This is a genomic window from Paenibacillus sp. NRS-1760 (assembly GCF_050467785.1).
Taxonomy (GTDB): Bacteria; Bacillota; Bacilli; order Paenibacillales; family Paenibacillaceae; genus Pristimantibacillus.
Genome location: NZ_JBITPK010000008.1, coordinates 288,358 through 403,700, shown reverse-complemented (window position 1 = coordinate 403,700; position 115,343 = coordinate 288,358). Strand labels below are relative to the sequence as shown.

Genomic DNA, 115,343 nt, shown 5'->3' with positions numbered 1-115,343 from the left:
TCACGCGCGTTTTGCACCTTCATCTCATAATAGGACAACCAGCGCTCTGCTACGGTGGACAAGCCTAATGCATTACTTATCTCAAGCAGCCGCTCCTTCCAGGAATAAGCCTTCCAATCGAGCATTAGAACCGGAGCGATAGCCGAACATGCCGCGTACATTTCCTCATCCAGCATTCCTGCCAATATGAGATCCGGCTCCGCTTCACGCAGCTGCTGGAGCACCCGTTCATGCTGATGAGTGCTCAAACGAATAAAGGACAAGCAAGTAGGCATTCCGATAGCTGATAGGTCGCCCGCGAACACAGATACAAGCGTGGCTACTCGTTTCTTCGCAAGCTGGGCATATTCCGTAGGAGCCAGTCCCATATGTTTCTTAAACAGCCGGCTAAAATAGTACTCGTCAGGATAGCCGACGGAATGGGCCACGTCGACGATGGAAGAGGACGTACCCGAGAGCATGCGCATAGAAGCATCGAGCCTCAGCTTGGTCATATATTTAAGCGGTGTAAGTCCTGTATAACTGCGAAAGGCTTGATAAAAACGGCTTGTACTCACCCCTGAGGATCTTGCGAGCTCCTCCATATCCATCGGTGTACTTAACTGCTCAATCATAAACTGCTTGGCTTGCTCGACGTAGCCAATTAAACCAGCTTCGGTCTCTCTCGGCTGCTGGACGGACTGAATGAGCGCAGCCACCATTGCATAAAGCTGTGATTGCAGCTGATAGTATAAAACCACATCATCAGTACCGCAGTCGCTTTGAAAGTCCTGAAGCCAGCTTCTCGCCTGCGGCAGCCTCAGCAGTTTTAATCCCATACTGTCTCGGTAAGGGAGCATCTCCGCGCCTGCTGCTGTCGAACCGCTTCGGAAGCGAATAAGTACGATTTCAGCTAGATGGTTGCCCTCATTAAGCAGCGTACATTCACAATGGGACGGAATGAGAAACAGCTCACCGCCAACGGCTTTTTTAGTCGTGTGCTGCCCCTTCTTCACAATGGAAACTTTTATTTTATGTTGAAGCACAAACGCAAAGCATTGCTCCTCTCGATTGTTCAACTGCATATGGTGCAGCGACGGGAGCTTAACTTCCTCCGTGCCAATATAGAACATTTCACCGTACTTTGTTTGATTCGGTTGCTGCGACATGCGCGCTCACATCCTTGATAAACAATATTATTTTATAAATTGTAAATAATAATAATTATCATTGTCAATGCTGTAAGTAGAGTAAGCTTATTCCAAATGACAGTTGATGAGCGATCCCTTACGTTTCACTTCACCCTCAAGCATTGAAAAACAAAAGCTTTCCTTATCATAAAGATCGAGGTGACTTAACTTGAAGATGTCTACTAACGATGTTTCCAAAGAGCATCATCAACATAGCAAGGAAGAGCCTAAAGTCAATCCGCGCAGCAGCAAGCGTTATTTTGGCCGCGGCGGCGTGAAGGCTGCACTTATGAAGCTGCTCATCGACCAGCCAATGCACGGCTACCAGATGATGAAGGCTCTAGAGGAGCAATCTGGCGGACTTTATGTACCCAGTGCCGGCTCCATTTATCCCACGCTTCAAATGCTTGTGGGATCCGGCTTCGTCTCCGTTCGCTTAGAGGATGGCGCCAAAAAAGTCTATAAAATTACCGAGCAAGGTCGTGCAGCATTACAGCTGCTTCCTGAGAAAACAAAGTACAATAAAGCGGAGGGCAGCAGCCCATCGCCAAAAGCCGAATCGTTCCGGAATGAGAAAATTCGGATTAAGCTTGGATTATCGATTGAATCCTTTAATCTGCTTAAGCTGGTAACACGCGCCGAACAAGAAGCATCCGCAAGCAAAGAGCAAGCAGAAGAGCTGCAGCGTCTGTTAACTGAGCAGCAGCAGCAAATCAGCGCCTTTCTCGATGGGTCCGTGAAAAATGCGAATGCAGCTATAGTTCCATACGAATTGGCCGGACGTTAAGTAACAAGAAAAGGGTTATCGCATAGGTCTTTGTCATGCACCAAAGACCCTGGATAACCCTGCTTTATTAACTAGTGAGTTGAATCATGCGAAACATGGTGACCCTTAAGCGTTTGACCGCTATGCAAACGATCCGTTTTCTCAGCATCCTGTTTGCGTCCCATAAACGGCCACCAGTTAGCAGGACCGAAAGTGCGTACCATAACTGGAATGAATAATGGAAGCATCAACAATGCATAGATGAACAGTCCACAAAGCACAATAGTTGCAATTTGCAGGAGTGACATCACTCCTGAAGGAAGCATCGCTGCGAATGTTCCGCCTAGAATAACGGCTGCAGACATAATAACCGTACCCATGTTTTTCATCGCTTCCAAAATGGCTTCCTGAGGCGACAGATGGCGGTATTCTTTAAAGCGATCCATCAAGAAAATACTATAATCAATTCCTAGTGCGACGAGCATGACGAACCCGAAAAATGGAACCGCCCAGCTAATTCCCGACTGCCCAAGCAGCCTTACGAATATGACTTCTGCAATCGCCATTGAGGAATAGAACGTAACGAGAAGCGATGCGATCATATAAAGCGGCATGACGATCGAGCGGAACAAAAGGATAAGGATAATTGAAATGCCGATGAGCATGAGAATAACCGTACGCGAATAATCCGACGCTGAAATATTGCTCAAATCGTTATTCATACTCGTTACACCGCCGACAGCTACCTGTGATCCGTTATAATCGGTGTTTTGAATCGCGCGGTGAACAGCTGCTTCCAGTCCGTCGATTTGCGCCATCGTTTCCTGTGCATACGGATTGCCTTTAAATATGACATCGAACTTCGCTGTTTGGCGATCCTCCGACATATACACATTAAGGGCAGCCTGAAATTCCTTGTTCGCAATGGCTTCCTCTGGAATATAAAAGCCCGTCATTTGCTTATTCGGCGATTCCGCTAGACTATTCAAATATCCGCCCGCGGATGTGAGTCCATCGGTTACCTTCGTTAAGCCGTCAACGCTTTGATCCAAACCGCCGGTCAATTCGCCCAGCTGATCGTTTAGCGATGCAAACCCTGCCTGCAGTTCCTTCTGTCCATCTGATAGTTCATTAAAGCCCTGCGTGACACCAGGCAGCTTCGATACAATTTGACCTTGGCCTGCGGCTGCCTGCTCAATTCCTTTTTGCAGTTCTCCAAGTCCTGCAGCAAGCTTGCCAAGACCCGAAGCTAGCGCCGTTTGCCCTTCACTTGCTTGCAAGAAACCGGCATTCGCTTGTGTCATTCCCGCTGAAATGCCTGTCAGCTGCTCATTAAGCTGAGACAACTGACCGCTGATTCCTGCTGCTCCTTGCTGGAGATTTCCAAGAGCAAGCATGGTTTGTTTAAAAGTCTCATCGGTTTGCAGCTCTGGGTGACTTTCCTGAAGTGCAGTCAGACTTTGCTGTACGCCGGATAACCCGCTCGCAAGCTTCTCCTGTTCAGATGCAATCGCGCTATATGCACCTGTAAGCTGTCCAAGACCGCCGCCTAGCTGCTCGTAGCTGCTAAGCAATTTACGGCTCGCGCCTGCCAGCTGCTCCGCACTCGCCTGCGCCTGCTTCAAGCCCTCGCTAAGCTCTCCCGCACCTGCAGATCCATCCTGCAGCCCTTGCTGAATCTTCTTCAAACCTGCGCCAAGCTGTACAATCCCAGCCTTCAGCTCATTCGTACCATTAACGAGCTTACCGGCGCCGTCAACAGCTTCATTTAATTTCGGCTTATTCTCGCTTAACGCGCTGCTTGCCTCGGAGAGACCATCACCGATTTTGCCCAAGCCTTCGCCGCTTTGACCAAGCCCACTCTCAAGGGTGGTTACTTGATCTGCCACGAGAAATTGCTCCATTACATCACCTGTCGGACGAGTTGCACTGCGAACGGCCTTGATGCCTCCAGAATTCGCAAGCTCGCGGCTGATTTGCTCTAGTACAGCAAGCCCCTCAGGTGTGTCCATCGGTTTATCAGCTTTGACAACAACGGTAGTAGGCAGTGAATCACCAGGTCCAAAGCTATCCGCAATAATGTTGAACGCTTTAACAGAGTCATATTTATCGCCAATCTCATCCAGCGAGTTAAAAGAAATTGTACCTTTATACGCTGTAAGGAAAGGTACGATAATTACTGCCAAAATAACGAGCGCCCACAAAGGGCGTTTTAGTGAAAACTTACCCACCGTACCCCAAAGCTTGCTCGGCTTATGCTCAAGCGAGCCTTTCGCCGGCCAAAACAATTTTGTACCCAGCACCGCCATAAAAAACGGCACGATCGTAAACAATGCAATAAGCAGTACCGCAACACCAACTGCAACGGCTACGGCAGAGCGGTAAAGCATAAACGTCGAGAATCCGATTGCAGAGAATCCCACCAACACAGCTAAGCCAGAAAATAATACGGTTCTTCCCGCAGTACGGTAAGTTTGAACAATCGCTTCTGTCTTGTCGCCGCCGCTATGCGTCAACTCTTCCTTGAAGCGGCTAATGAGCAGGATGCAATAGTCTGTGCCGATCCCAAATAATACGGCAACTAAGAAAATTTGCGTGAAGTTGGAAAGCGGAAAATCAAAATATTTGACTAAAAACGCAATAACGGATTGTGATATTAAATAAGTAAATCCAACGGCCACTAGCGGTACGAGAGGCGCAATCGCAGAACGGAATACAACAAACAAAATAATTAAAATAAATCCAAGCGTAATAAACTCGGTTTTCTTAAGCCCTTCCTGCGAGCTTTGTACAACATCCTCAGAAATAAGCCAGTTCCCTGTATAATAATGCTCCACTTTCACATCTGAAATCGTCTCATAGAGACCGTCTCTCAGCTCAGCAAGCTCACGGTCGCCAGCCTCGACATTAACGAGCGCAAGGATGGTGCTTCCATCCTTCGATACCATTTGCTCCTCAAGCTCTTTGGTATCAAAATGAGTCGTCACGGAGAGAACCCCGATAGCCTCGCCTTTGCTCTTCAGCTCATCGATTCCTCTCTTCACTTCCGCTAAATCGGCATCCTTCAGACCGCCGTCCTTATGGAATACAAGTACAGTTGGCATTCCGCTGCTGGCGCCTGCATTATCGCCTCCGCCAATCGAGTTCTCCAAGTCCCTGGCGACTGACGAAGAATATCCATCAGGCACGTTGATTTGCCCTTTCGTACGAACAAGCTCTTCCATATTCGGCGCGCTGAGCATTAAACCTACGGCAGCAGCAAGCCACAATATAAGGACAAACCATCTAAATTTCAAAACGGTTCTCATCTTTGTTCCCCCTCAAATATAATAAAACTATGGATTCATCATTTCTTTAGCAAGCTTCTCGAAGGTTTCGATAAAACAGTTCGCTTCCTGCTCTTCAAAACGATTAATGTATTTGGCCAGCAGCACTTGTATCTTATCCTCCATGAGGTCGCAAACCTGCTTGCCTTCCTCGGTTAGCGCTAAATAGATGACCCTGCGATCCTTCTCATCTGGAAATCTTTGAATCAAGTTTTTATCAAATAATCGCGTAATGATCGCGGTTATTGAGCTTTTGCCCACGCAAAAAATGTCCGCTAATTCGGATGATGTGCTCATTTCCTTCGAATGCAAATAACGTAGTGTCGCAAACTGGTCTACCGTTAGATCATCTGGCATTAACTCGCGGATCATCGCATTTAATCGACGGTTTACAAGAAAATTAGCCGCTTCGTAGCGATCGATGAGTTGTTTCAATGATGCTCGATCCACACAGGTGTCCCCCTTTATATGTAGTTTCTAAATATCCACGAAATTAATTCTATTATGAAACAGTTCGATAATAGAACTATATCAAACGATTTTATTTAAAACAACGCCTTAATTTAGAATATATTGTGAACAGATGTGAACAAGAGAAGGACAAGCCATTTGCTTTTTTCAAGCTGCCGTTTATATACTAGTGAAGTAATCAAACCAACCATTATTGGAGGTATGTCGTATGTACGATATCGTTATTATTGGTGCTGGTCCGGCTGGAGCAAGTGCAGCCATTTTTACTGCAAAAGCAGGAAAAAAGACGCTCGTGTTTGAGAACAACAAAGGAATGACAAAACGCGCTTGGTTCGAGAACTACTACGGAATATCAGAAATTGGCGGCCCTGACCTTGTGGATACAGGCAAACGACAGGCTGAGAAATTCGGAGCAGAGTTCAAGGAGGAAACCGTACAAAATATCGTTGCCATTACTGACGGCCTGCGGGTGGAAACAGACGGCGGAAGCTATGAAGGAAAGCATGTACTTATTGCAACAGGCGTTTCGACTGAGCTGGCTGAGCATATCGGGATCTCTACAAAACCGGGTACCGAGCCTCGTATCAAAACCGTTATTGCGGTCAACGCGGCTGGTAAAACGAATATTGACAACATTTGGGCGGCAGGAACGGTTGCTGGCGTAAGCGTGCATGCTGTCGTTACTGCAGGGGATGGGGCAAAAGCTGCCATTAACATCATTAGCGAATTAAACGGCGAACGTTATGTGGATCACGATATTTTAAAGGTTTAACAGTATCTTCCTGAAACAAAAGCAGGATATTAGAAAAAATTGTCGAATAACAGGGAAAATAATCAAACTCTTTTTACGTTCCTAGCCTTGTCAGGGTGCTTCGGCACCCTTTTATTTGAACGTAAAAGGTTTTGTCACACTTCCAGGAGGCCGACGGTGAGCAACCCATTGTTTCAGCAGCACAACAAACAATTGACGATTGCTTTCGCATTTGCCTTATGTGCGCTTCTTGCGCTAATCGCCGAGTCGAACCATTTTCAATTTTTGTATGGCATTACCTTTTCATTAACGAGTCTATTTACACTTCTTGGCTTGCGATTATTCGGTTACTGGCCAGGACTCTTAATGAGCGCAGTTGTCCTATTCCTAGGCACTTTTTTATTAAAGCAGCCCCTCTTTCATTACATCATCCTTATTGAAGCTGCCTTTACGGGCTTGCTTCTTCGCAAATACAAGAATCAACTGTTTGGGATTGACGCCGTTTTCTGGGTTCTAGTCGGAATGCCCACTATCTATTGGTTCTACTCCTTTCATTCAACGCTCATAACGCAAGATTTGCTTCTTATTGCAGGAATTATTGCCATGAATGGCCTATTTAACGCACTGTTCGCTGAGATTATCTACCAGTACGTGCCACTGCGCAAATGGAGTGGGTTTGCCCGCTCGCAGCAAGGACCAAATTCCTTCAGCAAGGTACTGTTTCATTTCTCCATCGGTATCGTATTCCTTTCGTTTTTACTCAACATTTTCATTAACAGCTTGAGCTCAATTAAAGAAGTAAGTCTATATGCCGAGCGAATCTCCTCGATCGAAGTCAATCGCATTTCAGAATCATTGGATAAATGGCAGGCGATTAGCACAGATCTAGATAAGCAAGATCAGATTGCTTTCCTTCAACTAGCCCTTGGCAAACATTTCGGGAATTCTATCATATCTGTGACGAACGCCGACCATAAAGTTATTGCATCCAGCGCGCCTGAGACTGTAGGTGAAATGCTTGATTTCTCCAAAGAAAGCAGCATTACTCCCATGAACAAAAAATCGTATTTAGTCATGCCTGACATAAAAAAATACTCTTGGCATTTCCAGACCTGGTATGATGGAAATTTGATATATAAAGATAAACTTCAGGCAACAGATTGGCTTGTTTACATTGACTTTCCCATTAAAAACCATCAAAAATATTTGTTTTCCAAATATTTTATTCATTTTGTTTATATGATCGGGCTTGCCTTCTTTGCCGTCATTCTAGCGTATCTCATTAATTGGTGGCTCTCTCGCAGTTTAACTCGGCTAGCGAGAGCAACAACGAACCTTCCGCTAAAGCTTCAGGAGATGAACACATTGGAATGGCCACGAAGCAGCATTGTAGAAATTCATTCGTTGATTGCTAATTTCAAGCATATGTCTACCAATCTCATTCACATGTTTCAAGAATCGCAGCGAAGCAACGAGAGGCTGGAGGCTCAAACTTATTTATTGCAGCAATCGGAGGAGAGACTGCATCAGCTTGCCTATTACGACATGCTGACTGGTCTACCGAACAGGCTGCAATTCACACTCCATTTTCAAGACATGATCACTATGAACGCTGCTATGAAAAAACCGATAGCCATCATGTTCGCTGACATCAATCGCTTTAAGCAAATTAATGATACGCTTGGACATGCTGTAGGTGATATTTTGCTCGGCAAGGCAGCAGAACGCTTCGGAGCAGCGGTGTTTGATGAATGCAACGTCTTCCGATTGGGTGGAGACGAGTTTGTATTTGTCGGACAGTATGAGAATGAAGATGAACTTGCTGCAAATGCCCAAGCCGTCGTAGATTCCTTCAATGAGCCTTTTATGATCGACGAAACGCTGCTTTATTTAACCGTTAGCGTCGGCGTTAGCGTGTACCCGCAGGATGGCAGCGATATGGATACCATTATCCGAAACGCCGATATTGCTATGTATAGCGCCAAAGAGCAAGGTGACGGCTGCTACCGGTTTTTCAAGCCAACGCTGGTGTCCGCGATGACAGAGAAGATGCAGATCGAGAACGGGCTTTATAATGCGCTGCAAAACAAACAGTTCTCGCTACATTATCAGCCAAAAATAAATGCTGCAACCGGCGAGCTATGCGGCATTGAAGCGCTCATTCGCTGGCGTCATCCCGAGCTTGGCATGATTCCGCCCGATAAGTTTATTCCACTTGCCGAGCAATCAGGTTTTATATTAGATATTGACAGCTGGGTCTTCCATGAGGCCTGCCGGCAAAATAAAGCTTGGCAGGATGAAGGATTGCAGTATATATGCGTCTCAGTGAACATTTCAGCAAGACATTTCTACCAAGGAAACTTATCTGAAATGATCGTCAAAGCGTTAAAGGACACCGGCCTTGATCCGCAATATGTAAGCCTTGAAATTACTGAAGGTGTATTTATGCGGAATATGGATCAAGTGATCGAGACCATTCTTTTCCTTCGGGGGCTTGGCATTCAAATATCAATCGATGACTTTGGCACGGGTTATTCATCCTTGAATCAGCTGCAGCGCCTGCCTATATCAGACGTAAAGCTGGATCGTTCCTTTATTCAAGGCATTACGAATGACGAGAAAAAATCATCGATCGTCAAAGCAATTATTGAGCTTGTACATAGCATGAATATGAAGGTTGTTGCAGAAGGCGTGGAGACGATTGCCGAATCGAATTTCTGTACGGAGCTGCAGTGTGATGAGCTGCAAGGTTATTTATTCAGTAAACCGCTGCCGCCACAGGAGCTGGCACTCCTTCTCGGTAAGAATGAATAAGCGAGACAACAGACATGAAGGAGCTGCCTCAAGGTCATAGACCGCGGAGCAGCTCCTTCATCTTTTTAAAGTCTACACGGACTTATTGAATATTTCGCCTACAAAACTGTTATGCAGTTGGAGCTGGAGTTGCTGCTGCGGAGGTATCCGTTGTGGATTCACTTTTCACTGCAGCATCACTCGGACGTTCGCCACGCGGTCCTTTTCCGCCGTGTCCACCCTTGCCATGACCTCCACGCGCTGGGATTTCTCCATTTACATGTTTTGTTGCATGATCGACAGCCTCAGCCAGCTTCGTATCATATTGCTCCTGCGTAATCGTTCCCGCTGCCAGCTCCTCCGCCAACTTCGCTTTTTGATCCTTTACTTGCACGTCAATGATCACTTGGATCGCAACACCCTTCTCCCCAGCGATTGCTGCCAAGGTCTTGCCTGATTCAAGCTCCGTCTTTAATACATCTGCCGTTATGCCTAGCGCTGCAGCTATGCCATCTACGTTTTTCTCAAAACCGCCTCCTCTTTCACCACCGCCGCCATGTTTGCCAAAACCTAATCCTTTGGAATCAAGCAGCTTCTCCGCCTGTGCAGCAGCATCCGGCTTTGCTTGCTGTTGTCCAGTTTTTGCAAGCTTGTCTGCTTCTACTTTTGCGTCAGGTTTCGGATTAGCTGCTTCGGCTGCCTCCAGCCATTCAACAAGCTTAGCCTTAAGATCAGCTCGCGTTTTCCCGCTCGCGACTGCAACCTCTGCCAGCGTTGACGTTTGCAGCTTAGTCTGAAGCGCCGCTTCATCGAGCCCTAAGTACGTTATTAACTGTTCCTGTATTTGTTGAAAGCCGCGTCCGAAACCGCCATGTCTGCCTTCATGATCCTTCTTAGCTGTGCTGCTATCTGCTTGTGCACCTTGCTCTTGCTTTGTGTCGCTGCTTGCTGCTGCCGCATTTACATATTGGCTAGCCCATAGGCCTCCGCCCCCTAAGGCAAGCGTTAGCGCAATAGCACCTGCTGTTATAGCTTTTGCTCTCTTCATTGAATATTCCACCTTTCGCTTTCAAATTTGTTGTTACAAGACCTAGCATAGACAATAAAACTTAAGCCTCCTTTAATCCCCGCTGAATGTTGGCTGAAGACATGCTGCAATTGAACACTTTTCTAACATAAAGCCCCGTATTTCTCTAATAAAAGTTTGTTATTGTAATAACAGATGTCATTCATTGAATTGTAAAAAAATGGACTGTATTGTTACTATTCATTTTTCGACATAATTCGACGATAACTTATCTTATCTTAACTTTTCATTATGGGGTGTGATTGCATGTTCCGAATTAAGGACAGAAGTTTAGTCGTTACCAGCTCCATCGTATTAGCCATTCTCCTCGTTATTGTCATTAGCGTCACCGAGTATTTATCCTACAGCTCGCAGAAAAAATCCTATTTAGATGAAATTGAACGGATTGGACAAACGCTTGGTTATCAAATCGAAGCTGGTCATGATCTGGTTACTTTTGGATACAACGAAGTATCCGCTGGGCGTGATACCAATAATGCTACGTTCAAGATGCTTAAGCTGCAGCTCGACGTCATGATTAAGAACGATATCGTCGCAAATGCATATGTGTATATGCCTGAGGTGATTGAACGCGACGGAAAGAAATTTATAAAGATGATGCAGAGCAATGAGTCTCTCTCCGCCGCAGGCCTTGGTCCTGGAGATGAGTATGAAATGAGTGACGAGTTCGCTGGTAAAATTGATGATGCCCTAAATGAGGGATCAGCTTTGACTGAAGTCGTTACAGATGAATATGGGCAGTGGATTTCTTATTTAGCCCGCGTAAAAGACCCAAGCGGCAAATTAATCGGCATATTTGGCATCGACGTTGATTTCAAACAAATTGATGATGCCTTAAATCTTATGTTTTGGAAAAGCATAGGGATTGCAGCGCTGCTAGCCTTTATTGCCATACTTATCATTGTTGTACTCGTAAGAATGACGTTGAAGCCGCTCAAACGACTTGCGGAAGTATCCTCATTAGCAGCGAAAGGCGACTTGACGCTTGCCGTTGCGGTCAAAGGAGGCAATGAAATAGCTCAAGTTTCTATCGCCTTTAATGAAATGATCGCAAGCCTTCGCCAGCTTACAGGCAGCATTCGAATAACATCCGATGAGGTGGCTGGCTCGGCTTTCAACATGCAGCAGAGTGCAGAGCAGACCTCCCGTGCGACTGAAGAAGTAACCGAGGCTATTCAAGAAGTTGCCTCCGGCTCTGAAACACAGCTGCAAAGCTTGCAAGAGTGCCAGCGCGCGATGACAGAAATGACGATCGGCATTCAAAGAATTGCAGAGTCGACTTCTTCTGTATCTGATCTGGCAGCGGACACTACGGCAATGGCTACGGAAGGCGAGACCGTTATTGATCAAACATTGCATCAAATGAATACTATCGAGTCCAATGTAGTCGAAACGGTAACGACCTTGCATGAGTTGAAGGAGCAGAGTGACAAAATTGGCGGCATCCTCGCCTTGATCGGCGATGTAGCCAATCAGACTAATCTGCTTGCGCTTAATGCATCTATTGAAGCGGCGCGTGCCGGCGAGCACGGCAAAGGTTTTGCTGTCGTTGCCCATGAAATCCGCAAGCTGGCTGAACGCTCCAAGGAATCCTCCGAGCAGATTGGAACTATACTGCATAGCATCGGAAGTTATGCTGCAACAGCCGTTTCGTCAATGGAGCAGTCTGTGGAAGCCGCTCGTTTCGGCTCTAACATCTCGGCGCAAGCCGGCGAGTCCTTCCGCTCTATCGTTACTTCCATTCGTGATGTTTCCAGTCAAGTACAAGAAGTATCCGCAGCGTCGGAGCAAATGTCAGCTGGCAGCGAGCAAATTGCAGCTTCGCTAGATGCGCTTGAGGGCATAACGGCTAATTCCGCAGGAAACTCGCAGCGTGTCGCTGCGGCGTCAGAAGAACAGCTTGCTTCCATGCAGGAGGTTGCAAGCTCCTCCGAGCAGCTGCGTAATTTAGCTTCTACCTTGAATGAGGCGATCAGCCGCTTCAAGACCTGATGTACTAACAAACGATAATATCTGCCCAAATAAAAAAGGCTAAGCGGGATGACTCTCGCTTAGCCTTTTTTTGCCGTTTTCTATGATGCAGATGCTGCGCCGAATTGCAGCTGATACATCGCGTAATATTTGCCGCGATGCTCCATAAGTTCATCATGGCTGCCTCGCTCCACAATGACGCCGCGATCAAGCACTAGAATTTGATCTGCACTGCGAATCGTCGACAGGCGGTGCGCGATGACGAACGTCGTGCGGCCCTTCTTCAGTACATCAAGCGCCTCTTGAATGATCGCTTCCGTCTCTGTATCGATGCTGGCTGTTGCCTCATCGAGAATAAGAATAGCGGGATCATAAGCAAGCGCCCTTGCAAAGGAAATCAGCTGCCTTTGACCAGCAGACAGTGTGCTTCCCTTCTCAATAACAGGTGCATCAATGCCGCCTTGGAACTGACTGAACATGTCGTAAGCGCCAACGTCACGCAGCGACTGTACAATTTTCTCGCGGCTAATCTCTGGATTATCAAGGCTAATGTTCGATGCGATCGTTCCGGTAAATAGGAATGGGTCCTGAAGAACGATACCCATATGCTGCCTTAGCAGCTGCTTCGGCATATCGCGTACATCAGTGCCATCTACGATGATCTTGCCCTCATTCGAATCGTAGAAACGGAACAACAGATTAAGAATCGAGCTTTTGCCTGAGCCGGTATGGCCTACTAGCGCAACCGTCTGGCCTTGTTGAGCGTGGAAGGAAATATTTTTCAGCACATATTCATCCTTCTTATAAGCAAAAGAAACATCCTCGAACTTAACATCGCCCTTATATCGGTCCATTTTGCCGGAAACGACATCGATTCCTTCCTCGTCCATCAGCTTAAATACTCGCTCTGCAGATACGCGTGCCGTCTCGAGATTGGATAGCTGGTTTACGATACCAACGATCGGCGCAAACATACGGTTCATATAATCAATGAATGCGTAAAGCACGCCGACCGATACCGCTCCGCGGAGTGAATCGCCCCAGAACATAATGAGTACAATGAGGAACAATGTATTCCGTATAACATTGACAAGATTATGCGATGTTACCGAGTTGAGGCTGAGCAGCTTGTTTTGATATTTATAATAATGCTCATTCATTTCCTCAAATTCCTTCGTCGTTTCCTTCTGACGGCGGAACGCCTGGATAATCGTCATCCCTTGTATCGATTCATTGATCATTCCGTTGATTTCACTCAGCTTTGATCTAATGATACGGTTATAACGAGCAGCGAATTTCCGGTAAACGATAATCCAAATGATGAGGATTGGCACAAGCGGCAAAGCCAGAAGCGCCAAGCGCACATCAAGCAAGAACAAGGCTCCATAAATAGCCACCATATAAATAACACCTGTAAAGAAATTCGCCAGTACTGCGACATACAGCTCGCGTATAGCTTCTGTATCATTTGTCACCCGCGAGACAACCTGCCCAGCTGATAAATTATCATAATAATTGACCGGCAGCCGCTGCGTGTGAGCAAAGATATCCGTACGCATCTTGCGCACGATACGATTCGCTGACGTTTGCAGCATTAGCCGCTGTCCGTAGGTGAAGACAGCTACGAGCAGCAAAAATCCGAAATACATAGCTGCTAGCCTCATTAACGCCGGAAACTCCGGCTTATAGAAGGAATACAGCTCTTGTGATGTAAGCTGTGTTACTGGATACGAGACCGTTTCGCCTGTTTCCTTGTTTGTCACCGCGAGGTTGTTCCCCTCTACGACACGTTTGCCTTGATCGGATGCCAGCGCATCCTCCAGCCAATAAAATTTGCGTCCAACCTGCAGCACGCGAACCTCCTTGCCCTTCTGTTCCGAAGCGGCAAAGTGATCCTCGCGCTTATACCATTTATCTTTATAAAGAACCGCATACTCTTGTTTTGCTTCGACTTCATGCCATTTCTTCTCGATGCCGAGAATATTCTGGTCAATCATCCGTTTTGCAATTAGCGGTCCTGCAAGCTCTGCGCATACAGCAAGCACGAGCAGAAGAAGCGCAAGCAGGATCGGTTTTTTATAAAGCATGGCGTATTGAAACAATCGTTTTCCTGTGTTGCCCATTGCTCTTCACGCCTCCAATTTATTACGTTTCAATAATAGCCTCAAGCTGCTGACGATCATACTGCTCGCGATACCAGCCGCCCATCTCCAGCAACTGCTCATGCGTGCCTTCTTGCACAATTCGTCCTTCGTCGAGCACGATAATCCAGTCCGCATGCTGTACTGCGGATAACCGGTGCGTCGTAATGAATGTCGTCTTGCCTGCTCTTTCTGTACGGATGCCCTCAATAATCTCGGATTCCGTCTTCCCGTCAACAGCTGACAAAGCATCGTCCATTAGCAATATTTCCGGATCGGCGATAAGGGCACGCGCAATACTTACGCGCTGCTTCTGTCCGCCGGACAATGCCACGCCTCGCTCGCCTACCATCGTCTCTAGTCCATCCGGCAAAAATTTAATATCTTTGGCGAATGAAGCCCGCTCGAGTGCTCGCTGCAAATCGGCGTCTGTGCCTTCTTTTAGGCCATAGAAAATGTTTTCGCGAATCGTCTTCGAGAACAAGATCGGCTGCTGCGGCACATATCCGACCCAGCCCAGCATGTCATCAATTTTCAAGCTGCCAAGCGGCTCTCCAGATATATGAATACTGCCGCGTCCAAGTGGATATTCCCGAAGCAGCTGCTTCAGCAATGTAGTCTTGCCGCTGCCTGTTCTGCCTACGATACCAAGCGTCTGCCCCTGCGATAACGCAAAGGAGAGATCAACCAAGTTGTCGACTTGGGAAGACGGGTAACGGAACGTCACATTTTTGAATTCAACGGACGTTGGTTCATCTACTTTCACCTGCGTTGCTGCATCAGCAACATCAGGCTTATAGCCAAGTGTTTCACTTACACGATCGAGCGAAGCATTACCGCGCTGCATAATGTTAATGAGCTCACCGATTGCAAACATCGGCCAGATCAGCATACCAAGAAACACGTTGAAGGATACGAGCTCCCCGAGCGTAATTTCATTATGGAATACAAGATATCCGCCATAACAAAGCCCGATCAAATAACTTGTTCCAACGAGTATTTTCATCGTCGGCTCGAATAACGCGTCGATGCGCGCAACAGCAATATTTTTGTTAAGCACTTCATTTGTTTTGGCGCTGAAACGCGCTTCGCTTGCTTCTTCCTGAACGAATGCTCTAATGACGCGAACACCAGATACCGATTCCAGCACCTGATCGTTCAAATCGCCAAATGCGTCTTGCGCGTCCATGAAACGTTCGTGAATTTTTTTACCATAATGCTTCATCGCAAGCGCCATAAGCGGCAGCGGCAGCAATGCGGCAAGCGTAAGCTTCACGCTTATCAAGCCTGCCATAACAATTAGAATCGTAATCATAAATAAGGTCGAATCGATTAGCGTCAAAATACCGAAGCCGGCTGTCTGCGCAACTGCTCCTAAATCATTGGTCGAGCGTGCCATAAGGTCGCCCGTCCGATTGCGTTCATAAAAGGTGGGGGTCATTCGTAAAAAATGTCCCATCAATCTCGACCGCAGCAGCTTCTCCAGCACGAATGCTCCGCCAAACAGCTTGTAATGCCATATGTACGTAATGACATAGCCTACTACCGTTAGTGCGATCCAGCCGTAAAGAACGCGATTAAAATCGGCTTGACCGAGTAAATCCTGATGTATGCCATCAATCGTATAGCCAATAAGCCAAGGCGGGATGACATCAATAATTCCTGTTAGAACTAGAAGTGTTATAGCAACCGTATAACGCTTCCAATGCAATTTAAAAAACCAACTTAATTTTTTGAGTACACTAAACATGCTTCTCTACCACACCTTCCGCTATCCATCCAAGCTTCGTTTACCTTCGATTTACTCCCGAGAACACAAAAAAAGCGTGTCGTCGTAACGACACGCTTCTTCCCCTCAAAAAAACGCGACTTAGAACATAGTCAAGTCTCGCGAGGTCATAGAAAAGGCGCATAATTACGATGACGTAATCATGCGCCTCTGATGATGGGGTTTACCCTTAATCAAAGTGAAACAACGCGCGGATGGATTACGTTATTCATGTTCAAATGATGGTTATTCTTCGCTGCAAATTGATTGTAATCGTAAGTGTTCATGTAACGTAACCCTCCTCTCGCTAAAATATATTAGTCACTTTACCATCCATAGAAATTACTGTCAATACCGATTGGTAAAAAACAAAATAAACTACTATCTGTAGAGAACCCTCTAAATGTCACAAATCGTTGCAAATTGCTGTGATCCTAATCACAGGGCTATGTGCATTCTAAGGTCTATACTATGCATATTAGATGCAAACAGACATTGGAGGGGTTATTCATGTTAAGTGCACAATGTATTCAAATTATTAAATCTACGGTTCCTGTATTAGAGGTTCACGGCGTGACGATTACGAAACGCTTCTATCAGCTTTTGTTCACCAATCATCCTGAGCTCCTGAACCTGTTCAATCATGCTAACCAAAAGCAAGGCAGACAACAGGCCGCGCTTGCCAATGTCGTTTATGCAGCAGCGCTGCATATCGAGAACCTTGCAGCTATTATTCCGGTTGTGAAGCAAATTGGACATAAGCATCGCAGCTTAGGAGTGAAGCCAGAGCACTATCCGATTGTCGGCAAATACTTGCTGATGGCGATTAATGATGTGCTTGGAGAAGCTGCTACGGATGAAATATTAAATGCATGGGCGGAGGCTTATGGCATAATTGCGGATGCTTTTATAAGCATTGAGCAAGAAATGTACGAGAATACTCATTCGCAGGCGGGCGGCTGGGAGGGCTTCCGTGCTTTTCGAGTGGCGCGGAAGGTGCAGGAGAGCCATGTAATCACTTCTTTCTATTTGGTTCCGGAAGATGGCGAATCCATTGCAAGCTTTGAACCCGGCCAATACGTAAGCGTCAAAATCAAAAAGGACGGCGTTGAACACACGCAAATACGCCAATATAGCTTATCCGATGCACCTGGAATGCCCTATTACCGAATCACTGTAAAACGCGAGGATGCTTATCTAGACCGTTCCGCTGGCGAAGTATCGACCTACCTGCACCAGCATATTGTTGAGGGTGCCACTTTATGGCTATCCGCTCCTGCGGGAGACTTTATTCTGAATAGAGCGGATGAGCGTCCCGTCGTATTGATTAGCGGAGGTGTTGGGCTCACGCCGATGCTCAGTATGTTAAATACACTAACCGAACATGATTCGAAACGTCAGGTAACCTTTATACATTCCGCCCAGAACGGTGATGTCCATGCCATGAGGGAGCAAGTGAATCTACTTGCGAATGAGCACCCTCAAGTCTCTGTCTACTATTGCTACGTGAAGCCGACAGAAACAGACCTGAAAGAGCAGCTTTTCCATAAGGAAGGTTATATCGATCTGCCTTGGCTGCAATCCATTATTGCGGATACTGACGCTGCATTTTATTTCTGCGGTCCGACTCCATTCATGGCGGCAATTAATCGTTCTCTACAGCAAATGGGCGTTGCAGATTCGGACATTCACTATGAATTTTTTGGTCCCTCAGCCAGCCTGGAACTTGAAACGATAAGCTAGCTGCTCTTATCTCTGCTGCGCCCGCAGCAGACGATTGACCGTTTCACGGCGAAGGCCGATGAGCTGCCCGATCTCATCCTGTGTCAGCACATCGGTTATCGCAGTCGATCCAATATATGCTGCAAACCATTCCTGCAGCTTTCTCAGTTTATCGGCAGGCGTCACTTGTGTTAATTGATCGATTCGCTGCTGCATCATCCTCAGCTTACTTTGAAGGAGCAGTGCGATTTCAAGGCTTTTCTCCGGATTCTGCTTCAGCTCGTCGTACCATTGCTGCGGCGATACTAGATCTATCTCGCAAGCAACAAGCGCTATCGCTGTGCCGTGATAAGGCAAAGGACTAATTAACGAATGATGAGGTATGATCTCGTTCGGTACAATGATATTGACTAGAAACGGATGGCCATCTTCATGAACGCGAACAATTTTCAACAAACCGCTCCTTAAGTGAAACAACGACCCGCTTTCCCCTTGGTTGAACAACGTCTGTCCTTTATGCAGCTGCATGGTATTCTCCTTATCAGTAAGCTCAGCCGATATTATGGCTGGGCTTATTTTAATGTCTTACTACAACATAGTGTACGCTGTCATCCGAATTGACAAATATATACGATTGACGGTACAAGAACTGTGAGGGTAAAATGTAACATGCTGCGTAAAGTTAACCGTTGCAATCCACCTGGAAAGAAGGCGAGCTCACGGCATGCGTATTAGAACTTATGCAATCTGCTTATATATCATCTTGATTTACTGGGTCTCGTTACATATTCCGTATATGCATTCCTTGTTCTTCCCTACCTTGGGCGCTTTCAGCTTACTTTTCATTTCACGCCCGTTCGAGAAATCACAACTTCGCAAAATCGCACTTGGCGCCGTCTTTTCCTCATGTATCGGCTCCATACTTAATCATTGGAATCCTGGGGTACTATCGCTGCTTCTCACACTACTCATCGTTATTTTTTGCATCAATCGACTTAACTTGAACGCTCCTCCCATTTTGGCCGTTGCTCTTATTCCTTTTTTCACGCAGCCAACGCAATTGTGGGTCATTCCTTTATCCGTGTGCGGAGCGCTGCTTGGCTTGCTGGTCACCTTATCAGCTGCAGTATATATAGAGAAACGATTTGAATCATTGCCGTCACTTCTCAATCGAATAGTCAAAACGGAATCCGATTCCGTCAATTGATTATCCCTTCCACTCTTCAGGCAGAAGCCGTTGATACTGGGTCTGCAAATACCGATCGTCGATGAGCACGAGTGTGCCGCGATCGGTTTCCGAGCGGATGAGCCTTCCTCCAGCTTGCAGCACCTTGTTCATTCCCGGAAATACGTAAGCATAATCGTACCCATTCTTGCCCTGCTCGTTAAAATAATCCTTCAGCATATTGCGTTCTACACCAAGCTGCGGTAAACCTACCCCAACAACGATAACGCCGACCAATCTGTCTCCGACGAGGTCAACGCCTTCCGAGAACACGCCGCCCATCACCGCAAAACCGATCAAGGACCTCCCGCTCCCAGCCTGAAATGTACCTAAAAAACGATCCCGCTCTTCCTCTGCCATATCGGGCGTTTGCAGCAGTACCTCTGCATCCGAGGCCGCTCCTGTTGGAACAGACCATTCCTTCAGCTCCATATACGTCTCATAAACGGCATTCATGTAAGCGTAGGATGGGAAAAATACAAAATAGTTGCCCGGTCGCTCACTCATCAGCTCCATAATCAGCTTCGCTATCGGCAGCTTAGATTGATCGCGGTCATGGTACCTTGTAGAAAGCGGATTAATGACTACATCAAGCTGTTTCTTCGCAAAAGGAGACGGCACTGCGATCGTATAATCATTTTCTCCCGCTCCCAGCATGTCCATATAATACGAGACGGGAGAGAGCGTTGCAGAGAAATAGATATGCGAGCGATAACCCTTGCCGACCTGCTGCAGCAATTGAGAGGGATCAAGGCAAAACAGCTTAAGCCGAACATCGCTCTTCGAAAGCTCGATATAGACGACATAACGCTCATCAAATAACTTAGCTGTCCGCACAAAATTTTGCGCTGCAAAATAAGTATCCAGCAGCGTGCTGTTTCCGCTAACACCTATAGCTATCGCCTGTTCCGCAGCCGACGCGAATGCATCCACTAATGCGACCAGCTCCTCCGGCAGCTGCCGCTGAATCAAATGCGGCGCCCCATCGCTGCTTTTGCGCAGCGCGATGAAATAATCATTGATTGCCTTAGCGGTGCGACACCCCTCGTTATGTACGCCCTTCAGTTCACGCTGCAGCGCAAGAAACGGAGCTTTCGTCAGCTCCGCAGAGAACATCTCCCGCGCTCGATCCACAAGGTTATGCGCTTCATCCACCAGCAGCGCTGTCCGTTTCTTCATCTCCGCATACTGACGCTTAAATGAAATGCGCGGGTCAAAAATATAATTATAATCACAGACAACCGCATCCGATGCATACGCCAAATCCAGCGAAAATTCGAATGGGCAAACCTTATGCTTATGGGCATAGGCTTCGATAACAGGCCTCGTCATAATCGTTTCCTGCTCCAATATATCAAGCACGGCGCCATTAATCCGATCATAGTAGCCTTCCGCGTAAGGGCAATGCTCTTTCTCGCAGCGGACTTCCTCCTGGAAGCATATTTTATCCTTTGCTGTAATCGTCACAGCGTGCAGATGCAGCCCTTTCTCGCGCATAAAAATCAGGGCGTCCTCGGCTGCCGCTCTTGTTGTCGTCCTTGCTGTCAAATAGTAAAAACGCTGCAGCATGCCTGCTCCTATCGCTTTGATCGTTGGATAGGTCGTCGATATGGTTTTCCCTATACCCGTCGGCGCCTTCGCAAACAAACGAACGCCTTCCTCAATTGATTTGTAGACCGCTCCGGCAAGCTTGCGCTGCCCTGCTCGGTACGTCTCAAACGGAAAAGCCAGCCCCTTAATGCTCTCATTCCTTAGCTGCTCATGCTTGCGAAGCTGCTGCACATAGGGAGCGTATCGTGCAGTAATCTCATAAACATATTGCTCCAGCTCTACGAAGCTGACTTCCCGCATGAACCGCCGCTCTTCCTCTGTCTTTGTCTGCACATAGGTAAGCTGTACACGCATTGCGGACTGTTCATGCTCCTTAGCATACATATAGGCATAAAATAGCGCCTGCGCCCAGTGGACAGGATAACCGTCCTCCGCTATACGATCCAAGTCACCGCCAGTCGATTTGATTTCATCTACGGTCAATATCGGATCTGTCCCAAGCAGTCCATCACAGCGTCCGTCCACGACAAACAGCAGATCATCCAACTGGATATCCGCTTTGACATAGACCTCCTTCTGATCCTGCTCACCATAGGTTAGCTGTACTCTCTGATGCGCTTTCGTGCCCTCATGCATCGTATCGATGGCATTTAGCCTTACGTCGATGCTGCCGCTCAGAAATACGTATTCGACTAAGTTTCTCACCGATATCGTGACCGTATCGTTTATCAGCATATTTTCCTTCTACCGCTCCCATAAAGAACATTTGTTCCTCTATTGTAACATAAGCATCATCATCATCGCACAACAGTTATGTTTGTTATTCGCTTGGCTAAGCTACTTATCGAATGTAATAAATCGACAAATAGACGTCAATATTGTATGGAATACAACATAGACGTCTATTATGGAAGCCTTATTCTCCAGCTAATCTATTCGGATCAGTAGTTAGAGCTCTTCCGTCTCATCCTCAGGGTGATTGCCGACACCGTTCAATAGGTCAATGCCGTGGAATTCCTCACCGGGAGACGCAGGATCGATCGGACTGTCCTTCGCCATAACATCCGCATCGGGCACAGAAGCCAGCTCCTCAGAAATTTCCTCTGCCGTATCGACCTCGTCGTCCAGCCCCGCACGATTATCCAGCGAAGCAGGAATATGAGATTCAAGCACATGTGTATCGGGATGCTGCTTCTCCAACAGCTCCGATGCGAGAGGCACAGCTGCGCCACTCGCATCCTCCGTAAACAAACCAAAATCAGGATCGATATCCTTTTCCGTTGCTAAGCTTTTAGCATGCCGCACATTATGTTCATTATCCATTATAAAGACCTCCTTCTTCATATCACCTACCTTATACTACCCACTATCTGGGCGTTTCTAACCATAAGCCTACACACAAGCTAATATGGCTATCGTTGCGTTATCCTGGTAAGGCCTTTGTTCTGCAAGCACATGCTGCAAAATAAATGCTGCGGCAAGCGGAGGATATAAGCACGACGCCTCCTCCAGCAGCTTATCTGATAAATCGTCATAGAGCCCGTCACTGCACAATATAACTAGATCGCCCGTCAAAAGGTACAGCGGCTCTTGATTGGCATCGATTTCTGTTATGCGAGGGATACCTAAATAACTTGTTAACAAATGGCGCTCCGGGTGCGACTCGGCTTCCTCCTGTGTTAGATTGCCCGCCAAAACATACTCCCTTAACCGATTCGCATAAATATGATCCCTCGTTAGCGGCATGAGCACTCCGCCTCGAAACAAATAAATTCGGCTGTCGCCGGCAGATATCCAGTACAGCTCTCCATGATGGATGACGGTCGCAATAAGCGTCGTTCCGACACTCCATTCCAGCTCATGACTTAGCGCCATCTCATATACAGCTTGATTGGCAAGATGCAGTGACTGCTCCAATGCCCGCGGGATAGACTCCTCTGCTGAGATTCCTATATATTCATTCAGCATCGTTTGCACGGCAAGCTGCCCCGCCTCCTTCCCCATAGCGTAGCCGCCCATGCCATCCGCAAGCACAGCAAGCACACCATGACGCTCAATAGCTTCTTCATCTTCGAGTGACGAGAAGCCATAAGCATCCTGCTGCTCCTCACGCTCGCCAATATGCTGGGCATGACCGGTAATGACCTTCATCGTGATGACAGCATTACGGCTATTCGATATTAACTCAGCGGCAGCGTTTGCAGCTCCAACGATTTGCTCGATTGAAGGTGTTTTTAGAGGGACGGGTGGCGGCTCCCATGCAGGCGTTACGGCAACCCCTGGCCTTGACTCCGTCTCCGCTCCAGCGGCTTCAACCACTCCATGGCTGCGATTGCTTATGCGGCTGTTGCCAGCTGGCAGATCGAATACAATAATCAGGATTAGCAGGGCCCCAAACCCGATCATGCCAATTGCGATCGCTATCTCAATAATCTCTCCTTGCTCACTAGTCCACAGCTGTTCCAGCTGCTTATCCGGAATCGCCGCTACTCCGATATAGACGATTACAAGCAGCAATAAAACAATAGCCAAACCTTCAATGATCCCTCTTCTGTTCATTAGATCCCCGCCTCGCCTCAGCTTGTCACCCACCATCTACCATTTTATTTGCGTTAGCAGCGATTTATGCCGAAACCATAAGTAGCAAACGTGCATAATAAGCAACTTCTTAGACGGAAAGGAACCGATGCACAAAAAGATGGTGCTATTCAAAAAGGTAAGAAGCCATGGGACATGCCCTCATCCGCCTCTGCTCCTCACAACTAAAATAGATCTAAAATATAGGCTTATTTTCATCAAACGCTGCCATTAATCAAAAATAGAGCTAGAAAGTAGACTTATACTTCCTCATTATCAGCAAATCAGCATGATTTAGAGACGTTTCAGCGAAAATAGAGCTAAAATATAGCATTATTTTCTTCAAACAAGCCCATTTTTCAAAAATAGAGCTAGAAAGTAGTCTTATACTTCCTCATCAACAGCAATCATCATGATTTAGAGCCGTTTTAGCGAAAATAGAGCTAAATTATAGTCCTATTTTCATCAAATAGCCCCATTGATCAAAAATAGAGCTAGAAAGTAGACTTATACTTCCTCATTATCAGCAAATCAGCATGATTTAGAGCTGTTTCAGCCAAAATAGAGCTAAAATATAGTCCTATTTCCATCAAACAACCCCATTGATCAAAGATAGAGCTAGAAAGTAGTCTTATTTTCCCATCACCAGCAAATCAGCATATTTTAGAGCCGTTTCAGCGAAAATAGAGCTAAAACATATGCTTATTTTCAACAAACAAGCCCATTATTCAAAAATAGAGCTAGAAAGTAGTCTTATACTTCCTCATCAACAGCAATCAGCATGTTATAGAGCCATTTCAGCAAAAATAGAACTAAAATATAGTCTTATTTTCATCAAACGCCCCTATTGATTAAAAATAGAACTAGAAATTAGTCTTATACTTCCCCATCACCCGCAAATCAGCTTGATTTAGAGCCGTTTCAGCCAAAATAGAACTAAAATTTAGGCTTATTTTCATCAAACAAGCCACTTAATAAAAATTAGAACTAGAAATTAGTCTTAAACGTCCGCATCACCCGCAAATCAGCATGCTTTAGAGCCGTTTCAAACAAAATAGAGCTAAAATATAGTCTTATTTTCAACAAACAAGCCCATTATTCAAAAATAGAACTAGAAATTAGTCTTAATCGTCCTCCTCACCAGCAAATCAGCATGATTTAGAGACGTTTCAGCGAAAATAGAGCTAAAATATAGTCCTATTTTCTTCAAACAAGCCCATTAATCAAAAATAGAACTAGAAATTAGTCTTAAACGTCCGCATCACCCGCAAATCAGCTTGATTTGGAGCCATTTCAGCGAAAATAGAGCTAAAGTATAGGCTTATTTTCATCAAAAACTGCCATGAATCAAAAATAGAGTTAGAAACTAGGCTTATGTTTGTTTAACCTCGTTCAGTTAAAATTAGTGAAGCTGTTTTTTTGAAAACAACCACTTAAAAAGAAACAGAGGCTGTTCCAAAAGTAGATTTACCTACCTTTGAAGCAGCCTCTCGATAAACTTTGCAGTTGTCTAAGCTAATAATCTTGCTACATCACTCAACGATAATATCGCGATAGGACGCCAGCACATTGCCTTCCAAATCCGTCGCAAATAGAACCGAGCGTTCACTCTCCAGCACGAAGCTGTAGCTCTTGTTGATTTTTGCATCACGCACAGTAACAGGACAATCCATACCCGCTTCCGAGATAAAAGTATACAGGCTTCCTTGCTTAAATTGCAGCTTGCTGCCAAAGATCCCCGGGTGGTCTCCGCCTGCTTCCCATACGATGCCTGGCTTCAAGTCCTCAGCCTCATGCAGCGCAGCCTCATAAAGCGCAATAAGTGTATCCGTACGCTCGTTAAGCTCCAGCGGCAGCGGACACCACATCACTTTGCCTAATCCGTGGGCTACGGTACGAACGGTTGAAATGCGATCCGAATAGCTTCCGCTGCTGTCCAAAGCAATTTCTTTGTTCAGCTCGCCAATTTTCTTGCCTGCGAAAGAAGCTTTGAAGGTACGCTCGCCAATTTGCAGCGTTTCCTCCCGCGATATATTGCTTAAACGATACGGTCCCACAATCGATTCCGCCCGTGAAGTTGGCTTCCAATATTCGTCCAGCCCAATTGGTCCTGTGAAAAGCAGTGTGCCTCCATGCGCTTCAACATGCGCAAGCAGCTCCGTCAGCGCAGCATCGCTGAAATTGTGCGCGCTCGGAACGATAATGAGCTTTGGCTTGTCGCGCTGCAAGGTTTCCAAGTGAAACTCTCCAATGCCGCGATGCGGAAGCTTCATTTCGTAGCCCAGCACACGAGTTAAGTTTCCTGTCGCTTCGCAAGCAAAACGGCGGCTGGAGAAATCATTGGAGTAAGGAAACACTACCGCAATCTCCTCTAGCTGGCGTTCCTCAAACAATCTCGAAATCCGCCCAATAAATTTGCCGAAATCATAGGATACATCCGCTTCCGGCTTTTGTGTCCCGTCAGCCCGCAGTGCACCGATATTCGACTCGCAAACATTGTCCATGAAATAGTTTGTATTCCACAGCCACTGCACCGCACCTGCGCCGCCTGCGGCAAAAGCATATGCATATTTGCGCTCCAAGATGTTCCTCAGCTCTTCCTCTGAACGCTTCGCCCGGTTATCCGGCATTTCCACATACATAATGCCCGTTTCTTGAATCAAGGTCGGCTTGCTAGGATCTTTGCCATATACACTGTCCCATAGCAGCCTGTCATTCAGCCACCAAGTGTGTACGGTTGTGTAATCTACGCTTTCCGCATAAATTAGCGGAGAAGGACGCGGCCCCATGCCAAGCGCCTCGTCTTGGCCAACTGTCACGAGCTGACGCGGGGAAATGGCATGAATCGTTGCCGTAAGCTCCAAGGCCCAGCGGTTATGCATATCCATCGAAAACCGTGTATAGTCCAGCCAGCGCGTATTTTTCTTCAGCTTCTTCACGTCTTGAATATCAAACGCGATGTCCGTTTGCTCCGGCAAGGTGACCGCTTCAAAGTCCGGCAGCTCCGTGCTCGTCATATTCCACCGCGCCTGCAGCTTGCCAATCGATGCGTGCCGCTGCTTTAGCCAATTCACATAGGCTGCTTTTTCAAAAGGATCATGCATGGAGCGAGGCCCTGAGAAAATGCGCATATGATCAAATAATGAAGGCTCATTGATCAAATCCCACTGTACATTAGAAGTGTGTTTATGCCTGGATACGATCGCTGCAATAAACCGTTTTTGTGCTTGTACGCTTCTCGGATCGAGATACGGGTTTTTGCCTTCCCAAGCTTCGGGAGCAAAGGCGAAGAAGCTGAAGGTCATTTCAATCTCATGTTTAGCCGCTGTCAAAATAAAAGCATCTACAGCTCTGAGCAGCTCTTCCGATGCATGTCCATCCTCGAACATAAGATGCCGCCACGCCGTCCATAAACCGGTACGAATCAGGTTGATGCCCGCTTCCTTCATCGTCGCCATATCTTGATCCCAGATCGCAGCATTTGGCATAGACACGAATTTCCGGCCAACATCCGAGGTCATATACGTCATTCCTACAATAGGGAAGGGCTCGCCATTTTTCTCAAAATAATCCCGACCAACTGCAAGCGGCGTACCTCTCTCCAGCAAATCGCGGTCATACCCCCAGAAGCCCTGCCGCAGTACTCTTTTTTCTCCGCTTTCAGCTTCGGCTTCACATACGATCTCATACAAACCAGGCTCAATAGAGAACGGTACACTAAAACTCATATACTCGATTTCGCTTCCAACGCTCACGCTCAACCGATGCTCCCATACCGCCTTAGCCTCTCCTTGCTTATAAATAGAAATAGCCATCGACCAGTTCTCTTGCTTGCCGCTTTGCTTATAGCCGTATGCCGCTTTAATCTGCTGTGCTTGAAGCGTCAGATGCGGTCTCTCTGCTTCATAATAAACCGCGTAGCTCGGCTTAATCCAAAGCTCAGTCACACCCCTCGCACAAAATGCCGCCCATTCTGCAAGAGCATCCGCACCTGCGCCCGACCAGAAACGGTCAGTCAGCTGTTGATTCACAAACAACCAGCGTCCGCCTGCAAAATCGCCCTTGTTATGCTCGATCAGAACGACAGGAGCCGATACCTCCCGGCCGCCTGCAGACATTCCCTTCAGAAGCGGGCGAATGTGTGCATTCATCGGTCCCTGCGAGCCCGTAGCCTGATTCAGCTGATCCCGCTCATGCGTCACATGCAAAATAAGGCCAAACGTAGGTTCAATCGTGAACAAATGCTCCTTGCCCTGCAGCAAAGGCAGCTCCTGATTGTGGCACAATGCAGTTGACCGCGTATGATCGACAGCAAGTGCCTCATGAATAAATAGTTCCTGATGGTACGCTGTCATCTCCTGCTCGACGTCCCACTGCTCGCCATCCCGGCTCACCGGCTGTTTAAAAGGGGCTCCGCCTGCATGAATCAATCCACCGCCCCGCTTTACAAAAGCGAGTATTTCCGGCCATGATGCTTTTGGAAAATACGATCCGTGCAAATGAACGAGGCAGTCTACCCCGTCTTCTTTAAGAGCTGCTGACAATCCTTCCGCATCGGTTACTTTAAACAGACTATTCAGCTTTTGAAGTGCCTCTGTATCTGGCGCACAGCCTTCTAACGGAAAAGTAGGGTCATAAAATAGTACTGCTTTCATGGTTCTCGCTCCTATCATTTCTCTATTGTTTATGGATCTTTACTTTCCATGATCCGCTATTTATTGCATAATGGAAGACTAAGCATCATGATTGAACATGGATTACAATTACGTACTGGAGGCGAACACAGTCGTGTCAAAGCTCACAAATAAGTCAACTTCGTTGTCACGAGCCAAAATAAATTGGAATCATTTGAAATCAAGCTTACTTCTGAAATACGCCTTGTCGTACATACTTATCTTCCTAATCCCTTTGACCGGAGTTACCATATTCGTTTATGAAAACGCAGTCACTGGTCTTCGCTCAGAGATAGAACAGTCCAATGTAAATCAATTGAATCAAGTAAAAATGACGATTGATGACCGGATGAGAGAGCTTCAGGAAATCGCCAGCAAAATAGCCTACGACGAGCAATTAACGCCTTATATGGTTCGTGATCCCTATTTCGGCTGGGAAGCTATTCGTCAACTTTCTACCTACAAAGCCAACAGCAGCATTTTGGAAGATTTATTCCTATATTTCCATGATGATTCTACTATTTACTCATCTCGCGGCCTTACCAATGTAGATGTTTTATTCAGCCAAACCTATCAGTTTAATCAAGTGAGTAAAGAGGGTTTACTTCATGACCTAAATGAAGCCAAAGGTCCGATTATGCGTCCTGCTGAGCAGGTCAACGTTAACTATCGCAAGGAATCTATGCTTACTCTGCTCGTTCCGATTATGCCAAATGATCCTTTTCCTTATGGAACCGTTGTCTATTTGATGGAAGAGTCCAAGCTGACCGGAGTCATGGATTCCATCCTCAACAACTTTTCCGGCAGCAGCTATATCTTTGATCAGGACGGCAAAATGCTGACGGCCAATAATCATGGAGCAAGCATGCCGCAGGGTGACTTAGCTATCCTCTCTGCTTTGCAGCCAGGCATTCACAGCCTGACACTGAACGGCGAGAAGCAGTCTGTTGTTGCTGTGCTATCCCAAGAGAATGGATGGACTTACGTCGCCGCAATGCCGAGCCATCAATTTTTCAGCCGTGTCGTTCACATTCAGACTCTAATTCTGCTTGTATTCAGTATCGTCGTACTGACGGGCATTGCCGCAGCTATGTTATTGGCCAAGCGTCAATACCATCCCATTAAAGATTTAATGGAGTTCGCCAAACAAAAGAGCAAAAGCACTGCATTAGATTCAGCAAAAATCAGCAACGAATGGGATTGGATCAAGCAGACCATTCATGATTATAATGCTCGAATAGATATTCAGGTGCCTTATGTTCGCAATCAGTGCTTACTGCTTCTACTCAAGCATGGCAAGCCTGACGACCCAGAGATCGAGCAGCTAGTCTTGGATGCAGGGCTTGAGCTTCCGCAGGGGCAAGGGTATTATTTCTCTGTTATTTTGGCTTGGAATGCTTCCAATACGGGCGAAAATTCCCGTCAGGAACGCCAGCAGATGCAGGAAATGCTCCATGAATTGGAGCTGCCGGATCTCCATTCGCGAGTTTATGGGATCGAGTTCTCCCCAGCAGAGCAATTTGCGTTCATGGTTAGCCTTGTACCAGCAGAGTCCGTACCTTTGCAGGAGCAGGTTGAACAAATCGTTGAGTCCATAAAGCTCATGATTATGGAAAACTCGCAGCTGCTGCCATCGCTAGGAGTTGGTACGCCATACGAGAATTTGGCAGAGCTTAATCAATCCTTTATCGAAGCGGCTACCGCGCTGGAATTCCGATTGGCAGGCGGCAATGGCCATGTCACTTACTTTGAACACTTGGCAGAGCTCAGCTCGCCTGATACAGAGACCTTCTGGATCTCCAAGAAATCGCTGCTCAAGCTTGAGCAAAGCTTAAAGCAAGGAAACGCAATCGTAGCCAGACAAATGATTAGCAGCATCATCCTTGATATGAAAAACGAATCATTATCGGTATCCTTACTGCGCTGCTTTTGCTATGACCTGCTGAATGCCTTACTGCGGGCAGCCTCTGAAATGGGCATGCACAGCGTTATTCAGCATATTTCCGCCTTGGCAACCTTCGATACACTCGAAGAAACCGAACAAAAGCTGAACAGGCTTGCCGAACAAATTTGCGACCAGGTGGAACGAAATACCGAGACCGAGCAGCATTCTTTAATGGACGATATCGTAGCGTACGTGGATCAGCAATATGCGGATTACACGCTCAGCCTGGAGCATATCGCCTTGAAATACGCGATCTCCACTTCCTATTTGAGCCGCAGCTTTAAAGAAAAAACTGGCCTCAACTTTTCACAATATATTTCGCGCTGCCGTATGGATGAGGTCATGCGCCTGCTGCTGAGCACCGATGCTCCACTTAAAGACATTATTGAGCAAGTCGGATACTTGGATACACCGAACTTTATTCGTAAATTTAAGAAAGAAACAGGCCTTACCCCTGGGCAATACCGTAAGCTTAATGCTCCCGAAGTCCACCATGTGGAGTAAATCCCATCATTGTCATCATGCTCATAATCAAAGCCAACTCTTAAGCACCGTTCCCGGTGCAAGAGTTGGCTTATTTACTTGGATGTTAGCTCGTTTTCCAGCGGTCGTATGCCGTCTGATAAATCTCCGCCATCCGTTCTCCACCCATTTTCTTGATCGTACCAACGTATTTATCCCAACCGCTAATCGAATCTTGACCTGTAATAAACTTAGCTTCCATTTGCATAACATACGTGCTTAGGTCAGAGCGAAGCTTTGTAACCTCAGCCGACTCTTCTGCAGTTAAGAACAAAGCTGGAAATGGAACTCTTGCACCGCGATCCAACAGCTTTTCCTTATTTTCCTTGGTTACCCACTCATCGAACTCTGTTTTCAAGCCCTTTGTAAGGTCATCACTAATCACCATAGGCGCAGCAATACCATAGTTAGGCGTAAGTGTTGAGCGGTATTCCTCACGATCGCCGCCGCCTGGAACAGGCAGCCATTCCTTCGTCATTGAAGCTTTGTCTGTGTATTTCCAGAGCGTACCTTCAGGTCCTTTGTCAAACAGCATTGCTCCATCATAGGAGTACAAATAATCGACCCAACGCATCGATGCTTCCGGCGCTTTGTTGCTGCTCGTAATGGCGAAGGCGCCTGTTGAATAACCTCTATTTTTTGCAATTGCAGGAGCTGCTACCATATCGCTCTTCACAGGGCTGAACAGCACGTCTTCTGTGTCTGGCTCGCCGCCGAGTGTAAAGTATGCATGCCACTCCGAGAACAATCCGACTTGATTGTTTTTAGCTTTTGCTTTCTTCTGATCATCCGTTTGAGAGAAGGACTCATGATCGAGCAGTTCCTCACTCCAAAGACGATTCATGTATTCCAGGTACGCCTTGTAAGGCTCTTCCATAGGCGTATAGTGAACAACATCCTTGTCATCTACATAAATTTCTTCCTCATATGCGCCAAACGCTCCTAGAATCCACGTCCGCAAATCTCTCATCTTCGAGGAGGAAGCGAGTGGAATTTCATCTTTTTGGCCATTGCCGTTCGGATCCTCTTCTTTGACCCGCTTCAAATAAGTGTACAATTCCTCCGTTGTTTCAGGAATTTTCTTAATATCAAGCGCTTTCAGAAAGTCGCCGTTATACCAAAGCGGATTGCGGTACCATGGCTGGTTTAAATCAAATCTTGGCAATGAGTAGATATGCCCGTCCGGTGCTGTGATGGATTTACGAATATCCGGGTAAGCCTCAAGCAGCTTCTTCACATTCGGTGCATATTCGTCAATAAGGTCTTCTAGTGGAATAAGAATGCCTTGTCCACCATAATTAAGCTCCTCAGCCTGAGTTAGCTTAGCGCCAAACAATACATTAGGATAATCGCCGCTTGCAAAAACTAGATTTTTTTTCGTATCAAAGCTGTCTCTAGGCGCATTCAAATACTCAAATTTAATGCCCGTCAATTTCTCCATTTCGTCCATTACCGGCATGTCATTCCAGTTCTGAATACCGATGTCCGGCGCCATTAGCGTCAAGGTAAGCTTCTCATTAACGATTGGAAAACCTTCCTTATTCACGTTTGCAGCTGCTCCTGCTCCCGCTCCAATCGTATTTCCTTTTTCCTTGTCGCCGTTCGAGCCGCAGCCTGCAAGCAATGTAACCGTCATCACACCTGCAAGCAGCAAGGACGCTGCTTTTCTTGATTTGTACATTTTTAAATCCTCCCTTTTTTTCTTCTATATTATTTAAATGATGCTATATAATAAGCGAAGGAATGATTTCCTTCGTCCATTATCTCACAAAGTCCTTCGGAAAAGCTCCGAACAAGGCAACTAACCCTTTACAGAGCCAATCATGACGCCTTGTACGAAGTAACGCTGCAAAAACGGATAAACGGCAATGATCGGAAGCGTCGATACAATAATGACTGCATATTTGACCAAAGAAGCCGCATCTGCCTTGGAATTCATCGCCATTGCTACTTCACCGCTAACCGCGGCACCTGTAGTCTCTGCTGTCATTTCCTGCAGCACAAGAATTTGACGCAAAATCATTTGAAGCGGATATTTCGCCTCGTCATTCAAATAAATCAATGCAGAGAAATAACTATTCCAATGACCTACTCCATAGAAGAGAGCCATAACCGCAATAATCGGTGAGGATAGCGGTAAAATAATACGGACAAATAGCTTCAAGTTCGTACAGCCATCCATATGTGCAGCCTCTTGCAGCTCCTTCGGAATCGTAGACTGGAAAAAGGTTCTCGCCACGATGATATTCCATACTGAAGCAGCGACTGGCAAAATAAGCGCACCCATGCTGTTAATGAGGCCTAGGTTTTTAATTAACAAGTAGCTTGGCACAAGGCCACCGCTGAAGAACATCGTAACTAGAATGATGCCCATGAACAGCTTGCGCCCGATGAAATCGGTTCTGCTCAGCGCATAGGCAGCAGGCAGGGTAACGACTAGATTGAGCAGCGTACCCACGACCGTGTAAATGATCGTATTGAGATATCCGTTCCAAACCTTCGCGTTATCGAATACCAGCTTGTACCCTTCCCACGTAATCCCCTTCGGAAACAGCCACATTTCGCCTGAATTGACGTATTTCGGATCACTTATCGAAGCGCTGACCATATAGAGCACCGGGTACAACACAACGATTAACGCTAGTAGCAAATAAATATAGTTCAAAATGAGAAACAGCTTATCGCCCTTTGATTCTTTTACTGCTGTAACCATACGTTTCTGCTCCTCCTTCCTACCAAAGACTGGTTTCGCTTGTGCGTTTCGCAATTTTGTTGACCATGATAAGCAAAAGCGCATTCACGACTGAATTGAACAAGCCCACGGCTGTAGAGAAGCTATACTGTGCATCTACTAGCCCGGTTCGGTAAACAAATGTAGAAATGACATCCGATGACCCCATATTTAATGGATTTTGCAGCAGCAAAATTTTCTCGAAGCCAACGCCCAAAATATTGCCCATGTTCAAAATCAATAAAATAGTGATGGTCGGTACAATCGTCGGCAAGTTGATGTGCAGCACTCGTTTGAAACGGCTTGCGCCATCGACGATAGCTGCCTCATGAAGCTGAGGGTCTACGCCAGACAATGCTGCAAGATAAATAATTGTCCCCCACCCTGCGCTTTGCCACACGCCTGATAAGACGTACACCGTCTTAAACCATTTTGGATCCGTAAGATAAGCAGCCGGCTCCAAGCCAACCAGCTCGATTAGCCTCACAAGCATTCCCGATGACGGCGACAAGAAAGTGATAATCATCCCGGCCATAACAACGACAGAAATAAAATGCGGTGCATAAGTAACCGTTTGCACGGTTTTCTTAAAGTAGCCGTTCTTAATTTCGTTAAATGCTAACGCTAGAATAATGGGCAGCGGAAAACCGATGGCCAGTTCATATAAGCTAATGCTGAACGTATTCCACAATAAGTCCCAAAAATAATAGGAGTTAAAAAATCTCTCAAAATGCTCGAAGCCTACCCACGGACTTCCCATAATGCCTTTTGTCGGAATGAAGTTCTTGAAAGCAATCTGGATACCGTACATCGGACCATAATGGAAGATAAGAAAGTACAGCATGACAGGAGTCATAAATAAGTAGAGCTCCCAGTTTTGCAGCATCTTTTTTGCGAGCGACTTGTTTCCGCTTGTCTTCTTGTTTAATGGAACAGCTTGCAATTCGTTTCCTTCCATCTCTCTCGAATCCTCCTCTCTCTATGTTGTTATTCGCAGCTTCACTCTACCGGCAACCGGCATTGTAATTGACTAGCGCTTACATTCCAAATTGTAGTCATTTTCACCATCAACGGTAAATATGTATGATCTGCATTGTCATTCGAAAACGCCGTAACCATAGGGTTTTACAGGCTTTTCGCAATGACAGTTGTCCTATTTTTGCTCATCAGAACGCTCTTAATGTGTTAGATATGCTGTCCGAAAATGGGGTGCAAGTGATACATATTGTGCTTTGCGGATAAATGTGTGAACCTTTCTTACGAATGCCTGCTTCTGAACAGCCGTTATCAATTAACCCTTATGAACACGCATACAATTCCAATCCAATTCAGGAGGCTTTTGACCGTGACAAACAAAACCGCCCATCTTATTTCACACACACACTGGGACCGCGAATGGTACATGCCTTACGAATACCACCATACGCTGCTTGCAGAGCTAATGAACGATTTGCTTCGCATCTTGGAAGAGGATGACAGCTTCCGCAGCTTTCATCTGGACGGACAGACGATCATTATTGAAGACTATCTGCAGATTCATCCTGAGAAAAGAGAAGTGCTCGAGAAATACATTCGAGAAGGCCGAATTATTATCGGTCCATGGTATGTGCTGCAGGATGAATTTCTGACAAGCTCCGAGGCGAATGTCCGCAACTTGTTAATTGGGCATCAAGACGCTGCTTATTATGGCGTTATTTCAAAGCTTGGATATTTCCCCGATTCCTTCGGCAATATGGGGCAGGCTCCACAAATGCTGAAGCAAGCAGATATTGATACCGCTGTGTTTGGACGGGGCGTTAAGCCGACCGGCTTCGATAATATGGTCGGCGAAACGACCGGCTCCAGCTATGAATCTCCATATTCAGAAATGCACTGGACCTCTCCGGACGGTTCGTCCGTGCTGGGACTGCTATTTGCCAACTGGTACAACAACGGGATGGAAGTGCCGACAGATCCAGAAGAAGCGAAAGCCTATTGGATCAAACGGCTTGGCGATGCCAGTAAATACGCTTCTACGCCAAATCTTCTATTCATGAACGGCTGTGATCATCAACCTGTTCAAACCAACTTATCCGAGGGCATTCGCACGGCAAGCGAGCTTTTCCCGGACGTCAACTTTGTTCATTCCAGCTTTGAGCAATATATCGAAGCATTAAAGGGACAGCTGCCTTCCCATTTGACGACAGTTGAGGGGGAGCTTCGCAGCCAGCACACAGACGGATGGAGCACGCTCGTCAATACGGCTTCCGCTCGGGTTTATTTGAAGCAGCTCAATCAGCGGGGACAAACCTTACTGGAGAAAGGCGCTGAGCCTTTAGCTGCACTTGCACATCTTGTCGGCGGCCAAAGCTATCCGCATCAGTTATTAACCTATGCTTGGAAGACGCTTATGCAAAATCATCCTCATGACAGTATTTGCGGCTGCAGCGTAGACGAAGTGCATCAAGAAATGGTGACGCGATTCGATAAGAGCCGCCATACGGCCGAATCCATTATAGCGGAGAGCCTAAGTGCAATTGCGGGACAGATCGATACAAGCGGGGTTAAAGCATGGGGAGAATCCAGCGTGCCGGTTACTATTTTTAACATGACGGGTTGGGAGCGCAGCGGCACAGTAAGCGCGGAACTCATCGTTGCCAAAGCTTATTTCAAGGAAGGGCCTAACCCTGCTGCCATTGCTGAACGGCTTGAGAAGCTCCCGTTTCATTTGGAGAATGGGGCTCTGCTGGATGACGAGGGTTGTGCGATTGCTGCCAAAGTGGAGGATTTAGGCGTTCATTTCGGTTATGAGCTGCCGAAGGATAAATTCCGCCAGCCTTATATGGCTCGCAAAATAAAGTTAACGTTTGAAGCAAGCCGGGTTCCGGCACTTGGCTTCAAAACATATGCTTGGCATGAATCCGCTGCAGCCCCGGCTTTAGCGCCTAACAGATCACTAATCGCCAGCCCAAGCGGCATGGAAAATCAATATATTGCTGTAAGCTTTGAAGCAGACGGCTCTTATCATTTAACGGATAAAGCAACCGGAAAGACATTCCAAGGACTTGGCATTTACGAGGATTGCGGCGACATTGGCAATGAATATGTATTCCGGCAGCCTGAGGGCGAACAGCCTCTTACGACCAAGGGTATTCCGGCAACGATAACCCTTGTTGAGAATGAAGCTTATCGAGTCACGTACGAGATTGTCCATGAATGGGCAATTCCAGCCAGAGCTGATGATACATTCACCACTGAAAAACGAAAAATGGTACGTTTCCGCGATCGGCAGGCCCAACGAGTCGAGCATATGGTGCCGATGCGCATCGTCACTCGCGTTAGCCTAGAGCAGTCCGGCAAAGGGCTGCAGCTGGAGGCATCCTTCAATAATCAGGCCAAGGATCATCGCCTTCGCGTATTGTTCCCTACTGGGCTGAAGTCGGACAAGCATTTGGCCGACTCGATCTTCGAGGTCGCTTCCCGTGATACGACGCCAGCGGAGGAGTGGATAAATCCAAGCAATGCCCAGCATCAACATGCATTTGTTAGTGTGTCCGACGGCGAACACGGCTTAAGTGTCGCTAATAAAGGTCTTAACGAATACGAAGTGCTTCGTGATGGATCGAATACCATAGCGGTTACGCTTCTCCGTTCTGTTTCTGAGCTGGGAGATTGGGGAGTATTCCCGACACCAGAGGCGCAGTGCCTTGGCGAGCATACCGTAGAGTTCTCCCTATTCCCGCACGCCGGCGATGCTATTTCTTCGGAGGCATTTGTGGAAGCTTACCAATTCCAAGCGCCTTGGTTCCACCTGCAAACCAGAAATCAACAAGGCTCGCTCCCGGCAACCTATGAGCCACTGAAGTGGGAAGGCAAAGGGTTCGCTTTGTCCACCTTTAAAGTATCGCAGCAAAGCGGCGATGTCATTATTCGTTGGTACAACCTTGCGGGCGAGCCGCAGGAGCTGGCGTTTGAAGCTAATTTTGGCGTAGATCATATTTATCAAAGCGATATTTTGGAACGCCGCCAAGAGGCCGCGAGTATTCAGAACAGCTCTGTGCGCCAAACCATTGGAAAAGCAAAAATTATAACCTACTCATTACAATTGAACTAGGGCGTGTCTGAGAACTCTGAGGACAGCAAATTTTGCCGAATTTTCGTTCCATGCAAGGCGCGTTTGTGAAGGCGTACCGGGGGTACGTCAAGCAAACGGAACGCAGCAGGGGGCGAAAAGGCGGTGAAAGGTGCCACTGAACGGGTTTTCAGACACGCCCAAATCAGGAGGCTAACCTTATGAAATTACCAGATTCTATTATTAACGTATTGGCTGAGGCGGACCAGCGCCTTGCGCATCGTCCCAAGCTGCAAAAGCTGTTCAAAAATTGTTTTCCAAATACGCTGGAGACAACGATCAAGCTGATGGACGATGGCACAACCTTTGTCATTACAGGAGATATTCCGGCGATGTGGCTGCGGGATTCTACGGAGCAGGTTCGTCATTACATCCCTTATGCCAAGGAGGATGCTGAACTGCAGCGTATTATTAGCGGCGTAATTCGCCGTCAAATGTTCTACATTAATATAGATCCCTATACGAACGCATTTAATGAGACGGCAAGCGGCAAACATTATAATGCCGGCGATCAATCCGATATGACAGCTTGGATGTGGGAGCGTAAATATGAGCTGGATTCCTTGTGCTTCCCTACTCAGCTCGCCTATATGTACTGGCAGGAAACGGGCAAAAGCGATATTTTCGACGATGCCTGCTATCAAGCCTTAAACTCGATTGTCCATGTAATCAAAACAGAGCAGCGGCATGAAGAGAAGTCCCCTTACCGCTTCGTGCGTCCAGGCTTTAAAGAAACCGAAACGCTGCAAAATGACGGGTTAGGACTTCCGGTCAACTATACAGGCATGTCTTGGTCGGGCTTCCGTCCAAGCGATGATGCTTGCCTGTTCGGATACAACATTCCTTCCAACATGTTTGCCGTCGTTATTTTGGGCTATATTCGGGATATTGCGGATCAAGTGTATGGCGACAAAGAATTGGCTGCAAGAGCAGAGAAGCTGCGGCAGGAGATCGACTTCGGCATCAGAGCGTACGGCATCGTCAATCATCCGGTATTCGGCAAAATTTATGCTTATGAAACGGATGGGTATGGAAACTACTGTCTTATGGATGACGCGGGTACACCTGGACTGCTGTCTATTCCTTATTTCGGCTATGCGCCTGTGGACGATCCCATTTATCAGAACACACGCAGGTTTGCGCTGAGCCATGAAAATCCGTTTTACTTTGAAGGCAAATTTGCCAAAGGCATAGGCAGCCCTCATACGCCTGCCGGACATGTATGGCATATGGCTTTGTCGATGCAAGCGTTGACTGCCGATAATAATGAAGAAATAAAAGAGCTGATCGATATGCTCGTGAATACGGATGCTGATACGGGCTTTATGCACGAAGGCTTCCATCCGGACGATCCGTCCGTATTCTCGCGAGAATGGTTCGCTTGGTCCAACAGCCTGTTCGCCATGTTGATTTGCGAGGCGATGGATAGAGAAATCGTATAATCTCGTGTACGGGTAAGCTCTCTCACGAATAAGAGGCAGCCCCTTAGGTCAATAACCTAAGGAGCTGCCTCTTTTATTATAGAAGATACGGGAGCATCATGATCTTCTGATTGCTCAAAATATTATTTTTTCACGATATCCTGTACCGCTTTATCGAATTTTTCAAGCAATTGATCGCTAGTAATTTGCTTGCCGAGATATTCTTGCATTGCTGCACCCCATTGCTGTGTAATGCCGTCAGGGAAACGATCCCAGTTCCAGCTTTTCACTTGCTCAGGATTAGCATTCGCGAAGGTCGCGAAGTCGCCGCCGATTTTGCCTACCGCTTCTGGGTTCGGCTCGATGGAGGACAATGCCGGTACAAATTTGAAATCGGTTGAAATGAATTTTTTTCCTGTTTCCGAAGTAACCATCCAGTTCAAGAAGGCTTTCGCTTCTTCCACTTGGTCGGATTTGCTGTTGACGATCCAGTTGTTCGGTACGCCGGTAAATACGTTAGGCTTGCCTTGAAGAGGGACAGCCATCATGCCAAGGTTAAGCGCTGGATCAATTTCATCAATCATGCCTTGAATCCAGTTGCCGTGCTGAATCATTGCATATTTGCCTGCTGCGAACTCCGCTACCTGCGTATTGTAATCCGTTGTCAGCGCATTGTCTTGACCATTCGCAAACATAATGTCCACTAGGCGAATCCACTGCTTCATGATCGGATCATCTTTCAGCTTCACTTTGTCTGCTTTCACATCTTCGATAAATGCCGCAGGATCAGCTTGGTTAGCGAATGCGATATTTAGCGTATGAATGCCCATCGACCACCACTCCGAAGTAAGCGCGAATGGAATGATGCCAGCATCCTTCAGCTTTTTGGCTGCTGCTTCTAGATCCTCCAGCGTTTGCGGCAGGTCGGTGATGCCTGCTTTTGCAAATAGATCCTTATTGTAGGTGAAGCCATAAGCTTCAAGGTTCATCGGCATGCCAAGCAGCTTGCCGTCACGCGTAATTTGCGCTTTCGATGCTTCAACCAAATCCTTCGCCCAAGCCTCGCCAGTCAAGTCCGTCGCACGGTCCACGTAAGGATCGAAGCCTGCCCAGCCGCTTGAGTTGAAAATTTCCGGCTCCTCGCCGGCTGCCAGCTCTGCTTTCAGCAATGCGCTGTAGTCTTCCCCGCCGCCGTGTGTCTCAATTTCCACTTTTACGCCGGTTTCCTTCTCGTATTCAGCAGCCATTTTGGCAAGTGCATCAGCTATCTCTACCTTGAATTGAAACACTTTAATGGTAACGTCCTTCTTCGGCGCTGCCGTCGCTTCTGTTCCACTATTTTTTTCAGTTTCTTTTGGTGCATTTGTTGCTTTCCCGCTGTTACCGTTGTTGCTTCCACAGCCGCTTGCCAGAACGATGAGCATAATAGCAGCTAGCATAAGTAAGGAAACTTTTTTCATCATATGACCTCCCGCAAATTTTATATATCATTTCGTTTTTGTATCGCTTACATCGTCATTATAATTGTGCAACAACGTGGCACAACACCGAATATATTGTACTTCTAGGTGTAAAATGTTGATAACTTCCATAATAAAACTTTTTATCGTTAACCTTTAACTGAACCGGCTGTAATTCCTTCAATAATGTGCTTTTGCAAAAATAAAAAAAACAAAATAATCGGAATCGTACTCAGCGTGAGTGCAGCCATTGCGAGATCCCACTTGCGCAAATATTGGCCAAAAAACTTTTGCACGGCGAGCGGAATCGTAGTCAGCTTATCATTTATAACGAGCACTGGCAGCAAATAATCATTCCAAATCCACAGCACGTTCAAAATAATGACCGTTACCGTGATCGGCTTCAGCAGCGGAAACACGATACGCCAGAACACGCCATAAGGTGAGCAGCCATCCACAACTGCCGCTTCCTCTACCTCTAGCGGAACAGATTTAATGAACCCATGATACAGAAACATCGATAAGGAAATGCCGAAGCCCATATAGCATATAACGATACCATACAAATGTCCGCGCAATTCGAACATCGACGTAATGCGCATCAGCGGCAGCATAACCGATTGGAACGGAATGATCATGGCAGCAATAAGCACCGTCAGCAATATTTTATTAAAGGTCGTCGGACGCCTAACCAAGCGGTAAGCCATCATGGAGCTGACGATGACAAGCATAAGGACGCTAATCGAGGTCACCATAAACGAATTCAGAAACACCGTCGGAAAATCGATAGCAACCCATGCGCGCTTGAAGTTGTCCAGCCCCAGCTTCTCCGGCAGCGAAGCGGCGTTGAGCAAAATAAATTTGAGCTCCTTGAACGAGTTGATGATCAAAAAGTAGAACGGTGCCAAGAAAATGAGCGCAGCCGCGATACCTATAATTTCGAGCAATAAAATGAGAGGTGTATAGCGCTGTTTGTTTTCCATTACGCCTCCACCTCCTTCTTCTTCGTGAACCATACCTGCGTGACTGTAATTAAAGCTACGCCGAAGAAGAATATCATCGCTTTCGCTGTTCCAAGTCCATAACGGTTGTTAACCAGCCCCTCGCGGTAAACGTTTAGCGCGATCGACTCCGTTGCATTGCCAGGACCGCCAGCGGTGAGCGACAGGTTCAAATCGAACATTTTGAATGAGTTTGATGTCGTAAGGAACAAGCAGATCGTAATGGCTGGCATAATAAGCGGCACGGTGACTGAACGCAGCATTTGCCAAGCTCCTGCCCCGTCTATTTTGGCGGCCTCGATTAAATCCTTCGGCACACTGATCATAGCTGCGATATAAATAATCATCATATACCCTGCCGTCTGCCATACGAATACGATAACGATGCCCCAGAAGGCAGTATTCGGAGTACCTAGCCACTGAAGGTTAAAGAATCCGAAGCCCATCGCTTCGCCGATAGCACGAAAGCCCCTTACGAATATAAAATACCAAATGTAGCCGAGCAGCAGTCCCCCGATTACGTTAGGCAAAAAAAATACGGTTCGCAAAATGTTACGGCTCTTCAGGTTTCGCGTAAGCAGCAGAGATAACAGAAATGCCAGCAGATTGGTGACGATAACCGCGGCAGCCGTAAACTTAGTCGTAAACCAGAATGCATTCCAAAAACGCTCATCGTCCGAGAAAATCTTAACTATATTTTTCATTCCTACCCATTTGGCGTTGCCGAGGTCCATCCCGTTCCACTCCGTAAAGGTGTAGTAAAAACCCATCACGAATGGCGCAAGCACAATCAATATAAAGGCAATGAGTCCCGGTCCAACAAATACCGTTTGCTGTATCCATTCGTTCCACTTGATTTTTTTGGACATCATTCTCGTCCCCTTTCTCTTCCCTATGTGTCAATGTATCTGTTGATATTCACAGTATAAAACCGAGTCCCCCATCAAACCACAGAGGATGATGATAAGGTAGGTGGACTATATTGACCATCCGCAGCAGGATCGGTTACTGTGTTTATGCAAGAGTGACTTAGACAGAAAGCGGGCGATTGTGATCATGAATACGATTAAGCCATTTAACACGATTCGCAAAAAGCTCATGCTTTTGCTGCTCGCAGCTACGATTTTGCCGATTGCAACCTCGATGATTATCTCTTATAATGCGACAACCAAATCGATTACAGAGGATGCGATTGCTCGCAACAATCGACTGCTGTCGCTCGGGAAAACCAACATTATGAACTACATGAACAACATCAATCAGAAGTCGCTCGCTGTCTACAACGCAATGAACGTTCCGCGCTCCTTGTACTATATTTTGGAGCACAGCATGGAGGATGAGGTATTCCCGAACGATATTACCGACGTCATTCGCAATCGCAACCTGCTGAAGGATCATTTGTACAACATGTATCAAAGCGTCAGTGAGTTTCATAAAGTAAGGCTTTATGCGGTCAACCAAAACGCAACGTATCTACTATGGAATGACGACATTAAGGTTGGGCGAAACAATGTCCCCATTCCACAAACCTTTAAGAAAGCTTATATAGAGCCTACGCATATGAGCCATAATTACGGACTCGTTGATCTCAAATCTTCGGCAAGCGAGGAAATGGTATTTACGCTCCATCGTCCGATCTTCCTCGCCCCAAGTGATGAGCTGCTTGCTGAATTGTCTATCGATGTAAGATTGAATGTATTAGAGGATTTAAATCGCCAGCTCTATGACGGCGGCGAGGAAAGCTTCTATATTGCGGATTCGAATGGTCAAATCGTGCTTTCTTCAGATAAAAACGAAATCGGTACGTCTGCTAAACAGAGCTGGCTGGGGACGATTTTGGGCTCCGGGCAAGACAGCGGCCATTTTGACTGGAAAGAGGAATCGTTCAAGGGCATGATTTTTTATGATCGAATTAAGACGCCTTACATGGACTGGTATTTAATTAAACAGACGCCCTACAAGCATCTCTTCAGCGCTGCCGATCGGATTGCCCGTATTAACACGGCAGTCGGAATCGCTTTTCTAGCCATTGTCGTATTAGCCACTTTGTTCATTTCAATTCGGTTTACGAAGCCACTGCTTCGCTTAATCGGTTACGTGAACAAGATTGAGACGGGCAATTTGAATGTATCGATCGACATACACAGCAATGATGAAATCGGCCTGCTCGCAAGGCGGTTCCGCTCAATGATGCAGACCATCAACAATCTCATTTTGACCGAATATCGGCTTGAGATTGCCAATAAAACCAATGAGCTGAAAGCGCTGCAAGCTCAGGTAAATCCACACTTTCTCTATAATGCGCTGCAATCGATCGGTACCGTTTCACTGCAGCACGGCGACACCAAAGCGTACTCACTCATTACGTCTCTTGGAAAAATGATGCGCTATCACATGAACGCCATGGATTCGGTCGTAGAGCTGCGCCGGGAGCTCGATTATGTTCAGGCCTATCTTGATCTGCAGAAACAGCGTTTTGACACAGCTCTCCATGTGCAGCTGCTAATTGATGAGCAGACAAGGCAAATACTCGTTCCAAAAATGATTCTGCAGCCGCTGCTCGAAAACTTTTTTAAGCATGGGTTTGTGCAATCATCGGAGGAGCCTTCGGAGCTTCTGATTACCAGCGTTTTGGATAAACAAGGGGGATGGCTTTCGATTACGGTTCAAGATAATGGCTGCGGCGTGTCCGAAGATCGGCTTCAAGAGGTGCGGCTTCAACTGGAGAAAATGCCTCCAATCGGCACCGGGCAAACGAATGATCAAGAAGAGGGCGGCATTGGCCTGCCTAACGTGCTTTCGCGTCTGCGCCTGCATTTTAACAAAACGGCTGCTATGGAGCTGCGTCACGTGAAGCCGCATGGCTTTTCCGTTACGATTCATATTCCGCTCGCAAAGGAGAATGAACGATGAAGGCATTAATCATTGACGATGAGAAGCATGTGAGGGAAGCGATACGACTGCTCGTCCCTTGGGATGATTACGGCATCGATACACTGCTTGAGGCACAAGATGGTATCGCCGCTACTGCTTTAATTCGCACGGAACGGCCAGAAATTATTTTCACCGATATGATGATGCCTAATATGAATGGCTCGGAGCTGCTACAATGGGCGGCTGAGCATGCGCCCTCCAGCAAAATCATCGTCATTAGCGGCCATGACGACTTTAGCCTCGTTCGCCATGCGGTCAAATACGGCGGAATTGATTATATTTTGAAGCCCATTGATGCTGAGCAGCTCGTTAGTGCATTAGCGAAAGCAGTGAGCTGCTATACCGCGGAGGAGCAGGAGCGATGCCGCAAGACGAGGATGAATATCGAGCTTAATCAGCTTAAACCGATGTACTTGGAGCAATATTTTTCAGCAATGATCAATGAACCCGGCTCCTACTCTAATTTTGCTGATACGCTCAGACTGGAATTAGGGATTACGAAACCTATATCTCGTGCACGTGTAGCGCTGGTCAAGCTAGAGCTTGCTTCTCCGTTCATTAGAGAAAAATTTGCCTCAGGACTCGATTTGCTGCTGTTCTCCTTGACGAATATTTGCAATGAATTTCTAAAGGAAAAAGAAATCGGCTTCGCGCTTCGCCACCGCGGACAGGAACAGGAGCTATTGCTGCTGTTTTGGGGAGATGGAGAGCTGGCGCCTGCGCTAATCAAAGAAATGAACGATGCGATATTTGTGATATTGAAGACGCGGTTTCATTTTGGACTCGGGCATGCTGCAGCCTTTCCTTCATCAGCAGCCACCGCTTATCAACAAGCGAAGCATGCGCTTTTGCGCCGGAATTTGCTCGTTAACGATTCGTATTGCCATACTTTTGAAGCAGCTGTTCATCAGCACAAAAACACGCTTCTGCTCTTTAGCGAGCACGAAGAAAAAATTAAATTTGCTGTGCAAAGCGGTAACAAAGAACAAATCCGCCGCGCTTTAAAGCCTTGGTTCGATTCACTTGATCAAGCAGGATTCATCTCGCAAGAGCAGCTAATGAACTGGCGTCAGCAATTCGAATTCGCCAAGTCTATATGGGAATACAAAAGCGACAAAAACAAAACTGGAAACAAATCAGATTTAATTGAGGATCAGGCACTCTTATCCTTGGATGCCAATGGTTTTTTTGATTACGAGCAGTGGAAACAGGGCGTTTTTATAGAAACGTGTGATGTTTCCTTGCGTTTGGCTGAACATGACAAGGAACGCAGTGTCATTGAGGACATCGCTGCCTATATTGAACAGCATCCTCACGAGGAGATCACGCTGCAGGATATATCCGATCGCTTTTATTTAAGCAGAGAATACATTTCGCGCAAATTCAAGCAGGAGACGAATGGCAATTTATCCGATTTTATTGCGGAGGTAAGGATCAAGCGGGCAAAGGAGCTTTTAGCGAACGGGCAGTTAAAGATCGCTCAGGTTGCAGAGCTGGTAGGCTTTCAGGATGAGAAATATTTTAGCCGTGTCTTCAAGAAACGTACAAACTGCTCTCCCAACGACTATAGGAAACACCATTACAGCGGGGATAGTTAGCGGAAACCTACTTTCGCATAAGGGTTAAGTCAGCTCCATAAATTGATTCAAAGGCAAAAAAAAGCTGAGCTTCGTTCAATTGGCGTTAACCAACCGAGCAAAACTCAGCTTCTCTTTGTCTAAGAAAGACACCTACATAATCGGTGTACCCTTCTTCAACGTCTTCATGTCACTATTGGAGTTATTGAGCGCGGGCAGCATCTTCTCGCCACTGACCATTGGTTCATGGCAGATTAAACAAGTAGGAACGTGATCAAACGCAAAGTTATCGCGCATCCAACTGTTGCACCCTTCCGTCTCGCATGTCCATACCTTCGTGTTTTCTTCCGGAATTTCTTCAAGCGGTTTTTTACGATTGTACATATGGTCAGCCCCCTTCGCGATAAAAAAGGAAAAACTGCCTCGAACTTAGAGTAAGGGGCAGTTATCATTTATAAACAGCAGTGTATTGTGAATATTTGCTTCAAACTTGCAATTGATTTTATTGTACCATATTTCGTCCAATAAAGGCAAATATCAGCCTATATTTTAGCGCCTTTTTTTTGGAGAGTGGCAGTAATGCGCAAACAGCTGCTCAATCGGTTTGAAATACAAATGCCCATCCTCCCAAGGTTGAAAATGAAGATCCATTCTAGAATCGCTCCAATTGGCAGGAGTCCCTGTCGTACTAAGCTTTCCTGGCAATATTGGCTCCTCGACGACAGCAGGAAATTCCTGATAACCAAACAGCAAATTCTCATGCATCGCAATGATTTCATACTTCGGCCCATGGAAAGCCCGCTCCTCTTGGAGCTGATAATGAAAATAAATATAGCTTGCTGCCATTTCCGGCTTTAAGTGCGCCACTCTTCCAACACGACGTTCAACTGCTTCTTTGCGAAGCCAATGATCACAGCTGGCTGGCTCGTTGAAATGGAAGACATCAATCATCGGAATCCATTTTCGCGCAGCTGACTGTCCGGGCCAATTCTCCAAAAAAGCAGCCATCTCTGGAAGCAGCTCTTCAGGTTCAAGCACTCGTTCGATGCATTCACAATAAATGAATACATTTCGCTCCCATTGGAAGCAGCCAACCGTCATAATCTCCCCTTGCTCTATTAGATGCTGTACAGCATTTGACTGTTTCGCCGCTTCGATGGCTTCCATCTCGAAGCCTACTTTCATTTGCGCCCTCGCTATGACTCTAAACATGATTATTCTCGCTCCGCTCGTACGATCAATTGAAGTGCATTCGAATTTAAAGCTTCCCTGTATAGTTAAACGTGAATGACTGCATCAACATAGTAGTATATATCGGTATCATAAGGGAGCCCAATGCTGCAATCAATCGATTTTCTCAAAATAAATGACGCTAACGCCAGTTTTTTAAAATGTTGGATATTCTAATTAAGGAAGTTGGAAAGAATGCCAAAAAAACGAGGAGGAAATACAATTGGAAAGCACAAGTGAGTTTGTCCAAAAGGTACAGGCTACGCAGCGTAAAGCCGAACTCAACAAAAGAAGAAACGGCAACGGCAACCCTGCAGAGAGACTTGTAAATAAGCAGCACAGCACCAATAAATAAATGATTGAATAAGGCTTCGATCGGGTGCTGTCGCCGCAGGGTGGCAGCACCTTTCTTGTTTTGCAGAGAAGGTCATCTCTTTCAGCAGTTGGACAACTCCGACATGTATAGACACAAATAAAAAACCAGCCCTACATGTGAAACCATGTCTGACTGGCCTATGTGTACAGCGAATTGATAATTGCACATGATTGCCTCGCGCTTTTAAACCGAATACTCATGAGGGTAATAGGCAATATGAGAATCCGCTACAATCGTGAGACTGTTCTCGTCAGCGTTATATTCAACTGGACCGTCTTTGATGTAATACCACGTTTTTAGCGTTGGCTTATCATCAAACTCTTGGAAAACAAACACGTTCAGCTCAGCTTTATGTGCAAGCAGCTCTTCGATACTTTCGCTCCATGGCACAGAAACCGTGAATCGCCAGCCTTCCCCCTGTGGAACAAGCGTATAGGGCACTTCCAGCTTATTCGAATCAATAAACATCCGACCACCCACCGCATGTTTAACAAGAAACGTTTGTTTCATTTTTATCCCTCCTAAAAGTTTGCGATAGCAAACTTACTTCGAAAGCGTATGCTTAAGTTTGTGAATGCAAACTTACTTCGAAAGCCTAAGGCAAATCGATCAGCATAAAAAAGGCTGGAGCCGCAGCGGTGAGTGTAAGCTCCTCAGCTGCCTCAATTTGTGCCTCATCACCGGTAAAGAGCGTTTCGCCGTGAACCGACAGTTTACCTTCAATAATATATATAAATTGCTTCCGTCCCGGTTCAACAACGTATTCAAGCTGTTTTCCTTGCTCCAGCTTGCTCAGATAAATCGTCATATTCTGATTTATGGAGGCAGCCTGTTCCAAAACCTGATTTGAAACGACAGGAAGCAGTGCATTATGCAGCTTGTCTACATCGAATCGGCTCGCTTCATAGGATGGTTTCATACCTCGTTCCTGCGGCATGAACCACAGCTGGAGCAAACGCAGCTCTTGATCTTCAGATGCATTAAATTCCGTGTGGATAACGCCCGTGCCAGCTGACATCCGTTGCACCTCGCCAAACGAGGAAACGACAGAGTTGCCCATGTTATCCTCATGTCTAATGCGACCATTCAATACGATAGATACGATTTCCATGTCGCTATGTGGATGCGCGCCAAAACCTTTTTCCGGAGCCAAATAATCGTCATTGCACACACGCATCACACTAAAGCCTGTTCGATTCGGATCATGATAAGCTCCGAAAGAGAAGCTTGGGTGGCTGCGCAGCCAGCCTAGATCCGCCGAATGCCGCGATGCCGCGGGGAATACATCGATCATCGTTTCTCCTCCAAACAAGTTTTTATTTACTTACTTATATATAGCAGTTTTTCATTCTCTGAGCAAGCTTAAAATTGAACAGTATTCAGCAGCGGCTCGAAACCATCGATATGGCAGCCTACTATATCTCCGCCGCGAATAACGACAGCACCTGGTGTTCCTGTCATCATAATGTCGCCCGGCAGCAGCGTCATCACTTTGGAGTGAAAAGCAACAGCTGCAAAAGGGCGAAACTTCATATTGAATACCTTATTGCGATGTGCGACCTCGCCATTAATTACGGTTTCCACATTCAGCTCTAGCAAATCAGGAATCTCATCCTTCGTAATAAACTCCGGCCCGAAGCTGAAAAAGGTATCGAAGCTTTTGGCCCTCGATAAAAACCTCGGATGTCTAGCATGAATATCAGCTGCCGTAACATCAATTGTCGTCGTATACCCGGCAATGACGTCGTATACTTCAGCTTCTGATATATTTTTGCAGGTTTTTCCGATAATAATGCCGAGTTCAGCTTCTGCTGTAATTTTCCCAACTCCTTCTGGAATTTGAATCGCATCAAGCGGGCCGATAATCGTCGTATCCGGCTTGATGAAGCTGACTGGCTCTTCATTTGGGTCCGCCAACGCTAATTCTGCCGCATCCTTTACGTAGTTCATGCCGATACCCCAAATTTTGCGAGGGTGACGGTATAGCGGAGCATACTGTACCTCCTCATAAGGAATCGCCGGCAATCGCTTCAACTTTTCTTTCCCTGCTCCTTCGTACCATTCTGTTAAAAGACCCAGCTCGCCCAAACGATTAAGCTCGAATAGCTCTGTACTCCAGCTGGCATTCTCCGCCTCATTAATCGTTTCTATAAGAACAAGGCCCTTTGCACTTGGTATCGCAGCGAGCTCCTTGCCATTCCTTTTTACTGTTGATATTTTCATTGCCAGCAGCTCCTTTTCTTTAACTTAATGGCTTTATTCGTGTCGAGACGTGATCAGCCACCCATTTTAACAGCCTCATATCCTGGCTTCTTCCCGCAATGAAGGAGAGGCCAATTGGACAGCCCAGCTCGCCTGCAATCGGAACCGTAACCTGCGGCAGCCCTGCCAGCCCTGCTAAACAGCTCATTTCGAGCGTTTGAGCACGACGCCGCTCAACCTCCGAGCCCGATAATCCGAGCAGCGGCGCTATCGCAGGCACGGTCGGCACAACGAGCACCGTATCCTCTCCAAGCCATTCATCCATAAGCGCCCGCGCTTCATCCCGAATGGTGAAAGCTGTACCACTATCCTCTTCCCGCAGCGTGCTCGCCCAAGCAAACCGCTCCGCTATGCCCGGTCCGAAGGCAGGCTGCTCGCGCAATATCCAGTCCCGATGCTCACGCCAAATCTCTAATCCTTGAATGATACGAAAAGCATTCACCCATTCTCGCAGCCCGTTTGGCGCAATGATGGCTTGTTCATGCCTTCGGGCTAGATCATGCAGCATTGGAAAATATTGCGACAAAGCTGTAGATGTGTGCTCATCCGTCAATGCCCATACATCCTTCGCAAACACCATTCGCGTGAATGTCTGCTTACTGCTCCCTTGTTCATCAAGCAGTACACTGCCCACTTGAAGCAGTGTCTGCGCATCTCGGGCCATCCAGCCTACCGTATCGAAGCTAGGCGCCAGCGGTATAAGCCCATTCGTATCCACTGCACCATGCGTAGGCCGTATTCCATAAATTCCACAATAGGCGGATGGCACTCGAATGGAGCCTCCCGTATCCGTACCTATAGCGAAATCTGCTAATCCTGCCGACACCGCAACAGCTGATCCGCTGGAGGAGCCTCCGGGTATGCGACCAAATGCTTTAGGATTCACCGGGGTTCCATAATGAGCATTTTCCCCGTTGATGCTGTACATCAATTCATCCGTAATGGTCGTTCCTTTTAATGTCGCTCCGTTTCTAAGCAGCCGATTTATGACCGAAGCGTGCTTATCCGCCTCGTCATGTGTTCGCAGCCAATCGGGATTGCCTGCACCAGAGATATGTCCAGCAATATCGAATACATCTTTTGCCGCATACGTTTTACCGCTTAAGACACCTTCAGCTAAAGGCTCTATCTCAAGCTGTTCCGTCGCATACGCATTCCAGCTTTGCTTCATCAAGATCCCCGCCTCCTCTTTACCATCCCATTGCTGCGCCATCGCAGCGCGGATCCGATCCGCCTTGCAGTAATCCTTGTTCATCTCGCATAATCGCATGAGCATGGCCCATAATGCCGTCGAAGTCCTTCACTTTCTTTACCGAGTGACCTGCCTGCGCCAGCGATGCTAGTACGTCTGCAGAAACACGTCCTTCTATTTTCAGCTCCTGCGTTGGCTCTCCCCACGTTCGGCCCCATACCCATCTAGGTTCATTGATCGCTTGCTGAGGATCCATGCCATAATCAATCATCCGGGTAAATATCGCCGTTTGCGTCTGCGGCTGGCCCTCGCCGCCTTGCGTGCCATACAGCACAGCAGGTTTGCCATCACGACATGCCATCGCTGGCATTAAGGTGTGAAATGTCCTTTTAGCTGGCTTCAGACTGTTCACATGATTCGGATCAAGCGAGAAAAACGAGCCGCGGTTTTGCAATAAAACACCCGTATTGCCCGCTACGATGCCCGATCCAAACTCGAAGTACAAGCTTTGAATGAAGGAGACGGAATTCCCTTCCTCATCCACAACTGCTGCATAGGCGGTATCGCTGCCCAGCACCTCTGATTTCTCGCATGAAGCATGATTTAACTCAATTGAAGCAGCAAGCGCTGCCGCATAGTTTTTATCCAATAGCCGCTCAAGCGGTATGTTTGTAAATACAGGGTCTGATAAATATTTGTTCCGGTCACGGAAGCTTAGCTTTAATGCCTCGACGCATAGATGATAATAATTATGGGAGCCATGTTCAATTTCACCGAGCTTAAACTGCTCTAGTATTTGAAGCGCCATAATAGCGGAGAAGCCTTGTGAATTGGGAGGCATCTGATGAAGCGTATACCCTCGGTAAGTGCCCTCAATCGGGAGCACCCAGTCGCCATGATGATCCGCAAAATCATCTGCAGCAAGCAGACCATTTTGTTTGCCCAAAAAACTCGTCATTTCCTTTGCGGTTTCGCCTTTATAAAATTCATCGCGCCCAAATTCAGCTAAACGGCGCAGCGTCTTCGCAAGCGCAGGCTGCTTAAATCGCTCGCCAACCTTAACCACCTGCCCGTTTGGCAAGTATATATCTGCTGTTTCGAGTGTTCTTGCAAGAACGATTTCATTATGAACCGTATTTTGATATTGATCATTCGACATGGGGAAGCCATTCGCGGCGTAATCAATAGCGGGTGCCAGCACCTGCGCCCAGTCCAATCTGCCATACTCTCGGTGAACCGCATCCCAGCCGTCTACCATGCCGGGCACCGTTACGATACTGCCAATGCCCCGATTCGGAATCGCCGCCAAGCCATCGTAAGCACTAATACTAGCTTTATAACCAGATCGGCCGCTGGCATTATAGCCGCGCACCTTCCCTTCACTATGATGATAGCCGAGCCAGAAGGAGTCTCCTCCAAGGCTTGTCATATGCGGATAAACGACGGCAAGACATGCGCTCACAGCGACAGCTGCATCATAAGCATTCCCACCTTGCGCAAGCATGCGAGCGCCAGCTGCAGTAGCTAAATAATGAGGGCTGACAACCATAGTTTTGGTTCCGATGACCGATTGATTCATATCTACCACCCCTAAAAATGGATATAACTCTAATCAAACTCGCAATTCACTTATTTATATGTTAGATAATATAACATTGTGTATTCTTTTAAAATACCACCTCAGAGAATGATAGGCAATAAAAATGTAACTTCATTTTATTAATTGTGTTGAAAACGAATGATGATGTGTATATATTTATACATATGGTAATTAAAAATAGGTATTACAAGACACCTTGCAAAATAGTGAAATAAAATAGGAGCTGATGAACAAGTGCAAGAAAAGCTTTTTGATGAACCAAAAATAATGGAAATTGATGATATTGATCGTAAAATCATTGCTGAGCTCAATATTAATGGAAGAATATCTTACACAGACTTAGCGAAGGAGATTGGATTGTCGCGAGTAGCTGTCCAATCCCGGATTAATGCGTTGATGGATGGCGGCGTAATCGAACGATTTACGGCCGTCATTAACCCTGAGCGAATCGGCATTAATGTATCGGCTTTTTTCAATGTAGAGGTAGAGCCTAAGCATCTGCACGCCGTTGCTGATCAGCTTTCGACTGAGCCGTTTGTCACCAGCCTCTACCATATGACTGGACCGAGTAAACTGCATATGCATGGTCTGTTTCGCAACAATCAGGAGATGGAGCATTTTCTCAAAGATAAGCTTTACACACTGCCCGGCATTATGAGCGTCGATTGTCAGGTGTTAATTAATCGTTACAAGAGTCGAATGGGAATGAGGCTGTAGATGATGGCTGGCAAAATAATGAATAACCGCTACATGCAGCTTTCATGGGCGATGATGAAGACAGGTATTCTTGGCTACGGGGGCGGCCCGTCCGTTATCCCGCTAATTCGATATGAGGCAGTTTCGAACTATAAATGGATTGAAGATGAGGAATTTGGCGAAATTCTTGCGCTTGCGAATGCATTGCCAGGTCCGATTGCAACAAAGATAGCCGCCTATTTAGGGTATCGCGAAAAAGGTACTCTCGGCGCTATCGTGTCTGTTCTCGCCCATATCATTCCTTCTGCTGTTGCGATGATTCTGCTATTAACGACGGTTCAATTCCTCAGCAGCGCAGCCTTCATACAAGGTATGATCGGTGCGGTAACGCCCGTCATCGCTGTTATGCTTGGCATGATGGCCTATGAATTCGGAGAACGTGCCGTCAAAGGACTTGGCAAATACGTCGGCTTTGGTTTTTTTGCATTAGCATTTGGACTGCTGCAAGGCATTCATATTCATCCTGCTATCGTCATTCTTTTATTTCTTGTTTACGGTGCTTTTCATCTAAAAACAGTTGCAGCCCTTCAGCGCAAAAAAAAGCAGAAGCAGCTCCGAAGCAGCCAGCAGAAGGAGGGCGTAACGCGTGGAATGGATTAATTTAATTATCGGATTTTTTATCGCTAATGTGCTTGGCTACGGGGGCGGACCAGCCTCCATTCCGCTTATGTACAGGGAGATTGTAACGAATCATCAGTGGACGACCCCAGTAGAATTCTCAAACATACTGGCGCTTGGCAATGCACTCCCAGGTCCGATTGCGACTAAAATTGCTGCTTTTGTCGGCTACGATGTCGGCGGCTGGATCGGCTTAATTGTCGCATTAGCTGCAACGATTGTTCCATCCGCTGTTGCGCTCATTCTACTTCTTAAGGTGCTGCAGAAGCATCGTCAATCGCCTGTAGTCAAAGGAATGACACTGCTTGTACAGCCGGTAATTGCCATAATGATGTTGCTGCTTACATGGCAAATGGCTGAAAGCTCTATCGAATCGATCGGAATTGTGCAATCGCTCATTATTGCAGCGGTCGCCTTCTGGGCGATGCAGTTCCGCAAAATCCATCCTGCCATCGTCATTGTTATCGCATTCGCTTATGGCGGTCTTGTTATTCCTCATTTGAACGTATTATAAATAACTAATAGGGCGAATCCGAGCAGCAAATGTCTGCTTGGGTTCGCCCTATTTTAGGTTTGATAGAATTTATAGGCAAAAAAATCATTAAATCCAAACAAGCTTCGATCAGCAGTTAGGACTGCAAAAAAACCTCCAGCTACGCTTCAGTAGACTAGAGGTTTTCTTAAAAAACTAAATGATTATTCCTTAGGATTGCTCGATAACGCAAACCTCAATACTCTGCTTATCGCCGCTGGCAGCACACTGACATGACTCTCATCACAAAATTTTACCATTTCAGAATAAAAGCCTTTTGCCGCAAGGGGCAGCAGCCGCTCAGCAAGCTGTTCTGCATCCTTCACCATAGCCGGAAGCTCGTCTGCACCAATAGTCAGCATCAGCCTCGGTAGATTGCCCTCTTTTATGAAACTTTTCTCAAAAGCTTCGGCTTCCTCCAGCACAGCAAGCAGCGTCACAACATCATTGATGATTTTTCCATAAGCAATTAGTCTGCTTACCCATCCATATTTTATGGCTCACGATGCGCCTCCCTTGGCTCTGTAGTAAAGTTTACTCATCATTTAATTTCTTTCGATGTTTTCTCCTTCATCATAGTGTATTTTTAGAAATAGTTACAATAAATTACTATTCCATTCTTACATATTTGAGGATTTCAAATCCATTTTCAATTAAGTCAGCACAAAAATACCGCTAACCTAAAGTGATAAGGCTACGGCATTTTCTGAAGTATTTACTTCTTTTTTAGATTCAACCGATAAACAGTTGTTAGCGTTTAGTTAATGCACGCAAAACCTCTTTCGGAAATTACCAAACTATCTTTCGTTGCTTGCGCTCTTTTAAATCAAATATAATTTAAATGAAATAGGAATTTAGTCCCTTGGTACAAAAGTATTGTCATCTCTATAATCAATGGAAGAGTAACATTTCTTTTTTCACTGCTTTCAGTATCTCCTCTACCTTATCGGATATTTTCTTTTACACTAACAACTACAGCAAATATACGAGGAGCGACCGAATTGCATATCGATTTTTTGTTTACATTACTATTGAACATCCTCAGCTGCTTGATCCTCATTTGGTCCTTCTACAATGAGCATAAACAATTTCGGATATTTAAAAAATCCAAAAAAAATGTTCAAGTTTATAATCCATCTTTCCTTATTCCCGACAAAAAATTTACGCTCACGGTGCTATCATATGTAGCTATCGTTACGACCTTATGGATACTGCTTATCTTTGGTTTAACGGATATCGTTTATAAGCACTGGTTTGCGTATGTTTTTCCCATTATGCTCACCACTATATTCTCTGGCGGTAAAATCAATTATTCAATTGGTGAAGATGGCGTGTACCATGCAAAAACAGTCATCCCTTGGGAGGATGTTGTTTATTATCAATTGACGGAAACAGATCCTTTCCATACAAAATTTTCACTCGACATCCATACAAAACATCAGGTTTTTCGCGGAGTAGTTCATGCTGATTCCAAAAAAAAATTACTTGTGCTGCTTCGAAATGTTCCGACTTCAGGTAATGTAGATCAAATCCCAACTGAATAGGACGGGCTAAACCGTCTTTTCCAATATATAAAAACAAAAACAGCAGCCCTCGGGATTTCCCATGGTCTACTGTTTTTCACTTTTAAGCCCTTATACACGAGCACGAATTCCATCTATATAAGCCTTTGACTCCGCCATCTGATGCTCTTTCGCTTCTTCCATGATGATGTGTACATGCGGCTTATATTGATTCAAAAGCTTCATATACAGCTCATAATTCATCTGTCCGAGGCCAGCCGTTACGGTAGCCAGTTCGCCACTCCCGAGCAGCATGCGATCCTTCGCATGAGCCGCAATAATACGATCACCGAGCAGTTCGAACGCTTGCCCAATGACCTCATCCTGCCTCGCAAAATTAGAAGATGTCAGCAGATTGCCAGGATCAATAACGACACCGATATTGGAGGAAGGAACCTCCCCCAGCATCCGAGCCAGCTCAGGAGCAGTTCCAATTAAATGGTCGTTTGCCGCTTCTAGACCGACAAAGACGCCCCACTTCTCAGCTTCCTCTACTAACTCCTCTAATGTCGCCTTCATCACGGACCAATCTCGGTCAGTGTAGTCTCCGCCTTCATTCCGTCCCGTTTCCGCAGCTACCATTGGCGCTCCGAAATACTTCGCATAACGCAGCAGCTCCTTGAATCGATTCACATTGGCACGGCGCAGCTGCTCGTCTCGTTCAAATAAATGAACATAGCAGCCAAGCACCGAAATCGAAACGCCATGCTTATCGAACTGCTCGCCGATTGCATTCGCAAGGCCTGGGCTTAAGTTCCCAGGCTTGCTGAAATCAACATCGCTAATCGCCTTCCACAAAGCTAGCTGCACATGGCTGAAGCCGCTCTCCGCAACCTTAGGAGCGAGCTCCTTGTACGGCAAGCTTCCGAATAAATGAGCGAGTACACCGACTGACATCTGATCGTCTCCTTCAAATTTAGGCGCTGCCCTCGAGTGCGACATCCACCTTCGGCGCGTACACTTTTTTGGCTAAATAAGATTGTGCAATCATGAACAACCCACCTGTTACCCAGTAAAGTGAGATAGCAGCCGGTGCCGATAGAGCGAATACGCCCATCAGTATTGGAGATAGGTAACCCATGAAAGCCATCTGCTTCTGCTGTGCAGCATTCGCATTGGGCTGCGTCGTCTGCGAAACCTTGAATTGTACAAAATAAACGAGCGCTGCGATAATCGGCAGAACAATATCCGGCGAGCCTAGCTTAAACCAAAGAAACGAATGATCCGCCAGCTCTGGCGTAAGCTTGATCGCGGAATATAGACCCATCAAAATCGGCATCTGAATGAGCATTGGCAAACACCCGATAGCGAGCGGATTCACCTGATGCTTCTGGTAAAGCTGCATCGTTTCCTGCTGCAGCTTCTGCTTGGATGCTGCATCTGACTTGTTTTTGTATTTATCTTGGAGCTGCTTGAGCTCCGGCTGAAGGATAGCCATCTTTGTTTTCATCTGGTTCTGAGAGCGATACTGGCGCATCATGAGCGGCAGTAGAACAAGTCTGATCATAAGTGTAATGCCAATAATCGCAAAACCGTAATTTCCGCCAAACATATCAGCCAGATATTGAAGCACCGCTGATAATGGGTAAATGACATAGTGGTTAAAAATACCCGGTGTATTTCCATCAATCGTTCCACTAGCCGTACTACAACCGCTTACTAGAAGCAGACCTGCCAGCATCAAACCGGCCATTAATACACGTCCGTATTTTAAAGAAGTGAATACATTGTTCGTTTGCATAAAAATCCTCCTCGTTTGTTTGAAAATAGCTGAACAAACGAGTTGGAACAGTCTGCTATGTCATCATCTGGCGATTCTTTCCGCTTTACCTTGCGAACTAACCAATGATGCAGCGGAATTGAACGAATCAATACCTGCGGCAGCAAACTATACATTATACTTACAACCTGATTCCGTTCCCAGTACTCATAGGCACCAGAATGCAGATGCGAAGCGTAAGCATACGCTAATGAACAAAGTAAGCTGATTGAAATGAGATACGGTATGATGTCATGCAGTTCAAGCTCGAACAATGTACTCACCTCCCTTCATCTAAAAATAGTTTTCTTTCTATCTGGATATTATAACAGTAATTCTGATCAAATGACGACTGTCAAAATCTCGAATATGCAAACAAAAATGGCAGGCACTAATTTCTTCAATAAATGCAGTCTTTTCGCATAAATTATTCAGCATAAATATAAGTGGGTATTAATAAATATGCTGAAATTTTCACAAAAGCAAACCTTTGGTTATTTACAAAGGATAGTGAACACCATATAATTTCTAATGTTGCAGGCGCATACGGCTGAAACGGAGCTATTATATCAATATACACTCATCTCGTGATGACAGATAAGCCTGTTAAACCTATCAACTTAGAAGAAAGAGGACACCATGAATCGAAAAAAGCTCAAAGTCATTTATTTATCGCTTATCGTCTTTACGGTTCTGCTAATCGGACTTGGACAAGCCTTCCCTATGGGGAAAAGCAGCGCTTATTCCGTTAGTGCAGAGAGTGCATCAAGCACCACAGTTAATGGTCAAAAAAAGAAACTAATAATGGGCACATCCGCCGATTATCCACCTTACGAAAGCGTCGATGCCAAAAACAACGGCGAATTCGTTGGATTAGATATCGATATAGCCAAGTATATCACTAGTCAGCTCGGATACGAACTGGAAATCACACACATGGATTTCAATGGGCTTGTTGCTGCGCTTCAGACCGGCCGAGTCGACTTCGTCATGTCCGCAATGTCCGCCACGGATGAGCGCAGGCAAAATGTCGATTTCTCTGATACGTATTACGCTGCCCGCAATACGATTGTCTCAAAGAAGTCTGCACCGCTCGAAACAGAAGCTTCTTTATCGGGTAAACTAATCGCGACGCAGCTTGGCTCCACACAGGATCTTTACGCAGAAACGATTGAAGGAGCCACGCTTAAGAAACTTAATAAGATTCCAGATCTTATTCAAGAGCTGAACACCGGCCGCGTCGATGCGGCTATCGTAGAAGACGCTGTTGCTATTGAGATGACCAACCTTAACCCCGGTTTGGCGATGCATTTCCTGCCCGCTGAATCGGCAGAAAATGGTTATGCCATTGCATTTCCTAAGAAGTCCACTATTGTGAACGAGTTTAATGGTGTTCTTTCCGAAATGAAGGACGACGGCAAGCTCGATGAAATCGTACAGAAATGGTTTACTGCTGAGAAGGAACAATCCAATTCTCTGCTTAATTTGAACATCGACTTCAGTATACTGAAGGGATACACTCCTTACATTCTGAAGGGTGTATATGTCACGCTGCTCTTCACCTTTGTATCCGCATTATTCGGACTTGTGTGGGGTACAGTGCTTTCCCTATTCAAAATATCCGGCATTAAGCCGCTCGAGTGGTTCGCAACCGCTTATACATCTATATTCCGCGGTACGCCGCTGCTTGTACAGCTGACCATTATTTATTATGCAACGCCGCAGCTATTCAATTACGATATACCTGCATTAATGGCTGCTGGCCTTGCCTTCGGACTCAATTCAGCTGCCTATTTGTCTGAAACGATCCGTGGCGGCATAATGGCCGTGGACAAAGGACAGCGCGAGGCTGCCATTGCACTCGGCATTCCGTACCGGAAGATGATGCTTCGCATTATATTCCCGCAGGCGCTTCGTAATATTTTGCCGGCGCTCGTGAACGAATGTGTTGCTTTGCTTAAGGAATCGTCACTCGTATCTGTCATTGGGGTATCCGATTTGATGCGCCGTGCAGATGTAGTGCGCTCCACTGAGTTCCGCTCCATCGAAGTATTATTATTTATAGCTGCAATCTATTACGTGCTTGTGCTCGTCTTAACATCGTTTGCTCGAATGCTTGAAAGGAGGCTGCGCCGCAGTGATTAATGTAACCGACTTAACAAAAACCTTCGGCAAAAACCAAGTGCTAAAAGGAATTACAACAACCGTTGAAAAAGGAGAGGTCGTTGCTCTAATCGGACCATCCGGCTCAGGGAAATCCACCTTTCTACGTTGTTTAAATATGCTGGAGACACCGACTTCCGGCGAGATTACAATAGATGGGACAGCCATTACCGATCCCAAAACAAATATTGCCCGCGTGCGGCAGCGGATCGGCATGGTATTCCAGCATTTTCACCTATTCCCGCATATGACCGTGATCGACAATATTACGTTTGCTCCGATTCAGGTCAAAGGAGTATCGCAGCAGGAAGCCCGTAAGAAAGCGATGGAGCTGCTAGCTCGCGTAGGTCTCTCGGACAAAGCAGATAGTTATCCATCCCGCTTATCCGGCGGTCAGAAGCAGCGCGTTGCGATCGCAAGAAGCTTAGCGATGGAACCCGACATCCTACTGTTCGATGAGCCAACCTCTGCGCTTGATCCTGAGATGGTCAAAGAGGTGCTTAATGTTATTCGCAGCCTTGCCGACAGCGGCATGACGATGCTTATTGTTACGCATGAAATGAAATTTGCCCGCGAAGCTGCGGATACGATATATTTCCTAGATAACGGCAAGCTTGTTGAAAAAACGAAGCCTGAGCAGTTTTTCACTAAGCCGCAAAGCGAGAGAGCGGCACGTTTTCTGGAGCAGGTGCTTTAAATTAGCATATTAAGGATAACAGGTGCTAAGCGCACATTTAAACAAAGCTCTGCGGCTCATTCTGCCGCAGAGCTTTCTCTTTTATCCGCTACTCCTTCCGATCAACAAGCGACTCCATCTCAACACATGCCATAATGAAAGCGCCGACGCCGTGCAAATCGTTCTGACTCGTTGGGCGCGTGACGTAGTTTTCATAATCGCCAGCCGAGGTGCCAATGCAAATATCCGGCAGGATGAAACGCCCCTGCTCGTCAGACTGCACCACTCGAACAAGCCCTTCAAACCCTCGCCTTGCCGCATCCAAGCACTCATCTCCTACAAGTCCAAGCTTATAGGCTCTTGCGAGCGTATAGACAAATAAACAAGTACAAGAAGTTTCTAGCCAATTATCAGCCAAATGGCCTTTGTCCACGACCTGATACCAGAGCCCGCTCTCTCCATCCTGATACTTAATCAGCGACTGGGAGAAATCAGCCAGCACGGCTTCCATCTCAGCATGTCCCACTTCGCCTTCCGCTATTTCATCAAGAAACTGAGCCACTGCAAGACCGTACCAGCCGAGTGACCGACCCCAAAACTCTGGCGAACAGCCGGTCTCAGGATCTGCCCAAGGCATCTGCTTGCTCTCGTCCCAAGCGTGATAGAGCAGCCCCGTCTTCTCATCCCTCATATAGCGGCGCATCAGCTGCTCTTGATGCAGCACCAACTCGCGCAGCCCTATTTCTCCGTAGGCGTTCGCATATTTTAGCGCAAATACTCCGCCCATATACAAGCCGTCCAGCCACATATTGTAGGCATATTTATCCTTGTGCCAAAAGCCGCCCTCCGAGGTGCGGTGCAGCGTGTCGAACAGGCCGCGCAGCTTATCGGCTGCGATTCGGTATTTACGCTCATCGCCTTGTTCATCTAAACGGAACAATAACAGCCCCACTTGGATAGCATCCAGCTCGTCACGGGCAAAATCAAAGTTGCCGCATTCATCCACCAGCTTGTCTACGTAGCGCTTAATATAAGCAGCGTAACGTTCATCCCCCTCCGCCTGCCAAAGCATCTCCATCCCGCAAAGAAACACGCCTTGGTGATAATGCCAGCGGCCAGCAGGAGGAAGCTTTTCTGGCAAATAGGTGTCCATTAATGAGTCACAAGCGGCTCTCGCCCAATCGATAGGTGTCATTTTCACATCATTTCGCATCCAAACAGTACTCCTCTCCATTTTCCACTGTAACAGTTCAAGCTCAAACAACATCAACCTTTAATCGAGCCCAGCATCGCACCCTTGGCGAAATGCTTTTGCAAGAACGGATATACGATCAGAATAGGCAGCGTCGCTACAACGATGACAGCCATCTTCACCGTCTGATCCGGCGGCGGAACCGCCGCATCCAGGTCGGAGCTGTAGTCTAGGCCGCTAGCCAGCACGACGATTTGGCGGAGCAGCACTTGAATCGGCCATTTGGCGCTGTCATCCAAGTACAGAATCGCACTGAGATACGTATTCCAATACGTGACCGCGTAAAATAATGAAATGGTAGCGATCGCGGGCATCGATAGCGGGAGCACGATACGGAACAAGATGCCAAAGTCGTTGCAGCCGTCGATTTTGGCAGATTCCTCAAGCCCTTCGGGTATATTTTGAAAAAAGTTTTTCAAAATAATAAGGTTGAATGCGCTGATTGCCGACGGAATAATGAGCGCTGCATAGCTGTCGATCAGCCCCATCTCGCGCACAACGAGGAATGTCGGAATGAGTCCGCCGCTGAACAGCATCGTAAATACGACGAGAAACATAATTCCCTTGCGTCCGTCGAGATCTCTTCGCGACAAGCCATAGGCCATCAACGCTGTTGTGAACATGCTGAACAGGGTACCGACGATCGTAACGCCGGTCGATACCGTCATGGCACGAAAAATCGTATTGGTCGAGAATATGAATTTATAGGCATCAAAGCTCCAAATCGTTGGCACGAGGATGAACTTCTTCATCGCCATCTCAGCGCTTGTGGTGAATGATCCGGCAACAACATGCAGAAACGGAAGCACCGTAACGAGCGCGATAATGGCAAGGAGCGTGAAGTTCACAATGGAAAATAGCCGCCCGCTAAACGTTTTATCCTCTACCATGCTGAATCCTCCTTAAGTTTTTGTAGTGAAGCTTCTGGCGACTTAATCTTCGAGCGCCTTATCCTAATAGATGCCTTCCTCGCCCATCTTCTTCGCGAGCCTATTTGCCGTTATTACAAGCACAAGCCCGATAAAGGATTTGAAGAAGCCAATCGCCGTGCTGTAGCTGAATTTCCCCTGTCTAAGTCCAGCCGTATAGACATAGGTATCGATAATCTCAGCAACCTCGCGATTCATCGAGTTCAGCAGCAGGTACACATGCTCGAAGCCAAGCTCAAGCACATCGCCGATCTTTAGAATGAGCAAAATAATAATAACGCTGCGAATGGCAGGCAGCGTAATATGCCATACCTGTCTAAGCCGACCCGCTCCATCCATACGTGCTGCCTCATAGAGGCCAGGATCGACGGAGGCGATGGCCGCCAAATATATGATCGTTCCCCAACCCGCTTCCCGCCAGATCACCTGAATGATATAGGTTGGTCTGAACCACTCGGGGCTGAGCAGGAAATTGACTTTTTCGAATCCAAAGTACTCAAGCAGCTCGTTCACGATACCGCCGTCCGACGTTAGCATGACGAAGCTGATCGACACAATAATGACCCAAGACATAAAATGCGGCAAATACACAAGCGTTTGAAACGTCCGTTTGAAAAAAGAGAATCGAACCTCGTTCAGCATAAGCGCCAGCAGAATCGGGATCGGAAAATAAAACAATAAATTCATGCCAAACAGCAGCAGCGTATTCGTCAAAATGTTCAAAAAATCAGGCTCCGTGAACAAACGTTCAAAATGCTTGAAGCCAACCCACTCACTCCCGCCAATACCCTTGAACGGCTTATAGTCTTGAAAGGCAATGGCAAGCCCAAACATCGGAATATATTTAAAAATAATAAAGAAAAGCACGCCCGGCAGCAGCATGACATAGAGCCATTTGTTTTTCCAAAGCCGCTTCTTAAGCTCGCTCGTTCTAGGCTGAGGTACCCTTACCAGTTGAACCGCGTTTTCCTGATGAGCTTCTTGCATATGGGTTCTTCCTTTCCACGGGAGGTTATAGAGGCTGCTCGAGCATGCGAGCAGCCTCTATGGGCTATTCTTTATTTTTTGTAAGCAGCATTGTATTCCTCGATAATCTGAGCCCCACCGCGCTTCTTCCAATCCTCAACCGCTTTGTCGAATCCAGCCTTATCAATCGATCCATAAATATATTTGTAAGTGGCATCCTTTATAATTTCCTGAAGCTCCGTGCCTTTCTCGGTATACGTTTTCGAATCAAGCGGCGCAGTAGGATCGGCAATGGCGATTTTCTCGTTCTCGATAATGAGCTGCTCCGCATGAATTCTCGCCGGAAGCTCGTGGAAACCATCGTACATACCGTTTGTTTCCGGCTCACCAATAACGCTGTCCTTAAAGCCTTTGACCTCGCGCTCCGTCAGCTCTTTATCTGCCGATGCTTTTGCCTTGCCATCCACTACCGTATAATGAGTGCCTTCAATGCCCCAGAACATCATGTTCGCCACTTCCGGCGTCATCAGCTGATCGAAGTAAGCCAAAATTTTCTTCAGCTCGGCTTCGTCTTTAATTGCAGATTTCGGGAATAAGGCTACGTTGTTGTAGCCCGGAATGGACCACGATGCCAGCTTCCCGTCTGGTCCAGCGATCATGCTGTGTGTATCAACGACTGCGGTCGGCACGTTTTTAACAAGGTCCTTCACTAGTGAGTCGACATCCTGCATGGAGCCGATGTATACGCCTGCCTTGCCGCTCGTGAACATATTGACTTGATCTGTTTTGCTTGTCGCTGCAAAGTCTACGTTCATCGCTTTGGCGTCGCGAATTTTTTTGATAAAATCCATCGTGGCTGCATATTCAGGCGTCGTAAACTCTGGAACAAGCTGGCCGTCCCGCTCACCCCAGTTGTTCGGCGTGCCGAACCATGCGGAGGCCGTTTTGAACGCACCATATACGAGATCATTCCGGTCAGCTAAACCAATCGTGTCCGGCTTGTTGTTGCCATCCGGGTCGCCTGTCGTAAATTTCTCCATCATCGCAAACAGCTCATCCACGTTTGCCGGTGCGGCGAGGCCAAGCTTATCTGCCCAGTCCTTGCGATAAATAATGCCTTGTCGAGCAAGCGGTCTGCCGATGTATAACGAATATAGCTTGCCATCCACTTTTGTATTGTTCAAAATCTCTTCCTTCAGCTTGCTCAGGTTAGGAAACTCGCTGAAATAAGGTCCAATTTCCCAAAACTGACCGTCCCTGATCGCTTCCTTCATTTGAACGAAGGTCGCTTGGTTCTTCAAATAAGTAACCTGCGGCAGCGAGCCCGTCGCAAAGGATGCGTTCAGCTTCTCCTCATACGTGTCTGCCGGAAAAAATTGATACGTTAGTTTTGTGTTCGTCAGCTTCTCCAGCTCGTTTTTGATTGTATCTGGCGGTGTCTCTGCGATGTTAAGAGGCAGCATGATCGTAATTTCAGTCGGCTTCTCCGGCTCTGCCGGTTTGTCTGTCTCTTCCGTCTTTGCTGCGCTGTCATTGGTTGCTGCTGGCGGCGTATTATTTTTTCCATTATTGCTGCCGCTAGAACAAGCTGCGAGCAATAAACTAAATGTCAAAACTACGCCCATCAGAATCGAAAACGATTTTTTCTTCATACAGCGTTGACCTCCATATATCGTTTTGGTTGCTACCTCTTCAAGCTACCACCTGGAAGAAGAGTGCCGAAACAATCATTTGTTCATATGGCATATCGTTTTAGAGGCATCTGAGCTAATGATTATCACCGCTTCTGATGACACTTTTGACTAAATACCGCAACACAAAAAGGGTGAAGATCGCTCTTCACCCTCAAATCATGTATTTTATATGAAATGGCACTTATTTCATGGCGCCCTTTACTTCCAAGCAGAAACCTTGATCTTCTTATATTTGTTCACGAATCGTCTCTCCAGCTTCTTAAAAAAACCTTGGGTCTTTTTCTCTTCTTGTATGTTGCGCAGACCTCGTATAAGCAGCTGGTATCTCCATTCGTTATCATATCCGAGTTTATGTACTTCTTGGAAAAAATCAGGTTTCATCATACGTCACACTCCATGTCGTCTTATTCACTTTCTGCCAACACTTAAGCAGATTCTTATTATATACTGCTGTTCTATGCAATTTCTAAACAAATTACGGGATTTTTCGACAATTATATATCTTTTTTATTACAAAATCGATATTTGTACCTAGTTCTTTATACTCATATAAATTCTCTGCTATTTTTTCTCGACGGATTGTACTATGAAGTGCGACAGCTAAAAACAAAGAAGCCCATGATTCATATGTTTTATATCTCTTCCTTATAAGCGAGATACATTCGGATCTAAAATCGTATCGGTGTGTGCAAGCAAACTAACATCAAGATAGGTTCTTATTCGTCTTTGAATTCTAAGCGAAAAGCTTTGTAATCTGGATTACAGAAGAGGAAATTATGGTGGTTTATGATGAATGTAACACTCCGCTATAGGCTATGATACACGAGGAACGATTATCGCGGAGAGTGGAGCGGTTGTCGTTCGCAACATTGAAAGGAGAGGCAAAATGTTACATTTTGAGGCGATGGAAAACATAACATCATTTTTGCCACAAATAAAGATATTTGAATCGCTTCCGGCAGAAATTATCCGTGAAATCGAACAATTGGTAACAAGATCAAATACGTATAAGCTTTCAAAAAACTCTATTCTTCAGACGCCCGGTAATGAAAGGAATGGCTTGTTTTTCGTAATCGCCGGTAAACTTCGCTTATACAAAACCAATTCGGCCGGCAAACAACATACGGTCTGCATCCTAAGCGAAGGCGGCATGTTTGGCGAAGTTGAAACGTTTTCATTGGGCACAAGAGGGACTTATGTGGAGACGATGGAAGACTCGATTGTTTTTTTGATTCCGACTGAACAATTCGAACCGCTTTTAGGAAAGTATTCTGAATTGTCTTTACGATTTTTATCGGAAATAAGCAAACGCCTGCGAGATCAGGATGAATTGGTGGAAAAATTGGTTTTTAGGAATCTACGTGGTAAAGTGCTTTACTTTCTCAACCGACTATCTAAAAAGTTCGGCATAGAAGAAAATGGATACCGAAAAATCGATATTCCCCTGACTCATCAAGAGTTGGCCAATATGATCGGTGCCACAAGAGAAGCGGTATCGCTTACCTTACAGGAACTATCCAATGAAGGTATTCTCGTGACCAGCCGTAGAATGGTCATGATTCATATCGAAAAAGCAATGAAAGAACTGGCTTGATTTCATGGCCCGTATGAATTTCCCTTCGACTGTATGCTTTTCGACGTAATCTAAATTACAGACGAATTATTCATCTAGCGTTATGATAAATGCCGTAACGGAATCACTGCAAAATATGAAACTTATAGGAGGAGTCAACATGTCCAATCAACAAGTTCAACTGAATATTCGATTCAAAGCTAAACCAGGGAAAAAAGAAGAATTCAGCAAGGAGCTATCTTCCCTTATTGAGGAGATGTCATCCGAGAAGGCTTTCATTAGCGCCATTGTTTCGGACGATCTGGATCAGCCGGATGACTTGATCATTTATGAAACATGGCAAGGCACGAGAGATAGCTGGCTTGCGGAAGAACTTAATAAACAATACCGCAAGAATTACGAAGGAATACTGGGCGATTTAATTGTGGATAGAAGCGTCAGCTGGTTGCAACCGAAGGGAGAATGGGGAAGTCATATAACGAATGCGTGATGACGTTGAATCTTTAACGCTTTAAGGTCCAGAAGGATGCATAATTTCATAGGAGGCGTATAGACATGGGGAAATTTGAAGGTAAGGTAGCCGTTGTCACCGGAGGAACAAGCGGTATCGGACTTACGACGGCACAACGATTCGTTTCGGAAGGGGCCTACGTATTCATTACTGGCCGTAGACAAAGCGAGCTGGACGCGGCAGTAAAATTGATCGGTGACCGGGTTACCGGCGTTCAAGGTGACATTTCGAATTTGAAGGACTTGGATAAACTGTTTGATACGGTAAAGCAGGAGAAAGGACATCTGGATATTCTATTCGCAAACGCTGGACTTGGCAGCTTTCTGCCCTTGGGTCAGATTACGGAAGAGCAATACGACACAACCTTCAACGTGAACGTAAAGGGTACCTTGTTCACCATCCAAAAGGCTTTGCCGCTGTTTCCAAATATGACAGGAAACATCATCATAACCGGCTCGACGGCGGGTACGATCGGCGAAGCAGCTTTTAGTGTCTACGGAGGTACCAAGGCGGCTCTCCGTCAGATGGCGAGGAGTTGGATAATGGATTTGAAAGGCACAGGGATACGACTTAATGTAGTGAGCCCTGGCACGATCCACACGCCAGCTTATAATGATCTGTTTGGCGAAGCGCTAAATCAAGTTCTTGAATCGGCGAAGAATGTCGTTCCGTTAAGTCGCTTGGGCAAGACGGAGGAGATTGCCAGCGCGGTGATGTTTCTGGCCTCGGAGGAAAGCAGCTATGTGAACGGCGTCGAATTGTTCGTAGATGGCGGTATGGCTCAAGTCTGACCTTGAATCAGAAGGGATGAGCTGTCATTTAAGCAATTCCTAATAAGCCCATGTATCAACTCAGGCAGAGGAGTCTATATAAGCTCTCTGCCTTCAAGACGATCTATCGGTGTGGCTCTATGACGGCAAGCTAACGGTATCCGAGACGGAAGTGCTACGCCACAAAGAGAAGCGACGCAAGCCTATGGAAACACGAGGGCGTTTCCTTGTTGGCACAGCCATTCATCAGCGTCCCAAAGAAGTACGCAAACGGACGACTTTCGGTCACTGGGAGCTGGATACCGTTGTGTCCAGCCGTGGACAGAGCAAGGCTTGTGCAGCTACGCTTATCGAGCGTAAAACAAGGCTCTATCTCGCTATCAAAATGCCGGATCGCACAGCACACTCCATGGAAGTCGCTTTTGGTGTAGCAGCCAGCCAATACCCGCAAGGTGCCTTTAAAACGGCTACGACAGATCGAGGCAAGGAGTTTGCTTGTTATAATGCGCTGGAAAACATCCACGACATCAAGGTTTATTTTGCAGATCCCTATTCATCTTGGCAGCGCGGTTCCAATGAGAATGCTAACGGGCTGCTACGCGAGTTCTTTCCTAAAGGACATGATTTCGCTACGGTGTCGGAAGAGGAACTAGCGAAAGCTATTCGCCTCATCAACCATCGTCCCCGTAAATGTCTAGGCTGGAAATCTGCTTACGAAGCATTCATGGACGAACTGTCGCACTTAGCTTGACAATCTGTCTCTCGCAAAAAAAAATAGCAGCCACGCAGGGGATAAATAACATGCTTAGCTGCTCTATGAATAATAATATTTCCTACTGCTCTTTTAATATGCTGTCACTTGGATTTCACCCCGATCATTGCTTCTTGAAATACGCATCCGTATACTCGCTAATCATTAAGCTGCCGCCGCTGCGCTTCCAGCGTTCGACCTCCTGATAAAATCCTTCCATACTAATCTGTCCGAGAATATATTTGTATGTCGCGTCGGAAATGATTTTGTACAGCTCCATGCTCTTCTCATCGTACGTCTTCGATTCAAGGCCAATGACCTTGTCCGTCACGAGAAACTTTTCGTTATCTGCGCTAAGACGCTCCGCCATCTCCCACATCGTTTCTTTCTCTGCTACCTTCCGTACATTTGGATTGCTTAGATCGGCAATCATAAGCGGATAAAGCGCGTTGACCTCGGTTACGCGCAGCTGTGACGTCTCTTCAGGCAGCTGAACCTCTTCACCCTCCATAAGATAGTGCTTGCCTTCGATCCCGTACCGCATAAGATTGGCAACATCCTTATCCATCGTACGGTCGAAGAACGCAAGCTGCTCCAGCAGCTCCTCCTCCGTCCGAATCGCCTTTTTGGAAAATAAATAAAGCCCGTTATAATTCGGAATCGACCAAACACGATATCCTTCCGGTCCTTGAATGCGATTCACCAAGGTGAAACGCGCAGCTGGGTTGATCTGCTTCGCTTCATCCGAGAGCCGCTGCACGTCGGTCATGCTTCCGATATATACGCCTGCTGCACCTCGTATAATGTTAGCCCGCTGCATCTCCTTGCTCGTTACCGCAAAATCCGCGTTTATAAGCTGCTCATCATACAGCTTCTTCATGAAATTCATCGTATCCATATAAGCTGCCGTTTCGAACTCAGGAACTACCTTCTTATCGACGATACCCCAGTTGTTCGGCGTGCCGAAATAAGAGCTCAGCGTCTTAAAGGCCCCAAATACCAAATCATTACGGTCAGCCAGCCCGACGGTATCCTTTTTTCCATTACGGTCCGGGTCACCGAGCGTAAACTGCCGAATGACCTCATACAGCTCCTCAATCGTTCCTGGCTTGTCCAGCTTGAGATTATCCAGCCAGTCTTCCCTTATAATAACGCCTTGTCTAGACGATGGCCGCTCCGTGTAAAGCCCGTATATGCCGCCATCTATTGCGGATTGCCCCAAAATGCCGCTATTCAAATGCCTTAAATTCGGGAACCGCTCCAAATAAGGGCCGATCTCCCAGAAAGAGCCCGAGCGAATGGCATTTTTCACAAAAATATAATCGGTATGCTTCACGAAAGTCGCCTTCTTCAGCGAATTTGAGGAGAGAGCTGTGTTCATTTTATCTGTGTAGATGCCATCCGGTACCCAGTTAATATCAAGCTTCACATTTGTTAAATCCTCGATGAGCGCAATGATCTCTTCACTTGGCGGATGGGGAAAGTGCAGCGGTGCCATAATGGAGATCGTCGTTTTTGTGTTTGCGTCTTTTCGCTCATTTGGAGCAGAAGATGCGGTGCATGAAGCGCAAATGAAAAGGATAAGCAGCACGATAAAAAAGCGACAGCCTGCGCGTACTCCTATGTTCCGTGAATGGATTACCACCTTAATCCCCCTTGTCTTATCAGCCTTTTCTCTTCATAATCTAAGGAAATGATTATTTGCGCGATAGATGATTATTGCTCAAAATGTATGCGTTTACTAAAATAAAGCTAATGCTCGCTCATTACTAGACAAGGTGTTGATAGCTGTGCGATCTTTAACCTTTTTAAGCAAGATGACGATCTTCGGCTTTCTGCTCAGCACGCTTCCCGTCATTTTTATCGGCGCATTCTCGTATGCGACCTCTTCCAGTGAAATTCAGAAAAATGTAAACCGTGGGAAAATGCAGCTTATCATGCAAATCAACTCCAATGTAGAGCAGAAATTGACGACTGTCAACCACACGCTGAATCAGGTTATTAACTCGACCGTGCTCAAAAAAGCGATGAATCAGCCGCTAACTGTCAACGATTTTGTGATGTATGATGACCTGCGGAACGAGATCCGCCATATGCAATCCTTTGACACCAAGCTTGAGGATGTCATCCTGATCAATGAGCGCCATAACTGGATGATCAAAAATTCCGGGCTATATTCGTTTGAACAATATGCTTATTTCGATGAGCTGTCCAGCCTTATGCAAATGCCTGAAGGAACCTCATGGGTGCTTAACCCATCCAGCTGGTTTTATAGTGAGGAAGCCGCGGAAAGTGCTGCTTGCAGCTACAGCATCAGCCTCGTGAAGAAGCTGCCGACGAATGGGCTTGAAAAATACGGCTTGGCGCTCGCCAACATTCCGACCTGCAGCTTGCAGGAGCTGCTTAAGAGCGATGAGGACCCTTTTTCGACCATTATGATTTTGGATGATCAATACCGTATTCTGCTCCATCCCGACCAAGCATTGATCGGCAAGCCTGTGCTCGAGAGCGGACTGCATATGGGTCAGCTCACTGAGCCCTCTGGACAGTTTACACAATCGATTGAACAGAAAGATTATTCCGTCACCTATTACCGTTCCGATCTAAACGGCTGGATCTATCTCTCTGCCACGTCCATTGCCGGCATGACGAAGGAATCAAATAAAATTGGCACGTATACACTTTATGTATGTCTATTTATGCTCACGCTATCCATGCTGCTCGCTTGGATCGGCTCTCGGCATATGTATTCGCCAATTCAATTGCTGCTGAATCAAATCGGCGAGCGCCTGACTGACATTCAGAAGCGGAAAACAAATGAATTTCAAGCGATTGGGGAACGCGTCACCCATTTATTCCAGTCCAAAACCGAGCTTGAAAAAGAGGTTAGGCAGCATATTCATCAAGTGCGCACCTTCTTCTTCATGAAAGCCTTCCAAGGCAACATCAAGTCAAGTGAAATCCCGGAGAAGCTGGCTCAATTCGGCTATGACTCTCAACTAAAAGAGTGGAAGACGATGGCTGCGATTACGCTGCAAATTGATTTTCCTGATAACAGCCGTTACTCCAAAAGTGATTTGGAGCTGCTCCTATTCGCTGTCCATAACATCATCGAGGAGCTTATTCCCTTCGAGCAGCGACTTGCCCCGATCATTATGGATCAAACGATTGTGACGATTATCGGCAGCGCAGAAGTGGGCAAGGACGCTTTCCACAATGCCAAATATGCGTTAACAGAGCATCTGCAGCAGCAGATCGCAAGCTACCTAAACGTGCAGGCCAGCATTGGCATGAGCTTGCCGTTCGACTCCTTCTCATCGCTGTCGACAGCGTATAGAGAAGGCCTTGAGGCACTGAAGCAGCGCATGAAATTAGGCGAAGGCATCATTATTCAGTATGAGAATGTGAATGCCGGCAAACATTATTTGAATCTCAACTACCCAGGGCATATCGAGAATGAGCTTATCGATGCAATTAAGCTGGCCGAGAAGGATAAATCGAAGGAGCTGCTGCGAGCTTTTTTGCAGGCGGTATTTGTCGTGGAGCTATCGCCGCAGGAATATCAAATTCCGCTTGCCCGGCTGCTCAATAATCTGTTGATCGTTATGCAGGAATCAGGCGTAAGCCTAAATCAAATCCATCCGTTAAAGGGTTCCCTGCTGGAGGAGCTGCTTGGGCTGCATACCTCTGCTGAGATCGATGACTGGTTCTGGACTAGCGTTGTTTATCCGATGATCAACATATTCAAGGATCGTCAGGAGGCGCAGTACCACAACATTTCGGAGAAGATCATTGACCTCGTGCAGCATCTTTACGACACCGATCTTACGCTTGAAGAATGTGCATCGCGGCTCCACTATAATGCCAATTATTTAAGCAGCGTTTTCCGCAAGGAGACGAAATATTCGTTTAGCGAGTATTTGTCGATGTACCGTTTCAAAATGGCAAAACAGTGGCTCGCTGATAGCGAGCTGCCAATTAAAGACATCGCTGCAAAGCTGTGTTACAATAATCCGCAAAACTTCATCCGTTCCTTCCGCAAACAAGAGGGAATTACTCCAGGGCAATACCGCTATAAAAAACGCAGTGGATAGCCGATAAAAATAATGAAAGCTTTTGGAAAATAAATGCTCTTCAATATGAATGGGAGGCTTTACGCATGACACAACGACCGTCACGGGATGAATACTTTGATTATTATGAACAGTATATCGGCCTAGTAGGCGAAGGATCTGTTACGGAATGGCTTACAAAACAGCTCGCAAGCACAACTGAATTGCTTTCCGATATTCCCGAGGAGCAGGCTAATTACCGCTATGCGGAAGGAAAATGGACGCTTAAGGAAGTCATCGGTCACATCTCGGATAATGAGCGCGTCATGAGCTACCGTTTGCTTCGAATCGCACGGGGTGACAAGACACCTCTTGCCGGCTATGATCAGGACGTATTTATGAACGGCGCCACCTTTCAAGAATGGTCTTTATCACAAATTATCGAGGATTACATCTCGGTTCGCCGGGCTACTCTCGCTTTGTTGCGCGGCTTGTCGGATGAAGCATGGCTTCGCATTGGCGTAGCTAATGGCGGCAATATCTCCGCTAGAGCTCTCGCTTACATTATTGCTGGACATGAGACTCATCATTTGAACATTATTCAAGAAAAATATTTAGAAAAATAAATCATTTACTCTAATTCGCTCATTAACCTAATGAATAGCTAGATAAATCCTATATGTAAACCTTTTATTATGATAAAATGGTTAACATATAGGATTTTTTTGCATGAGGAGCGGTACTTCTATGACAATTCGATTACGAGGACACCATCTGCTTTGTCTACTAGGCTACCGAGGTATGGGTTATTCGGATGATTTCTGCGTCAATATGACTGCTATTTACGAATTGCTGCTCGCAAAGCCTGAAACTGAAATTGAAATTATTTTAGGCCCAGACGATGTTTGCAAAGCGTATCCGCCGGACAAAGCCTATCATTGCGAGGGAACCGTCTACAGCTTGGATGCAGCGATACTCACAAAGCTTGGGCTCCAAGTAGCTGAGCGAGGAAGCTGGCAGTCTATATGTGATCGCGTAGCTGAAACGATGGTGCCTGAGGACATCAGTCATCTATGCACGACTTGTCCTTGGGAGAAATATGGCGTCTGTGCGGAGGGTGTTGGCCTCGTTAAACAAGGCAAGCCATTACCTAAATTAGGCGGTAAGTAGACCGATAGAGAAAACATCGATACAGCTAAATAGAACTAATTGAATTATTTATTCCCTACAGGCTGCGCTGAAACTGGCGCAGCCTTTTATCGAGTGCGCAAAACAAGCTGCTTAATGCCTATTTTTTTGTGCAATTGCCACTATGCTTATTAAAATATAGTAAAATAGAAGATGCTGCTATTCATATTTTCGGAGGAATATTAACCATGAATGCTAGTCTTTCTATATTTCAAAAGCTGATGCTAGGGTTACTGCTCATGTTCTTCTTAATCATCATTATTTTCTGGATTATATATCGACTTAATGTAACGGATATCCAAGAAGAGCTAAAGAAAAATAAAATTGGTGAAGTCAAATTCATGACCTCTCAGCTCTCCACCCAGTTCGAGCAAGTCCTTATGAATACAACGACCATGTCTGAAGACCATTCGGTCAGGGGATATCCCTATGTCCTGCAATTCGGGGATGCCTATTCCAAGTACGAGGCCAAATTAGCTATCATTGACAAGCTCGCTCTCAACAGTGCCTCTACATCCTGGAACAACACGATCACTCTCTACTACCCAGATTTGAAGGAAACCGTGTCTTCCGACAGTACATTATCCTTCTCAACCTATAATCCGCCCTCCCAACGGCTGAATAAGTGGGTCGTGCACTGGGAGAAGGATGGTTCAGGCTATTATTCTAATTTGACCCGCAGCCATATCGGTCCATTGCTTATTGAAACGAGAGTGTCTTTGGATAATCTGCTTAAAATGATGAAGCAGTACTCATCCGGAACCCCTTTGCTTTATGATTCTTTTAACAAAACGATTATCCAAACTGGCAATTCCCCTCTACTAGAGGATACGACAGGCCGAATTATTCCGTTAATTGAGGGCAAGAGCGGCTTTTTATCGGTCGACGACAACGGAACTGAATACCTGCTCAACTATATGAAATCTGACTTGCTTGATTTGTACTTTATAGATTACCACCCTATGCGTCAGTTCATTGAACCTATTTCTCAAAATAATATTCTTTTTATATTTTCCATCATTGTGCTGCTGCTTATTTCACTGATTTATAGCCTCGTGCTGCGCAGGCAAGTGCAGACACCTGTTATTGTACTAAGGAAGGCTATTGACAAATTTGATCGCGGTGATTTTTCTAGTCGTGTAATCGATCTTCATGCAACCGAGTTCAGAATGCTTGGCAACTCCTTTAATCGTATGGCCGAGAATACGCAGCGACTCATTGAGCAGGTGCTCGTTGCAGAGCTGGAAGTTACCGAAGCAAGGCTTAAGCAATACCAAGCTCAAATCAATCCCCATTTTTTGTATAACTGCTTGAATTATATTCAGAGTAAAGCCAGCATCGAGGACCATGAATCCGTAACTGCGATGACGCTTCATCTTGGTGCTTATTGCAGATACGTTCAAAAAATTGAAAATATCGATTCTACCATTAACGAGGAGCTTGTCTTCGTTGAGCACTATTTGTCCATTTTACAGTTGCGCAAACGGTCGATGACCTTCTCCATTGATATCCCACCAACCATGTGTATGTATCGCTTGCCTAGAATGATCCTTCAACCGCTTGTCGAGAATTGCATTCAGCATGGCATCGAACCCTCTCTGCATCCCGGACATATCAATATTAGTGCGGAGGAGGATGAGCAGTCCTTGCGTATATTGATTCAAGATAGCGGCGTCGGAATAGCGGAGGATAGACTCTCTATCGTTAATCAACATATCGAGGAACGCATATTTTCTGAGAATAAGGTAGGTACAGGTATGAGAAATGTACACCAGCGTCTCAAGCTATATTTTGGAAAAAGATCTGGGCTGACTATTCAATCAAAATTATCCGAAGGAACTTGTTATATCATTACAATTCAAAAGCAGGAGGACAACCATGCTGCAAGTATTATTAGTTGATGACGAATCCTATGTCGTCGATGATCTAGAAATTGCCTTCCCCTGGACCAAATATGGGGTTGAAAAGGTGTTTACTGCTTATTCAGGCATGCAGGCGCTTCAAATTATTGAAAGAAATTCTATTGACATTCTCATTACAGATATTGCCATGCCAGGAATGACCGGGCTAGAGCTCATTACACGGGTTAAAGAATTCAACAAGACGATTAAATGCATTCTGCTTACTGGTTATGCGGAATTCGAATATGCTCAAGAAGCGATAAAGCAAGGGGTCGTAGACTACTTAATTAAGCCGCTTGATCATAATAAGCTCGACCTCTGCCTTGAAGAAACGATCAATACCATGAAAAAGGAGATGGAGCAGACAGCGTCCTACGAGCAAGCATTGTTCACGTTCCGGGAACATCTTCCTGTTATGAAGGACAAGCTTCTTAACGAGCTGCTGCAAGGTAAGAGTTACTCTGAGGAGGCTCTTGTAAACAAGCTTTCCGGTTACTCGCTGACCTATAGGAAAGACGACGATGTCTTTCTTCTTGTCATTCGTCTGGAGGAGCATTTCAACCGCTATGGACAAAACAGCCTACTGCTTTTCGAATATGCAGTGACAAACATCGCTTGCGAGCTGCTCGAGGATTCTTTCGAGACTTGGCATTGCCGAGATGCTTATGATTATTTAATATTCACGCTCAAAGCAAAGCAAACAGACGGTTTTCAGAACTCTGAAAGCCTATTAAAGGAACTTACCAGCCGTTCACTCCAATTGCATCGTAATGTGAATGAATACTTGGGGGGCGGTATTTCGGTCATCCTTACCTATCCGGGGAAATTCAGCAGTGATCTTCGCCATATGTATGAGAATGCAGTCACAGCAATTAGAAAGCAGGTCGGAAACGGTACAGGCTATTTTCTAGCACTTGCCGAGCAGCCGCCACAGGTATCCTTCATTCGATCCATGAACGTATTATATGATCCACCTACGTTCATCCATCTCCTGGAAACCAGCCAATGGGACGGATTTGAAGACAGATTGGATCAAGTTGAGGAAGCATTCAGCGCTTTAACCGAGCAAACGGAAGAGCATCTGGATGCGATAAGAACGGTGCTCATGTCCTCCTTCCATTACATAGCTCATAGAAACAATGTTCTCCTGTCAGATGTAGCGGGAAATGAGCTTGTGTATAGACAAACGTTCCGCTCACTTTCCCAGCTTATTGAATGGGCAAAACAGCTTGTCTTAACACTAAAGGAGAAGCTGGAGAAAGACGTTTCTAGTCAACAACAAGCTATTATTCGAGAGATCCAAGTATTTATTTCATCTCATCTGTCATCCGTCAGCCTGCAATCGATAGCCGATCATGTTGCCCTTCATCCCGTTTACGTATCCAAGCTGTTTAAGCAGCTAAGCGGCAGCAGCCTGAGCGAGTATATTCTCAGTGTGAAAATGGAGCATGCCGTTGCTTTACTCCGAAATTCAACCGATCGGGTGTACGAAATTTCGGATAAGCTCGGTTATTCTAATTCACAATACTTCATTAAGGTATTCAAGGAGCATTATGGTATGACTCCACAGGATTTTCGGGATAAAACCTAGCTACATGAAATAACAGCAAGAAGGGCAGCTCATGAATGAGCCGCCCTTCTTGCTGTTATTTATTTGGACTTAATCCCATCGTACCATTTGTTAACTTCTTCCGCAATTTTCGTTCCGCCTGATGAATTGTATCTTTCAACAAAAGCATCAAACTCATCAACCGAAGCTTTATTGTAAATAATTTTGTTCAGTACTTCCTTCTCCAGCTTGCTTAGCATATCGCCTTTGGATAGCTGTGTCTCTGTAGGAGTACCAGTAAACATACTAGGCATAGTAGCATCCTTCTGATCAATAACAATCTTCGCCGCTTGTATTTGCTCTGGAATAGAGGTTGTAAGCGTCTCTTCATACGGCGTTGACGGCTTTTCACCGTTCGCCAGCTTCGCTAAGCCGTTGATACGAAGGAAAGGAATGATAGCGCCATCGAAAGTTAGTGTATACCGAATGGCATCTACCCAGCCTCCAGGGATTTTATCGCTGTCCTGCTCGCGGTAAATCTCGCCGTTTGGACCAATATCATAGTCATACCCTTTTGCGAAGCCTTTCGAGAATGGACCATCCCCAGACGGGTTTGCCCAGTTGTCAAACAGGTAGTTCTGGTAAACAAAGAATGCATCTTTATTTTTCATGTTTTTATTAATAAGAACCGCACCTGTGCTGATTGGAGTGCCATGACGGCCAACCTTGCCATCAGGACCAGCAGGCAGAGGATATGGCTTATACTCAGAGGTAGGGACATTGGTTTTCAGGTCAGGAATTGGCCAGCCTGTCATCCAATAAGGGCCAACAATGATACCTGATTTGCCAGCTGTGAAAGCTTCTGAGGCTTTTACTTCATCATACAGTCCCGACTCTTGGGAAATATAGCCCTTCTTCATCCAATCTTGCAGCTTGGCGAGTGCAGGTTTCATCTCTGGCTGAATAGAACCATAGGCAAGCTTGCCATCAGCTCCTACGTTCCATTGATTCGGCATGGTGCCGAACATTCCAAACACCCATCCTGTCTCGGACATCCAAGTATTCAAATTGTTTTTAAAGCCAACGGATAAAGCAGTCGTATCCTTCTTGCCATTGCCGTCTGGATCTTGGTTAGTAAAGGCGTCCATGACCACTTCAAGCTCATCGATCGTTTTAGGAGCCTGCAAGTTTAATTTTTTCAGCCAATCTTCACGAATGTACATAACCGGATCATTGTTGTACGCATTTTCCAAAATCGGAATTCCCATTCGTTTGCCATCACGGATGTACGGATTCCAAACCGTTGGATCCTGTGCCATCGCTTCTTTATAAGTATCGGAGGCATACTTATCGAACAGTTCTCCTGCATCCGTAAACTGGCCGCTCGAAATCAAATCGGAAATGAGTGTTGGATCACCCCGGAATGAAATAATATCCGGCATTTCCTGTCCAGAGGTAAGCATCAGTCTAAGCTTCGTTTGGTAAGCATTGTTTTGATCGCTAACCGTCCATAGGTACTTAATATCAATACCCAACGTGTCCTTTGCCCACTTTGTATGAACATTGTTATCAATGTTTTCACCATTTTTGAATTTCAAGTTAGTTGTAATAGGGAAGACCGTCGTAATGGAAACAGGCTCCACATATTTGCCGTCCTCGAACTTCGCTGAATAAAAGGAATCATCCCCGGCCTTTTCTTCTGTTTGACCGTCTTTATTACTGCCGCAAGCTGTAAGCGATGCCATCAGCATTGCCCCTGTCATGACCATGACAACCGGCTTTTTCCATTTAGTTAGCATTTCTTTATTCCCCCCAATTGAATTTATTTGGTGTGCTTTGACCATTCCAACCAAATCATAGACAGATCCTACTGTGCAGCAACACCCCTCTCATGAAACAAATCCATTATTCCTTCACGGCGCCAAGTACAATTCCTTTGACGAAAAATCTTTGAAGGAAAGGATACACAAGGAGAATGGGTGCCATGCCGATAAAGATTTGCGCAGCCTTTACGGTTCTTTGTGAAATATTTTCCAAATCCTCAGGTCGCACCGTCACTTTGCTGAAGTCTTGCTGTACGATAATAGTCTGCAGGAAAGTCGCAAGTGGATAGTTTTTATGATCCGTCATGAAAATTAGACCATCAAACCAGGAATTCCAATGTCCAACCATTGAGAATAATGATAGTGTAGCAATTGCAGGCATCGATACTGGCAAATAAATACTGAATAATGTTCTCAGATGGCCGGCTCCATCGATGAATGCGGCTTCCTCCAAATCCTTAGGCACCCCGCGAAAGAAATTGAGCAGGAGTATCATATTCCATACCGATACGGCTCCAGGAATGATAAGCACCCAAAGCGTATTCATCATGTTTAGCTTTTGAATAAGAATGTAGAAGGGAATCAAGCCACCGCTGAACAGCATCGTGAAGACGAAAAACCAAGTATATATACTTCTGCGTTTGAAATGGTGCGCTTCTTTAGATAGTGGATACGCCGCGAGCGTAACGAGTACCATACTGATTAGCGTGCCTAATGTAGTACGCTGAACAGCTACCCATAAAGAGCGAATAAAATTCTCATTCTCCAATGTCTTGCTATAGGCTTCAACCGTGAACTGAACGGGCAGCAATCCGACCAAATTAGCGTTCGCAGCCGCTTTCCCACTGAATGAAACAGCTAAAATGTGAATTAATGGAATAATACAAGCAATGGATAATATCGCTAGAAACGTATAGTTGATCACTGTGAATAATTTGTAGGTGTTCGATTTATGATACATTCTGTCGGTTCATCCTTTCTAGAAAATACGGTAATTGGCCAGTTTGTAAGCCAAGCGGTAAGCTGCGACGATAAGTACGAAGCCTACGACCGATTTGAAAAGCCCTATTGCTGTGGAGAATCCGAACTTGCCGTCTATGATACCGATACGATAGACAAACGTATCAATAATATCCCCTTTGTCGAAAACCAGTGCATTATACAGATTGAATATTTGGTCAAAGCCCGCATTCAATATATTACCTAAAGATAGTGTTCCAACTACGATTGTAATTGGGATAAGTGCTGGGATGGTAATGAACAAGGTTTGATGCCATCTGTTCGCTCCATCTACTTCCGCCGCCTCGTACAATGACGGATTAATTCCTGCCAGTGAAGCAAGGAATACGATCGTTCCAAATCCAAACTCTTTCCAGACATCGCTTACAACTACGATAAATCGGAACCAATTGCCGTCGCCGAGGAAGAATATCGGTTTTAAACCGAACACCGCACCTAGAAACTGGTTGACGAGCCCTTCACTGGACAGCATGTCCAGCAAGATTCCCCCTAAAATGACCCAAGACAGAAAATGCGGCAAGTAAACGAGCGTTTGTACCGTCCGTTTGAAAGCCGCCTTTCTCACTTCATTGAGCAAGAGAGCGAAGGTAAACGGAGCGATAAGTCCTGAAACCATCTTCATTCCGGCTATAATAACGGTATTCCAAATGACTTGTACGTACTCTGGCGTACTGAAAAGGTAACGAAAGTGCTCCAAGCCAATCCAATTGGATTGGGAAAATCCTAGCCAAGGCTTGAAATCTTGGAAAGCAATTACGAGTCCGAACATTGGAATGTAAGCAAAGATTAAAGTAAGGATAACCGCTGGCAGCAGCATCGCATCCAGCACCAACGCCCTTTGCCATTTGGAGCGGCGATCCGTACGTTGAGACAGCTGTGGAGCGGTCTCTGCAAGGGCATCTGCTGGTGTTATTGATTTCTTCATTTGTGTGCTTCCCTTCTGTTTGAATGACATAAATCCTATCTGTCCTATCGTCTGTTCTCATTATAAGTGGCGCCTAGAGACGCTACTATGATAAATCATAAGCATCGATAACAAATTGTTAATATCCGAGCTTGCGCTGATTGAATACAAATAAAACGCCAAGCCCCCTTCTATAGAAGAGAGCTTGGCGCCATTAAAACCATTCATTATTTGCTTGTATTCGGGATCAAGAGCATATTATATAAAGCTTGAACTGACTCTGCTCGAGTAGTATGCTCACTAGGATCAAAACGATAATCACCCTTGCCCTTCATCATTCCATGCGAAGAAACAATAGAAACAGCGTTCTTCGCCCATGCCGAGATGTTAGCCTTGTCTACGTATAATAGCTCGACGTTAGACTCCTCTGGTTTCGTTTTTGCTTGGTATGCATAAGCATTAGCAAGCATAACCGCCATTTCTTCACGTGTAATGTTTGCAAGGGGTGCAAACCGATCCACTGACACACCCTTAACAATCCCTGCTTTAAAAGCAGCATTAACAGCCGACGAGAACCATGTTCCTTCCGCAGCGTCTATGAAACTGGAGACCCCTTGCTCTTTAAGTCCAAGCATGCGTACCAATAGAACGGTAAACTCCGCTCGCGTAATAGATTTGTCTGGAGCAAAGAGAGCAGCGGTTTGGCCATTCACAATTTGTTTTGCAGACAGCACCTTCAACGGCTCGTATACCCAGTGGCTTGAATTAACGTCATTGAAGCTCTTATCATATTCAAGCAGCGCGTACTTACTGAAATGCGCAAGCTCAACAGAGATATGATTCGTTTTTTCATCATTCTTCCCGCCTACATATTCCCATTTATTGGTCTGCTCATTCAGCATGTAAATGCCGAAGAGCGACTTCTTCATATTGGCTTCCGCTGAATAGGAGAAGGATAAGGTGACAGCTCCATCAAATGTGCCCGCCTTAATCTCACGACCATCACCCGTTATTAAAGACAGTTCGAAGGACCAGCTTTCTCCGCCAATAAACTTCGCAGATAACCCTTGCTCTCCTTGTAGCTGCTGACTGCCTGCAGCCTCTTTAGCAGGCTCCATACGAAGCGACAGCTCAGCTCCATTCCGAAATTCAGGCTTCAACTGATCAATGAGGGGCTGGAGCACTTTTGAATCAATCATTAGTGCAGTAGACCCTTTGACTAGCTCCAGCTCTCTACCTTTTAATAGACCAGCTAATTGAAGTGGCAGCCGTACTTGATGCTTACCTTCTTGTACGCTGATGCTTACCCGATTAGGCGACCCGTTCTGAAAATTCTCCTGAGTAATGGTCATCACAGGATCAGCAGTGCTGCCAGATTGCCCTGAGCTTCCAGGTTTGTCACCGCCATTATCGATGCCGCTGTTCTTTTCTGATTCGGCAAAGGTCAAAATGCCGAATTGGGAAGTATTTCTCCATGAATCGTTTGTTGGATCGTTCCATTTGGCGGTGCTGTGCACTCCTCCGCCCTGATCGTCATTCACCTGAATGTCCAGACCTATTACACTATCTTTATTCGGACGAAGCTCAGGCAGCGCGATCTTCACTTCCATGCGGTAGCCTTTCTCTGTTCTTACAACTGCGCTCTCCAGACGAGAAGGAGAAGCATTTCCAGCAAAGGTAGCTACATTATCAATATTTATCCGATATTGTGCATCATCATATTGATAAGTCGATGTTCGTTGATGATTTTCATCGATAAAAATTTCGATTGAATCCTGCAGCCATGGCTGCGGATCGTCTGATTTAAGCAGAGGATCGGTTACGTCGATTAACAGAAGCAGACTGTCATCCGTCCACATTGAACGAGCTTGAGCCGTTGCTTTGCTGTTATTATTAGTTAGATCCACAGCGAATGGCTTTGCCTTTTCCCACTCGCTTTCCATTTGTCCGTCAATACGTGCCGTGCCTTTTATCGACTGTGCGCTTTTTGGCATACTTGCAAGCTGAATGACGCCATACTTGCTTGTGTCCAGGTCTTGACTTAATGTGCTGTCATTCCAATAAACCGGCAATATCTCGCTTGTCGATGCATCCTGAATACGAATATCGAATCCGATTTCTTCCGTTCCTTGCGCTAAGCCTTTCCAAGGAATAATGGCTTCTAGCTTATAACCAGCTGCTGTTTCTTTTATTTTATAGCTGCTATCGCCATTTTCAGCGCCTGACCGATTAAAAGTAAGATGACGATCATCTGACTCGTAAACCGCCGACTTTCCATTATTCTCATCCACAAACAACTCTATCTTGTCCGCTGCGTCACGGGTAGCATCTTTAACCTCTACTTGAACATAAAGATTGGTCATATCCCATAAGGTACGGAACGTTGCAGCCTCGTTGCTGTTGCGTTTAAGCCGCGTCTGTACAGCTTTTTTCCATACGGAATCTGTAGAATTCTGATCACCCGCCGTTGGCGTTGCCATGAGTGATACCGCCCGGTTTGTAATAATCGGAAGTGACAGTGGATCTACAATTCCCCAGTAGACTAGCTTAGCTTGGAGATTCGCATCGAATAGCATAGCCTGATTGTTGTAGGATTTCTCGTCTTGCAATCCCCAAATCGTTACAGAGGAAATCTTGTCCTTATAGGTTTTGTATAAGTCAAACAATTCCTTATATCTATGTGCTTGCTTTGCAGCTATGTCAGCAGGCATAGGCGTACCCATGCTTACTCCGCTATCAACATCCAGCTCGGTAACCTGAATATCTAGCCCTAGCGAAGAAAACAGCTTAATTGTCTTTTCAACTTCCTCAATTGGCGGCGTAACCAACCCATAGTGGGATTGCAAGCCTACCCCGTCGATCAGACCTTTATCTTTGAGACGCTTTAGCAATTGATAGATATGTTCTCTTTTTTCTGGAACCTCTGTAAAGTAATCATTGTAATACAGCTTGGCATCAGGGTCCGCAGCACGAGCAAATTCGAATGCCTTCTCGATGTAATCAGGACCTATGAGATTATACCAGGGCGAAATTCTAACACCGTCCGCATCTCCCCCATTGTCAGCGATAGCTTCGTTTACAACATCCCATGCGTTTATTTTCCCTTTGTAGCGATCCATTACCGTCTCTATATAAGACTGAAGGCGCTGCAGAAGCAAGTTGCGGCTGGCAGGCTGTCCATTGCTATCCGTAAACATCCACTCGGCCGCATCAATATGCCATAGAAGAGCATGTCCGCGCAGCCCCATTCCGTTGTCCTGAGCATATTTCACGTAATGATCGGCTGCATCGAATGTATACTGATTCTCAGCTGGGGAAATAAACTTTGGTTTCATTTCATACGTTGCCGTTATGCTGTTAAAATGCTTTTTGAGAAGCTCCCCATAGGCTCCTTCCATTTGCCACGTATAGACGGCAGCACCAATTGGAAAGTCATCCTTAAAATAATCCTTTAAGGACACGATATCGTTTTGAATCGATAGCGCCGAAACAGGGACTACGGTTACATCATCTACATAAAAAGATAGCGTATCTGGAGTATTCTCCGTAATGTAAGGCGTTTCGATGAATAGTTTTAGCTCCGAAGGAGAATCGCTGTAATTAAGCTGTCCCTTAAGCTCATACCATTGCTGCCAATCCGATTTCTTAATCGTAATGGTATCTAGTGCATTCCAGCTCTCCGATCCGGACTTCTTATAGGCCGTCATTTGCAATTTGATGTCAGAGGCTGGCTCTTCCTTTAATCGAACATAGGCTTTTAATTCATATTCCTTGTTCTTTTGAAGGTGATTTTTGAGCTCAAGTGCTGGCCCATGAAACGTACGGCTCCGCCCTTCTACCAGCATACTGTTGCTGCCGCTATAGGCTTCAGCTGCGGAAACGGTCAGCGCCTCATGTCCGATTCGCGGCAACCACCCCTGAAGCGTTCCATTTTCAAAATCGATAAGCAGTCGATCATCGCCCACCGGGCCCTCTGAGTCAGGCACAAGCTCTATGGAAACATCATCAAAATAAAAGGCAGTACCCGCCGTAGCTTCTGCATAAAGATCATATTCGCCCTTCTTGCTCCCTGTCGTATAATTCCTTTTTATTAAGGTCCATTGCGATGCTGCATTCTGATCCGCCGTGCCTATTTGCTCCCAGTTGTCTTCCCCGTCAATGCTGCTCTTCATTGTAAGTTTAATATCAGCTGGCGTTGTACCGGGGGATAGCTTCACCCAAGCACTAATGGAGTAGGTGCGGTTAGGAGCCAACAATTCTGTTAAAACGTAATTGGGTCCCTCCCAATCCTCACTCCTCCCAGAAATATACAGGCTATGAGAGCCGCCATGATACTCATCTCCTGAGACCGTTAGCGACTCGTTTCCTTTACGCGCCCAGCCCTGCGTTGTTCCATTCTCAAAATCTGAAGTGAGAATGGTTGTGCTACTCTCGTTAGCAAACACCTGCTGAGAGGGAGGAAGAATGATAGTGATAAGCATGACAAAAGCGATAAATAATGCGAACGGTTTAGTAAATTTCATATAAATCCTCCTTAATGTGATGATCATAGCGCTGCAACTAGCTCTTTGTTCCATTCTTTTGTTGTGCGATTATATAAACCAAAGGTGGCACCGAATTCCCAGTAGGCCTAAGGCATGCTTGGTCGCTCTGCATCCAAGCGTACGGTCTCCGTCCAAACCACTCGGGAAGCCATGTCTGCCGTGCGATAGACGCCAAACTCCCCTAGTTCCATATTCTTCAGCCATCCACTCCGCACCTTGATGCGTTGGCTTCCTCAATGACCATATCCCACGCCCCTTCAACCGGGGCATCCAAAGCGCACCCCTCTCTTCTTCAATGCTTTTCCCCCCTAGTAAATAAATCCCGCTCTTCACTTCATGTACTACAACCGGATAGTTGAAGTATAGCTCCAAGGTAAGCGTTTCCATATAACAAATACATCACTCACATAACAAATTATTAGCTTTGTCCCTAATCGAGTAACCTTTTTTCATTTTCAAAGTAAATAGAACAAAAAAATGCGATAAGGAAATGCTGCTGAGCATCTCCTTACCGCATTTTCAATTTATTCATTAATTGCTATTTGCTCCAGCCCTCTCATATAAGGCTGCAGCGCTGCTGGAATTCGGATCGAGCCGTCTGCCAGCTGATGATTTTCGAGCAGTGGAATGAGAATACGCGGGCTAGCCACTGCTGTGTTGTTGAGCGTATGGCAATATTTTAACGAGCCATCCTCTGCACGGTACCGTATATTCGAGCGGCGTGCTTGAAAATCATGCAGGTTCGACGACGAATGCGTCTCCCCGTAGGCCTGCCTGCTTGGCATCCATGTCTCAATATCGTATTGCTTATACGTTTTTTGCGACATATCGCCAGTACATACCGCCATGACTCTATAGGGCAGTTCAAGGCATTGAAGCAGTTCCTCGGCATTAGCCGTTATTTCCTGCAGCAGCGACTCCGACAGCGCCGGATCAGCCTCGCACAAAATAACCTGCTCGACCTTGGCAAACTGATGTACACGGTATAGACCATGAACATCTCTGCCAGCCGAACCGACCTCGCTGCGGAAGCATGCCGATGCAGCAGCCAGCTTGATTGGCTCTCCTACCTCTATAATTTCGTCCGCGTAATAGGTAACCATAGGCACCTCCGAGGTGCCTACCAGCCATTTATCCTCGCCTGCAATCCGGTAGGTCTGATCCTCACCAAGCGGGAAAAAGCCAGTATGCTTCATCGCTTCGGTGCGGACCATTAATGGTACTTCCAGCAGTGTGAAGCCTTTTCTCAGCAGCAAATCGACAGCCAGCTGCTGCACGGCACGATGGAGCAAAACGCCTGCCCCCTTCAAGTAATAATTGCGGCTGCCTGCTGCCTTCACACCTCGCTGCACATCAATCATATGATGCAGATCACCCAGCGCCATATGATCCTTTGGTTCAAAAGGAAAATTCGGGGCTTCGCCAACACGCTTTTGCTCTATATTGTCCGCGTCCGATCGTCCATCTGGCGTGTCTGGCGATACGATATTAGGTACCAACGCCATGAGCTCAGCTGCATGCTGCTCTACTGTCGCAAGCTCTGCTTCCACTGTGCCCAGCTTCTCATTTGTTTCCTTCACCTTATGCTTCGTTTCTTCCACTTCAGCTTGAGCATTCTGCCTCACTAGTGTGCCGATAAGATTCGAGAGCTTGTTGCGAATTTCCCGTAAAGCTTCCGATTCCTGCATTAGCTGACGTTTCTTCTCGTCCCAGAGCATCAGCTCTGCAATAGAAATTTGAATCCCCTTCTGATTCGCAACCGTCTGTACCAGCTCTCGATTTTGCCTAACCCATTTCATGTCCAACATGCTAACCGCGCTCCTTTTCATTAGAAAAACACAAAAAACGCCCTCCATCCCAATGGGACGAGGAGCGTTTTTACTCGCGGTGCCACCCAAATTGATTAAACAGACGCACTGTCTAATCCTCTTTGTTCCGCGATAACGGGCGGGCCCGGTAAACTTAGGGGGAAGGTGCTGCCTTTCCCTTGACGAGAACGCCTCCGAGTTGGATTCTCTTCACTGGCGTGATCCGATAATTAATTTTGTAGTAATATAACACATTATATACGGCCAACACAAGTGTCATTGTGGAAATATAATTCCAATTCGGCTTTTTAGTGTGACTCATATGCAACTTTATCCACTTATTAACAGTCAGTAGGTTATATGAAGGGGAGGTGCATTTGTTGAGATATGGTCTTCTACTTACATTCTTACTTATCATGTTTGGGCTGGCAAGCTGCGAAAGCTCCGGAGCGAACAACAGCTTAACCACTCATACAGAGCAGGTGAACAAAGATCACCTGACGGAATCGTTGTCGAAATCAAGCGATAAATTAATCATTGCCAAAAGAGTTGGCATGGAAAACCAATACGAAGATCATAAGGAAATAAACGATGAGAAGTCTGTTTCTACTGTGAGGAACATTTTAAACAAAGGCGAATGGGAAGAAGTTAAATTCCTAATGACAAGACCAGCCGATTATAAAGTTCATTTCCAACCTACCGATGGGTCAGAAGCAAAAGCGGTACTATATGAGGTTTGGTTTACGAACGACATTGCTGAGATTTATATAAGCGGCATTCATTCTTATAAAAAAACGTCGAAAGAGGATGCAGAAACGCTGGGTACTATTTTAAAATAACGGATGGATTAGAAAGAAATGAGGCATAGCGTAATGAAAATAATCCGTTCTCTTCTCCTTATAATCGTATTCATATCCCTATCTCTAACGATAGCACCGTCCAAAAGCTTCGCATGGTCATGTGCCGAGAGCGATGCACCCAAGCAATTGTTTAAAAAACATGATTTTGTATATATCGCTAAAGCTATGGAAACCTCCTATGAGGAATCAGCCGGTATGAATCCCAAAAGCAGGACAACCTTTGAGGTGAAATCAACATTAAAAGGCACCTCCAGCGATAAAGTAACCATTGTCACGACGGCTGGCAGCGAATTTACTGAAGGAACAGTTTATCTTGTCTATGCTTATCAAACAACAAAGAACAATTACTTATACAAGTATGAAGCAGGCGAAATAGCGACTGATACTTGGTGCGGCGGAACAAAAGCAATATCGCTTGCAAGTTACGATCTTGAAGCGATAGATGAATATAAAAAGATGACTAACATGGTTTATTTTATTATTATTCCCATCGTTGCTGCCGCTGTTATCGTCACCGTATTCCTTCTATTGAAACGCAAAGGGAAACTAGGACGACGCTGATGCATATTTGGGGGATTTATGATTGAGATTAGGACAACTCGTTTAAAATAACATGGAGACATAACTGATGGGCCGGATTATACAAGCCCTTCATGAAGGAGGCTTCTCATGCTGAATGAGATGACAACAATACCGCGTAAGAATAAAAGGCGGAAAGGTTTTGCGGCTTTCGCCGCTTTTGGCATAACGATGACTTTATTAGCTGGCTGCAGTCAAACAGGAACGAGTGAAATGGGTGCTCAGCCTAATCCAGATTCCGCTGCAATCGCTCCCGCTAATCAAACCGAAGAAACAAATGCTGCTTCAGAGAAGGATAACCCCTTCGCCGCTGCTGTCATTACGGATCCTAAAGCTTTTATCAAAATGTTTGAAGCGGTTAAGACAGCTGTTGCCGCAGGTGATAAAGAGGCCGTTGCAGACCTAGTGCTGCTGCCGCTTCGAGTAAACGGAAAAACATCGATGGAGATTACATCCAAAGCAGAGTTTATAGAGAAATATGATGCCATTATGACCAAACCCGTGAAGGATGCGCTAGCCGCTCAAAAGGTGGAGGATTTGTTCGTTCGCGATCTAGGCGTAATGGTCGGCGATGGTGAGCTTTGGTTTGGCGCATCGGCCGAGGAGCCTCAAGCATACGGCATTATTGCCGTTAATCTAGAGGTTGATAGTACGACGAAATAAATGAAAATGAACGGAATGCACAAAAAAAACAGTCCACCTTCTTATCCTATGGTGGGCTGTTTTATATGCATTCTAACCTATTTCTTCGTCAGAGCTTTTAACTCCTCGATCGCCATCGTGATGTGTTCCTCTCCCAATGTCGTTTCCGCTCCGTAAAAAAACAATACATTGGCTACATGGTGGGAACGATAAGACGCCAAATCCGCCGCTGCCCAGCTATTAGCAAAATCCTCTAAGCCTTTTTCAGCCTCTTTGCTTGATGAATAAATATAAATACTAATACTTTGACTCGTATTATAGTTGAATTGCTCCGGCTTTATATCGTTATAGGCTCTAGAAAATACAGCACCCGGGTTTATATCGGTTTTTGCGGTTAACGGGATGCCATGTCTTTCAAATACACTCTTTATTTGATCCAATGTTATCGTTTCTTCGTTTCTTTCGCTCGAACCGCCGCCATAAGCACAGCCTGTAACGGCTAAACAAATCATACAAACGATCATAATCATTTTCCTCATAACATCGCCCCTTTGACTGCTATGACGTGTAAATAAGGAAATAAGTTACATAAAATCGTTAACGGTAATGATTCTCTTTTCTAATCGTGCAAATGGAACTAACACACTTTATAATCGCCATTATCCGATGAGAATTTTAAAATATTTCCGTTTTCAGGCATTCCCCTTCTTCTTTATTCAAATCGGTTTGCCCATGCCTAACAACATAAATCATAGTACTAGCCTCCTCATTTTATATATATTTCCATTGGATATTATTGGAATGAGTGATACTATGATTTTAGTTGATATGACTTCTATATCGCAAGAAGGATGTAATAATTTTTGTTAAGATAAGCATGTTATGTTCAGTACATAATTAGAATGGGAGGAACCAAAATGTTAGTTGTCACTACAGAAAATATTCCTGGCTATCATATTGATAAAGTATTAGGCCACACGTTTGGTGTAGTAGTAAGAAGCCGCGGCCTTGGAGGAAATATTACAGCCTCTGTGCGAAGCATATTCGGTGGAGAAATTAAAGAATATACAGAAATGATTGAAGATGCCCGTAAGGTCGCTATAGACCGTATGATTCAAAATGCACATGCCATGGGAGCAAATGCAATCGTGATGATGCGATTTGACTCTGGTGAAATCGGACAAACGATGTCTGAGATCGTCGCTTATGGTACTGCAGTTGTGGCTGAGAAAAATTAGCGATGCCCTATTTCATGAGCATTTACTTCGCCCTTCAATTGTTGGTTATTATTATCGCTATTATTAGTACGTTTATATATCGCCGTAGGCGGCTAAAACAACGCACGCTTCAGCCTCCAGCTGGTTTCCAGAAAACGAATGAAATATTTATTGATCCGACAACGGGCGTTCAGCAGCAAGTATGGTTTAACCCTAGTACTGGAGAAAGATTTTATGAAAGAACGGATAAAAATAAAAAATAAGCTAATTCACGGTGGCTAAAGCTGCCATGAATTAGCTTATTTTTTAAAAATTCAATTAAAGTCCTGCTAAGCGCACCACAGCACGACTACTCATAAGCCCGTATTTCAACAACTTCTGCATAAGGGCATCCATTTGTAGCTTCAATTACAACGCGGATCTTATTGGTGCGGATAGGCTCCAACTGATGCGTCCGTTTACGTTTTCTATTTTCCGTCTCACGCAGCAATACCTTCCACTGCTCATCGACAAAAGCCTCAATTCGATAATCCTTCACCAGCTCAGGAATAACTTCAAATGGCGTTCTATGATGGTGCAGGTTGATTAGATCCTCATTCACATCATCATTGAAGGTAATATGAATATTGGATATGAAAACAGAGGAATCCCACTCAAGAGAAAGCCACTCTGGCTTATTGCTCTCCATTCGATTAGAAACCCATGTATGAGGACCGCCATAAGGTCTTGTGTAGCCATCAATAGCAGATACCGCTTCGTATGCTGTAGTCTCAGGGAATGCCTTGAAGCAGAAAGGTGTTCTGTGCAGTCCTTTCATTTGCCAAGCCATGGTCTGCTGCGTATCCAAGAAACTGGAGAAATCAGCGGATGAATCGATCTTATTCTCGAAGCACAACACACCGTAAAGCGGCGTTTCAGACGTATACAATTGCAGCTCCGGGTTCGACTGAATCACAAGGAATAAACTGATCGCTTCCTCCGCCTTATAATCAAGCGCAAAATCAACCCACTGCTTCGTTCCCTGCGTTACTTTCACGGTATGCTTGGAGATAAGTCCCATTGGAATATAGTTTTCTTTTTTTCCGGTAGAATGAATTTCAATCGTCATTTCTGTATTCGCCAAAGCATCAACAAGCAAAGACAGCTTATTTAGCTCCGAAGTGACCGGGAACGTTATTCCGACCGGATTCAGTAAAGAATAAACCTTAGACGCATCATCTATATGCACGTTTCTCATCGTACTCGAAGCAGCTGCTTTGGCGCTTCTCCCCAAATCGCCGGCATCCTCATTACGAATACCAATAATGGAAGCATCTTGTCTAATGAGTGTTTGCTGCAGCTCTGCAAGATGAGACTGACTTAGCTCTCTTGGTGTAATTCCCTTCATAGCAGAGAGGGCAGCTCCCGTCCCAGCCGCTTCTCCCATTACCGCACAGGTAGCCATCACTCTAGTCGTGCCAAAAGCAACATGTGTCGCACTAACATTTCTGCCGGCGAACAATAAATTATTAACGTTGCTGGAATACAGCGAACGGAACGGAATATGGTACGTACCATCTGCATGGAAGTGTTTGGAGCCACTCTCTTCCGCATACATTCCCTTTGGCGGATGCAAATCGATGGACCAGCCGCCGAACGCTACTCGATCCTCAAATTGCTCCTGCGCCACGATATCATTCTGATTGAGGATATAGTCGCCAACAAATCTCCTGTATTCCCGTTTGCCTGGAAGAGATCCTACCCATTCCAGAGTCATATTATCCGCTTCAAAATTTCCTGAGTTTTTAATATAATCCCAGATTCCATAAATAACAGACCACAGCTCATCCCGTATTCTCTCGTTCTCATGAACGGTATCCAGCTCTCCGCCCCATTCAATCCACCAGTAGTGGCAGCCCGAATCTCCGCTTCGCATTACCCGGCGTACAGGTATGGAGGTTTGGGAAATATCCTTGGCAAAGCTTGGCGGGATATATTTGACTGGCTGGCCTGCATCCTTTGTATAAAATAAAATCGTGCTTCCGAGCGTGATGTCATCCGCAACCTCAGGAGCCCAATCCTCCTTAAATTCATGATGCGCTTCCCGTCCAATTCGAAACTTTGCTCCTGCTAGAAAACCGACCAGACCGTCTCCGGTGCAATCTAAAAACATTTTGCTCTCGAAGCGAATTTTGCGTTCAGATCCCATCATCCAGCCTGTCACGGAATGGATCTGACGATCCACCTCTGAGCCTGTTGCCTCAACCTCATGTACATCCGTGTTGAGGAATAGCTCGATGTTTTTCTCCGCTTTAACGGCCTCTAATACGATCAGATCCCAAAGATAAGGATTGCCGTCAGGATTGCGATACTGATTTTCTACAAACAATTCACCCATAATACCCGTTTCTCTCGCATAACGATTCACGCCATGCCCTGTAGCGCCGCATACCCAAACGCGCACCTCGCTGCTGGAGTTGCCGCCCAAGACAGGTCGGTTCTGTACCAAGGATACTCTCTGTCCCAGTCTTGCCGCAGCAATGGCAGCGCAAACGCCGGCGAGCCCGCCACCAATGACGGTTACTTCTGTCTTTATAATTTCAGATCTCATATCATAACGCTCCTTTTCTTTGTGAGTGATCAGCCCTTAACGGCAGAGCCGGATATGCCCTGGATAATATATTTTTGACCGATGATAAAAATTAGGATCATAGGGACAATCGCAGCGGTTGCCGCAGCCATCATGCCGTTGTAATCGACGTTATTTTCCAAAATAAAATTTTGCAATCCGAGCGGAATCGTATATAAATTGGGGCTGGATAAAAATACGAGCGCGTTCTCAAAGTCATTCCAGTGCCATGAGAAGTCGATAATCGTAAAGGTAGCTAGTGCCGGCTTCGCTAAAGGCAGAACAAGCTTAAAGAAAATGCGAAAATGGCCGGCACCGTCTATAAAAGCAGATTCCGTAATTTCCTTCGGAATGCTCATAAAAAATTGCCTTAGCATAAACACGCCAAAAATCGAGAACAAGCCCGGCAATATAAGCGCCCAATGCGTATTGTATATATGCATCCAGTTAAACATGATGAACTTCGGAACAAAAATAACCTGTGGCGGTATCATCATCATGGATAAGTAGACGAGAAACATGGCATTCCTGCCTCTAAACTCGATTCTCGCAAAACCATAAGCAGCGAAAGCAGACAGAAACACTGCGCCGACTGTGCTAATAATGGAGATTTTAAGTGAATTCAAATAATACGTGATGAAGTTATAGTCACCTGTCCAAATTCGTTCATGGCTTCTCCAATCAAGCTTAGAGGGCAGCCATCTTGTAAATACTTCGCTTGGACTCTGCAGGGACGTGCTGACCATCCATAGAAACGGAAGTATCATGAACACGCCGCAAATGAGCATGAGTACAGTTAACGGCATCTTGGTTTTGACAGAGCTGACTAGATTGTTCATTGAAAACTCCCCTTTCTAATAGTGGACCCAGCGCTTCTGGCTAATCCATTGAATAACGGTTATCCCCATAATAATAGCGAATAAGAACCATGATATTGCTGAAGCATAACCCATTTCATAATAGCTGAAGGCTGTTTTGTAAATGTATAGCGACAAGATCGTCGTGCTTCCGCTCGGACCGCCCTGTGTAATCGCTTGAATGATGGAGAAGGATTTCATCGTCATGATTAAGCCCGTAATGAGCAGCATAAAGGTAGTCGGACTAACAAGCGGCCATACAATTCGCCACGTGACAGTCCGGCTCTTCGCCCCGTCTATCTTCGCTGCTTCCAGCAGCTCAGGCGATACTTCTTGAAGCGCAGCAAGGTAAATAATCATGTTGTAGCCTAACAAGAACCATATCTGTATGATGTCAATCGCATACATTGCAGTCTCGGTATCAGCGAACCAGCCTGGCGGCGATACAATGCCAATCCATCGAAGTATTTCATTGATGGGCCCTTGAGAGGGTTGAAACAAGAGCATCCAAACGAATGCAACAGCTACACCACTAGAAATATAGGGAAGAAAAAACATCCCCCGCAGCAGCCCTTTCAGATATACATTCTTATTCAGAACGAGAGCGACGACAAAGGATAGTCCAAGCGATACTGGAACAGAAAGAAGGAATATCGCCGTATTCTTAATCGCATTATAAAACTGATCATCCTGGAACATTCGCTTTATATTGTCCATTCCCGTGAACGAGACATTTGGATTCGAAAATTGATAATCGGTAAAAATCAGTCCAAAGGAAAATAACGCAGGTACGACAAAAAACAATAGTACGCCCAACATATTCGGAAGAATAAACACATAACCCAACCAGCTTTGCTTGCGCATCCAGCTCGTTTTACTCATAACAACCCGCCTTTCTTCGTTCACCCGTAAAAAAAAGTAAGAAGGACAAGGCTGCTCCTTCTTACTTTCTTTACGCAGCTTATTTCTTGATGAATTCGTTGTGCCGCTCTGCCATATTTTTCAACGTCGTGTCGATATCTTGCTTATTGAGGAAATACTTCTCATATTCTTCTTTGCGCGCATCGATCACTTGCTGAGGCACGTTAAGCTGGAATGAATCGAATTTGCCGAATACCACTTTGTTTAGAGAATCCCGATCATAATTTTCTTCATACCCTTTTAGGAGCAAATCGATCGCTTCCGTGCTGTCTACACTTTTGGATGACGGAATGCGTCCGCCCGGAGCCATTGGCAGCATTCCGCCATCAGCGTACCATTTCACAAATTCCCAAGCCGCTTCTTGATTTTTGGATTTCGCGTTAACCGAAATCACGTCGCCCAATCCGCCTGGATATTTGAAGTTGGTTTGATCCTTGGAGATACGCGGAATTGGTGCAAAAGCAATTTTGAAATCATGCGGGAAATCGACTAGATTGTTCGCATTACGGAATATAAATTCACCAGCTGTCAGCATCGCTGTCTCGCCTTTTAGGAACATCGTATCCACCGGCATCTTGCTGGTCAGCTGCTCGCCATATTCCGGAGTTGATTTATCCTTGAACATCATGTTGTGCAAAATTTCAAAACCCTGTTTCCAATAAGCATTATCGAAGTTCGATGTGCCGTCTGCTTTCACATACCCGTCTCCACCGATCGTGCCATCGAATTGCGTAGTAAATGCAGCATCATGCTGGAGCAAGCCCCATATATTAGGTTGTTTCAATTTTAGTGCATATTCCTGTAAATCGGACCACGTCCAATCTAGCGGAGGAATAGGCAGACCTGCCGCATCAAGCATATCTTTGTTCAACCAGATGAACGCCATGTTTTTCTTTGTAGGCATGCCGTAATACTTGTCATTAATCATCCATTGCTTAGCTTCAGGACCCATTTGCTCATCAATGTTGTAATCCGTCTTTGCGCTCATATCTACGGCTACACCTGCATCTATTCTCTTTTGAAGGCGAGAGAGGGTGTAGTTTATATAAATATCTGCATCTTGCCCAGCAAGCAAAGCAGTATCCAGCTTTAAGTTGCCCGCATCATCATTAACGAACCGAACATATTCCACTTGTACATTTGGATTCTCGGCATTCCATGCGTCAACAACCGCTTGAGGTCCCGCTTCAGGAGGTACGCCGCCCCATAGCGTAAGCTTAATCTTTTTGGTTGTTGTGGCGCCGTTGTTTGTTGGTGTCCCCGAAACATTATTTTTGTTGTTCCCACCGCATCCAGCGATCAGAACCACGACAAGAATAAGAGAAAGAGCACTGATCAACATTCTGTTTCTTTTCATTTCTTTGCCCCCTACAAACTTGATTAATTGCTTAGTTAAATCTTATCACCGGGCATTTCGCGGGGTAAGGAACGATATTTGGCGATTCATGATACATTCTTTGGATCATTTATTTTGCTCTTTGCGATATTCACTTGGCGTCATGCCACACCATCGTTTAAATATTTTAATAAAATAGTTGTCATTCTCGAATCCTACTTGCCTTGCAATCTCACCTATCGATTGGCTTGTTTCCTCAAGCAGCATCTTTGCTGCCTCGATTCGGCGGTTCTGTACATAGTGAATAAAGGTTTGGCTCGTTTTTTTCTTAAACAAATCACTCACATAGCTTGCATCCATAGAGATGAGCTCAGCTGCACGTTTTAATGTGATTTCCTCAGCGTAATGCTCCTCAATATGGCGAATAATTTTATTCATCTCTGGATGATCCGTAGGTTCAGATGTATTCTTCTTCGGAAACCACTTGGCTGCTTTTCTTAATTGCTCTCGCTGTTCTAGTTCAAGGGTTACCTTCTCAAGTGCCTGCTTCAACCCGCTCACATCCATTGAAAGCTTAAGTAAATAGCTGGACGCTCCGAACTCCAGCGACTGCCTTGCATACTCGAACTCATTCATACAGGTAAGCATAACGAATCGGCAATCAAGCCCTTCTTTCCTGACAGATTTCAGCAGCTCTACTCCATCCATCATGGGCATATCAATATCCGAAATGACCACGTCCGGCTGTAATTCTCGAATCGCCTGCAACGCTTCCTCGCCGTCATTAGCAGTCGCTATAATTTCAAAAGGAAGATTAGCTTTGCTCATCAGCTTGCTGAGACTCGCTCTTGCATGCTGTTCATCATCAACGATCAATACGGTCCACATCGCTGTCAGCCTCCTTTAAATAGGGTTTCGATAATAATAGAGGGAGATGCATCATTACCTTTGTTCCCTCTTCTGATGAGGCAAGGGACAAGCCTGTACTCTGATTTTTGAAAAGAAGCTCCAAGCTTTCTCGAATATTTTGAATACCGATGCTTTTCCGCTTACGGAACACCTTCTTCTCTTTGGCACGTTCTACCCCTACTCCATTGTCCGCCACTTCAAGATACAAAAGATCATGTCTCGCCTCTGCTTTGATTTCAATTCGGCCGTCACTCCGTCTCCCTCCAAACCCATGTATAATGGCGTTTTCTACCAAAGGCTGAAGACAGAATTTCGGAACCAGTGCAAAGTTTAGCTCGTCACTTAGCTCATAGCTGACTGTAATATGCCCACCGAAGCGAGCGCTTTGTATGCGCATATAGGAATCGATAAGCGCAATTTCATCTTTCAGCAATATAAGGTCGACCTCTACATTCAATGTCGTCTCTAATATTTTTCCGAGCGAAACACAAATTTCATAAATGTCATCCTCATCCTTCTCAAGCGCTATGCTTTTAATAACATTAAGCGTATTCAAGAGAAAATGCGGGTTCATTTGAGATAAGAGAACCTGAAAGCGGACGATCTGCCTCTGACGTTCCTCTAATTGAAGCCGTTCCATTAAGCCATTTATATCGTCAATCATGGTATTGAAGCTTCGCGTGAGTGCAAGAATTTCACCTCGCCCTTGTTCTGGCAGCTTTACTTTGAGGTTAGTCTTGACCGATATCTCCATCTTTCGCTGCAGCGTTTTTAGCGGAACAGTAATCGTTGAAGAAATAAAATAGGTCATCATGACAAACACAAGCGTAATCAACCCGAAGATGGCGAAAAAGCGTTTTTTCAACGTTTCCACTTCTTCAAACAGCAAGGACAAGGGTACTTTCTTCACAATAAATCCATTTAACTGGGCAATATGGCTGAACGTATACAATACCTTCTCATCTTGGCTAACAATGGAAGCGGATGCCGATGGCTCTTTTACTTCGAGCATCGCTGATAAAATGGCAGGATCAATCGCTTCATCGGCATCGGACTGCACCATTGATTTTCCTGTATGATCCAATAAATAATAAATGCCTTCGCGCTGCCTATCTCTCATCACCTTGTTGAACCATTGCTCATAATCGATGCTGATACGGGCATAGGCGTACTCTTTGAGATTCTCATCGCGGAGCATCTGATAGAGACTAAGCATATTTTGATTGGGTTTAATAACCGGACTCACATAATTGGTATCGCTTGCATTCCAAATGGAGCTTTCCCCTTCATTGGAGGAAAGCATCTTTACCCATGCTTCATTCGTAATCGAGGAGTAATTCAGTGGCTCACGAGGAGCAAAGGAGGTATAGGCATAGCCTTGTTTATCTACCAGCGTATAATACACCGTTGCACCAGTCAGGAAGAAGCTGTTCTCAATGCTTGCGAACTTATTCTCCACCAGTTCCTTCCGCGTTAGCGGATCTTTCAGCTCCGGATTTTTCATAACCGAGCGGATGGTGTCATCCTGTTCTAATAGCAGACCTGTCTTCATAACAAGCCCGAGCACATCTAGGAAAGACTTCTCGATATCGAGAAGCTGATCCTCGTTTTTGGCGGAGGCTTCCTCCTGCAGAACTCTTTCCGTTTCACTGAAATTATAAATAACTAATAAAACGAATGGAGCTAGCACTAGCAGCAAAAAAGCCATCAATATTCTGTTTTTGAACGTTTCTGGAGTTAAGCCTCTAATCCATTTGTTCACGCGATATGCCCCCCAAGTGCTCTCATCTGTTTAAAAATTGATTCGACATACCTCTCAAGATAACGCGAATAGCCCGTAGGAGCAAGCTTGAAAATAAAGCTAATAACTCTCCTTCATCATGACAGAAGCGAATGGTTTGGCCTAACTTGCGATGTTTGCGCCCAGTGAAAAAAAAAGAGCCCTTATGGGCTCCCTCAAATGGCGTGTTGTCTCATACCGTAAAATATCGTCATGAAAGCACCTTCGTGCTCCGCTTAACTCTGTATTTATAGAGTATCCGTTTGTTAGCGAGGCCTTCTATTCATAAAACGTTCCGTGTTTTTCATAAAGCCATACTTTTCGTATAGTCCATGACCATCGAGCGTACCAAGCAGACCCATCATTCCTTCAAACTGCTCGGTTATCACTTCTACTAATTTCTTCCCTAGCCCGGTGCCTCTATATTCCTCATCGACAAAAACGTCGCATAGGTAATACATAGTCGCAAAGTCCGTCACTACACGAGCAAAACCAATCTGCTTGTCCCCATCATAAACGCCAAAGCAGACCGAGTTATTTATAGATTTTTCTATTACTTCCAATGATCTTTTATTCGCCCAGTAGCTCCTAGCTAAAAAGCTGCATATGGTGTCGATATTAAGCATTGATTTATCATCGCTTATTACAAACCGGTCATACAATAGCTCCATATTAACACCCAACCTCCCTTATCCTTTTAGAAAATCAGAAGCCTTATTTTCGTGAAGCCAACTGATCATAAAATCAAACAACTCTACAGAATACGTGTGTTCTTGGGGTCTTGAGGGCATTGTCTCAACAATTTGTTGTACATTATTTTCAATCGATACGGATTCAATGAAACTGACCAAACCCGGAATAAATGAATTTAAGGCTTCAAAATAGTGCCTTTGCGGTTCAATAAATGTTAAATTCATTTCAAACCCGCTGCGCCCCCTAGTTGCATCACCCTCTTTGCGTTTACGCAGCTCAGCCTCATTTATGTTCAATAGGTAATACTTATCTGGAAAGCCAAGCTTACGGGCAAGCAATTGCTTACGGAAATAATCCGTTAGGAACTCAAGCGACTGTCCGCCAAAGAGAGTAAACCCAAAAGCCCAGTTGTACCAGAAAGGCTGAAATAGATCGATATCAATAACAACGAAACGATGCGCCTTACTCTTCTCCTGTGCTATTCTAAAGCGATCAAGCTGACGCTCAAAAAACCATTCAGGATACTCGATTTCTGGGCGTTTCCACAACGTATTCACTTCGGGAATATGATAACCACCGTATTTTAATGCTAACGCGCTTGAGGTGGTCGTCTTGCCAACTGCACTTGCACCTTCCATATGTATAATTGTCATGAAAGCACCTTCACATTCCGCTTAACTCTGCGTTTATAGAAAATCCATGAGATAAATAGCGATTCCTCTGCTTTATGGCTTGCAACCTTATCTATAAAGTAAAAATCTTGGGGATCTACCTCTATTTTTGTAATAGGCAGCACCGGCGATTCACTAATCCACTCGTCAAAAGACACGACAGAATGACTAACCATTTTGAACGTATCCTGTGGCAAAATGTACACCATTCCGCTCGTCCAAGGTGCTTTATTCTTAGTCTCGCTAGTAATAGAGAAGAAATAATAGTTCTGAGATGCCTTCACTTTTAAACAAGCATTTCGAAAGTTGCCTACCACTTTACTCCGATCAAAAACCGCATAAAACAACGGCCAAATGCCATCTTTTGTACCAAATATGGCTTCTACATATTTACCGTTAAAAAGCGTCTGCTTTCTTAACTCGAATTGTTCAATATTTTTATGATTTGACCCGTGCATTATGACTGGTTTCGTCATTGCAATATACTGAACAAAACGGAATTTGGGAAATGTGCTGGCGTACATTATTTCAGATTTATTGCGGACAGCATCGGAATACAATCTTTCATATTCATTGACCTCGTCCTCTGAGAACATAAATACAGGAGAGCGATAAAATAGAAATCCCAGCAGCACTGATACTACCTTGCTTACCATACAATTCCCTCTATTCGGACTGAGCCATTATTTTTTTACACTTCTTATGAAGGTATTGCCCACAACAAGCGTAACGGCGATGACAACAATAATTACTAGAGTATCTTCAGTATCATGCACACGATGGGTTAAATCGAACAGATACCCCAATTCGAAAAACAGGATAACTACCCATATCGCAAAATAATGTTTTGTGCTCATCGTATCAGCCTCTTTTCTCAAAACAAGTTATTTAGTAAAATCATTCTCGCTTTGCTTCCAATTATTTTTCACAAACAAAAAAGCGATAAGCAACAAAAATAGACCGCCGATATAAAACAGCACTGTCTTTAAATGAAATGCTTTGCCTTCATATTCGCTCCCATACGCTGCCTTAATGAAAGAACCATCGTCCTGCTTAATCGCAATGGCCTCCTTTAACGATATACCCTTAATTTCGTAGTATTCCGTTCCTTTCGGATAAACGTTTGAGAAATTGCCAGAGTACGTGCCTTCTTTGTCTGAGTAGGAAGTAACCTTACCGATTTTAGCGCCAATCTGTGCGGATTCCACCTGAGTATCTGAAATAATGTAAGACTTGCCGTCGTTCACAACGAAACGATGCGCCCAATCCGCATGAGCAGTCCCTAACGTAATAAATGAACTTAACGCGAAAATAACGCTCATTAAAAACATAAACTTCCTCATTTAGTTTCACCTGCCTATATTGTATCTTATTATGACGAAAAGATAGAGAGAGAGTTGCATGAGAATCATAATAAACAAATAAAGGGGCTGTCTCAGAAGTAGGATTGCCTACGCTTGAAACAGACCCTGCTTTGTTTTTATCGCTTACGAACCTCATCACTCTTATTTAAACCATTCGTAAGGAATTAAAATTGCAACGAACTCCAGAATCGTTATTTTGCGAAAAATAGATCATAACGCCTTACATGGCATGCTATAACGTCAATCAGGTTCGTTAAAATGAAACAAACGTAGTTTTTTGCATAATAAGCATAGTACAGTTCGTTAGAGCAATGATCTTGGGCTTTATGTTGTGAATATCTGAGAGGCAGCTTCTTCTGCATAATTTAATATAAGTATACGTTGGCCATGCCCTTCTATTCGATTCACAACTTGTTTAGCCGTTTCGAAATTAAAGGTGACGCGCCCCGTGGTCTCAAATCCTTCCGGCATCGGAACGAAGCGATGAACCTTCGCGACAACAAATACGGTATACGTATCTGTTTCCGTCCAATACCAGCAGGCAACAGGTATTCTCTCCGGCATCAGCAGCAATCCGGCTTCCTCCACCGTCTCCCGATCTAGCGCCTCGTCGATGCTCTCGCCCGGTTCAATTCTTCCGCCAACCGTCGTCAGCGTCTGCTCGTTGCGATCCCACACCATCACGATAGAGCCATCCTCGAGCAAAGGAATACTATGTATGCCAGCGATTCTTTTATCCATCGGTAGCTCATTCACTCTCTTCAACATAAAATCCTCTCCTTCTACTTCTTGCGGCTATGAGCTGGAAAGCGCATTTCGAACAGCTAATATATATTTTGACTGATCCAGCGGATTGACGCCTCGTCTTACCCGTTCCGCCTTTATATCAGGCGGACATTCGCGATATCCGGCGAAGAAGGTTGCTAGCGCACCTCTGCCCTTGGTAAGCGATCCAAATCTCGCAGGAAACTCGAGCGACGTAGCAACAGGAATGATCCCTTCAATTTCCATTCTCTCCTGCCTGACGACTGGCGTATCAAACTCACCTCGCATTAGAATGAGCTCGTTCATCAGCTTGCCGCCCGTCTCTTCTGGGGCAGAGAGGCGGAAGGACAGCATTGGCTCCAGCAGCTTTACTCCAATACGCGACAAGCCATCCATAATGCCCATCGGGGTTGCCACTGCAAAATCTAGCGGATGCGTATGCCATACATGATGTTCACCCTCAACGAGAGTAACCTTTATATCCGTTACCTCCCAGCCAAAGAGCCCCTGCTGAAGCGCTTCGGGCACGCTTCTTGCCACCTCGTTCTGATAGCGGTCAAGCAGCCGCTCTGATCGGACAACAGAGCTAAACGTTATCCCGCTCCCGCGCTCACCAGGCTCAATATGAAACCGTTGAATTGCCCAGCATGGCTTCGGCATCGTATAGGCAATGAAACCCTCGCCTGATTGAGCAGGCGTCTCTTTATAGATAACCGATGGCTGATCGAATTCAGCCTTTAAGCCGTACCGATTGTTCAGCACATGCGTGAGCACCTCAATCTGAATCGGCCCCATGACTTTCAGGTGCAGCTCGCGCTGCTCCTGCAGCCACTGCAAATCGAGCAGCGGATCTTCATCAGCAAGCTCATGCAGCGCCGCAACGACAGCCGGATATTCGGCTTCGTTGCTCCAGCGCACCTGTACCGTCAGCAGCGGAACAGCCATCCGCGTCTCACCGGGCACAAACTCGGCGCTGCCTATAATGTCGCCAATGCGCGCCTGAGTCCAGCCGCAGACCGCTGCAATATCGCCTGCTGCGAGCAGCCCTACATCCTCGGCCTTTTGCCCATCGATTTTGCGAATCTGCGTAATTTTCTCTTCGATCTGCTGCGTCTCATTATAGACGGAATCACGATTGCGAATCACCCCGCTGTACAGGCGGACATAGGCGATTCTGCCCATCGCTGCATCGCGCTCAATACGGAATACGACGCCCGACACCGGACCGTCTGAGACGATTTGGGGCGGCGGCAGCAGCGTAATCATCGCTTGCATGAGAGGCTCGATGCCTATCCCACGATTCGATGCGCCAAAAAGAATTGGAAATAATTCACCGCGCTGCGTAAGCGCAGGCAGCAGTTGATTCAGTTCTGCTTTGGGCAGTGTGCCGCTGTCCAAATATTGAAGAAGCAACGATTCATCTTGCTCTGCCACGGCTTCCTCCAGCAGTTGCAAATAACGCTGCGCTTCCTCTGTCTCACTCCCTGATATTCCCGAAACGAGTAGGCTAACTGCACCGCTGAAACTATCCTCGATACCAAGTGGAGCCTGAACTGGCGCTGCTTGATTGGATAACAAACGCTTAATTTGCTGGATCGTTCCTATTGGATCTGCACCGATTCGGTCCAGCTTGTTCACGTAAATAAGCGTTGGAATGTTTCGTTCTCGCAGTGCATGCCATATGACTTCTGTCTGTGCCTGCACACCCTCCACTGCCGACAGAATAAGCACCGCTCCATCCATGACGCGCAGTGATCGTTCGACCTCAGAGAGAAAATCGACGTGCCCCGGTGTATCGACCAGGTTGATCGTTACCCCTTGCCAAGTAAAACGGGTTGCAGCTGCACGTACTGATATGCCTCTTGAGCGTTCCACTTCTAAAAAATCCGTCTGTGACGTGCCTGCATCCACGCTGCCAAGCGAACGAATGCGACCGCTATGGAATAAAATCTGCTCTGTTGTGGTCGTCTTCCCCGCATCAACGTGAGCAAATATTCCGATGTTCCTTATATGTGTTGAAGCATTTGGCTCCATATTGCATATCCCCTTACTCTCACTAGCTGTTCCTTTACTTATCCTACCGCTGAAAGCGTTTTACAGCAACAAAAAACGACCCACCGGGCAAATGCCCGATGAGCCGTTAATAAATATGCTTCTTAATCCATTAGCCTTGATGAATCGCTTCAATATCGATTGAAATCTTCACTTCGTCGCCAATGAGCACGCCGCCCGTTTCAAGAGCAGCATTATACGTTAAGCCGTAGTCGCTGCGTTTCAGGCTGCCCGTCGCGCTAAAGCCTACTTTATCGTTGCCCCAAGGATCTTTGCCTGCGCCTTCGAAGCTGACTACAAATTTCTCGGAACGTGTCACGCCATGAAGGCTCACATCGCCAACAACGGAATATTCGCCGTCGTCTGTTTTCGTGATTGCCGTTGCAGTAAATACAAGCTTCGGAAACTGCTCGATATCAAAAAAATCATTGTTGCGCAAATGTGCGTCACGATCCTTGTTGCGTGTGTCCACGCTATCAAGATCAATCGTAAGCTGGATATCAGCTGAAGTCAGGTCATGCGCATCAGCGGAAATATTGGCTTCAAACGCATGAAAAGTACCTTTTACTTTTGCGATCATCATATGCTTTACCGAGAAATCGATGCTGCTGTGCGTGGAATCAACCGTCCATTGTGATTTTGCCATTTTAAAATTCCTCCAATAAAAATATTAACTTACTTTTTAAAACTTACTAACTTATATTATGTATATTTATATCTTATTGCGTAATCCTATTTATGTCAATTGTATTTACAAAAAAAAGACACCAGTGAAGTGGTTAAACTTCTCTGATGTCCATTATTCCTTATGATTTGAGCAAGCAGCATTGCCTCAGCTCATCTTAACCCTGCAAAACTGCGGATTTCTCCTTATTATCACGCTTAACGAGCCCATATTTCTCCCATTTTCTACTCTTCCATCGGAAGAACATAATAACGGCTCGCAGCCATTCATCTGCTGCAATCGCCAACCAAATACCAGCGAGGCCCAGATCAAGCTGGAATACGAAGAAGTAGCCAAGCGGCAAGCTCATTGCGACCATAGAACCCATTCCGATATACAGAGGGTACTTTGCATCGCCTGATGCACGCAGTGAGTTGATAAGCACGATATTAATCGTACGGCCAGTCTCCAGCACGATGCTCAGCAGGAGCACATTTATGCCCAGCCGAACAATTTCCTCATCGTCCGTAAACATTCGCATAAGCGGCTCGCGGAACAAAATAACGAGCAATACGGCAAGCAAGGTTACGGCACTTGCCCAGCGCACGCTTTTCCATACTTGACGATAGGCAATCGTTTGCTCGCCTGCACCAACCATCCTGCCTACGATGATCGCAGTACCCATGCCAATTGCGAAGGCAAACAGATACGTAAACATCGAAATGTTATTCGCATAGTTTTTCGCCGCCAAGGAGGCCGCGCCAAGATACGTAGCATAATACAAAAATACGATTTGGCATGCCTGATACATCACTTGCTCCAATGCAGACGGAATGCCGATTCTTAGTATTTTGAGGATATACTCCTTGGACAATGCAATATAATATTTGATTTCAATTCGTACTGACATAATCCGGTACAGCATCCAGAAGAAGACGATGAGCGCTAAACCACGGCTAATGACCGATGACAGCGCCGCACCTTGGACTCCCATCTCTGGAAATCCGAATTTCCCGAAAATAAGCAAATAGTTTCCGATAATATGAACGATATTCATGCCAAGAGATACGAACATCGCTTCCTTTGTAAAACCGTGTACACGAATAATGGCAGATATCGAGTTGATGATAGCTTGAAGGAAAATCATGCCGCCTACAATGGCTAAATAGCTTTTCGCATGTTCAAGTATTTCACCTTGCAAATTTAACGTTTGCAGCAAATGCCCGCCGAACAACACGAACATAAGGCTTATAAAAATCCCGACTACTAGATTGAGCGAGATTGCGAGCGCTGATATTTTGGCAGCTTCTACATACTTGCGAGAACCGATATATTGCGCAACGACTATGGATGCCCCATTGCCGATTACCTCCAATAGTAAGATCGCTATATGCAAATATTGATTTGATGCTCCAACGCCGGATACCGCATTATCCGAAATAGCACTCAGCATCAGCGTATCTGCAATACCCATCAGCATAAACAAAAAGATTTCTAAAAATATGGGCCATGTCAGAAAAAATAAGCTTAAGCCCTTCTGATCCTTTTGCCCTGTTCCATTACCAGCCTCTGCTGTTGTCATGCTGTCACCTTCTTCTAATATAAAAAATAAAACACAAGGTATCGTAGCATATAAAATAGCTTATTGCACGTTAGAATCGTACCTTTACATAAATAATTTTTTTGTATTTCTTCTACTAAAACAATCTTCCTATGATGCCGAGTCGCTGCCTTTTTAGAAGCAGAAGATTCACAGTTAGAAAGAAAAATCAACTATTAAACATGTTATAATTAGTGTCTAATTTTATTCAGCAATACAGTAACAAATAAGGAGTGTACCTCATGAATTCAATATTGTTTATTGCAGCGTGGGCTATAGTTGGCATTTCTATTGGCGGTTTAATCGTGGTTTTTAAAAATAGATCTAAGAAATAAGTATAAGCCAGCCTTCTTTACAATAAAAAAAGACTGTGCTTGGGTCGCCATAGCAACCTAAGAACAGTCTTTCTCTTTATAATATAAAATGATAGATATCATTATTGCTCTTCAGACTCTTCCTCAGCTGCTTCTTCTTCAGCTGACTCTTCTTCTGCTTCCTCAGAGGATTCTTCCTCCGTAGCTGCAGCAGCTTCTTCCACTTCTTCTTCCAGTTCAGCCTCAACAGCTTCTACTACTTCTTCAGCTGGAGCCTCTTCCGAAATCAGTTCAGCGGTTTCTTCCACGCCTTCTTGAACTACTTCTTCTTCTTGGCTCATGTTTATTCACCTCCTACTTCTTATTACCTTAATTGTAGCGCTTTCATAGAACTAAACAAGAGGTGTAAAATGTCGTTTCATAGGAACTATTTCCGCATTTTGTATTGTTCGATTCCATTTGCGCTTCTTCGACTTTTTTCCCCGCCAGAGGTCTAGTACTTCGTTCCGACTTACGGCGGTTTTGCATAGCAGATGAACTAGATAAGATGTATAACGACTAGTAAAATCGCTTCTATAATATAACTGTATATGGTGCTATCATTACTTTCAGGGGGCTCATTCCATGCATTATTTATTCATTTATTTTGAACTCGGCACGTTAATGCTCTTTGTCATTTTTTCATTAATAGTTGCTGCCAAAGCATCAAAACTGGCTTATAGCCAAACCGAGCAGCAGCTTAATTACAAAACACGCAAGCTGTTATTTTGGTCTATTTGCTTAAGCTTCCTTACGGTAGGAATTGCTGGGGCAGATTTAATACTGGCTTCGATGACGCATCCTCAGTTTTGGACACATCGGCTGCTCATTCACACGCCGTTTGCTATCATTCCAGTGCTGCTCATTTGGTTTGGCTCTTACCCAAAAATGCGCAGGCTCATACGGCGAACGAACGCCCGGACTGATAATGCTAATGATGTAGCACGGCGCCGCCAAGCATCCGATCCCGTACTTATTGTTCCCTTTCAGCTAGCACCGCTTTGCTCATTTGCCATGCTTTATTTTGCTTTTATTCCGCCTCATTCATTCCGCTGGTCTTTCGTGACAATGACGACCACCTTCTTTTTGTTTATTGCTTGCATCGTCTGGATGCTTCAAACTCACCGCAACCAGCTTGCAGCGGAGGCACCACCTGTTTACCGCCCTTGGCTGCGCAAATTGCGCCATACTGGCGTTCTACTCGTTATTTTAGCCATACTGGGCATTCCCTTTATGATGGCCTTTGAGGGCAATCGCCTGTCTGAGCGGCTAAGCATTATCCCCGACGGAATAGATGAAGCTTTTTCTCTGCATCCCTCGGAGCGACAAATTGTAATCCAGCACTGACTACCCCTATGCAGAGGAGGAGTGAGTACTAGACTTTAGTCCAGCTAACCATTTTACCTACAGCAGGAGGACAGTTAATTTCAATGTATGCTATGCTGAATTCAGCTAATAAAACGTTGATTGGGGTGCAATAAAACAATGAAGCTAAAAACCATTAGCGGGTTTGTCCTCCTGCTGCTCGGAGCTGTATTATTTCTAAACCAAGGCGAAGAATTTGGCCCAGGCAAAATATTTGCTTACTTCTGGCCATCGTTATTCGTCATACCCGTTGGGCTTTTCTTCCACTGGCTGTACTTCTCCATGATTGGCAGACGTGGATCAGGCCTATTAATTCCGGGAGGCATTTTGTTCACTGCAGGTGTCGTTTGTCAGATCGCTATGTTATTCAACAATTGGGGGTACATGTGGCCGGGCTTTATCCTCGCCGTTGCCATTGGCTTGTTTGAATTTTATTGGTTCGGCAATCGGAACAAATGGCTGCTTATTCCCATTAACATTTTGACTGTGTTGTCTATTCTTTTCTTCGCCGTCTTCTCCATTGGCTCCCTCTACAGCAAGTTTTTACTCAGCCAGCCGATCATTGCGATCATCCTTATTCTCTGCGGCGCTGTTATCCTGCTGACGAAGAAGAAAGACATCTAACAACTCCCTCCTATGGTATGGTATAATCACATGCATCGCGAACCTAAGCACATGCTTACGAAGTGGTTTGCTTCGCAAACCTAAGATTATGCTTACGAAGTGGTTTGCTTCGCAAACCTAAGATTATGCTTACGAAGTGGTTTGCTTCGCAAACCTTTAGGAGGAAATAAAAGATGTTGTCTTTTGAACAAAAGCTTGCAATAATTGAAGGCTTTCCTGAATTAGAACGGAAGGATGTTTCTCTTGGCCGCACTAACTTCCATTACGAAGAAAGCGCACATGAGAAAAAGTCGGTCGTGCACCATCTGCATCCGAACGGAAACGGTTATGTTTTCGCTGGCTTAGTTAAAGGTGTAGCAACCGATGACAAAGGCCTAGTCAACATTCGCGATTACAACGAGGAAGAGCTTCGCTCGCTTATTGAGAAATCGATCCATTCTCTATCCATCGAACCGCCAGAGAAACCGGAATCGAAGAAAAAGAAAAAGCAAAAGGCACCGCAAGAAGAGCGCTGGATCGGACCGGACAATGCTGTGCTAACCCTGCTGTTTGAAGAAGATCTTTGGTATCTATATGCCGACTTGAATCTGGAATCCGCTTTCGAGACCTACGAGGAAGCTGAGCAGTACTTAGAAGAAGAGCAATTCTCACGCGCCTAGCCGATACATGGCAACGAATGTTTGTTCATAGGTACCAAAATCCGTATTGCTTAATAAAAGGAGAAACGATTGCTGTTTCTCCTTTTTTCTGTGCGACTAAACAGGATTTTTGTCATTCCGTGTCTAATTGTAAGTAGGAGCATCTTAGACCGTGGGAGGAATTATTTTTGTCGATTAAAGCTAAGCTATCCTTCTCCATATCCATAATAGTAGCTGTCATACTGACACTAAGCACCTTGCTCTATTACTACACAACAAAAACTGAAGCTGAGGCTAATCTAGAAGTTCAGTTTACTAATATTGCAAAGCAAATAAGCAGTACGGTCGAAGCGTCAGAGAACGCCCGCCAGTACATGGAGGACACGCTTGGCGACAAGCTGCGCATTGCCTCTCTAGCGGCAAAGTCACAGCTGGATCCCGAAATTAAAAATGTAACAAATGAGCAGCTCGTAAAGCTTAGCGCTCAGCTTGGCGTCGATCATATTACATTATGGCAGCGATTTGGAAACGATGTTGTTGCGAAACGCTCCTCAGATCCCAATGAAATCAATATGAGCTCAAAAACCTGGGATTATTGGCATGTTGCCTTTTTACAGCTTTTCGACAAACATGAAGTAAACATTGTGCAAGGTCAGAAGCTCAAAAACTTCTGGTCAGGCCCGTTTAATTTCTCAACGTCGGATCCGTCCGAAATTCGCAAATGGGGCTATTACTATGACGGTTCAACAAACTATATCATCAATCCATACGTCAACGCTCAGGTGCTGCTTGATTTCGACTATACCATTGGGACAGATGCAATCGTTAACAAGATCATTGCCGATCAATCCGATATTCTAGAAGTTACCGGATTCGACCTTGAGTTTTACGGCAAGGACAAAATTATTAAATACAAACAAGGCATTCCCGTTTACAACCTCGACGTTCGAGCCATCCCGTTTGGCGACTATAACTATCAGGATCAATCAAACGATTTTTTAAATATTCAACAAGTCAATAAAACCGGTAAGAGCGTTACCGTCAAAAGAAACATCAATGGCGTTCCCGTTATCAAAAACTTTATCCCGATTAAGACGAACAAAAACTATGTGTTTAGCGTCGTTTTTGATCAGAAAGCGATTCAAAAGCCCGTTAATCAGCTGTTGGTTATGCAATTTGTCATTTCACTTGGACTCGTGCTTATTACGATGATTGCGAGCTATTTCATAGCCGGCTTCATGCTGCGCGGTCTCAATCAAGTTATACGTAAAGTAAATGCGATTGCTGCAGGTGATTTTGGGGAAGTCATAACGATTCGCAGCGAGGATGAATTAGGCTTGCTTGCCTCTCGTGTCGATACGATGGGCAATAATCTAAATCATTATACAACTCAGCTTAAAGCTGCTGCGGAAGAGCTGCAAAGCACGAAGCAGTATTTGGAATCATTCGTCAATCATACATCGGACGCCATTCATGTCACTGATTTGGAAGGCCATGTCATACAGGTCAATATCGCTTTTGAAAAAATGTACGGCTGGAGCCAAGAAGAAGCGCTTGGCATCACGCTTGATAACGTTCCGCGAGACTACTTAAGCTCACACAAAGAGCTTGAGGCTACTGTACTGCGAGGCGGCTCTGTAACGGATTATGAAACTGTGCGCTACAGTAAATCCGGCAAACTCATCGATCTCAGCATTACGATTTCACCTATTCGCGACGAGCTGGGCACCATTATTGCGATTGCCACTATATCTCGGAATATTACTTCGCGCAAACAAACAGAAGAGATCATTAGGCGGTCTGAGAAGCTATCGGTCGTTGGTCAAATTGCTGCGGGCGTGGCGCATGAGGTTCGCAATCCACTTACGACACTGCGTGGCTTTGTACAGCTGCACAAGCAGACCGGCTCGTTATCGCCAGCTCATCTTGAGATTATGCTTGGCGAGCTCGATCAGATTAATATGATCGTGAGCGAGTTTCTCGTATTCGCTAAGCCGCAGGCCACGATCTATCAGCCTGTGAATATCATCCGCCTCGTTGGCGATATTATGATGCTGCTCGATTCAGAGGCAAAGATGAGCAATGTGCAGCTTGCCCTGCTCGCGGAAGCCGAGCTTCCTGAGGTGATTGGCGAGGCTAATCAGCTGAAGCAGGTTTTCGTAAATATTATGAAAAACGGCATTGAATCGATGACCAGCGGCGGCATACTCTCCGTGAAAGTGGCGTGTGATGCAAATCGAGTAATCATCCTGCAATTTATCGATCAAGGCTGCGGAATTGCCGAGAGTGATTTGCTTCGCCTAGGAGAGCCTTTCTTTACGAAAAAAACGAGCGGAAATGGTCTCGGCCTTATGGTAAGCCAACAGATTATCGCTGCGCATAAGGGCACCATTGTGTTCCACAGCGAGCTCGGCTCAGGCACCTGCGTTGAAATATCATTGCCAACGACCAGCTAGGGATATCCCTAGCTGGTCGTTTTATTTATTTCCCTACACTAATTTCTTTTTAGATCCCCTATTCCACGTCAACCAAATCTACATTGCGAAATGAGAGGTACGCTAGTAAAACGCCAACAGCTGCCAAAACCAAAGGAATTGCAACAATCGAGCTTAAAGTAAATCCTTGTGTATTGGAGCAAACGATGGAGACGACGAGAATGGACGATACGACCGTCGCAGGAACCGACTTCCGCCACAATCCAAAAACTAATGGAAGCAAGCTCATGCCAGCAGCTCCAATTGCCTGTATAACTACGTTTAGCGCTTGGCTGCCAAGCAACTGGATTGTAATCGCTTCATCGATATAACCAAATATTGAATTCAATAAAAGAATGTAGCCGGTTAAGAGAGCATTTGCGATAATGATGCATGTAAACGCCCATACAGCTACCATAATTAGTTTAGCGAAGATTAGTTTTTTACGGCTAACGGGATAAGTAAACAACAGCGACATCGTTTTATTCTGGTACTCGCTAATAACAAGCTTCGCTAACAAAACAGAAGCATAGATGATAAATGTAGCGCGAACAAGCGTATCATTCATAAAAAACATATTGGCATAGCTTTCAAAAACACTGCCTACTTCGGACACGTTTACTTCGGATATGGATTCTATTCTCTCGACAAAGTAAAAAAGTGTGGAAAATCCGGCAATCACTGCGAATGCAATCAATGCTCCCCATACGTAACTGGACATTCTGCCTTTCTTCATTTCAAGCTTAATTAGATGCAGCATGCTCATCGCCCCCTTTAATCACTTGGAAAAAGTACTCTTCAAGCGAATCATGACGACGATTGATCGATTCAACGCCTACATCTTGCAAGATGAGCTGCTTAGATATTTCAATCGGCTGGATGTTCGCCTCATACACGCGTATGATCCGCCCTTCCATTGCCTTAAAGTTGCGCAGGCCAAGCTGGTTCTCCAGTACATATGCCGCACGTGCAACATCATCCGTCACGATCTCGATATATTGTGTCTGCGTTTTGCGAATACGCTCCATTGACACTTCACGAATGAGGCGGCCTCCATCAATTACACCAACAGTGTCAGCGATTTGCTCAATCTCGGCAAGAATATGGCTGGAGATAAGCACTGTCATTCCGAACTCATCACGCAAACGTTTAAATAATACCCTCATCTCCTGAATGCCAGCTGGATCAAGTCCATTAATCGGTTCGTCGAGGATGAGCAGCTCCGGTCTCGTCGAGATGGCACGCGCAATGCCCAACCGCTGTTTCATTCCGAGCGAGAACTGCCGAACTTCCTTCTTCTCGATCCCGCGCAGCTGTACAAGGTCTAGCGCTTCGCGCATGGCCTTGGGATTGTAGTGGCCCATATATTCGCCATGCAGCTCCAAGTTGCGCTCCGCAGTCAGCCTGTCGTAAAATACAGGTGTTTCGATAATGTGACCAATTCGTTTCAGCGGCTCAATCACCCCCGGTGTAAGCAGCTCCCCGAACAACTCGATTTCTCCTTCCGTCGGCTTAATTAAATTAAGTAGCATCTTCATCACCGTAGTTTTACCAGCGCCATTCGGACCCAGAAAGCCGTATATTTCGCCACGCTTCACTGACATATTAACCTGGGACACAGCCTCTATTCCCTGATAGGCTTTGGACAATCGCCGCGTTCTAATAATGTCGGACATTGATAACACTCAACTTTCTCTTTTTGTTTTGCTTGCTCCAATAACCTTATCTTACAGCGGTCTCTTCTCTATTTTCTTACTCAAATCTTACTTAATTCTTAAGTTGCCGACCTTTATATTCGCTCCCCTTACCTGAGCTCAGCGGCTGCACGCAATTTAACTGTAAAGCTTGTACGCTTGCCTGGTATGCTATGAACCACAATCTCTCCTTGCAGACGATGCACGAGCCGCTTCGTTATCGTAAGGCCAAGTCCGCTGCCCTGCACCTCGCGATTGCGCGAATCCTCCAATGTATAAAGCCGCTCAAAAATCCGATCCTGATCCTCATCACGAATACCTTTGCCTTTGTCCACCACTTCTATAAATATAAACTCGCCGCGTTCGTATAGCTGTACACCTAAATAGTTGCCATCCGAGCCATAACGCAAAGCATTGGAAACGAGATTATCGAGTATTCGCTCCAGTGCCTCTGCATTCGCGTATACCCAGAGAGGCCGCTCTGGAATTTGAATATCAACTTCAATCCTTTGCGAAGTCAAAATATCATAATAAGCAAGCAAGCTATGTCGGCATATTTCCCCTGCATCAAAGCGGGTGAGCGGCATCTCGATATCGCCCGACTCCAGCTTCGACAGATCAAAAAATTTATCCATTAGCTGGATAACCTCCAGCGCCTTGCCGTGGACATGCCGAAGCAGCCGTTCCCGCTCTGCAGCGGGCAGCTCACTATTCCGAGATAATGCTTCTGCATAGCCAAGTACAACCGTAAGCGGCGTTTTGAGATCATGCGAAACGTTTGCCAGCATTTTACGCATCGCCTGCTCCGTACGAGCATAGTCGGCTGACGACTTGCGAGCTTGTATGACCAGCTCGTTTATTCCTTCCTGCAATTGTCTGAGTTCTAGTGAATCCGTCACAAACAGCAGCTTACCGCCCTTATCAGCTATTGAAAGACGCCTCAAATAGTCATGAATATACATGATGTCACGTCGATAGGCGCGGTTTCTCGCTGCCTGCAAGCTGCATACGATCAGCAGTACG

At 45.7% G+C, this 115,343-nt stretch carries 95 protein-coding genes and 1 pseudogene (2 of these 96 only partly in view); 36 read left to right on the top strand and 60 right to left on the bottom strand.

Annotation, left to right across the window (positions count from 1 at the left end):
- Positions 1-1,148 carry the 5' portion of a helix-turn-helix domain-containing protein gene (locus ACIFSR_RS08895; RefSeq protein ID WP_430056780.1) on the bottom strand. The gene continues 403 nt to the left of window position 1, outside the view, so 1,148 of the gene's 1,551 nt are visible here — the first part of the coding sequence; the start codon lies at positions 1,146-1,148; the stop codon falls past the left edge of the window.
- Between the two features lie 196 nt (positions 1,149-1,344).
- Here ACIFSR_RS08895 and ACIFSR_RS08890 point away from each other — a divergent pair, with 196 nt between their 5' ends.
- Positions 1,345-1,956 (top strand): PadR family transcriptional regulator, encoded by a 612-nt coding sequence (locus tag ACIFSR_RS08890; RefSeq protein WP_339205454.1) that lies wholly within the window; start codon positions 1,345-1,347, stop codon positions 1,954-1,956.
- A 71-nt stretch (positions 1,957-2,027) separates the two neighbouring features.
- On the opposite strand, the gene ACIFSR_RS08885 is transcribed toward ACIFSR_RS08890, so the two are convergent.
- Both ACIFSR_RS08885 and ACIFSR_RS08880 read right to left on the bottom strand, forming a co-directional pair.
- The gene (locus ACIFSR_RS08885; protein WP_430056778.1) at positions 2,028-5,243 is read right to left on the bottom strand and encodes an MMPL family transporter; all 3,216 of its coding nucleotides are present in this window, start codon (positions 5,241-5,243) and stop codon (positions 2,028-2,030) included.
- Between the two features lie 27 nt (positions 5,244-5,270).
- A complete protein-coding gene (locus ACIFSR_RS08880; protein WP_076266311.1) occupies positions 5,271-5,711 on the bottom strand; it encodes a MarR family winged helix-turn-helix transcriptional regulator in 441 nt (146 codons plus the stop codon).
- A 229-nt stretch (positions 5,712-5,940) separates the two neighbouring features.
- Between ACIFSR_RS08880 and ACIFSR_RS08875 the strand changes: the two genes are divergently transcribed.
- Both ACIFSR_RS08875 and ACIFSR_RS08870 read left to right on the top strand, forming a co-directional pair.
- On the top strand, positions 5,941-6,504 hold the full coding sequence (locus ACIFSR_RS08875; RefSeq protein ID WP_430056774.1) for an FAD-dependent oxidoreductase: 564 nt from the start codon (positions 5,941-5,943) through the stop codon (positions 6,502-6,504).
- Between the two features lie 156 nt (positions 6,505-6,660).
- Positions 6,661-9,297: an EAL domain-containing protein gene (locus tag ACIFSR_RS08870; RefSeq protein WP_430056771.1), complete on the top strand. Its 2,637-nt coding sequence runs from the start codon at positions 6,661-6,663 to the stop codon at positions 9,295-9,297.
- Positions 9,298-9,406: 109 nt separating this feature from the next.
- On the opposite strand, the gene ACIFSR_RS08865 is transcribed toward ACIFSR_RS08870, so the two are convergent.
- Positions 9,407-10,324: a hypothetical protein gene (locus tag ACIFSR_RS08865; protein WP_339205458.1), complete on the bottom strand. Its 918-nt coding sequence runs from the start codon at positions 10,322-10,324 to the stop codon at positions 9,407-9,409.
- 285 nt (positions 10,325-10,609) lie between these two features.
- Between ACIFSR_RS08865 and ACIFSR_RS08860 the strand changes: the two genes are divergently transcribed.
- Entirely contained in the window at positions 10,610-12,355 is a 1,746-nt protein-coding gene (locus tag ACIFSR_RS08860) for a methyl-accepting chemotaxis protein (protein ID WP_339205459.1), read from the top strand.
- 80 nt (positions 12,356-12,435) lie between these two features.
- Here ACIFSR_RS08860 and ACIFSR_RS08855 read toward each other — a convergent pair whose 3' ends face one another.
- Positions 12,436-14,457, bottom strand: coding sequence for an ABC transporter ATP-binding protein (locus ACIFSR_RS08855; protein ID WP_339205460.1), 2,022 nt, complete (start codon positions 14,455-14,457; stop codon positions 12,436-12,438).
- Positions 14,458-14,479: 22 nt separating this feature from the next.
- On the bottom strand, positions 14,480-16,225 hold the full coding sequence (locus ACIFSR_RS08850) for an ABC transporter ATP-binding protein (protein WP_076266316.1): 1,746 nt from the start codon (positions 16,223-16,225) through the stop codon (positions 14,480-14,482).
- A 528-nt stretch (positions 16,226-16,753) separates the two neighbouring features.
- Here ACIFSR_RS08850 and hmpA point away from each other — a divergent pair.
- A complete protein-coding gene (hmpA, locus tag ACIFSR_RS08845) occupies positions 16,754-17,986 on the top strand; it encodes an NO-inducible flavohemoprotein (RefSeq protein ID WP_430056768.1) in 1,233 nt (410 codons plus the stop codon).
- 6 nt (positions 17,987-17,992) lie between these two features.
- Here the strand turns inward: hmpA and ACIFSR_RS08840 are convergent, their stop codons facing one another.
- The gene (locus ACIFSR_RS08840; RefSeq protein WP_430056766.1) at positions 17,993-18,493 is read right to left on the bottom strand and encodes a Crp/Fnr family transcriptional regulator; all 501 of its coding nucleotides are present in this window, start codon (positions 18,491-18,493) and stop codon (positions 17,993-17,995) included.
- A gap of 196 nt (positions 18,494-18,689) precedes the next feature.
- Between ACIFSR_RS08840 and ACIFSR_RS08835 the strand changes: the two genes are divergently transcribed.
- Complete coding sequence (locus tag ACIFSR_RS08835) at positions 18,690-19,172, top strand: HPP family protein (protein WP_430056764.1); 483 nt, start codon at positions 18,690-18,692, stop codon at positions 19,170-19,172.
- Here the strand turns inward: ACIFSR_RS08835 and ACIFSR_RS08830 are convergent, their stop codons facing one another.
- The 4 genes from ACIFSR_RS08830 to ACIFSR_RS08815 all read right to left on the bottom strand — a co-directional run bounded on the left by ACIFSR_RS08830 (position 19,173) and on the right by ACIFSR_RS08815 (position 27,973).
- Entirely contained in the window at positions 19,173-21,470 is a 2,298-nt protein-coding gene (locus ACIFSR_RS08830; protein ID WP_430057084.1) for a helicase C-terminal domain-containing protein, read from the bottom strand.
- Positions 21,471-21,689: 219 nt separating this feature from the next.
- Complete coding sequence (locus ACIFSR_RS08825) at positions 21,690-22,064, bottom strand: hypothetical protein (protein ID WP_430056762.1); 375 nt, start codon at positions 22,062-22,064, stop codon at positions 21,690-21,692.
- 69 nt (positions 22,065-22,133) lie between these two features.
- A complete protein-coding gene (locus ACIFSR_RS08820; RefSeq protein ID WP_430056759.1) occupies positions 22,134-23,300 on the bottom strand; it encodes a PP2C family protein-serine/threonine phosphatase in 1,167 nt (388 codons plus the stop codon).
- Between the two features lie 1,550 nt (positions 23,301-24,850).
- Positions 24,851-27,973: a beta-galactosidase gene (locus ACIFSR_RS08815; protein WP_430056757.1), complete on the bottom strand. Its 3,123-nt coding sequence runs from the start codon at positions 27,971-27,973 to the stop codon at positions 24,851-24,853.
- A 133-nt stretch (positions 27,974-28,106) separates the two neighbouring features.
- Here ACIFSR_RS08815 and ACIFSR_RS08810 point away from each other — a divergent pair, with 133 nt between their 5' ends.
- The gene (locus tag ACIFSR_RS08810) at positions 28,107-30,440 is read left to right on the top strand and encodes a helix-turn-helix domain-containing protein (protein WP_430056755.1); all 2,334 of its coding nucleotides are present in this window, start codon (positions 28,107-28,109) and stop codon (positions 30,438-30,440) included.
- A gap of 85 nt (positions 30,441-30,525) precedes the next feature.
- Here the strand turns inward: ACIFSR_RS08810 and ACIFSR_RS08805 are convergent, their stop codons facing one another.
- The 3 genes from ACIFSR_RS08805 to ACIFSR_RS08795 all read right to left on the bottom strand — a co-directional run bounded on the left by ACIFSR_RS08805 (position 30,526) and on the right by ACIFSR_RS08795 (position 34,075).
- Positions 30,526-32,139, bottom strand: a complete 1,614-nt coding sequence (locus ACIFSR_RS08805; RefSeq protein ID WP_430056752.1) for an extracellular solute-binding protein — start codon at positions 32,137-32,139, stop codon at positions 30,526-30,528.
- Between the two features lie 120 nt (positions 32,140-32,259).
- Positions 32,260-33,171, bottom strand: a complete 912-nt coding sequence (locus ACIFSR_RS08800; RefSeq protein WP_076266323.1) for a carbohydrate ABC transporter permease — start codon at positions 33,169-33,171, stop codon at positions 32,260-32,262.
- A gap of 19 nt (positions 33,172-33,190) precedes the next feature.
- Entirely contained in the window at positions 33,191-34,075 is an 885-nt protein-coding gene (locus tag ACIFSR_RS08795) for an ABC transporter permease (protein WP_372238957.1), read from the bottom strand.
- A gap of 414 nt (positions 34,076-34,489) precedes the next feature.
- Between ACIFSR_RS08795 and ACIFSR_RS08790 the strand changes: the two genes are divergently transcribed.
- Complete coding sequence (locus ACIFSR_RS08790) at positions 34,490-37,282, top strand: alpha-mannosidase (RefSeq protein WP_430057081.1); 2,793 nt, start codon at positions 34,490-34,492, stop codon at positions 37,280-37,282.
- A gap of 179 nt (positions 37,283-37,461) precedes the next feature.
- Positions 37,462-38,742 carry a glycoside hydrolase family 125 protein gene (locus ACIFSR_RS08785; protein WP_430056749.1) on the top strand — a complete coding sequence of 427 codons (1,281 nt, stop codon included), beginning with the start codon at positions 37,462-37,464 and terminating at the stop codon, positions 38,740-38,742.
- 122 nt (positions 38,743-38,864) lie between these two features.
- Here ACIFSR_RS08785 and ACIFSR_RS08780 read toward each other — a convergent pair whose 3' ends face one another.
- The 3 genes from ACIFSR_RS08780 to ACIFSR_RS08770 form a co-directional block, all read right to left on the bottom strand.
- Complete coding sequence (locus tag ACIFSR_RS08780; protein WP_430056746.1) at positions 38,865-40,184, bottom strand: ABC transporter substrate-binding protein; 1,320 nt, start codon at positions 40,182-40,184, stop codon at positions 38,865-38,867.
- 146 nt (positions 40,185-40,330) lie between these two features.
- Positions 40,331-41,164: a carbohydrate ABC transporter permease gene (locus ACIFSR_RS08775; protein ID WP_076266327.1), complete on the bottom strand. Its 834-nt coding sequence runs from the start codon at positions 41,162-41,164 to the stop codon at positions 40,331-40,333.
- Complete coding sequence (locus ACIFSR_RS08770; protein WP_430057079.1) at positions 41,164-42,051, bottom strand: carbohydrate ABC transporter permease; 888 nt, start codon at positions 42,049-42,051, stop codon at positions 41,164-41,166. The genes ACIFSR_RS08775 and ACIFSR_RS08770 overlap by 1 nt, the downstream gene beginning before the upstream one ends.
- Before the next feature lie 187 nt (positions 42,052-42,238).
- Between ACIFSR_RS08770 and ACIFSR_RS08765 the strand changes: the two genes are divergently transcribed.
- Both ACIFSR_RS08765 and ACIFSR_RS08760 read left to right on the top strand, forming a co-directional pair.
- Positions 42,239-44,095, top strand: a complete 1,857-nt coding sequence (locus tag ACIFSR_RS08765; RefSeq protein WP_339205473.1) for a sensor histidine kinase — start codon at positions 42,239-42,241, stop codon at positions 44,093-44,095.
- Positions 44,092-45,714, top strand: coding sequence for a response regulator transcription factor (locus ACIFSR_RS08760; RefSeq protein WP_430056742.1), 1,623 nt, complete (start codon positions 44,092-44,094; stop codon positions 45,712-45,714). Before ACIFSR_RS08765 ends, ACIFSR_RS08760 begins: the two co-directional genes overlap by 4 nt.
- A gap of 132 nt (positions 45,715-45,846) precedes the next feature.
- Here ACIFSR_RS08760 and ACIFSR_RS08755 read toward each other — a convergent pair whose 3' ends face one another.
- Positions 45,847-46,077, bottom strand: a complete 231-nt coding sequence (locus tag ACIFSR_RS08755) for a cold-shock protein (RefSeq protein WP_053373644.1) — start codon at positions 46,075-46,077, stop codon at positions 45,847-45,849.
- A gap of 165 nt (positions 46,078-46,242) precedes the next feature.
- A complete protein-coding gene (locus tag ACIFSR_RS08750; RefSeq protein ID WP_430056740.1) occupies positions 46,243-46,905 on the bottom strand; it encodes a hypothetical protein in 663 nt (220 codons plus the stop codon).
- 241 nt (positions 46,906-47,146) lie between these two features.
- Here ACIFSR_RS08750 and ACIFSR_RS08745 point away from each other — a divergent pair, with 241 nt between their 5' ends.
- Positions 47,147-47,278: a DUF4023 domain-containing protein gene (locus ACIFSR_RS08745; RefSeq protein WP_076266332.1), complete on the top strand. Its 132-nt coding sequence runs from the start codon at positions 47,147-47,149 to the stop codon at positions 47,276-47,278.
- A gap of 204 nt (positions 47,279-47,482) precedes the next feature.
- Here the strand turns inward: ACIFSR_RS08745 and ACIFSR_RS08740 are convergent, their stop codons facing one another.
- The 5 genes from ACIFSR_RS08740 to ggt form a co-directional block, all read right to left on the bottom strand.
- Positions 47,483-47,809 carry a hypothetical protein gene (locus tag ACIFSR_RS08740; RefSeq protein ID WP_430056737.1) on the bottom strand — a complete coding sequence of 109 codons (327 nt, stop codon included), beginning with the start codon at positions 47,807-47,809 and terminating at the stop codon, positions 47,483-47,485.
- 85 nt (positions 47,810-47,894) lie between these two features.
- Positions 47,895-48,593, bottom strand: coding sequence for a pirin family protein (locus ACIFSR_RS08735; protein ID WP_339205478.1), 699 nt, complete (start codon positions 48,591-48,593; stop codon positions 47,895-47,897).
- 68 nt (positions 48,594-48,661) lie between these two features.
- Positions 48,662-49,522 (bottom strand): fumarylacetoacetate hydrolase family protein, encoded by an 861-nt coding sequence (locus tag ACIFSR_RS08730; protein ID WP_430056734.1) that lies wholly within the window; start codon positions 49,520-49,522, stop codon positions 48,662-48,664.
- A gap of 19 nt (positions 49,523-49,541) precedes the next feature.
- The gene (locus ACIFSR_RS08725) at positions 49,542-50,732 is read right to left on the bottom strand and encodes an amidase (RefSeq protein WP_339209782.1); all 1,191 of its coding nucleotides are present in this window, start codon (positions 50,730-50,732) and stop codon (positions 49,542-49,544) included.
- A gap of 19 nt (positions 50,733-50,751) precedes the next feature.
- Complete coding sequence (gene ggt / locus ACIFSR_RS08720) at positions 50,752-52,332, bottom strand: gamma-glutamyltransferase (RefSeq protein WP_430056731.1); 1,581 nt, start codon at positions 52,330-52,332, stop codon at positions 50,752-50,754.
- 288 nt (positions 52,333-52,620) lie between these two features.
- Between ggt and ACIFSR_RS08715 the strand changes: the two genes are divergently transcribed.
- From ACIFSR_RS08715 to ACIFSR_RS08705, 3 genes are read left to right on the top strand one after another with little or no spacing between them, the layout of a single operon-like run.
- Positions 52,621-53,070 carry an Lrp/AsnC family transcriptional regulator gene (locus ACIFSR_RS08715; protein WP_339209783.1) on the top strand — a complete coding sequence of 150 codons (450 nt, stop codon included), beginning with the start codon at positions 52,621-52,623 and terminating at the stop codon, positions 53,068-53,070.
- Complete coding sequence (locus ACIFSR_RS08710) at positions 53,071-53,709, top strand: chromate transporter (protein ID WP_430056728.1); 639 nt, start codon at positions 53,071-53,073, stop codon at positions 53,707-53,709.
- Entirely contained in the window at positions 53,696-54,241 is a 546-nt protein-coding gene (locus ACIFSR_RS08705; protein WP_076266338.1) for a chromate transporter, read from the top strand. The genes ACIFSR_RS08710 and ACIFSR_RS08705 overlap by 14 nt, the downstream gene beginning before the upstream one ends.
- Before the next feature lie 182 nt (positions 54,242-54,423).
- Here the strand turns inward: ACIFSR_RS08705 and ACIFSR_RS08700 are convergent, their stop codons facing one another.
- On the bottom strand, positions 54,424-54,699 hold the full coding sequence (locus ACIFSR_RS08700; protein WP_430056724.1) for a hypothetical protein: 276 nt from the start codon (positions 54,697-54,699) through the stop codon (positions 54,424-54,426).
- Positions 54,700-55,260: 561 nt separating this feature from the next.
- On the opposite strand from ACIFSR_RS08700, the gene ACIFSR_RS08695 reads away from it, so the two are divergent.
- The gene (locus ACIFSR_RS08695) at positions 55,261-55,803 is read left to right on the top strand and encodes a DUF5673 domain-containing protein (RefSeq protein WP_339205495.1); all 543 of its coding nucleotides are present in this window, start codon (positions 55,261-55,263) and stop codon (positions 55,801-55,803) included.
- Between the two features lie 90 nt (positions 55,804-55,893).
- Here ACIFSR_RS08695 and ACIFSR_RS08690 read toward each other — a convergent pair whose 3' ends face one another.
- From ACIFSR_RS08690 to ACIFSR_RS08680, 3 genes are read right to left on the bottom strand one after another with little or no spacing between them, the layout of a single operon-like run.
- Positions 55,894-56,718, bottom strand: a complete 825-nt coding sequence (locus tag ACIFSR_RS08690) for a sugar phosphate isomerase/epimerase family protein (RefSeq protein ID WP_339205496.1) — start codon at positions 56,716-56,718, stop codon at positions 55,894-55,896.
- A gap of 19 nt (positions 56,719-56,737) precedes the next feature.
- Positions 56,738-57,562 (bottom strand): membrane protein insertase YidC, encoded by an 825-nt coding sequence (gene yidC / locus ACIFSR_RS08685; RefSeq protein ID WP_076266344.1) that lies wholly within the window; start codon positions 57,560-57,562, stop codon positions 56,738-56,740.
- Positions 57,532-57,855: a hypothetical protein gene (locus ACIFSR_RS08680; RefSeq protein ID WP_076266345.1), complete on the bottom strand. Its 324-nt coding sequence runs from the start codon at positions 57,853-57,855 to the stop codon at positions 57,532-57,534. Before ACIFSR_RS08680 ends, yidC begins: the two co-directional genes overlap by 31 nt.
- 364 nt (positions 57,856-58,219) lie before the next feature.
- Between ACIFSR_RS08680 and ACIFSR_RS08675 the strand changes: the two genes are divergently transcribed.
- Together ACIFSR_RS08675 and ACIFSR_RS08670 are read left to right on the top strand one after the other, a co-directional pair.
- Positions 58,220-59,725 carry an ABC transporter substrate-binding protein/permease gene (locus tag ACIFSR_RS08675; protein ID WP_339205497.1) on the top strand — a complete coding sequence of 502 codons (1,506 nt, stop codon included), beginning with the start codon at positions 58,220-58,222 and terminating at the stop codon, positions 59,723-59,725.
- The gene (locus tag ACIFSR_RS08670; RefSeq protein ID WP_430056719.1) at positions 59,718-60,440 is read left to right on the top strand and encodes an amino acid ABC transporter ATP-binding protein; all 723 of its coding nucleotides are present in this window, start codon (positions 59,718-59,720) and stop codon (positions 60,438-60,440) included. Before ACIFSR_RS08675 ends, ACIFSR_RS08670 begins: the two co-directional genes overlap by 8 nt.
- A gap of 88 nt (positions 60,441-60,528) precedes the next feature.
- Here the strand turns inward: ACIFSR_RS08670 and ACIFSR_RS08665 are convergent, their stop codons facing one another.
- The 5 genes from ACIFSR_RS08665 to ACIFSR_RS08645 all read right to left on the bottom strand — a co-directional run bounded on the left by ACIFSR_RS08665 (position 60,529) and on the right by ACIFSR_RS08645 (position 65,644).
- Positions 60,529-61,632, bottom strand: coding sequence for a glycoside hydrolase family 88/105 protein (locus ACIFSR_RS08665; protein WP_430056716.1), 1,104 nt, complete (start codon positions 61,630-61,632; stop codon positions 60,529-60,531).
- 53 nt (positions 61,633-61,685) lie between these two features.
- Positions 61,686-62,561 (bottom strand): carbohydrate ABC transporter permease, encoded by an 876-nt coding sequence (locus ACIFSR_RS08660; RefSeq protein WP_076266349.1) that lies wholly within the window; start codon positions 62,559-62,561, stop codon positions 61,686-61,688.
- Positions 62,562-62,624: 63 nt separating this feature from the next.
- Positions 62,625-63,587, bottom strand: coding sequence for an ABC transporter permease (locus ACIFSR_RS08655; RefSeq protein WP_339205500.1), 963 nt, complete (start codon positions 63,585-63,587; stop codon positions 62,625-62,627).
- 71 nt (positions 63,588-63,658) lie between these two features.
- Positions 63,659-65,218 (bottom strand): extracellular solute-binding protein, encoded by a 1,560-nt coding sequence (locus ACIFSR_RS08650; protein ID WP_339205501.1) that lies wholly within the window; start codon positions 65,216-65,218, stop codon positions 63,659-63,661.
- A 240-nt stretch (positions 65,219-65,458) separates the two neighbouring features.
- Positions 65,459-65,644, bottom strand: coding sequence for a hypothetical protein (locus ACIFSR_RS08645; protein ID WP_076266352.1), 186 nt, complete (start codon positions 65,642-65,644; stop codon positions 65,459-65,461).
- A gap of 502 nt (positions 65,645-66,146) precedes the next feature.
- Here ACIFSR_RS08645 and ACIFSR_RS08640 point away from each other — a divergent pair.
- From ACIFSR_RS08640 to ACIFSR_RS08625, 4 genes and pseudogenes are all read left to right on the top strand, one after another.
- Positions 66,147-66,854 (top strand): Crp/Fnr family transcriptional regulator, encoded by a 708-nt coding sequence (locus tag ACIFSR_RS08640; protein WP_430056712.1) that lies wholly within the window; start codon positions 66,147-66,149, stop codon positions 66,852-66,854.
- 139 nt (positions 66,855-66,993) lie between these two features.
- On the top strand, positions 66,994-67,323 hold the full coding sequence (locus ACIFSR_RS08635) for a putative quinol monooxygenase (RefSeq protein WP_430056709.1): 330 nt from the start codon (positions 66,994-66,996) through the stop codon (positions 67,321-67,323).
- A gap of 65 nt (positions 67,324-67,388) precedes the next feature.
- Positions 67,389-68,135 carry an SDR family NAD(P)-dependent oxidoreductase gene (locus tag ACIFSR_RS08630; protein ID WP_430056706.1) on the top strand — a complete coding sequence of 249 codons (747 nt, stop codon included), beginning with the start codon at positions 67,389-67,391 and terminating at the stop codon, positions 68,133-68,135.
- A gap of 92 nt (positions 68,136-68,227) precedes the next feature.
- Positions 68,228-68,865: pseudogene (locus ACIFSR_RS08625) on the top strand (IS30 family transposase); the annotation flags it as partial.
- 124 nt (positions 68,866-68,989) lie between these two features.
- Here ACIFSR_RS08625 and ACIFSR_RS08620 read toward each other — a convergent pair.
- Positions 68,990-70,510 carry an extracellular solute-binding protein gene (locus ACIFSR_RS08620; RefSeq protein WP_430056703.1) on the bottom strand — a complete coding sequence of 507 codons (1,521 nt, stop codon included), beginning with the start codon at positions 70,508-70,510 and terminating at the stop codon, positions 68,990-68,992.
- Between the two features lie 145 nt (positions 70,511-70,655).
- Here ACIFSR_RS08620 and ACIFSR_RS08615 point away from each other — a divergent pair, with 145 nt between their 5' ends.
- The 5 genes from ACIFSR_RS08615 (at position 70,656) to ACIFSR_RS08595 (ending at position 77,597) form a co-directional block, all read left to right on the top strand.
- The gene (locus tag ACIFSR_RS08615) at positions 70,656-72,959 is read left to right on the top strand and encodes an AraC family transcriptional regulator (RefSeq protein ID WP_430056700.1); all 2,304 of its coding nucleotides are present in this window, start codon (positions 70,656-70,658) and stop codon (positions 72,957-72,959) included.
- A gap of 65 nt (positions 72,960-73,024) precedes the next feature.
- Positions 73,025-73,543 (top strand): DinB family protein, encoded by a 519-nt coding sequence (locus tag ACIFSR_RS08610; RefSeq protein ID WP_430056697.1) that lies wholly within the window; start codon positions 73,025-73,027, stop codon positions 73,541-73,543.
- Positions 73,544-73,664: 121 nt separating this feature from the next.
- Positions 73,665-74,087: a DUF1284 domain-containing protein gene (locus ACIFSR_RS08605; protein WP_430056694.1), complete on the top strand. Its 423-nt coding sequence runs from the start codon at positions 73,665-73,667 to the stop codon at positions 74,085-74,087.
- A gap of 206 nt (positions 74,088-74,293) precedes the next feature.
- Entirely contained in the window at positions 74,294-76,006 is a 1,713-nt protein-coding gene (locus ACIFSR_RS08600; protein ID WP_430056691.1) for a sensor histidine kinase, read from the top strand.
- Positions 75,984-77,597, top strand: coding sequence for a response regulator (locus ACIFSR_RS08595; RefSeq protein WP_339205507.1), 1,614 nt, complete (start codon positions 75,984-75,986; stop codon positions 77,595-77,597). The genes ACIFSR_RS08600 and ACIFSR_RS08595 overlap by 23 nt, the downstream gene beginning before the upstream one ends.
- Before the next feature lie 59 nt (positions 77,598-77,656).
- Here ACIFSR_RS08595 and ACIFSR_RS08590 read toward each other — a convergent pair whose 3' ends face one another.
- From ACIFSR_RS08590 to serS, 6 genes are all read right to left on the bottom strand, one after another.
- A complete protein-coding gene (locus ACIFSR_RS08590) occupies positions 77,657-79,354 on the bottom strand; it encodes an extracellular solute-binding protein (RefSeq protein ID WP_339205508.1) in 1,698 nt (565 codons plus the stop codon).
- A 106-nt stretch (positions 79,355-79,460) separates the two neighbouring features.
- Complete coding sequence (locus ACIFSR_RS08585; RefSeq protein ID WP_339205509.1) at positions 79,461-80,339, bottom strand: carbohydrate ABC transporter permease; 879 nt, start codon at positions 80,337-80,339, stop codon at positions 79,461-79,463.
- A gap of 18 nt (positions 80,340-80,357) precedes the next feature.
- Positions 80,358-81,323: an ABC transporter permease gene (locus ACIFSR_RS08580; RefSeq protein WP_430056687.1), complete on the bottom strand. Its 966-nt coding sequence runs from the start codon at positions 81,321-81,323 to the stop codon at positions 80,358-80,360.
- Between the two features lie 206 nt (positions 81,324-81,529).
- Entirely contained in the window at positions 81,530-85,825 is a 4,296-nt protein-coding gene (locus ACIFSR_RS08575; RefSeq protein ID WP_430056684.1) for an endo-1,4-beta-xylanase, read from the bottom strand.
- Between the two features lie 69 nt (positions 85,826-85,894).
- Complete coding sequence (locus ACIFSR_RS08570; protein WP_339205511.1) at positions 85,895-86,233, bottom strand: hypothetical protein; 339 nt, start codon at positions 86,231-86,233, stop codon at positions 85,895-85,897.
- A 137-nt stretch (positions 86,234-86,370) separates the two neighbouring features.
- On the bottom strand, positions 86,371-87,654 hold the full coding sequence (gene serS, locus ACIFSR_RS08565; protein ID WP_430056681.1) for a serine--tRNA ligase: 1,284 nt from the start codon (positions 87,652-87,654) through the stop codon (positions 86,371-86,373).
- Positions 87,655-88,034: 380 nt separating this feature from the next.
- On the opposite strand from serS, the gene ACIFSR_RS08560 reads away from it, so the two are divergent.
- The 3 genes from ACIFSR_RS08560 to ACIFSR_RS08550 all read left to right on the top strand — a co-directional run bounded on the left by ACIFSR_RS08560 (position 88,035) and on the right by ACIFSR_RS08550 (position 89,756).
- Entirely contained in the window at positions 88,035-88,493 is a 459-nt protein-coding gene (locus ACIFSR_RS08560) for a hypothetical protein (RefSeq protein ID WP_430056679.1), read from the top strand.
- Positions 88,494-88,526: 33 nt separating this feature from the next.
- Positions 88,527-89,075, top strand: a complete 549-nt coding sequence (locus ACIFSR_RS08555; protein ID WP_430056677.1) for a hypothetical protein — start codon at positions 88,527-88,529, stop codon at positions 89,073-89,075.
- A 108-nt stretch (positions 89,076-89,183) separates the two neighbouring features.
- On the top strand, positions 89,184-89,756 hold the full coding sequence (locus ACIFSR_RS08550; protein WP_430056674.1) for a hypothetical protein: 573 nt from the start codon (positions 89,184-89,186) through the stop codon (positions 89,754-89,756).
- A 77-nt stretch (positions 89,757-89,833) separates the two neighbouring features.
- On the opposite strand, the gene ACIFSR_RS08545 is transcribed toward ACIFSR_RS08550, so the two are convergent.
- Positions 89,834-90,274 carry a hypothetical protein gene (locus tag ACIFSR_RS08545; RefSeq protein WP_430056672.1) on the bottom strand — a complete coding sequence of 147 codons (441 nt, stop codon included), beginning with the start codon at positions 90,272-90,274 and terminating at the stop codon, positions 89,834-89,836.
- A 378-nt stretch (positions 90,275-90,652) separates the two neighbouring features.
- Here ACIFSR_RS08545 and ACIFSR_RS08540 point away from each other — a divergent pair, with 378 nt between their 5' ends.
- Both ACIFSR_RS08540 and ACIFSR_RS08535 read left to right on the top strand, forming a co-directional pair.
- Positions 90,653-90,973, top strand: a complete 321-nt coding sequence (locus ACIFSR_RS08540) for a heavy metal-binding domain-containing protein (protein WP_076266362.1) — start codon at positions 90,653-90,655, stop codon at positions 90,971-90,973.
- Positions 90,974-90,987: 14 nt separating this feature from the next.
- Positions 90,988-91,215 carry a hypothetical protein gene (locus ACIFSR_RS08535; protein WP_339205518.1) on the top strand — a complete coding sequence of 76 codons (228 nt, stop codon included), beginning with the start codon at positions 90,988-90,990 and terminating at the stop codon, positions 91,213-91,215.
- A gap of 86 nt (positions 91,216-91,301) precedes the next feature.
- Here the strand turns inward: ACIFSR_RS08535 and ACIFSR_RS08530 are convergent, their stop codons facing one another.
- From ACIFSR_RS08530 to ACIFSR_RS08455, 16 genes are all read right to left on the bottom strand, one after another.
- A complete protein-coding gene (locus ACIFSR_RS08530; RefSeq protein WP_430056668.1) occupies positions 91,302-93,542 on the bottom strand; it encodes an FAD-dependent oxidoreductase in 2,241 nt (746 codons plus the stop codon).
- 29 nt (positions 93,543-93,571) lie between these two features.
- Positions 93,572-94,399, bottom strand: a complete 828-nt coding sequence (locus tag ACIFSR_RS08525; protein WP_076266365.1) for a carbohydrate ABC transporter permease — start codon at positions 94,397-94,399, stop codon at positions 93,572-93,574.
- 15 nt (positions 94,400-94,414) lie between these two features.
- Positions 94,415-95,299: a carbohydrate ABC transporter permease gene (locus tag ACIFSR_RS08520; protein ID WP_339205520.1), complete on the bottom strand. Its 885-nt coding sequence runs from the start codon at positions 95,297-95,299 to the stop codon at positions 94,415-94,417.
- Positions 95,300-95,378: 79 nt separating this feature from the next.
- Positions 95,379-96,695, bottom strand: a complete 1,317-nt coding sequence (locus tag ACIFSR_RS08515; RefSeq protein WP_430056665.1) for an ABC transporter substrate-binding protein — start codon at positions 96,693-96,695, stop codon at positions 95,379-95,381.
- 105 nt (positions 96,696-96,800) lie between these two features.
- Positions 96,801-97,562: a response regulator transcription factor gene (locus tag ACIFSR_RS08510; RefSeq protein WP_076266368.1), complete on the bottom strand. Its 762-nt coding sequence runs from the start codon at positions 97,560-97,562 to the stop codon at positions 96,801-96,803.
- Positions 97,540-99,345 carry a sensor histidine kinase gene (locus ACIFSR_RS08505; RefSeq protein WP_430056662.1) on the bottom strand — a complete coding sequence of 602 codons (1,806 nt, stop codon included), beginning with the start codon at positions 99,343-99,345 and terminating at the stop codon, positions 97,540-97,542. The genes ACIFSR_RS08510 and ACIFSR_RS08505 overlap by 23 nt, the downstream gene beginning before the upstream one ends.
- A 284-nt stretch (positions 99,346-99,629) precedes the next feature.
- Positions 99,630-100,034, bottom strand: coding sequence for a GNAT family N-acetyltransferase (locus ACIFSR_RS08500; protein ID WP_339205523.1), 405 nt, complete (start codon positions 100,032-100,034; stop codon positions 99,630-99,632).
- A gap of 18 nt (positions 100,035-100,052) precedes the next feature.
- A complete protein-coding gene (locus tag ACIFSR_RS08495; RefSeq protein ID WP_339205524.1) occupies positions 100,053-100,709 on the bottom strand; it encodes a hypothetical protein in 657 nt (218 codons plus the stop codon).
- Positions 100,706-101,383, bottom strand: a complete 678-nt coding sequence (locus ACIFSR_RS08490) for a hypothetical protein (RefSeq protein WP_430056659.1) — start codon at positions 101,381-101,383, stop codon at positions 100,706-100,708. Before ACIFSR_RS08490 ends, ACIFSR_RS08495 begins: the two co-directional genes overlap by 4 nt.
- 27 nt (positions 101,384-101,410) lie before the next feature.
- Entirely contained in the window at positions 101,411-101,584 is a 174-nt protein-coding gene (locus ACIFSR_RS08485) for a hypothetical protein (protein ID WP_339205526.1), read from the bottom strand.
- A gap of 27 nt (positions 101,585-101,611) precedes the next feature.
- Positions 101,612-102,049 carry a hypothetical protein gene (locus ACIFSR_RS08480; RefSeq protein WP_430056656.1) on the bottom strand — a complete coding sequence of 146 codons (438 nt, stop codon included), beginning with the start codon at positions 102,047-102,049 and terminating at the stop codon, positions 101,612-101,614.
- Between the two features lie 366 nt (positions 102,050-102,415).
- Entirely contained in the window at positions 102,416-102,859 is a 444-nt protein-coding gene (locus ACIFSR_RS08475) for an NUDIX domain-containing protein (protein ID WP_430056653.1), read from the bottom strand.
- A 27-nt stretch (positions 102,860-102,886) separates the two neighbouring features.
- Positions 102,887-104,890 (bottom strand): GTP-binding protein, encoded by a 2,004-nt coding sequence (locus ACIFSR_RS08470; protein ID WP_430056651.1) that lies wholly within the window; start codon positions 104,888-104,890, stop codon positions 102,887-102,889.
- A gap of 130 nt (positions 104,891-105,020) precedes the next feature.
- Complete coding sequence (locus ACIFSR_RS08465; protein ID WP_430056648.1) at positions 105,021-105,554, bottom strand: YceI family protein; 534 nt, start codon at positions 105,552-105,554, stop codon at positions 105,021-105,023.
- A gap of 196 nt (positions 105,555-105,750) precedes the next feature.
- Positions 105,751-107,154 carry an MATE family efflux transporter gene (locus ACIFSR_RS08460; protein ID WP_339205531.1) on the bottom strand — a complete coding sequence of 468 codons (1,404 nt, stop codon included), beginning with the start codon at positions 107,152-107,154 and terminating at the stop codon, positions 105,751-105,753.
- 454 nt (positions 107,155-107,608) lie between these two features.
- Complete coding sequence (locus tag ACIFSR_RS08455) at positions 107,609-107,827, bottom strand: hypothetical protein (protein ID WP_339205532.1); 219 nt, start codon at positions 107,825-107,827, stop codon at positions 107,609-107,611.
- Positions 107,828-108,110: 283 nt separating this feature from the next.
- Between ACIFSR_RS08455 and ACIFSR_RS08450 the strand changes: the two genes are divergently transcribed.
- From ACIFSR_RS08450 to ACIFSR_RS08435, 4 genes are all read left to right on the top strand, one after another.
- The gene (locus tag ACIFSR_RS08450; RefSeq protein WP_430056645.1) at positions 108,111-108,872 is read left to right on the top strand and encodes a hypothetical protein; all 762 of its coding nucleotides are present in this window, start codon (positions 108,111-108,113) and stop codon (positions 108,870-108,872) included.
- A gap of 138 nt (positions 108,873-109,010) precedes the next feature.
- Entirely contained in the window at positions 109,011-109,514 is a 504-nt protein-coding gene (locus ACIFSR_RS08445; protein ID WP_339205534.1) for a hypothetical protein, read from the top strand.
- A 173-nt stretch (positions 109,515-109,687) separates the two neighbouring features.
- On the top strand, positions 109,688-110,173 hold the full coding sequence (locus ACIFSR_RS08440; protein WP_430056642.1) for a hypothetical protein: 486 nt from the start codon (positions 109,688-109,690) through the stop codon (positions 110,171-110,173).
- 167 nt (positions 110,174-110,340) lie between these two features.
- Positions 110,341-112,608 (top strand): PAS domain S-box protein, encoded by a 2,268-nt coding sequence (locus ACIFSR_RS08435; RefSeq protein WP_430056640.1) that lies wholly within the window; start codon positions 110,341-110,343, stop codon positions 112,606-112,608.
- 58 nt (positions 112,609-112,666) lie between these two features.
- On the opposite strand, the gene ACIFSR_RS08430 is transcribed toward ACIFSR_RS08435, so the two are convergent.
- The 3 genes from ACIFSR_RS08430 to ACIFSR_RS08420 form a co-directional block, all read right to left on the bottom strand.
- The gene (locus ACIFSR_RS08430) at positions 112,667-113,386 is read right to left on the bottom strand and encodes an ABC transporter permease (RefSeq protein ID WP_430056637.1); all 720 of its coding nucleotides are present in this window, start codon (positions 113,384-113,386) and stop codon (positions 112,667-112,669) included.
- Positions 113,370-114,302: an ATP-binding cassette domain-containing protein gene (locus ACIFSR_RS08425; protein WP_430056634.1), complete on the bottom strand. Its 933-nt coding sequence runs from the start codon at positions 114,300-114,302 to the stop codon at positions 113,370-113,372. The genes ACIFSR_RS08430 and ACIFSR_RS08425 overlap by 17 nt, the downstream gene beginning before the upstream one ends.
- A gap of 128 nt (positions 114,303-114,430) precedes the next feature.
- Positions 114,431-115,343, bottom strand: the 3' portion of a protein-coding gene (locus tag ACIFSR_RS08420) for a sensor histidine kinase (RefSeq protein ID WP_430056631.1). Its footprint extends 38 nt past the window's final position; only the last 913 of its 951 coding nucleotides appear in the window; its start codon lies beyond the right edge, outside the window; the stop codon is at positions 114,431-114,433.

Excerpts from the sequence above, each read along its gene's own strand:
- ACIFSR_RS08825 (WP_430056762.1), bottom strand. The coding sequence starts at position 22,064 with ATGGATAATGAACATAATGTGCGGCATGCTAAAAGCTTAGCAACGGAA.
- ACIFSR_RS08730 (WP_430056734.1), bottom strand. The coding sequence starts at position 49,522 with ATGAAAATATCAACAGTAAAAAGGAATGGCAAGGAGCTCGCTGCGATA.
- ACIFSR_RS08800 (WP_076266323.1), bottom strand. The coding sequence starts at position 33,171 with ATGGTTACAGCAGTAAAAGAATCAAAGGGCGATAAGCTGTTTCTCATT.
- ACIFSR_RS08850 (WP_076266316.1), bottom strand. The coding sequence starts at position 16,225 with ATGTTTAGTGTACTCAAAAAATTAAGTTGGTTTTTTAAATTGCATTGG.
- ACIFSR_RS08570 (WP_339205511.1), bottom strand. The coding sequence starts at position 86,233 with ATGGAAACGCTTACCTTGGAGCTATACTTCAACTATCCGGTTGTAGTA.
- serS (WP_430056681.1), bottom strand. The coding sequence starts at position 87,654 with ATGTTGGACATGAAATGGGTTAGGCAAAATCGAGAGCTGGTACAGACG.
- ACIFSR_RS08530 (WP_430056668.1), bottom strand. The coding sequence starts at position 93,542 with ATGAGATCTGAAATTATAAAGACAGAAGTAACCGTCATTGGTGGCGGG.
- ACIFSR_RS08780 (WP_430056746.1), bottom strand. The coding sequence starts at position 40,184 with ATGATGAAAAAAGTTTCCTTACTTATGCTAGCTGCTATTATGCTCATC.
- ACIFSR_RS08585 (WP_339205509.1), bottom strand. The coding sequence starts at position 80,339 with ATGTATCATAAATCGAACACCTACAAATTATTCACAGTGATCAACTAT.
- ACIFSR_RS08485 (WP_339205526.1), bottom strand. The coding sequence starts at position 101,584 with ATGAGCACAAAACATTATTTTGCGATATGGGTAGTTATCCTGTTTTTC.
- ACIFSR_RS08525 (WP_076266365.1), bottom strand. The coding sequence starts at position 94,399 with ATGAACAATCTAGTCAGCTCTGTCAAAACCAAGATGCCGTTAACTGTA.
- ACIFSR_RS08765 (WP_339205473.1), top strand. The coding sequence starts at position 42,239 with ATGAATACGATTAAGCCATTTAACACGATTCGCAAAAAGCTCATGCTT.
- ACIFSR_RS08665 (WP_430056716.1), bottom strand. The coding sequence starts at position 61,632 with ATGCGAAATGATGTGAAAATGACACCTATCGATTGGGCGAGAGCCGCT.
- ACIFSR_RS08490 (WP_430056659.1), bottom strand. The coding sequence starts at position 101,383 with ATGGTAAGCAAGGTAGTATCAGTGCTGCTGGGATTTCTATTTTATCGC.
- ACIFSR_RS08460 (WP_339205531.1), bottom strand. The coding sequence starts at position 107,154 with ATGACAACAGCAGAGGCTGGTAATGGAACAGGGCAAAAGGATCAGAAG.
- ACIFSR_RS08805 (WP_430056752.1), bottom strand. The coding sequence starts at position 32,139 with ATGTACAAATCAAGAAAAGCAGCGTCCTTGCTGCTTGCAGGTGTGATG.
- ACIFSR_RS08605 (WP_430056694.1), top strand. The coding sequence starts at position 73,665 with ATGACAATTCGATTACGAGGACACCATCTGCTTTGTCTACTAGGCTAC.
- ACIFSR_RS08875 (WP_430056774.1), top strand. The coding sequence starts at position 5,941 with ATGTACGATATCGTTATTATTGGTGCTGGTCCGGCTGGAGCAAGTGCA.
- ACIFSR_RS08650 (WP_339205501.1), bottom strand. The coding sequence starts at position 65,218 with ATGAAGAAAAAATCGTTTTCGATTCTGATGGGCGTAGTTTTGACATTT.
- ACIFSR_RS08630 (WP_430056706.1), top strand. The coding sequence starts at position 67,389 with ATGGGGAAATTTGAAGGTAAGGTAGCCGTTGTCACCGGAGGAACAAGC.
- ACIFSR_RS08890 (WP_339205454.1), top strand. The coding sequence starts at position 1,345 with ATGTCTACTAACGATGTTTCCAAAGAGCATCATCAACATAGCAAGGAA.
- yidC (WP_076266344.1), bottom strand. The coding sequence starts at position 57,562 with ATGCAAACGAACAATGTATTCACTTCTTTAAAATACGGACGTGTATTA.
- ACIFSR_RS08475 (WP_430056653.1), bottom strand. The coding sequence starts at position 102,859 with ATGTTGAAGAGAGTGAATGAGCTACCGATGGATAAAAGAATCGCTGGC.
- ACIFSR_RS08455 (WP_339205532.1), bottom strand. The coding sequence starts at position 107,827 with ATGAGCCAAGAAGAAGAAGTAGTTCAAGAAGGCGTGGAAGAAACCGCT.
- ACIFSR_RS08725 (WP_339209782.1), bottom strand. The coding sequence starts at position 50,732 with ATGAAGCAAAGCTGGAATGCGTATGCGACGGAACAGCTTGAGATAGAG.
- ACIFSR_RS08710 (WP_430056728.1), top strand. The coding sequence starts at position 53,071 with ATGATGGCTGGCAAAATAATGAATAACCGCTACATGCAGCTTTCATGG.
- ACIFSR_RS08820 (WP_430056759.1), bottom strand. The coding sequence starts at position 23,300 with ATGAACAGAAGAGGGATCATTGAAGGTTTGGCTATTGTTTTATTGCTG.
- ACIFSR_RS08740 (WP_430056737.1), bottom strand. The coding sequence starts at position 47,809 with ATGAAACAAACGTTTCTTGTTAAACATGCGGTGGGTGGTCGGATGTTT.
- ACIFSR_RS08775 (WP_076266327.1), bottom strand. The coding sequence starts at position 41,164 with ATGGAAAACAAACAGCGCTATACACCTCTCATTTTATTGCTCGAAATT.
- ACIFSR_RS08635 (WP_430056709.1), top strand. The coding sequence starts at position 66,994 with ATGTCCAATCAACAAGTTCAACTGAATATTCGATTCAAAGCTAAACCA.
- ACIFSR_RS08755 (WP_053373644.1), bottom strand. The coding sequence starts at position 46,077 with ATGTACAATCGTAAAAAACCGCTTGAAGAAATTCCGGAAGAAAACACG.
- ACIFSR_RS08590 (WP_339205508.1), bottom strand. The coding sequence starts at position 79,354 with ATGCTAACTAAATGGAAAAAGCCGGTTGTCATGGTCATGACAGGGGCA.
- ACIFSR_RS08595 (WP_339205507.1), top strand. The coding sequence starts at position 75,984 with ATGCTGCAAGTATTATTAGTTGATGACGAATCCTATGTCGTCGATGAT.
- ACIFSR_RS08645 (WP_076266352.1), bottom strand. The coding sequence starts at position 65,644 with ATGATGAAACCTGATTTTTTCCAAGAAGTACATAAACTCGGATATGAT.
- ACIFSR_RS08770 (WP_430057079.1), bottom strand. The coding sequence starts at position 42,051 with ATGTCCAAAAAAATCAAGTGGAACGAATGGATACAGCAAACGGTATTT.
- ACIFSR_RS08690 (WP_339205496.1), bottom strand. The coding sequence starts at position 56,718 with ATGTCAGTCGGTGTACTCGCTCATTTATTCGGAAGCTTGCCGTACAAG.
- ACIFSR_RS08660 (WP_076266349.1), bottom strand. The coding sequence starts at position 62,561 with ATGGTAGAGGATAAAACGTTTAGCGGGCGGCTATTTTCCATTGTGAAC.
- ACIFSR_RS08675 (WP_339205497.1), top strand. The coding sequence starts at position 58,220 with ATGAATCGAAAAAAGCTCAAAGTCATTTATTTATCGCTTATCGTCTTT.
- ACIFSR_RS08795 (WP_372238957.1), bottom strand. The coding sequence starts at position 34,075 with ATGCTGCAAAACTGGGAGCTCTACTTATTTATGACTCCTGTCATGCTG.
- ACIFSR_RS08535 (WP_339205518.1), top strand. The coding sequence starts at position 90,988 with ATGAGCATTTACTTCGCCCTTCAATTGTTGGTTATTATTATCGCTATT.
- ACIFSR_RS08840 (WP_430056766.1), bottom strand. The coding sequence starts at position 18,493 with ATGCAGCTGCATAAAGGACAGACGTTGTTCAACCAAGGGGAAAGCGGG.
- ACIFSR_RS08500 (WP_339205523.1), bottom strand. The coding sequence starts at position 100,034 with ATGGAGCTATTGTATGACCGGTTTGTAATAAGCGATGATAAATCAATG.
- ACIFSR_RS08440 (WP_430056642.1), top strand. The coding sequence starts at position 109,688 with ATGTTGTCTTTTGAACAAAAGCTTGCAATAATTGAAGGCTTTCCTGAA.
- ACIFSR_RS08495 (WP_339205524.1), bottom strand. The coding sequence starts at position 100,709 with ATGACAATTATACATATGGAAGGTGCAAGTGCAGTTGGCAAGACGACC.
- ACIFSR_RS08450 (WP_430056645.1), top strand. The coding sequence starts at position 108,111 with ATGCATTATTTATTCATTTATTTTGAACTCGGCACGTTAATGCTCTTT.
- ACIFSR_RS08855 (WP_339205460.1), bottom strand. The coding sequence starts at position 14,457 with ATGGGCAACACAGGAAAACGATTGTTTCAATACGCCATGCTTTATAAA.
- ACIFSR_RS08575 (WP_430056684.1), bottom strand. The coding sequence starts at position 85,825 with ATGAAATTTACTAAACCGTTCGCATTATTTATCGCTTTTGTCATGCTT.
- ACIFSR_RS08580 (WP_430056687.1), bottom strand. The coding sequence starts at position 81,323 with ATGAAGAAATCAATAACACCAGCAGATGCCCTTGCAGAGACCGCTCCA.
- ACIFSR_RS08715 (WP_339209783.1), top strand. The coding sequence starts at position 52,621 with ATGGAAATTGATGATATTGATCGTAAAATCATTGCTGAGCTCAATATT.
- ACIFSR_RS08445 (WP_339205534.1), top strand. The coding sequence starts at position 109,011 with ATGAAGCTAAAAACCATTAGCGGGTTTGTCCTCCTGCTGCTCGGAGCT.
- ACIFSR_RS08515 (WP_430056665.1), bottom strand. The coding sequence starts at position 96,695 with ATGAAAAGAAACAGAATGTTGATCAGTGCTCTTTCTCTTATTCTTGTC.
- ACIFSR_RS08555 (WP_430056677.1), top strand. The coding sequence starts at position 88,527 with ATGAAAATAATCCGTTCTCTTCTCCTTATAATCGTATTCATATCCCTA.
- ACIFSR_RS08790 (WP_430057081.1), top strand. The coding sequence starts at position 34,490 with ATGAACACGCATACAATTCCAATCCAATTCAGGAGGCTTTTGACCGTG.
- ACIFSR_RS08545 (WP_430056672.1), bottom strand. The coding sequence starts at position 90,274 with ATGAGGAAAATGATTATGATCGTTTGTATGATTTGTTTAGCCGTTACA.
- ACIFSR_RS08540 (WP_076266362.1), top strand. The coding sequence starts at position 90,653 with ATGTTAGTTGTCACTACAGAAAATATTCCTGGCTATCATATTGATAAA.
- ACIFSR_RS08655 (WP_339205500.1), bottom strand. The coding sequence starts at position 63,587 with ATGCAAGAAGCTCATCAGGAAAACGCGGTTCAACTGGTAAGGGTACCT.
- ACIFSR_RS08640 (WP_430056712.1), top strand. The coding sequence starts at position 66,147 with ATGTTACATTTTGAGGCGATGGAAAACATAACATCATTTTTGCCACAA.
- ACIFSR_RS08610 (WP_430056697.1), top strand. The coding sequence starts at position 73,025 with ATGACACAACGACCGTCACGGGATGAATACTTTGATTATTATGAACAG.
- ACIFSR_RS08520 (WP_339205520.1), bottom strand. The coding sequence starts at position 95,299 with ATGAGTAAAACGAGCTGGATGCGCAAGCAAAGCTGGTTGGGTTATGTG.
- ACIFSR_RS08815 (WP_430056757.1), bottom strand. The coding sequence starts at position 27,973 with ATGAAAGCAGTACTATTTTATGACCCTACTTTTCCGTTAGAAGGCTGT.
- ggt (WP_430056731.1), bottom strand. The coding sequence starts at position 52,332 with ATGAATCAATCGGTCATCGGAACCAAAACTATGGTTGTCAGCCCTCAT.
- ACIFSR_RS08600 (WP_430056691.1), top strand. The coding sequence starts at position 74,294 with ATGAATGCTAGTCTTTCTATATTTCAAAAGCTGATGCTAGGGTTACTG.
- hmpA (WP_430056768.1), top strand. The coding sequence starts at position 16,754 with ATGTTAAGTGCACAATGTATTCAAATTATTAAATCTACGGTTCCTGTA.
- ACIFSR_RS08735 (WP_339205478.1), bottom strand. The coding sequence starts at position 48,593 with ATGATCGATGTATTCCCCGCGGCATCGCGGCATTCGGCGGATCTAGGC.
- ACIFSR_RS08860 (WP_339205459.1), top strand. The coding sequence starts at position 10,610 with ATGTTCCGAATTAAGGACAGAAGTTTAGTCGTTACCAGCTCCATCGTA.
- ACIFSR_RS08835 (WP_430056764.1), top strand. The coding sequence starts at position 18,690 with ATGCGTATTAGAACTTATGCAATCTGCTTATATATCATCTTGATTTAC.
- ACIFSR_RS08470 (WP_430056651.1), bottom strand. The coding sequence starts at position 104,890 with ATGGAGCCAAATGCTTCAACACATATAAGGAACATCGGAATATTTGCT.
- ACIFSR_RS08885 (WP_430056778.1), bottom strand. The coding sequence starts at position 5,243 with ATGAGAACCGTTTTGAAATTTAGATGGTTTGTCCTTATATTGTGGCTT.
- ACIFSR_RS08510 (WP_076266368.1), bottom strand. The coding sequence starts at position 97,562 with ATGTGGACCGTATTGATCGTTGATGATGAACAGCATGCAAGAGCGAGT.
- ACIFSR_RS08425 (WP_430056634.1), bottom strand. The coding sequence starts at position 114,302 with ATGTCCGACATTATTAGAACGCGGCGATTGTCCAAAGCCTATCAGGGA.
- ACIFSR_RS08550 (WP_430056674.1), top strand. The coding sequence starts at position 89,184 with ATGCTGAATGAGATGACAACAATACCGCGTAAGAATAAAAGGCGGAAA.
- ACIFSR_RS08865 (WP_339205458.1), bottom strand. The coding sequence starts at position 10,324 with ATGAAGAGAGCAAAAGCTATAACAGCAGGTGCTATTGCGCTAACGCTT.
- ACIFSR_RS08465 (WP_430056648.1), bottom strand. The coding sequence starts at position 105,554 with ATGGCAAAATCACAATGGACGGTTGATTCCACGCACAGCAGCATCGAT.
- ACIFSR_RS08785 (WP_430056749.1), top strand. The coding sequence starts at position 37,462 with ATGAAATTACCAGATTCTATTATTAACGTATTGGCTGAGGCGGACCAG.
- ACIFSR_RS08760 (WP_430056742.1), top strand. The coding sequence starts at position 44,092 with ATGAAGGCATTAATCATTGACGATGAGAAGCATGTGAGGGAAGCGATA.
- ACIFSR_RS08480 (WP_430056656.1), bottom strand. The coding sequence starts at position 102,049 with ATGAGCGTTATTTTCGCGTTAAGTTCATTTATTACGTTAGGGACTGCT.
- ACIFSR_RS08750 (WP_430056740.1), bottom strand. The coding sequence starts at position 46,905 with ATGTTTAGAGTCATAGCGAGGGCGCAAATGAAAGTAGGCTTCGAGATG.
- ACIFSR_RS08430 (WP_430056637.1), bottom strand. The coding sequence starts at position 113,386 with ATGCTGCATCTAATTAAGCTTGAAATGAAGAAAGGCAGAATGTCCAGT.